Below are 115,343 nucleotides of genomic sequence, written 5' to 3' on the forward strand. Positions count from 1 at the left end.
TTTGTATAACTTATGCATAAAATTCGTCTTGTTATGTGACCCATGTGGGTTATTTCTGTGTAGGAGCATTTATTTAGGGTATTATATCAGCTCAATCGTTTAGCAATACTTTCATATCCTCTGGCATTTCTGCATGCAGTTCGAGCCATTCATTTGTTACGGGATGGTAAAAGCTTACGCGCGCTGCATGCAGTGCTTGGCGTTGGATAGATTCTAGATGACCACCGTATAAGTCATCACCAGCTAGTGGATACCCTAGTTGAGATAAATGAACTCGAATTTGATGGGTACGTCCTGTGTGCAATAAGCACCGTACATGGGTAAACTGATTATAAGATGTAAGCGAGTTGTCAGTTGAACATACATTACTATTATTATTCATCATAATTACATCATCAGAATTAATCTTACCACTGCTGATTTCGTTTGTATTTTTACTAATAATAGTTATATCCGTGCGAGCTGGCTTTCCTTGGACTGTACAACAGCGCTCAATGATACTGCCTGGTTTACGACCTATAGGCCAGTTAATGCTTATAGGCACAGAAGGGAGATGCCCTTCTACAATGGCGTCGTAGATTTTGTAAAAATGGGTGTGTTTTTTATCAAATGCATGTTGAACCACTGATGTTTTAGCAATGATGACAATACCTGAGGTATCCTTATCTAATCGGTGTACGGGATGGAAATCATAATGCTGATTTGTTTCTTGGTAGTAATGAAGTACACCATTTGCCAGTGTATGATCTCGTATGGTAGAAGTAGGGTGCATAAGAATACCAGCCGCTTTATTAATGACTAAAATATATTCGTCCTCATATATGATATCTAGTTCCATAGGGCTTAAACTAAACTCTTGCTCTGGTGTTAACTTCATAATGAGATGATCACCACCATGAACGAGCGTATTCCAGGTAGCAAATTTACCATCAACTGTTATGATACCATCACTTCGTAAACGTCGTCTCATGCGCTGGGAGATATGCTGTTGTTTTATAATGTGATTCATAGATTGTGTATGCACATCAGAGTTTACAATCAAGTCGATTATCGTTGCTGTTTTCATACGTATTATTATAGCAAATAAAATAAAAATGAAGAATTTTTCATAATTCGTTGTATTTGTGAAGGTCGATATAGTATAATTTGAATTGCTGAATTTTATACATTATTTATGTGTGAACTTTTTACTATAATACTGTGTGTTTAGTTCTAACAGTATATTTTATGAACTATATATGTATGTTAATGACTGTATGGTTATAGCTTATTCTATAAAAGGAGAGGTTTATGAATATTAACAAGAAATCTTTATTAGTCGCATGTGTGTTAGCGGCTATGTCTACAACTACTTTTGCGGCGTCCACTACGACATCTACTAGTAGTACAACGGTAACAAACCAAGACACACCAACATCTACTAGTACACGTGTTACTCGTGAACAACATACAACGACTACATCAACTTCTACTGTTCGTACAGAGAGCTCTAGCTCCACTAAAAGCACAAAAGCTCGTGTAGGCGTTATGACCCCTCAAAAAATTGAAGAGCGTAGTGCACTTTCTGGCTATATCGCAGCTGATGTGGCGAGCGCATTAAACCCTTATCGCAATGCTCCTAAATCTTTAAAATCTGGTAAAGGCACTACTTTCAAAAATGACGAAGTGCTTGAACATGGTGTATTGGCAGCTATGAAACAAGGTGGTAAATGGGGTATTATTCGTCCAGATGGTACTGTTGCTATTGAACCTAAGTACAAAGAAATTAAAGATGTTGATTATAAAACAGGCAATGTGTTAGCTCAAGTAGATAAGAAAACAGAAACTTGGGTTACACCTAAGGGTGTGGAAATCTCTGAAGAGGAAGCTTTAAAAGAACGTGTTAAACAAGAAGCAACTCAAGAGTATCCAAGTGATTCCTATGTAGAGTTTAAAGAAAAAGGTAAATATGGCTTTAAAACTACTGATGATAAAGTAGTGATTGCTCCACAATTCCGTCAAATCGTGACTGGATTTAGCGAAGACCGTGCTTTTGTTAAAAATGCTAAAGGTAAAATTGTAGCTATTGATGGTACTGGTAAAGAATTATTTAATGCTCCATCTAAAGAGGTATATAGATACCGTAATGGTCTGGCTGAATACCGCCGCTCCGTGAGTGGCTTTAATTTAGGTGGCCTTGTAGGTGGCTTCATCGTGGGCGGTATCCTTGGAGGTGCGCTTTTAGGTGGTCAACATTATCACGTAGGTGGTTTTGCCTATGATGGTGCAAAACGTGGCTATATCGATCGCTCTGGTAATATTGTAATCGACAGCAAAAAAGATAAAGTATGGCCTATCACAGCCTATGGCACAGTAATTAAAGATGCTGGTAATTTATATTTCGTGAACCGTAAAGGTGAAGTTGTTATTCAACCTGGCGATTATGATGCAGGTGAAATGGATAAATTGAATGGTCTATTAGCATTAAAAGATAATAAGACTGAAAAATGGGGCATTTTTGATGTATCTACAGGTAAACAAGTACTGTCCTTTAAATATGATTCTATTTCCTTTGCAGGTACAGATCGTTTAGTAGTCGTGAAAGATCATGTTAAAAATCTTATTGATATGAGTAATGGTAAATCTATGTATTCTGCTCAAACAGAAGCAACTATTGAACCGTTCAACAACGATACTGTAACGTGGGTTCATACTGGTAAAGAGGGCTATACGATCATCGATAATGACGGTCATGTTTTATTTAGAGATACAAACAAACTTATTGAAGAGGCTAAATCCTTCAACCATGGTTTCAGCTCTGTTAAATCTAAAGGTAAATGGGGTATTATGAACTCCAAAGGCGAATGGCTTGTACAACCTACATATGATGCGGTAAACGTTTTATAATATAATTGGTTGTAGAATTCCTTTGAATTTGTATTGCCTTTAGTTCTGGCTTAATTAGTTTTTTTTAGTTATAGTTCTTAGCTATAAACTAAATACAACATAATATCGTTATACAGAGACTAGCAATGTACATGTATTATGTATGTTGCTAGTTTTTTATATTATTTGTCTTGTGTATTGTATTGCATAACCGTATTAGAGAACTTCCACTATACTTATAAAAGCTTCATTAATACATAGCTAACAATTATAATTAAGAAAATCGATTTACCTAGAAAATAAGCCTGTTTTAAGGTATAATTATAGAGATGTATTCCGTTTTGGTGTAGTTTTACACTTTCACTTGGAATATGAGGATGATGAAAGTAATGCTATGAACCTTATGCCCAATAGGTTCAGGTGTAGGAGGTATAAAATGGCTAAAGATTGTTCCTTTGACGTTGTGTCCGAAGTGGATATGCAGGAAGTAGATAATGCTGTAAACCAAGCAAAAAAAGAAATTGGTACGCGCTATGATTTCCGTGGCTCTAAAGCAGAAATTAGTCTTGAAGGCGACACTATCAGAATCATCGGTGATGATGAATATAAATTGAATGCCATTATCGATGTTTTAAAAGGCAAGATGGTTAAACGTAACGTAGCAATTAAAAATCTTGACTACGGCAAAGTTGAACCAGCAGCAGGTGCAACAGTTCGCCAAATCATTACTATTAAAAAAGGCATTACTAAAGAAAATGCTAAAGAAGTAGTAAAAGCAATTAAAAACATGAAAATTAAGGTACAAGCATCTATCCAAGAGGATCAAGTGCGCGTATCTGGTAAGGATAAAGATGATTTGCAAGCAGTAATCAAAATGTTAAAACAATTGGATATCCCTGTAGAATTGCAATTTGTTAACTTCCGTTCTTAATACTATATGTCCATAGGATAGGTTAATTAGACTCGTTTGAGTCTCTAATACTATCAGTGTAGGAGGCCTTATGAAAGTGGAGGACATGAAGGGTGGATATACCACAGGTTCATGTGCTACGGCAGGTATGAAAGCTGGTTTATTGGCCCTCTTAGATAAGAATATTGTGGACCAAGTGGTCATCGAAAACCCTCAAGGTCAATATATTGAGGTTCCTATTAAAGCGGTAGAGGTTATATCTGATATAGAGGCGAAGGTAACCGTCATGAAAGACGGCGGCGACGATCCTGATGTAACTCATGGTAATGATGTGGAAACGACAGTGACCCTTGATGATACTGGTGAACTGCGATTTCGAGCTGGCTTTGGTGTAGGTACTGTAACGAAACCAGGTCTTGCTATGCCGCCAGGAGAACCGGCTATCAATCCAGGGCCCCGGGCAATGATGAAAATAGTTTTTGAAGAACATTGTGTCCATGGTCAAGGTGTAACGGTAACCGTTAGTGTTCCTAATGGTAAGGTATTAGCCAAGAAAACATTAAATCATACACTTGGTATCGAAGGTGGCATTTCCATTATTGGTACCACCGGTATTGTTAAGCCTATGAGTGAAGAAGGGTTTAAGAACTCGTTAGTGCCACAGTTGAAAGTTATGAAGGCTAACGGATGTGAAACAGCTGTTCTCGTACCGGGGCGTATTGGTCAAGATCTGGCAGAGCAAGTATTAGGTATCCATAAGAACCAAATGGCAGAAACGAGTAACTTTATCGGATTTATGCTTGAAAAGGCTGTACAGATTGGATTTAAGCGAATCTTAATTATCGGTCATATCGGTAAGTTAATCAAACTAGCTAGTGGTAGCTTCCATACTCATAATCGCATGAGTGATGGCCGTATGGAAAGTATCGTGGCCTATGCTGCTTTAGAAGGAGCATCCCAAGAGGTGTGTGAAGAGTTATTTAATTGCCAAACCACAGAGTCTACATTTCCTATCTTGGAGCGAGAAGGATTGACTGGTGTATACCAACGAGTTGTAGATCGTGCATCTCTACGTAGTGAGCGCTATATTGCTAACGAAGCTGAAGTAGGGATCATCATTACGACCTTAAAAGGTGAAATTTTGGCTATGGATAATCATGCAAAAGAGATAGGAGAACTTGAACATTGGCACATACCTTGTATATCGTAGGCATTGGTCCGGGTAATCCTGATTATGTGGTGCCTAGAGGCCTTAATTTAATTAAACATGCTACAGTATTGGTGGGCAGCGAACGTTCTTTAGAGGACTTTCAAGAGCCTGGCCAAATTACATATCCTGTAACGGGGAAGCTCAGCGTATTAGCGGAGCAAATTGAGCGTGAGCTCAACGACCATGACGTTGTAGTTATGGTTAGTGGTGATACAGGCTATTATAGCTTATTGCCATATTTAAAGAAAAAATTTACTGCTAACCCTATTGAGGTGGTGCCTGGCATTAGTTCTATGACCTTTGCCTTTGCCCGTCTTAATGAGGTGTGGCATGATGCGGATTTAATGAGCTTTCACGGTCGCCAACCAGCACCAGAGAAACTCGTATATGAAGTAGGTAAAAAGATGGGATTCTTAACGGATCCTGAATATAATCCAGCGCATATTGCGCGTATTTTAATAGATGCAGGTTGGCCAAAAGAAACGAGAGCAGCAGCCCTTGAGCGCTTGAGCTATGATGATGAAAAAATCGTAGACTCCACGTTAGAGGTATTAACTGAGCTTGAAGGCTTTGGTCATTCTGTAATGGTGGTACTAGGATGAGACATTTTTTCGGAATTCCCGATGAGGAATTTATCCGCGGCGACGTGCCGATGACAAAATGCGAGATTCGCAAGGCTGTTATGAACGAGGCGCGCATCGAGGAGGATAGCATCGTCCTTGACGTAGGTGCTGGTACGGGCTCTATTTCTATTGAAGCAGCCTTGGCAGCTCCTAAAGGGCATGTATATGCGATTGAGCGCTTTGATAAAGGTATCGACCTTATCAATGAGAATATGAAAAAATTTAATGTAACTAATATGACTGTTATCAAGTCCAAAGCTCCGGAAGGCATGGAAGAATTGCCTGAGCTTGATGCGGTTATTATCGGCGGCAGTGCTGGCGGTATGACAGGCATCATGGATGAGGCACAACGTCTATTAAAAATTGGTGGTCGTCTAGTTGTAACCGCTGTAACGATGGAAACTGGTTATACCATCCTTAAAGAGTTGAAAGGGCGTCCTTTCAACTATGAAGGGTACCAAATGTCCATCAGCCGTTACCGCAAGGCTGGTCCCTATCATTTGTTAGACCCATTGAGTCCGATTTTTATCGTATCTGCAACGCGTATCGCAGAAGGAGAGTAATATGGTTGACGTACATATCGTAGGCGCAGGCCCTGGAGATCCTGAGTTAATTACTCGTAAAGGGTATCGTTTAGTGCAAGAGGCAGACGTTGTTATTTACGCGGGCTCCTTGGTAAACCCTGTCATTTTAGAGGCTTGTAAACCAGGTTGTGAAATCCATAACAGTGCTACTATGAACCTTGATGAGGTATTGGCTGTTATGAAAGCTTCTGTTGAGGCTGGTAAAAGCGTAGTTCGCCTTCATACAGGTGACCCTGCTATTTACGGTGCTATTCAAGAGCAAATGGATGCACTTGCTAGCATGGGGATTTCTTATGAAGTCGTACCAGGTGTAAGCTCTTTCCTTGCTACAGCTGCGGCATTGAAACAAGAATATACACTACCTAATGTATCTCAAACAGTCATTATTACGCGTATGGAAGGCCGTACACCGATGCCTCCAAAGGAAAAATTGCGTATGTTAGCATCTCATGAAGCAACTATGTGTATTTTCCTTAGCGTTCAAATGTTAGATAAGGTTGTAGCTGAACTCATAGAGGGCGGTTATAATAAAACGACTCCAGTGGCTATCGTGGTAAAAGCATCTTGGCCTGACCAACGCATTATTCGTGGCACATTGGAAACCATTGCGGACATCGTAGCTAAAGAAGGCGTATTGCGCCAAGCTATGATCGTAGTAAGCCATGTATTAGATAGCGAATACGAATTATCTAAGCTTTACGACAAAGGCTTTGCTCACATGTACCGCAGTGCTAAGGACTAGTATAATGAAAGAACTAGAAACTGGTGCGCCTATGACGGGAACTAAGAAAAATAGAACGGCCATTCTTTCCGTTTCCGAACGAGGTGCGAAGCTAGGTCAACGCATCAAGTCTTTAGTGGCACCCCATGCGGATTGCTTTGAAAAGGAAACCCGTCCCTCTGGTGGAGAGGCCATCTATTTTGATTCCCTTAAAAACCATATTGGACAAATTTTCAAGGATTACGACCAAGTGTTATGCATTATGGCACTTGGTATTGTAGTGCGCATGATTGCACCGTATATTGAACATAAATCTAAGGATCCTGCGGTAGTCGTAATGGACGAAGTAGGGCACCATGTTATCAGCTTATTATCTGGTCACCTTGGGGGCGCCAACGAATGGACGCAGTCCATTTCGCTGGCCATTGATGCGGACCCTGTTATCACAACCGCAACGGATGTAAACGGATTGCCAGCGCCTGATGTGTTGGCGCGCCACGAGCATCTATTGGTAGATGATTTTCAAACATTAATCAATGTGAACTCTGCCATCGTTGGGGGAGAGCTTGTTGATTATTATATCGATGAAAGCTTACCGAATGCAGAGGAACTAGAACAAGCTGCGAAAGCTCATATTGGTGAACATGGCATAGTTCACGTTGTTTCTTTGGAGCAACTAGAGTCTATTTCATGTAAAAATAAAAGCGCTGAAGAGGGTGCTTTTCGCGTAGTCATTACGGATAAAGTAATTACCGAGCATGGTTATCAATTGATTTTACGCCCGCGGACCTATACGATGGGGATTGGTTGTCGTAGAGATACGCCAAAGGAATTGATCCTTGACGCCATTCAACAATCCTTGGCAGAGCATAAGCTTTCACCAAAGAGTATTGTAACGGCGGCATCGGTCATCGTTAAACAAGATGAAGTAGGCCTCTTAGAGGCTATGCAAATTATGGGGTGGCCTATTGTGTTCTATACACAGGACGAGATGACACCACTCATTGAAGAAGAAAAATTAAAAGAATCTAATTTTGTAAAAGGAACTATAGGAGTAGGAAACGTATGCGAGACAACGGCATTACTAGCGGCCAAGAGCCGAACACTAATACAGCACAAAACAATTTATCCCAAAACAACGGTAGCCATTGCACAGGTAACATCAAAGTAATTGGCATCGGCCCTGGCGATGAAGAGTTTATGACACCTCAAGCGCGCGAAGCTATTTTAGCTGCTGACCGTGTTGTAGGTTATTTGACTTATCTTGACTTGATTAAAGACCTTATCGAAGGTAAAGAAACTGTAGGCACTGCCATGATGCAAGAAGTAGATCGTTGCCAACAAGCAGTTGATTTAGCGGTAGAAGGCCATCAAGTTGTAGTTGTATCCTCTGGTGACTCCGGCGTATACGGCATGGCAGGTCTTGTGTTGGAACTTGCTAATAAAGTGACAGCAGAAAAACGTCCTTCCGTAGACATCGTACCAGGTCTTAGTGCTGTAAACGTAGCAGCATCTGTATTGGGTGCACCTTTGATGCATGACTTTGCAGTCATTTCCTTGAGCGATTTGATGACTCCATGGGATCTTATTAAAAAACGTGCTGACCTTTGCGCACAAGGCGACATGGTTATCTCCTTGTATAACCCACGCAGTAAAAAACGCGTTACTCACTTAGATGAAGTTCGTGAAATCGTTCTTAAATACCGCGATCCTAAAACACCTGTTGGTATCGTGCAAAAAGCAGGTCGTCCAGGTCAACAAATGGTAATTTCTGACCTTGAAAACTTCACAAAAGAAGAAGTAGATATGCAAACACTTGTTATTATCGGTAACAGCCAAACCTATGTTGAAAACGGTCGTATGATTACACCTCGAGGCTACAAGTTATGATTTGGGTCATCGCTGGTACCTTGGATGGTCGTACCTTAGCGGTAGATATTCAAGAACGGACAGGTGAAGAGGTTCTCGTTACTGTTGTGAGTCAGTATGGGGCAGAGCTTGCTGCCCATAAGGGCATTACTGTTCATACGGGCCGTCTTAACCAAAAGGCTATGCAAAATTTGATTAAGGAACACAACGTACGTTTATTAATCGATGCAAGCCATCCGTATGCTGCTATTGTTACAGCTACGGCCCAAGATGCAGCAAAAGCTGAAGGTATTTCTTTTGTTCGCTTTGAACGTAAAGAGGTGCCATTGCCAGACTATGATAAATTGCATATTGTAGTTGATGAGGTAGAAGCCGCTAATTTAGCTGGCAAATTGGCAAAGGAAAACAATAAACATGTGTATTTGACCACAGGTAGTAAGACAATGCATATCTTTGCTAAATCTGATGCTTTACAAGATTGTGAAGTATGGACACGTATTTTGCCGACCGCAGAGGTGTTACAAATGATGGAAGACCTCAACGTGAGCCCTAAGCGCATCGTTGCTGTTCAAGGTCCATTTTCTTATGATATGAACCGCATCATGTTCCACGATACACAGGCAAGCGTTGTAGTTATGAAAAACTCTGGCCTTGTAGGTGGTGCTGATACAAAATTACAAGCAGCTATGGATCTCGGTATCCATGTTATTGTTATCGATCGTCCGCGTGTTAAACTTGAAAGTCACGTGGTATCGTCAAATGATGAATTTTTTAAATTATGGGAGGACACTAATGGATTACGTTAAAAATCCTAAAGCTATTGAAGATAAAAGCATGGAAATCATTTACGATTATGTAAAGGATTTAGGCTTAACAGATGATGAAGTACGCGTTGTATCTCGTACAGTACATGCGTCTGGCGATGTCGAATATGCTCAACTCGTAAAAATGAGCCCTGATGCTGTTCAAAAAGGTATTGAAGCATTGGATAATGGTGCAGACATTTATACAGATGTAGAAATGGTTCGCACAGGTATTTCTAAGCCAGCTCTTAAAATTCGCGGCAATGAAGTGCACTGCTTAATTAAAGACGAAAATGTAGCTAAAATGGCTAAAGAATTAGGTGTAACTCGTTCCATTGCGGCTATGCGTACCTTTGGTAAACAACTAGAAGGACAAATCGTTGCTATCGGTAATGCACCAACTGCATTGTATGAAGTGTTGCGCCTTGCTCTTGAAGAAGGCATTAAACCAGCTCTTATTATTGGTATCCCTGTAGGCTTTGTAGGTGCTGCAGAATCCAAAGACTATTTGATGGAAGTATCCCCAGTTCCTTACATCACTGTAAAAGGCAACAAAGGCGGTAGCCCAATCGCTGCCTCCGTATGTAATGCATTACTTTACACAGACGTAAAACGTAATGACATGCTCTTTGTGGAAGGTAAAGAATCTAAATAATATAAAACCCGAATCGTGTTTTAGTAGTTTTGCGATTCGGGTTTTACTGTATATATTTTTCAGAATAATTGCTAAACATAGTCAGATATAATGTATTAGATTTCTTATAATGTAGTTAATTTTGAGAGGGGGTTCATATGGCATCAAGTAATGAACGAAAATTATTTCGTGTATCAGTGATTTGTATCTTAATCATCGCCGTTATTATGAGCATGATTATATCTCTTATTTGGGGATCAACACCCGTATCATTAGCTGAGATTTGGCATACATTATGGTCTAGTGAGCTAACTGATACATCTTCACAAATTATTTGGAATATTCGATTGCCTCGCAATATTGTAGCTGCGTTAGTGGGGGCTTGTCTAGCTGTATCTGGTGCAATTTTGCAAGCAGTTATGAAAAATCCCCTAGCAGATCCACAGATTGTAGGGGTATCCTCTGGTGCCGGATTAGCTGGTGTTATCATATTTATTTTATTTCCTGGGTATGATCATATAGTTCCTTTAGTGGCCTTTTTAGGTGCTATGGCTGCAGCACTCATGGTGTATGCATTAGCATGGAAAAATGGAGTGCGACCTAGTCGTATTATCTTAGCTGGTGTTGCGGTCGCAGCCTTTTTAGGCTCAGGTATTTCAGCACTACTTGTATTCTTTGGTGATCGTGTACAAGGGGCATTGCTTTGGATGGTAGGAGGACTCGCTGCACGCAGTTGGCCTCAGGTAGAAGTGTTGTTTCCATATGCTATAGTTGGCCTTATTTTTGCCTGCTTAGGAGCTAAACGACTTACCATTTTAAGTTTAGGTGATGAAACTGCAAAGGGATTAGGCCTTAAGGTAGAACAAACACGGTTTATTATGACTGCAGTGGCTGCTCTTTTAGCGGCTGGTGCTGTAAGTATAGCTGGGCTTATCGGATTTGTAGGTTTGGTTATTCCCCATATGTTACGTCTTATAATCGGTAACGACTATGCATATTTACTGCCTGGATCCGCATTATTAGGTGCGTTAGTACTTGTTGTCAGTGATACAATAGGACGTGTTATGTGGAGCCCTATAGAGGTACCAGTGGGCATTATTATGGCATTCTTTGGAGCGCCGTTCTTCTTGTATCTATTGAGGAGGGATAACTAATGAATACCGCTATTGATGTAAAACAGTTATCCGTAACTCTTGGCAATCGTCATATTCTACATGACATTAATGTATCGGTTCCTATCGGTAAAATTACGACATTAATAGGACCTAATGGTTGTGGTAAAAGTACGCTTTTACGATCTATGATCGGATATATCCATAGTCCTCATGAATGTATTACCATATTTGATAAACCGTTACAATCATATTCTCAAAATCATCTGGCACGGCAAATGGCATTTTTGCCACAAGTACCGAATATGCCAAAGGATATGACTGTAGAAGAATTGGTATATTGCGGACGGTATCCATACCAAACATGGTGGAAAAACACGGCTAAAGAAGATCGTGAAATCGTTGATTATGCATTAGATATCACAAAAACGAATCATTTGCGAGAACAATTAATCCCATCCCTATCTGGTGGTGAACGGCAACGCGTTTGGATTGCTATGGCGCTAGCACAGCAACCAAAATTATTAGTCTTAGACGAACCAACAACATATTTAGATATTAATCACCAATTAGAAATTATGGAGTTATTGAAACGATTAAATAAGGAACAAGATTTAACCGTTCTCATGGTACTTCATGAACTAACACAGGCGGTTCAATATTCACATTATATGGCTGTTATAAAAGAGGGTCATTTAGTAACGTCAGGAGAGACAAGTAAAATTATATCGGATGAATTGTTTAGAGATGTATTCTCTGTAGATGTACAACTTGATACATTTGATAATAAAAAATATGTACGCGTAAAAGGATTAGTTGAGTAGCTTGATACTAATAAAAAAGAGGGCATTCCCTATTTGGGGGATGCCCTCTTTCGCATGACGTAATATATTAGAATGTAACATTAATACCGTATGCTTCTTTAACTAAACGTGCCATAGCTTCAGGTGTTTGTAGACCTGGGTTTAATAGGAATAGTTTAGATGGTAAGTATATTACGCGGTTATTTTGTACGGCTTTTAAATTAGCCCATGCAGGATTATCTGTCATAGCTTGTTTCATAGCTTTGGTAATTTCTTCTTCTTTACCCATTGTAACAACAAAGATAATATCAGGGTTATCTGCTGTCAATGTTTCAAGAGAGTAAGGGACCGTTTTGTCCTTGGTTGTGCCATCTAGGTGAGAGGAGACAACATTTGTCATACCTAGTTCTTTTACCATTGATGCAGTAACTGCTTCATCAGTTTCGGCAGTTACACCCTTTCCTGTGGCACGTAACACGGCAACACGTGCAGGTTGTTGATTCTTAACTGCATCTTTTATCTTGGTAATATTGTTTTCATAGGTAGTAATAACAGACTTAGCCTTATCTTGATGATTAGTTAATTCGCCAAGAAATGTTAACATTGGTACATTATCTTTAATACCATCGTAATCAAAAAGTACGGTTGGAATATTATTAGCTTGTAATTGGGATTCATATTTTTTATGTTGATTTACTAAACCCAATACTACATCTGGCTTCAAGCCTAATAATTGTTCCATGTTGATATTTGCAGTTTGACCAAGAGCTGGTAGAGCTTCTAACTCTGGTGCTAGTTTATCCGTTGTATTGGCACGGCTAATAGCCTTACCATCGACAGCATAAAGCATAGATAAAACAGAATTAGATAATACAGCAATTTTTTGTGGATCCTTTGGTACAGTATAGGTTTGACCATTAAAGGTCAATTCCTTCGTAGTAGCAGAAGAGCTGGATGTGGTTTTACCACACCCAGCTAGTGCTAGTACAATCATAACCAAAGCGATACTACCAAGTAGTAGTTTTTTCATGATGTACTCCTATGAATGTTATATATGCAATAACGATCTTAGTTATATTGATTATTTTTCTAATGCGTCCCAAGCTTCGTTAGCACGTTCAACGAATAAGTTACGGATGTTTTGGTTTTCACCTAAACCATGGATGTAAGTGTCAACTTTGAAGCCTTCTTTTTCAAGAATGGATTTGTGGGAATCTGGTTCGTTACCAGCCATGTCGTTGTTTGCATGGTCACCAGCAACCATCATGAAAGGCATCAATGTAACATGTTTAATACCATGTAATTTCAATTGAGGGATAACTTGTTCAAGATTTGGTGTACCTTCTACTGTGTAGATGAATACATTTTTCATACCAAGAGTATGGATACGGTCTTGAATTACAGAATAGTATGCATTGGAAGGATCTGGAGTACCATGAGCCATGATAAGAAGACCATCTTCTTTACCTAATTTAGGGAATTGGGATTGAACAGCTTTTAATGTTTCAATAACTTGGTCAGTTTGGTTTTCTTGACCCATCCAGTACATAAGAGAAGTACCGAGTGTCATTTTTTTGAAATCATTTTTGTATAAATTATATACTGCTGCATCGTAGTTATATTCCATACCAGGAATTACATCTAGAGATGCCAATGCAACGCGAGTGTAACCATCTTTTTTAAGTTCAGCTAAAGCTTCTTCAGGTGTAGGGTATGTTATACCTTCTTTTTGTTGGATACGATCACGAATAATATGGCTTGTGAAAGCAGTTATCACTTTAGTATTTGGGTGTGCTGCCTTAATAGCATCTACAGTAGCATCGATTGTTTTCACACGAGTATCTTTATAAGTTGTACCAAAGCTCATAACAACCATAGCATCTTTGTTTGGCAAGTTTTGTAAAGCTTCTGTATTATGTGTACGAACACCAATTGCAGCGGCTTCTTTCAATGCTGGTGTAGGATCTTTTACTTCTTCATTTAATTGATATGCAGCATTAGATACAACTGGTGCACCAAAGGATACTGCAAGACCTAGAATAGCGGATGCTAAAGCTAATTGTTTTTTCATTTCTATACTCCTATCTATAACTATAACTACACTAATATGCAATCATTTACATAGCTCTATTATAATGAAAACTATGGATTCATCGCATATATATAACCTTATTTCAATCGTAGCAAAGGGGAAAAGGGGTGTCAATAAACCCTATACCCCTAGAAGTATAGAGAAATTAAGAAATCCTTAATAAATTAATGTGATGAATAAAGTATGATAGTACATTTTATAATTATATTCTTGTTGGTTATAAGGATATGAATATGTGAATATATAAGTAATTTTATTTAGGATTATTTTGATGGGGCCCCATAATATTACTACAATTAAATTAATCGTTATAAATATTAATTTTGATATTTTTTCTCATTGACTTCTATAGATTAATCTTGTACTATTATTACATAGTAGTTGATAACAATTTTCAATTGTGAAAGTTGTTTCATGTATGAGTAATATGGAGGTCACATATGAAAGGCATAATTATTGCATCCTTTGGATCAATTTACCAAGATGCTGTGGAGAAATCCATTGGCAGTATAGAGAAAAAAGTACGTTCCATGTATAGTGATATGGAGGTACGCCGCGTATTCTTATCTGATGCATTAGTAGAGAAGTGGAATGAGAAGTACGAAGATAAGATTTCTTCTTTCACAGAGGCTATGCAAGATTTCGCTCGTATGGGTATCGATGAGGTGTACATTCAACCTATTACATTGGTGGCAGATCAGTGTTACCAACAAATGCGCAAACAAGCATTAAAATTTTTACATAGCAATGAATATGGTTTTAGTCAGGTTAATATTGGTAAACCATTGCTTACCTCTTTAGGTGTAAAAAATTATGCCGATGATTATGAAGCAACATTAGAAAGCATTGTTCGTCACGTTAATACAAAAGCACTTAATAAATCTGTTGTGCTCATGGCGAATGGTCAAAATCAATTAGAGTTTAGTACATTGCAATTAAAGGCGATGTATGGTGCAGCACCAAATGTAGTAGTATTTACTACAAATGGTTTCCCTACTTTTAAACAAGCTCTTACTTTCTTGGATCGTATGGGGCATAAAGATTTATTAGTTGTACCATTGGCTCTCATAGGTTCTACACATTTAATGGATTACCTTGGCGGTGAACGCTCCGATTCCATTTATGCTTTACTCGCTGAGGAAGGCTACAATGTTGATATCTGGAATGAAGGGCTTGGGGAAAATCCACATGTACAAGATTTATTCTTGAAACATTTAGGTCAAGCTATCCGCATGTCTGATCGTAAACGGCCCATGCCTAGAGAATCCGTAAAACCTGTCATGACAAATTCTCGCTTAGAAGCGCAAGGTTTGATTTCTTGATATTTGTTATTACATAATTAGACATACAACACTCCACTCTTTCACATTAATAAAAATCCTCCTTGTTGGACATCCAATGAGGAGGATTTTTACTTTTACCATGAAAGATAAGAATAATTTCTATTTTATACGTACCACGGTATGCCCCTATAGAATGGTCTATGGTATGATTAAGATACATTATTAGTTAATATAAGGAGACATTCATGAAACAAGCTATCTTAGTTGTTGCCTTTGGATCCACTGTGGACAGTGCTCGTGAACATAATATCGATTCCGTAGTAGAACATATTCGTAAATCGTATCCGGATTATACTGTAGAATTAGCTTTTTCCTCTCGTATCATCGTTAAGCGCTTACGTGAGCGTGGTATTGAGATTCCTACTGAACAAGGGGCGTTAGAAAAACTGATTCGAGAAGGTTATACACATGTATATGTGCAGCCACTTCATTTCACCGGTGGTGAAGAGTTCGATAAATTGAAAAATAATATCCTTGCTCATGAAGGGGAAGGACAACTCGAAGTATTGCGTGTAGGTAGACCTCTCGTATACTATATGGGACAAGAAGAGCACCCAGATGATTACCAAATCTTGATTGACCGTTTCATTAAATCTCTTAATATTTCTAAGGATGATGGTTTGTTATTGGTCGGTCATGGAGGTCTTGGTTCTGGCAATTCTTCATATGGTAATTTACAGTTTAAGCTAATCCGTAATGGACTTACAAATGTGCGTATTGCTGTACTTGAAAATGCACCATATGTGTCAGATGTAGCAATGCCTTGGGAATGGCTTGATGGTAAACGTCCAAAAACAATTTATGTACATCCTTTATTATTGGTACTCGGGGATCATGCACAAAATGATTTATTTGGTGACGAAGAGGATAGTGTTGTTAATGAACTTTCTGGAGCAGGATATGCGGTTAAACCAATTCATAGTGCTCTAGGTGAATATGAAGCGATTCATGATATTTTCCGTCAACATGTGCAAGATTGTATCGATGATTTGTATGGCAAACGTAGCCCACATCGTCCTGCAATTCCAAATATTAAATAGTATCTTTGTATATATTGTATAAATTGGTTATAATAAAAGATATTGCAATTATAAATAGAGTGTGACTATAAGAATAGGAGATACCCATGAAAGGTAAATTATATGGTATTGGCGTAGGCCCTGGCGATTCTGAATTAATGACTGTGAAAGCTGCTCGCATCGTAGGTGAAGCAGATATTATCATCACACCTAAAACAGAAAAGAAAGATGGTTCCGTAGCCCTTGATATCGCATCCCCATATATCCAAGAACATACAGAAATCGTTCCCGTAGTATTCCCAATGGTATTGGATGATTCTACACAGGAGGAAGGCTGGCAAGAGGCTAAACGCGTTATCTTGTCTTACTTAGATGAAGGTAAAAGTGTTGTATTTTTAACATTAGGTGATCCTATGTTCTACAGCACATATATGTATGTATACCGTTTGATTGAAAATACAGGTCATGAAATTGAAACAATTCCTGGCGTTACTGCATTCTGTGCAATCGGATCTCACCTTGGATACCCAATCGTAGAGAAGGAAGAGGTATTGGCCATCGTTCCAGCTACAGCGCCTAAAGAAAAAATCGATGCTGTATTGGCTGTTGCAGATGATGCAGTTATCATGAAGGTATATAAAAACTTTGATGAAGTACAAGAAACCTTGATTAAACATAATATGGCAGATGATGCGGTTATGATTAGCCGTGTAGGTTTGCCTGATGAGCAAGTATTCGTAGGTTTAGATAATATACCAAAAGATACTAAACTCAACTACTTATCTACAATTCTTGCAAAACGTAAGGATCGTTAACAAACACATCGTATTGCGAGGTAATATCTATGAACACAGTACAGATTCCACGTGTTGTCATTGCAGGCACCAATTCTGGTGTTGGTAAAACAACTATCGTCGCGGGCTTATTGGCAGCTTATGCAAATGGTGGACGTACGGTGCAATCTTTTAAAGTGGGCCCGGATTATATTGATCCGGGCTTTCATAAAATTGCATCCGGCCGTGAAAGCTATAATTTAGATACGTGGCTTGTGCCACCTCACAAGTTGACTCCTTTCTTTGCTACAATGGCACATGATGTAGACCTTGCTATTATTGAAGGTGTTATGGGCCTTTACGATGGTGGTCGAGAAGGCGTTAGTTCTACGGCTCAAATTGCTAAACAGTTAAATGCACCAGTGGTGCTTGTTATCGATTGCAAGGCTATGGGTGAAAGTGCGGCAGCTATTGCTAAAGGGTTCCGTGACTATGACCCAGAGGTAAACTTTGGTGGTGTCATCTTAAACCGCTTAGGCTCTGCTAATCATGAGCGTATGGTTCGTGAAGGAATGGATAAAATTGGCGTACCCGTTATTGGTGCTATTTACCGTGATGATCGTATGCATTCACCAGAGCGTCATTTAGGACTTACACCAGTTACTGAAATCGATCCAACAGAGGCGATTAATACGATTCGAGAAGCTGTTGAGAAGATGGTAAATCTCGATGCACTATTGGAAATTGCTACTAATGCACCAACTATCGAACTACCAGATGCTATAGATGTTAAAACCATTGAAAAACGTGTGAAAATCGGTGTAGCTTATGATGAGGCATTCTCTTTTTATTATCCTGCTAGTCTTGCTGCGTTAGAGGAAAAAGGGGCTGAGCTTGTTTACTTTAGTCCGCTTAATGACTCGGTAATTCCCAATGTAGACGGACTTGTATTCGGTGGTGGCTTCCCAGAAATGTTTTTATTCCAGTTATCTAGTAATGAGTCTATGAAGGAATCTATCCGCCAAGCTAATGCACAAGGTATGCCTATTTATGCTGAATGTGGTGGCCTTATGTATCTTTGTGAAAGTATTCATGACTTTGAAGGTTCTGTATATAAAACTGTAGGTATTGTACCTGCCAATTGTGTGATGCAACAAAAGCTTCAAAAGGTGGGATATGTTACAGCAACAGCAAAGAGAGATACTTTGCTAGGTGCTATGAATACAGCTATTCGTGGTCATGAGTTCCATTTCTCTACAATGGAGCCAACTATAGATGACTTCCCATGGGCTTTTCATTTAGAAGGAGGCCGTAAACCTCAATCGTATGACGGCGGCTATGCAACAAAAAATGTATTAGCTTCTTACTTACATTTGAACTTTGCTGGCTCTGATGAAGGGGCACAACATTTTGTTGATACATGTGCTGCTTATAAGGCCCAAAAGTAATAGATGTATAAATGTATTTAATAGATTTATATGACTATGTGTTATCACAATTACATTCTGCGGGACAGTTCGTATTAAAGGAGCTATTATGGAAGAACGTGGATTAATTCTAGTTAATACAGGGAATGGTAAAGGTAAAACAACAGCGGCATTAGGCGTTGTTTTACGTGCTGTCGGACAAGGTTTCAAGGTTCTTATATTACAATTTATTAAGAGTGGCAATGGTTATGGTGAATTGGCAGGTCTTGCTAAACTAGGTGATCAAGTTGAAATTCGCTCTATGGGAAAGGGTTTTATTTACTATAAACGTGATGAAGTAGGAGAAGCTGAACTTGCTCGTCATAAAGAAGCAGCTCAAGCCGCTTGGCGGACATTGGTGGAGGAAGTAAACTCCGATAAATGGGATCTAATTGTTATGGATGAAATAAATAATGCCATTAATTATGAGCTTATCGATGTGCATTCTGTAGTGGAAATGCTTAAAAATAAGCCAGAAAGACTTCATGTTGTTTTGACGGGTCGCTATGCTAAACCTGAAATCATTGATATGGCAGATACTGTAACGGAAATGAATGTAGTAAAGCATGCTTATGAAAAGGGCATTAAGGCTGCTAAAGGAATTGAATTCTAACTAAATTCAAAAAAATCGAAAAATATCGAAAAAGAACTTGCTAAAACTATATCGAAAATGTATAATATAGTCATAAGCACAGAGGTGCTCAATATTCTTGACATTAAGTATGTATATAAGACTAACCAGGAGGTTAACTATGGCTGTACATGATTACATTAAATCTGGCGATTTCGCTACTGAAAAACACGTTCCTGTTATCGAAACAGTTGACACTGTAAAAGCAGGTGAAACATTCCACGTTACTTTATCCGTAGGTAAAGACATTGCACATCCAAACACTGTAGAACATCACATTGATTGGATTAAATTATACTTCGTAGCTGAAGGCACTCAATTGCCATTCGAAGTTGGCGCTATCGAGTTCAACGTTCATGGTGACGGTGCAACTGCAAACGAAGGTCCTGTAGCAGCAGTTTCTGAAGGTACTTTAGCAGTAGCTTTGAAAAAATCCGGTAAATTGATCGCTGTTTCCTACTGCAATATTCATGGCTTGTGGGAATCCGAAAAAGATATCGTAGTTGCTTAATTTACTAAAACAACTAAAAAAGACCAGCCCTAGGGCTGGTCTTTTTGTATATCTATGTATTTCTAATCGTGTACTAAGGACGTAATTTAGACTATCAATAATTTATACTTGATAGTGTTATGATTAATATATGATATGACTATTTAATGTATATTCATTAATTTATAGACATATTATTCTATTTTTTATGTCCGCATAAAAAGGAGTTTTGTATCACTCCAGTGGAATAATTGCTGTACATCCCTTTACAGTGCTATTTGTTTGTGGTAAAGTATATGCATATTGATATTTAGTAAACATAGTTAAATGAGGGATTATTGTGGCCTTAATCGTTAAAAAATTTGGTGGCAGTTCCGTAGCTACACCAGAAAAAATATTTAATATTGTTGATCGCGTCCTTCGTGAGAAGCAAGCAGACGATAGAATCGTTCTCGTTGTATCCGCTATGGGTGATACAACTGATGACTTGGTAGCATTGGCTAAGCAAGTAACATCTAAGCCGTATGGTCGTGAAATGGACCGCTTGTTATCTACAGGTGAGCAAGTAACGATTGCATTGATGGCAATGGCTTTTAACGAACGTGGTCAAAAATCTGTATCTTTAACAGGTGACCAAGCAGGTATCACAACTAGTGATAGCTTTAATAAAGGCCGCATTTTGGGCGTAGATCCAAATCGCGTGTTCGAAGCTCTGGATGAAGGTAACATAGTAGTAGTTGCTGGTTTCCAAGGTATTACTGAATATGGTGACATGGTTACATTAGGTCGTGGTGGCTCTGATACAACAGCTGTTGCATTGGCAGGCGCTATGAAAGCGGATGTCTGTGAAATCTTCACAGACGTAGATGGTGTATATTCTACAGATCCTCGCGTAGCTAAGGAAGCTTTCAAATTAGAAGAAGTAACGTATGGCGAAATGCTTGAAATGGCTCGTCTCGGTGCAGGTGTAATGCAACCGCGTGCCGTAGAAATGGGTTTCCGTTATGGTGTACCTATTCATGTACGTTCTACATTTAGTGATAAACCAGGTACTATTATTCGGGAGGATTATACTGTGGAAGCAAATAAACACGTAATTACTGGCGTAGCTGATGATACTAATACGGCAAAAGTAGCCCTTGTAGGCGTTGAAAATAAACCAGGTGTTGCAGCGACTGTGTTCAAAGCATTGGCTGCTAGAAACGTTGATGTCGATATGATTGTTCAATCTATCCGTTCCGTTGGTGAACCAAAAACTGATCTTATCTTTACAGTAGCTATGGATGATGTTGTATTGGCTCGTGAGGTTTTGGAAGAATTACAAAAAGCAGTAGATATTGAAGCTGTTAATATCGACGAAAAAATGGCGAAAGTTTCCATTATTGGTGCAGGTATGTTAGGTCAACCTGGCGTAGCTGCTCAAATGTTTGATATCTTGAGCCAAGAAGGCATCAATATCGAAATCATTTCTACTTCTGAAATTAGTATTTCTTGCCTTGTTGCTGAAGAACGCGTAAAAGATGCTGTTCGTGTAATTCACAATGGCTTGTTGTTAGACCAACGAGGTTAATTTATTCATGGATAGTCTACGTAGTTTTATGGATGAAATGCTCAATGACCAAGGTCGTAAGGAAGGTTTCATTAGCGATCTACTAGGAAATCTAAAAAATCAGCCTATTCCTACATTGGAGCAAGCTCAAACTGGTTATACTACGGTAAGTAATTTGCATGGTATCTTCTACGATTATGATAAAGCAGAGGTTACTATTTCTTACAAGGTCGTACCAGATATGTATCAACCATATACATTGAGCTTTATACAATTCGAAGCCGTGTTAGAAGGTTTATTAACCTTGCGCCGCAATCAAAAGTGGCAAATGCAACATAATAAATAAAATGAACCCCATGGGCATAACCGCCTATGGGGTTTTGTAATTCGATAATTATTCTTAACATCTATATATAGAGTCATCGATATGATATAATAAATTATTCAGAGAGAAATAATTATATTTATATAGAAAGAAGGGACAGCATGGAAATAAATAAGGTTTATTCTGGCTTTCGCCTTGACCGCATTGAGCGCATTGATGAGATCAATGGTACCGCTTATGAAATGAAACACGAAAAGTCTGGTGCACGTTTAATTTATATTGATTCACCAGATTCTAATAAAGTATTCAATATCGCTTTTAGAACAACACCACATAATAGTACTGGTGTAGCACATATTATGGAACATTCCGTTTTATGTGGTTCTCGTAAGTTTCCTTTGAAAGAGCCATTTGTTGAGCTTGTTAAGGGGTCTTTAAACACGTTCTTAAACGCTATGACATATCCTGATAAAACGATGTATCCTGTAGCCAGCAAAAACGATAAAGACTTCCACAATCTGATGGACGTATATCTTGATGCTGTATTGTATCCACGCGTTCGCGATGATGCAGAAATCGTGATGCAAGAAGGTTGGCATTATGAGCTAGATAATGCGGAAGATGAACTTACCTATAAAGGTGTTGTATTCAATGAGATGAAGGGGGTTTATTCCTCTCCGGATTCCGTTCTAGAACGCCAAATGATGCGTGAACTTTTCCCAGATACCACTTATGGTGTTGATTCTGGTGGAGATCCTGACCATATTACGGACTTAACTTATGAAGAGTTCCAAGAGTTCTATCGAGTTCATTATCATCCGTCCAATAGTTATATTTTCCTTTATGGGGATATGAATATTGAAGAGCAATTGGCATTCTTGAATGATGAGTACTTAAGTTATTTCGATGCTATTGAGGTTAATACAGAGGTTGGCTTACAAGCTCCATTTATGGAAGGTAAAGTGGTAAGTTATCCATATAGCGTAGGTTCTGAAGAGCCAACAGACAACCGAACTTTACATTCCTTTGCCTATGTGTTACCTGATGTAACTCCTGAGCATAGCTTGGCTTTTGAGGTATTAACACATGCATTGTTGACATCTCCTGCGGCTCCTCTTAAACAGGCTTTGGTGAAAGCCGGTATCGGCTCTGATGTGAGTGGTTATTATCTTGATAGCATTCGTCAACCTTTGTGGACCGTGCAAGCAACTGGTTCTAATCTCGATAAACAAGCTGACTTGCAGCGTATTGTGGAATCTACATTGCAAGAACTTTGTGATAACGGTTTAGATAAAGAATTATTAGAAGCTTCCTTGAATAGCATTGAGTTTGCTCTTCGTGAAAGTGACTTTGGAGGTCGGCCAATTGGTTTAGCGTATGTTATCCGTATGATGGATAACTGGCTATATGACAATGATCCACTCGAGTTATTACACTACGAAGAAGCATTAGTGAATATTCGTAAGGGCTTATCCGGTACGTACTTTGAAGATTTAATTCGTCAATCTATCTTAAATAACAATCATAAAGTGCTTGTTTCTATTTATCCTGAACGGGGTCTTCAAGAGCGCAAGGATGCAGAGGTTAAAGAACATTTAGCTTCTGTAAAAGCTAAGATGTCTCCAGAAGAAATCGAAGCAATTGTAGAGCAAACAAAACGACTTAAACTTCGTCAAGAGGCTCCAGATAGCGACGAAGCGTTAGCATCGATACCATTGCTTGAATTATCAGATTTAAATCCTAATATTGAAGAGGTAGAACGTCGTGAAAGTAAAATTGGCAACACTACAGTACATTTTGTGCCTACTTTCACAAAAGGCATCAACTATGTAGGGCTTTACTTTAATTTAAGCTGTCTTACAGAAGATGAATTGTTCTACGCCGATATTTTAAGTGATATTATTGGTCGTATTGACACATCTGAACGTGGCTATGAAGCATTGGCGAAAGATATCAATATGAATCTTGGTGGTTTAAGCTCAGATATTACGGCTATTAGCAAAGATGGTAAGCGTGATGAATTTACGCCTCTCATGATTGTTCGAGCTAAAGCTTTGCATTCTAAATTACCTGACTTATGCCGTTTGATTAACGAAGTAGTACAAAAAGCAGATTATAGTGACGATAGACGCTTGACTGAACTTGTTCAAGAAAGCAAAGCTATTTGGGATAATGAAGCATTCCGTCGTGGTAATTCCATCGTAAGTCAACGTGTTATGGCTCAAGTGTCTGCAGTTGGTAAATTTAGAGATAATGGTAACTTTGGTTACTATCAAAAGATTAGCGAGTTGGCTTCTAATCCTGCGGCATTACCATTATTGCCAGAAAAATTAGCTGATGTAGCTCGTAAGATTTTCCGTGCTAACAATGTGGATATCATGTTCGTTGGTGAAGAAGGCGAATTAGAAGCCTTTGAACATCTTATGAAACCATTGATTGAAACCTGGGATACTACTGAGTTAAGTAATGATAAATTAAAGATTACACGTTTGTCTGGTAATGATGGTATCGTTACAGCTGGTAAGGTTCAATACGTAGCTCAAGGTGGTAACTTTGTAGACCATGGGTATAAACACGTAGGCCCAATGAGTGTATTAGAGACGATTTTACGCTATGAATATCTTTGGATTCGCATTCGTGTACAAGGTGGTGCTTACGGTGCCTTTGCAAACTTCTATGATGATGGGAATATGATTTTCTGTAGCTATCGAGATCCAAACTTGGTAGAAACATTAAATGTATATAAAGAATTACCTCAATATCTTCGTGAGTTTACGTTGACTAATCGTGAGATGCGTAAATATATTATCGGTACTATGAGCTCCTTGGACTTGCCTATGACTCCTGCGTTGCGTGGCCCACGTGCGATGGGGATGTATTTTAGCGGTGCTAAACTAGAGGATAAGGTAGAGTTTCGTAAACAAGTTATCGCTTGTAAGCCAGAGGATATCGTTGCTTTAGCAGATGTGGTTGAACCCGTATTGAAGGATAATCATATTTGTACAATGGGGAACGAACAAAAAATTAAAGACGCTGGTAAGGTATTCGATAACATCATTTCTCTAGGATAATTGTCTTATATCATGTATGGTGGCATATTCTGTGTAATTCTACGGGATATGCCACTTGTTTTGTACTGTAGGAGGGTCCATTATGAAAGGCCGATTTGCTCCAAGCCCCACAGGATATATCCATCTCGGAAATGTATGGATAGCCCTCTTATCTTATATTTCTACGAAGCAACAAAAAGGGCAGTATGTTGTGCGAATGGAGGATATAGACATCCAACGCTCTAAACGTGAGTTAGGGGAAGCTCTATTAGATGATTTAGAGTGGCTAGGATTTGAATGGGATGAAGGACCTCGCGTTGGTGGTCCAGAATCAACATATTGGCAAAGTGAACGGCAAACATATTATGGAGAAATATTAGAACATCTTGCATCAGAAAAACTAATTTATCCTTGCTTTTGTAATCGTACAAGGCTCCAGTCTATTGCTTCGGCACCCCATGTCGGCGATGTAATTCATCGTTACGATGGCCATTGCCGTCATCTAGAGGATAAATTGATAAAAGAATTTATGATGTCTAAGGAGCCATCTTTGCGTTTAGCCGTTAATTCTTGTGATTTAGATTTCGTGGATCGTTGGCAAGGCTTTCAACATATTCATTTAGAAGGTGAATTAGATGATTATGTATTGCGTCGTGGTGATGGTATGTATGCCTATAATTTAGCTGTCGTACTGGATGATATTGTTATGGGGATAACGGAGGTCATTCGTGGAGATGATTTACTAGAGACTACGGGGCAGCAAATATATTTATATAAAACATTACAAACCAGTTTCAATTCTAAAAATATACAAATACCTTCTTATGGGCATGCTCCATTATTAATTGATTCTGAAGGACATAGATTGTCTAAGCGACAAAAGAGTATTACTATTCGAGAATTGCGTGAAAATCAGTGGTCTCCTAATAGAATTTTAGGTGAGCTGGCTATTGTAGGGGGCTTAGTTGAAGCTCATACATTAAGTCGTAGAGAAATCAGTTTATCTGAATTAATTGAGATTGATTTAAATGTACCTTGTCTTAGTCAGAAAACGATTGAGATACAAATTAAAGAATAGAGTAATAAAATAGTATTGATTTATGTTATAGGATGTTTGCTAAAAGAGAATAATTCTTTAACTATATAATTCGATATAATATATTGACAATATTCGATATTTATTTATAATAGTATATAAGAGGTGGTCGAAATGACAATTCAACAAGCTTTAGATCAAAAAGTATGGGCCGTTATTGGAGCTACCCATAAAACCGAAAAGTTCGGTTATAAGATTTATAAATGTCTTAAAGATCACGGATATGAAGTATATCCAGTCAATCCTAATATTGCAGAAATAGATGGAGACACTTGTTACTCTAGTCTTTCTGCACTTCCCGTTGTGCCTGCTGTGGTAGATTTTGTTGTACCAGAAGCAGTAGGGTTAGCTGCACTTGATGAATGCAAAGAACTTGGCATTCCTGTTGTGTGGTTGCAACCGGGGGCGGATAAACCATCTGTTGTTGAAAAAGCACATGCTTTAGATCTGCATGTCATTCAAGATTGTGTATTAGTTCAATTACCGTAGGAGGGTACAATGAGCGAATTAAAAGATTTAAAAACTGCTGAATATCAAGATTTAGTAAACCAAGGTGGTGTTACTGTTGTTGACTTCTGGGCTCCATGGTGCGGTTATTGCGTACGTATGATGCCAATCATTGAAGAAATTGCAGGTGAGCTTGAAGGTAAAGCTAACTTTGTAAAAGTAAACGCTGATGAAGAACCAGAATTAGCACGTAACTTACAAGTTGAAGTATTGCCTACATTCGTTATTCTAAAAGATGGTGAAGTAGTAGACCGTAAAATTGGATTCTTGCCTAAAGGCGATCTTCAAGCGGCTATCGAATCTAAATTTTAATACTATAATTAAAATTATATAAATAGAGGAAAACCTCATCAATGTATGTGTTGTACATTGATGAGGTTTTTTTTGCTTTTTTAATATAGACCTAAATATATTTAACGTTTATGCGTTGCTAAACATAATACATTGAGTTCCTAAACATAATACATCTAAAAGTGGGGTTTATGTCCATTTAAGGAGTGGTATTACGCAATTGTGGTGGAGAGTGGTTTAAATTATTTATTTTTGAATATTTAATCGAACATATGTATTGTAGAAAAGAGGAGAAAAATAGAGATTAAACAAGAAAAATATAAAAAAGTGGGATAAAAATAGATTTTTTGTTGTGAAAGGTGGGGAATTGTGGTAGAATTTACCATATAGTGGTGGATAAGAAATAGTAAAGGGCGGTGATACATATGTTCATGGGCGAATATAATCACACCATTGATACAAAAGGGCGGATGATTATACCTGCTAAAATACGTGAACAACTAGGCGATTTGTGCATCGTTACAAAAGGCCTAGATAACTGCTTGGCTATTTACACCGAAGAGGCATGGAAAAAAATTTCTACAGCTTTACAATCACAATCCTCCACTAAAGCTAGCGTGCGTGCTTTAAAACGTTTTGTTTTTGGTAGTGCCGCTGAACTTGAATATGATAAACAAGGTCGTGTCCTCATTCCTGTACCATTACGTGAATATGCAAGCCTTGATAAACAGGCTGTTATTGTAGGTGCTGGAGACCATGTTGAAATTTGGAGCCGTGAAAAATACGATTTCTATGATGAGCAAGTAGCTGAAAGTATGGAAGAATTAGTTGAAGGGCTTGAAGGGATTATGTTATAGGAGGCTATGATGGAATTTAATCATACTAGCGTACTCTTACGTGAAACGGTGGACTCCGTCGTAACTAATCCAAAAGGCATTTATGTGGACTGTACCCTTGGTGGGGCAGGACATGCTCATGCAGTGGGCGAGATGCTAGATCCAGAAGGCATGATTATAGGTTTAGATCAAGATGAAGATGCTTTGAGTGTAGCTCGACAGCGTTTATCTGATTTGAAATGTCAGGTGTTAACGATACCTACAAACTTTTCTAACTTAAAAGAAGCTCTCCAAAATGCGGGCATTTATGAAGTCGATGGTTTTATATTTGATCTTGGTGTATCCAGCTATCAACTAGATACTCCTGAACGAGGTTTTTCATATATGAATGATGGACCTCTTGATATGCGAATGGATAAAGATGCACCTCTCACGGCAGAGGAAATTGTCAATGAATATGACAGTGAACAATTACTGCAAATTATCCGCGATTATGGGGAAGAACGATGGGCTAAACGAATTGTCGAGTTTATTGTTGAAGCACGTCAAGAAAAAAGAATTACTACTACTGGTGAGTTAGTTAGAATTATTAAGAATGCAATACCTGCAAAGGCGCGACAAGATGGACCTCATCCGGCAAAACGGACGTTTCAGGCCATACGTATTGAAGTAAATAGAGAATTAGCAATTTTGCATGATAGTTTTGTAGATGCTGTATCGATGTTAAAACCAAAGGGAAAGATTGGAGTTATTACATTCCACTCCTTGGAAGATCGAATTACAAAGCAAACTTTTAAAGAGTTAAGTACTGCATGTATATGTCCTCCACAATTGCCTGTGTGTGTTTGTAATCACAAGGCAGTTGTAAAGGCAAAGAATAAGGCTATAGAGCCAAGTATAGGGGAGATTGAAGTTAATCCGAGAGCTAGAAGCGCTAAATTGCGCGTAGCAGTAAAGTTGTAGATTTGGAAGGGGTTAAGTGTTATGTTAGCGAGAAAGGCTGTTGTGGGCCAAGTAAAAGGTGATATGTTGGTCATTGCACAAGGGAGAAGACGTAGTGCAAACGTAGCTTTAGATTTAAGCCCTATGATGTGGCAAGTTGTATATGGTATTGCTGCATTAGTTGCATGCTTACTTATCATGATGGTTATGAATGCATACAGTACAAAGTTGGGCTATGAGGTAGTTAAAACACAGCAAGCTGTAGTACAATTAACAAAAGATAACGATGCATTGGACGTTGAAGTGGCTTCCTTGAAGTCTCCTGTACGTATCCAACAAATCGCAGAAGAACAACTAGGAATGGTTTTGCCTGATTCTTTTGTTTATAGCACAAAAAGCGCTGTTACTGAACGTAATGTACAAGAGAAACAGCAAATTATAGACTAGCAGGCGAAGCAGCTCGTATTGGGCTGCTTTCCTTTGCGTGTAAAGGAGATTGTATATGAAACACTTACAAGATATAGTAAAAATCTTACCTGCACCGCATGTAGAAGGTAATACAGCTGTTGAAATTTTAGATGTAACCGCTGATTCTCGTGCTGTAAAAGCAGGTAGTTTATTTATTGCTTTAGATGGTGCTACTGTCGATGGACATGACTATGTTAATAAAGCTGTTGAGGCTGGGGCAGTAGCCGTATTAGTATCTAAACCTGTTGAGATAAGTAGTGACGTTTGTGTTATCACTGTTGAAGATACACGTGCGGCTATGATGTCCTGTGTGCCATACTTTTTTGATTATCCAGCCAATTCCATGCGCATGATTGGTGTTACTGGTACTAATGGTAAAACGACTACAACTCATATGATTCGTCATATTTTGAAAGCTCAAGGTCATAAGGTCGGTGTGATTGGTACGGTTCATATCATGATTGGTGATACAGCATATCCGATTCATAATACGACTCCTGACGTAGTAGATTTACAGCATATTTTGCATCAAATGGTAGAAGAGGGTGTTACACATTGTGTAATGGAAGTATCTTCTCATGCGTTGGCTTTAGGACGCGTATCTGGTGTTGAGTATGATACGGCTGTATTCACAAATCTTACACAAGATCATTTAGACTTTCACAAAACATTTGAAAATTACTTGGCAGCTAAATGTAAACTATTTGAACAGGTTAGCAAACCAAACCAAGTAAAATCTGGTAAGGGTGCTGTCATTAACATCGATGATGCCTATGGACATCGGGTTGTTGAAAAAACTACAGCCCCTATCATTACCTATAGTATTGATGGTAGCGGCACATTGAATGCTCATGACGTTGATATGACGCCAAAGTCTAGCCGTTACACGGTATCTTATGATGGTCATGACTATACAGTTGCAATGAATACGACTGGCTTGTTTAATGTGTATAATACATTAGCAGCTATTGGTGCCTGCTTATTAGAAGGTATTTCCATGGAAGACATCGATAAAGCGTTGAAAACATTTAGTGCTGTACCTGGTCGTTTTGAATTGATTGAAGAAGGTCAACCATTTGCTGTTGTTGTAGACTATGCACATACACCAGATGGGTTAGAAAATATTTTACAAACAGCAAAGGCTATTCAAGAAAATCGTATTATTGTAGTCTTTGGCTGTGGCGGTGACCGAGATGCAACCAAACGTCCTATTATGGGACGCATTGCGGCACAATACGGTGATGTTGTGTATGTTACATCTGATAATCCGCGTACAGAGGATCCTGTACAAATTGTTAAAGATGTGGAAGTCGGTGTTAAAGATGGCCTTCGAGAAGGAACTCACTATGAAGTTATCGTTGATCGTCGAGAAGCGATTCAACATGCAATACAACATGCAAAATCTGGGGATATTGTACTCATTGCAGGTAAGGGGCATGAGGATTACCAAATCTTAAAGGATAAAACGATCCATTTTGATGATCGTGAAGAGGCGCGAGCAGCCCTCAAGGAGATCTAATATGGCAGAATTTACATTGTCTCAAGTACTGGAGGCCACAAAGGGGACGAGTGCACATACCGATAATATTAAGTTTTTAGATGTGTCTACTGATACAAGAACTATTGAATCAGGCTTTTTATTTGTAGCCTTAAAAGGTGATACCTTTGATGGCCATGATTTTATCAATGCGGCTATCGAAAAAGGTGCTACAGGGGCTATCGTTGAAAAAGGACGTTCTGTAGAAGGTATTGCTTGCATCGAGGTAGACAATACTTTGGTAGCATATCAAAACTTAGCACGATATCATCGTCGCCGCTTTGATATTCCTGTAGTTGCTATTACTGGTTCCTCTGGTAAGACTACGACAAAGGAAATGGTGGCAGCCGTACTTGGCACAGAATTTAATGTATTAAAAACTGAGAAAAATTTTAATAATGAAATTGGCTTACCAAAAACACTATTGCGCTTAACTGCTGAGCATGAAGCCTGTGTTGTTGAAATGGGTATGCGTGGGCTCGGACAAATCGAAGAACTGGCCTTGATTGCAGAACCAACGATGGGGATTATTACTAATGTTGGTACTAGTCACATCGAGCTTTTAGGTTCTCGAGAAGCCATTGCCGAAGCGAAAGGTGAATTGATTCGTTGCTTGCCTGAAAACAGCGTGGCTATCCTTAATGAAGATGATCCATATGTAAAAGCTATGGATCGTTTAGCTAAGGGTAAAACAATTACCTATGGTATTGAACGGAATGCTACTTGTATTGGTAGCCATTTGCGCTATAAAAAAGACGGTATTAAGTTCACTTGTAAGTGTTATGATGAAGTTTTTGATATCTTCTTGCCTATGATTGGTGAACACAATGTATATGATGCATTGGCGGCTATTGTTGCAGGCCGAGTGCTAGGCATTAAATCTAACACAATTCGCAAAGGGTTGAGTGAGTTTAGTGGAACTCCAATGCGTCAAGAAATCGTTCCATTTGAAGATATTGTTATCTTAAATGATGCTTATAATGCAAACCCTTCATCCATGGCAGAAGCTATTAAAGCACTTGGCCAATTAGAAGGTAAGCGTAAAATTGCGATGCTAGGCGATATGCTCGAGCTCGGCGACTTCTCTGAAGAAGCACATCGTGAAATCGGCCATTTGCTTGCTGAAGAGGGTTATAGTGTTGTATTCACCTTTGGTGATGCTGCTGCCTTCATTGCAAAGGAAGCAAAAAAAGCGGGTTTAACTACATTCCGTTGTAACAGCCATTTAGAAATGGCCAACGCATATAGTGATATTCGTGAAAAAGGGGATGTTATCCTTGTGAAAGGTTCCCGTGGTTTACGAATGGAGCGCGTTGTTGAAGAATTAAAGGATCGAGAATAATAGGTAACGGCTAGTTATATCTAGCCGTCCTATTTATTAATAAGTAGAGGATTCATATGATAAATCACATTCTATTAGCCTTCGTAGCGACTTTCATCATTACGGTAGTGCTAGGTAAAATTGCTATTCCTATGTTACGTTCTTTGCACGCACAACAAAGTATTCGTGAAGAAGGCCCTGAAAGTCATCAAGCAAAAGCCGGTACGCCAACAATGGGTGGTGCTTTCATGATGGTGGCCCTTGTTATTGGCGTGGCATTGTTTGCACCATGGAATGTGGGCACAGGAATGTTATTATTCTTAACACTGGGTCATTGTTTATTAGGTTTTTTTGATGATTTTGTAAAAGCTGTAAAAAAACGCAATCTTGGTTTAACAGCGAAGCAAAAATTACTTGGACAATTTATATTGGCTGCCGTATTCTGTTATTGCATTACTGAGATTATGGTTGTTCCTACCACATTATGGATTCCTGTTGTAGATACACAATTACAATTGGGATGGGGTTATTATGTATTGGCATTTTTGATTATTGTAGGAGCTACAAATGCAGTAAATTTAACAGATGGTCTTGATGGTCTTGCTGGTGGTACATCAGCAGTGGCGGCGATAGCATTCTCTGTTATTGGTTTGATGGCTGCATCGATGACAAATTCTATCGGTGCTGAAAGTGTTGCGTACTTCGGCGCTATAATAGCAGCTGTATGTCTTGGCTTTTTGGTATATAATGTGAACCCTGCAAAAGTATTCATGGGGGATACAGGCTCTTTGGCATTAGGTGGTGCCTTTGCAGCAATGGCTATTTTAACTAAAACAGAATTGCTACTTGTGGTGATTGGTGGCATTTTTGTTATGGAAGCATTATCTGTTATTATTCAAGTTATTTCTTTCAAAACACGTGGTGTGCGTGTATTTAAGATGAGTCCTATTCATCACCATTTTGAACTTTCCGGATGGGCAGAACAAACAGTTGTTAATCGTTTCTGGTTTGGTGGCGCTGTTTTAGCCATTATTGGTGTACTTTTAGCGACTATAACTTTATAAGATAATACTTAACGGAAGTTGTAAATAATGGTATGCTTATTAGATAGGATACATTAATTTTATAAATAGTTTAGGTGATATAGATGGAATATGGAGATAAACATATACTTGTTCTTGGAGCTGGAGCCAGCGGTATAGGTGCATCTTGGGTATTAGCCCAAGTGGGTGCGCATGTTGTGTTAAATGATTATAAGCCCATGACACTGCCTACGGCTGAGGAGAAACGACTCGTTGCGACAGGGGTAAATATTATTACAGGACGTCAAGATGAATCCTTGCTAGATGGCGTGGATCGTATCGTTATTTCTCCAGGTATTTCTTTAGATATTCCGATTGTAAAAGCAGCACAGGCTCGTGGTATTGACGTGGTCAGCGAAGTAGAATTAGCTTATGAAGTATCTAAATCACCTATCGTAGCTGTTACTGGTACAAATGGTAAGACTACGACAACAACCTTATTAACTAAGGTTCTAGAAGGCTCTGGAAAACCAGTTCGTGTGGGAGGGAATATTGGTGATTCCCTTAGCGAAGTGGCGTACGCTATGCCTGCAGACGGTTTTTTGGTAGCCGAATTATCTAGTTATCAATTAGAGACAATCAAGCATTTTAGGCCTGTTGGGGCTATTATGCTCAATATTACTCCAGATCACTTAGCTCGTCATAAGACAATGGAAAACTATATTGCTGCGAAGGAACGCATCTTTGAAAATCAATTAAGTACAGATTTTTTAGTACTTAACATTGATGATTCTGTTGTAGCTGATATGGAACACCGTGCGCCTAGTCATATTTTACAAATTAGTCAAAACCGAGTTGTAGAGAATGGCGCTTATTATGCTGATGGGCAATGTTATATTGCTAAAGATGGTATAGCAAAATCTGTTATTGGAAATGAAGATATTCATATTCCAGGCCGTCATAATATTGAAAATATATTGACCGTTATTGCTTTATCCTATGCGTTGGGCGTACCCGTAGAGACAATTCATCGCATTATTAGCGAGTTCCATGGAGTTGAACATCGTTTAGAGCGCGTTAAGACGATTGGTGGTATCACATTCTATAATGATTCCAAAGCCACTAATGTAGATTCTGTGATTAAAGCATTAGAATCCTTTGATCAACAAGTTATTCTATTAGCTGGTGGCCATGATAAAATGACGCCTTTAGAAGATTTCATGGAGTTAGTTAAGGAGAAGACTAAAGCTGTTATTTTCATGGGGGAAGCAGCAGATCGTTTTGAGACGGCTGCAAAAGAGGCTGGTGTGAAGCTGATTTATCGTGCTTTATCCATGAAAGAAGCCGTAGAACAAGGCTATAAATTGGCAGAGACGGGTGATATTGTGCTATTATCTCCGGCTTGCTCAAGTTTTGATTGGTATAGCTGTTTTGAAGAGCGTGGAGATGATTTTAAACGTTGTGTTCATATGTTGCAAGAGGGAGGACACCATTAATGAAACGTGTTATTATTTCAGGTGGTGGTACTGGTGGACATATATATCCAGCAATAACTATATATAAAGAAATCATGAAACAAAACCCTGATGCAAAGGTGTTATACGTTGGCACCAAACAAGGCCTTGAGGCTACATTAGTTCCTAAAGAAGGAATTGATTTTAGTACAATTCCTGTGCAAGGCTTACAGCGTCAATTATCATTAGGTACCATGGTCACGCTAGGTAAAACTGCTTTAAGTATTGTGAAAGCTAATGCCATAATTTGTAAGTTTAAACCTGATGTAGTTATTGGTACTGGAGGTTATGTATGTGGTCCTGTTCTCATGGCTGCAGCATTACACAATATTCCTACTTTAATTCAAGAACAGAATGTCATAGCAGGCATTACTAATAAAATTTTGAGTCGTTTTGTTGATGTGGTAGCCTTAGGCTATAAGGATGCGGAAGCATCATTTTCTAAAGCAAAGCGCGTAGTCTACACTGGTAATCCTGTTCGTCCAGATGTGTTAGTTGATTCAAGAACAGCAGGACGTAACTATTTCAACTTAAGTGATGATACCTTCACAGTACTCATAGCTGGAGGTTCTCGAGGGGCGAGAACTATTAACAATGCTATGATAGATGTACATAAACACTTCCAAGGTGTGGAAGGTATTAAATTAATTCATATTACGGGAAACGGAGAATATGAATCTGTTTTATCTCAATTAGGTATTACCGCTGGGGATGGTTTAGGTTGTTCATCTTTGATTTTGCCGTATTTACATGATATGCCAAAAGCACTAGCAGCAGCCGATTTAGCAGTCTTTAGATCTGGTGCTATAGGCCTTGCGGAATTAGCAGTTCGCGGTATTCCATCCGTATTGATACCGTATCCATATGCAGCGGAAGATCATCAAACCTATAATGCACGTATCTTTGTACAAGAAGGGGCGGCGCATATGATTGTAGATAAAATGTTAAGTGCTCACGATTTAATAGGGGAAATCGAGATGTTTATGGCCAACCGTGATTTGTTGGCACAAATGGGAGATCGAGCATTGCAATTGGGGAAACCGAATGCGGCTCATGATATTGCAAAATTAGCTTTATCTATTGCAAAGTAACAAGGAGAGGTTTTATGTTAGACGGTATTCACAAAATTCACCTTATCGGTATTGGTGGATCTGGTATGCGTGCGATAGCGAATATTTTGATTCAAAAAGGTTATGATGTATCTGGCTCAGATATTGCTGAATCTGCAGTGATTTCTAAGTTTAGAGATATGGGTGCCACAGTGCATATCGGTCATAATAAAGAATATGTAAATGGTGTTGATGCTATAGTTCGTTCTACAGCGATTCGTGAAGACAATCCTGAAATTGTTGCCGCTAAAGAGCAAGGGATTACCATTTTACATCGTTCTGATATTGTAAAGGCTGTATTAGATGTAACAGATGGTATCGCAGTAGCTGGTGCGCATGGTAAAACATCTACAACTTCAATGATTGGACAAATTTTAGTGGAGGCTAATGCGGACCCTACGGTAATTATCGGTGGCGAAGTAGATTATCTCAAAGGTAGCAGTTGCCTTGGGAAAGGCCATTTTTCAGTTGTGGAAGCGGATGAGAGCGATGGTTCATTTTTAAAATTGCATCCACATACTATCGTTATAACTAATATTGAAGATGATCATATGGATCATTATAAGACTATGGATAACTTGTTAAACGCTTTCTGTGAGTTCGTCGAAACGTTACCAGAAGCGGGCAAGGCTATCGTATGTGGTGATAATGAAAATATTCGTTATGTTATGAGCCGCGTAAAACGTACTTTTATTACGTATGGTTTAGAGGATAATAATGATTATGTAGCAAAAAATATTCATTATGTGGACTCTTCCTTGGTATATGATGTATATCATAAAGGTATTAATATAAGCCGTATCAGCTTGCGCGTGCCTGGAGAACATAATGTATTAAACTCATTGGCAGCCTTTATTGTGGCTCATGAATGTTGCGGTGTAGAAAATCGCTTTATTACAAAAGCGTTAGGTAAATTTATCGGTGCAAAACGACGTTTTGAAACAAAAGGTCATGTTGCTGGCGTCTGGGTTGTCGATGATTATGCACATCATCCAACAGAAATTAAAGCGACCTTAAGAGCAGCAAAAGAACTTGAAAAACATCGCGTTATTTGTGTGTTTCAACCGCATCGGTATACACGTACAAGCTTGTTGAAAGATGAATTTGCCACTGCTTTTACAAGTGCTGATGAAATATATATGACAGATATTTACAGTTCTGGTGAAGATCCGATTGCAGGTATCGATGGACGTACTATTCCTGACGCTGTTGAAGCTGCTACACATAAGGTTGTACATTATGTACCATCTGTTGATGACATACCGGCTGTATTGGCAAAAATTGTGCGACCTAACGATCTGGTTATCACAATGGGTGCCGGTTCTATTAATCAATATGGACCTAAATTATTAGCTATATTGGAGGAAGGCTTACAATGAAAGATAGAAAAATAATCGTATTGATGGGTGGCCCTTCCAAAGAGGCTGAAGTATCTCGTCGTACTGGCGCTGCTATTGCGGAAGCACTCGAAAGTAAAGGGTATAATGCCCAAACATTAGAACTTAATCCTCGTACTGTTTTAAGAGACATTGAATCCTTAGGTGGAGAGATTGTATTTAATGCAATTCACGGTCGTTATGGTGAAGATGGTGCATTACAAGGCTTACTTGAAATGGCAGAAATTCCATATACTGGATCGGGCATCATGGCTCATGCGGTAGGAATGAATAAAAAAGTAAGCAAAGATGTTTTCAAAGGGGCTAATATTCCAACAGCTACTTCTGAATCCTTTAATGGTAATTTAGAATCTGCAGAAGCTATTATAGGACATATTCGTAAACAGTTTACGATTCCTGTAGTGGTGAAATCTGCTACTCAAGGCTCTAGTATTGGCGTTACCATTGTTCGTGATGAGGCACAATTGGAGGCTGCTGTTACAGAAGCGCTAAAATATGATCCGATTCTTGTAGTAGAGCAATTTCTTGATGGTCGCGAATTTACAGTATCCGTTCTTGACGGCAAGGCATTGTCAGTAATTGAAATCCGTCCACATTCTGGGGAGTATGACTATACCAGTAAATATACTGTAGGTGCTACAGAATATTTAGTACCTGCGCCTATTAGTGAAGAAATGACTGCTGAGATGCAGCGCATAGGGGAGCTTGTGTATCGTGAAGTACAAGGCAGTGGGGTTATTCGTGTTGATATTATGACAGATCATGCAGATAATATGTATGTTCTAGAATACAATACTGTGCCAGGTATGACGGCAACGTCTTTAGTACCAAAGGCAGCTAAAGAAATGGGAATTGACTTTCCAACATTATGTGAAAAGATTCTATTAACAGCTAGTATAGGGAAATTTTAAGGGCTGAATAGAACATAAGGAGTTATCTATGGATGATAAGCAATACCATCCATCCAACTCTGGGGAGATGCAGTCTTCTACACCTGTTCATGATGAACGGGCTGTATTTAGAAAACGAGTGTTAAAAATCGGTGGTGCAGTTACTCTCGTGTTGGTGGGATTGTTTACACTACCTATTCCTTTTGGATCCTTAAAAATTATAGGATCGGATAAGGTAACTGTACAAGATGTAATGGTAGCAGGGGATATTCATGAACCTGTAAATATATTGCAAATTAGTACAGAGAAATTAAAAACTAGATTGGCGAAAGACTTACGGGTTGAAGAGGCCCAAATTAGTTATCAATTGCCATTTACAATGGTTGTACGTGTCATAGAACGCAAGGCTGTTGCAGTTGTACCAGCTCAGTTTGGTTATTTAACACTTGACAGTAAAGGTCAAGTGATTGCATCAGAGCCTGCAATACAAGATACGTCGGTACCGATGATATCAGGCGTTAAGGCGGGAAATATTTTGTTAGGTGATACCGTTGTGGATAAGCCCATTTTGGCGGCTCTTGAATACTTGAACTCTCTTGATGAGAGCACCTTCAAGAATATTGCAGAAGTCAATATAGGAGATCCTGATGCAATAATGGCTTATACCGTATCGGGGGTGCAAATTAGATTAGGGGATAGTAAAGACTTACCTAAAAAAGCCGAGTTAACTCAGTCCATGTTACAAGATATTAAGACAACACATAGTAATGTACAATATATAGATGTTAATGTTTCATCGCCATATATAAAAACTGATGTAATACCGGAAGTTAAAAAGCATCAGCCTGGAACAAAGAATACAGAAGATTCATCTACTAAGAAGGATGATAAAAAACAAGATAAGCAAGGTCATGTTGAAGATAAAAGGTAGATGATTGTCGTGAGACACGAACGGTGGGCAATAGCCTTAGTCAGTTGTATATTGGGTTTCATGGTTGTCACCCAATATAAGATGACTCAAGATAATATAGAAGAAAATATCCGTTTACAACGAGCTGGTGATTTAGCTGTACAATTGCGAGAGGCCCAAAGTGAACGTGATGCATTGTTAAAACAAATAGAAGAGCTTAAACAGTCTGGTGCTACTGGCAATGTTAAAGCAGACGAACAGTTGATGATGAAAGCTGCTTTAACTAATGTTAAAGGTACGGGTGTTAGTGTATTAATCGAGGATAGCTTAAAGCCAATTCAAAGTGGTGAAAATCCTAATTTATATGTAATTCATGATGAAGATATTTTACGTATTGTTAATGAATTGCGAGCTGGTGGGGCTGAGGCGATAGCTATCAATGATCAACGTCTCATAGGGACTTCTGAAATACGATGCTCTGGTCCAACTATTACCGTGAATGGTAAGGTTTTTGGGGCTCCTTTTACAGTTAAAGCGATTGGTGATCCAAAAACATTAAATTCTGCGCTCACCATGCGAGGCGGTGTGGTAGATTCCTTGAAACACTGGGGCATAAAGGTAACCATAAAGGAAGAAAATGAAATAGCTATTCCAGCTTTTACAGGAACCTTCAGAGAAGAGCATATAAAGCCTAATGAAACAGGAGGTAAAGAATGAATATTTATATCTTTGCCATTGTTGGTCTAATTGTAGGTACTACATTAGGGTGGCTTTCACCATTTCATATACCTATAAGTTATGCAAATTACACATCAGTCGCTGTTCTGGCTGCACTAGATGCTGTATTTGGTGGTAGCCGTGCTGCATTGGAACGAACCTTTGATCTTAGTAATTTTGTGCTTGGGTTCTTTTCAAATGTTGTGTTAGCTGTTATTCTTGTATATGTAGGTGACCTCATAGGAATTAACCTATATTACGTAGCTCTTATTGGCTTTGGATTGCATGTATTTATTAATGTAGGCGCTATACGAAAGATTATTATGACTAAGCGATTCTAATAAATCACATTCTATATAGTGGAAAGTTTTTAAATTTTAGTGTAAAATAAATGTAATTGTTATAAGATTGTCAGTATATAAATCGATACATTGGGACGTATATTGATACGATAGATAACGATAAGAGGAGGAAGTTCAATGTCTGATTTTGCAAATATTAAAGTTATCGGTGTTGGTGGCGGCGGTAATAACGCTGTTAATCGCATGGTAGATAGCGATCTTAAAGGTGTTCAATTTTTATCCGCTAATACTGAAAGCCAAGTGCTTGAATTATCTAAAGCGGATGTAACGATTCAAATTGGCGAGAAGGTTACAAAAGGTCTTGGTGCAGGCGCAAATCCACAAATCGGTGAAGAGGCTGCTCAAGAAAGCCGCGAAGAAATTATAAAAGCTCTTGAAGGTGCTGATATGGTATTCGTAACTGCTGGTATGGGTGGTGGTACTGGTACAGGTGCTGCTCCTATCGTTGCAGAATGTGCTAAAGAAATCGGTGCATTGACAGTCGGCGTCGTTACTAAACCGTTCGCATTTGAAGGTAAACGCCGTCGTGCACAAGCGGAAAAAGGCATTGAATTCTTGACTCAAAAAGTAGATACTATTATCGTTATTCCTAATGATAAATTGTTGCAAGTTGTAGATAAAAAATGTTCCTTAAGCGATGCATTCCGTACAGCTGATGATGTACTTCGCCAAGGTATCAAGGGCATTTCAGACTTGATTCAAGTTCCTGGCTTGATCAATCTTGACTTTGCAGATGTTAAAACTATCATGACTGAACAAGGCGAAGCATTGATGGGGATTGGCGTTGGCGAAGGTGAAAACCGCGCTGCTGACGCAGCTAAAATGGCTATTAATAGCCCATTGTTGGAAACATCTATCGATGGTGCAAAAGGCATCTTACTCAATATTTCCGGTAGTGCTAACTTAAGCTTGTTTGAAATTAATGAAGCTGCCGAAATTATTTCTGAAGCGGCGGATCCTGATGCAAATATTATCTTCGGTTCCGTTATCGATGAAAGCTTAGGCGATACAGTTCAAATTACTGTTGTGGCAACTGGTTTTAATTCAAATACTAAGAATGTACCTGAATTCGGTAAAACAACAACTACATCCCGTCCGGCATCCACTACAAATACTAACAGTGGTATCCCTGATATCCCTGTATTCATGAAACGCTAATTTATAGATTGTATAATTACTATACCTATCGATTAGTAACTTATTAAGACATACCGTTGGTATGTGTATAGGAGGTAAAAATGAAGAAATTAGTATTATTAACTTTAGCAGCTACAGTTGTAGCCGGTAGTGCATTTGCTGCAGCTCCTGTAACGAAAATTAGTGATGGATCCACTAAGGTACAAGCTGATTATGCTTTTAAACAACACGTATCTAATGGTGGTGGCAATAGTAATGATGGTTTCGGTGTTTCTTTACAACACGACCTTTCCAATAAAGCCGCATTACAATACTCTTACGATAAATTAAATGCAAAAAATGGTGATATTAAAGATCATCAATTAGCATTGGTTTATAAAGTACATCCAAATGTAAATTTATATGGTGCAGGTACTGCGATTCGTACAAATGATACTGAACTTGGTTTCCAAGCTGGTGTTATCGGTCATGTACCTTTGACTAATAAAGTAAACGGCTTTGCTAAGGCTGGTTGGGGTAATGATATTAAGCAAACTTATCAAGTAGGTGCTCAATATGAAGTACGCCCTGATGTAGATTTGAATGTATACTATGGCTATGATAAATATAGTGTAGATAGCAATGATAAAACTGCAAAAGGTTTACACGCTGGTGTAGGCTATTCCTTCTAAGGATGATGATGACCACTCTTTTGAGTGGTCTTTTTTTATATATTTACTGTTTTATTGTATATTTGTTAATTATTTTTCCTAAATAAGGTACTTAATATATTCTATATATATTTAATAAGTGGTGAGTTACTAATAGTTAGTTAAATCTTCTATGTATACAATATATTTACTGAATATACGTTGTATATTTAAATTAGTTTAGGTATGATAAATATGTAATATTCATTTCAGATAGGATGGTGCTAGTTATGACAAGTGTTGCTGCAAAGCATGCAAAAGGAAAAAAATTAAAAGACGTAATCTTCGTAACTGCTGGCCAAGCTCAAGCCGATGCTAAAGAAAATGGCCGTGAGAATGTTGTAAATGGTACTTTGGGTGCTATTCATGATGAAGAGGGAAACTTAGTTTTTCTTAAGACCGTTAAAGAAGAATATTTGAGTCTTTCGGATTCTGAACATGTTGGTTATGCACCAATTGCGGGCATTCCAGATTTTTTGTGTGCTGCTGAAAAAGAATGTTTTGGTAATTTCCGCCCAGAAGGACATATTCGTAGCATTGCTACCGCAGGTGGCACTGGTGGCATTCATCATTTGATTCATAACTATACAGAGCCTGGTGATGAAGTATTAACAGCGGATTGGTACTGGGGTGCATACCGTGTTATTTGTAGTGATACTGGACGTACACTAGTTACGTATTCCTTATTTGATGAACATAATAACTTTAATCATGAAGCATTCCAAAATCGTGTAAACGAATTGGCGGCTAAACAAACAAATGTGGTTGTTATCTTTAATACACCTGGTAATAACCCAACCGGCTACTCTATTGAGGATAAAGATTGGGATTCTATCCTTAATTTCCTGAAGGATTTAGTTGCTATTGGTCGAAATAATGTGATTATTGGTATTGATGTAGCATATCTTGATTACTCTGGTGAAAAAGATGAGGTACGTGCGTTCTTCAATAAATTTAGTCATTTACCAAAAGAAATTCTCACCTGTGTGTGTTATAGCTTATCTAAAGGATTTACTATGTATGGTCAGCGTGTTGGTGCGATGATTGGGATTTCTGACGATGAAGAAATAGCTGATGAGTTTTTCGAAGTTAACAAATCTACAAGTCGTGCCACATGGTCCAATATTTGTCGTCCTGCAATGCGTGCAATGGCTAATATTGTGGCTGATTCAGCTAAGTTTAAGGAATATGAAGCTGAACGCAATTGCTATTATCAATTAATTCGCGATCGTGCTGATATCTTTAAACAAGAAGCAGCACAAGTGGGTCTTCCCATGTTACCTTACCGTGGTGGGTTCTTTATTACAATCCCTACAGACTCTGCAAATGCTATCTGTGAAGAGTTGAAGAAAGAGCATATCTATGTAATTGCATTAGCAAATGGTATTCGTATAGCTGCCTGTGGTATTCCTAAAAAGCAAATGACAGGACTCGCAGGAAAAATTTATACTGCTATGAAACGTCTTGGTAAATTATAATCGATAAGTAAAACTTATACTAAAAGCTGCTTGATCCATATATCAAGTGGCTTTTTTCTATACATATATCATTAAAACTAATTATTCTTAATATATAAAATCTTGTATAGTTAAAGGTAGCATATATGAAGTTTTTGTTTGTTGAGGTATTTTATGCAACATTATATACGGACAATGGGTATAACATTAGTTATATGTATTGGTATTTTTCTGGCCTCTCTCGTTATAGGTCGTTTTTTCATTCCTATAGATCAGGTAACTAATATTTTATTATCTAAATTTTTAGTATTACCCATCACTTGGGATGCATCTATGTACAATGTGGTTATGGAGATACGATTGCCCCGTGTATTAGGGGCTATTGCTGTAGGTATTGCATTAGCCGTTTCTGGTGCCGCCTACCAAGGGGTATTCCGTAACGATTTAGTATCTCCAGATTTATTAGGTGTATCACATGGCGCTAGTGTAGGTGCATGTATAGGCATACTATTACACTTTTCGTTATATGGCGTTGCCATACTAGCCTTTATGGGTGGTATTTTGGCGGTTTGTTTAACCTTGTTATTGCCTAAATTGATTCAGAATCAATCGCGTATCGTTCTAGTATTATGTGGTATTATCGTTTCTGGATTTATGGCTGCTATAATTGGTTTGCTTAAATATATTGCAGATCCTGATACAGAGTTACAAGATATTGTTTATTGGCAGTTGGGAAGCCTAGCAAAGGTTACGTGGGATAATTTACTTTATGTATTGCCTATTATTATCATAGGCACAATCGCAGTATTAGCTTTAAGATGGAGACTTAATATTTTGTCTCTTTCTGATCAAGAGGCTCAAAGTTTGGGCGTTAATGTCAATCGAGAGCGACTAGTTATTATTGGAATCTCTACATTACTTACAGCTGCTGCTGTATGTCTTAGCGGCACTATTGGCTGGGTTGGTCTTGTTATACCACATTTATCTAGAATGTTAGTAGGTAATGATCATAAAAAATTAATTCCTGCTACGATTTTAGTGAGTGCTTCTTTTTTGATGATTGCTGATTTATTTGCTCGTTCCTTAACAACTGCAGAGATTCCACTTGGGATTTTATGTGGTTTTATTGGAACACCGTTCTTTGCATGGGTATTATATAAACAACGGAGGTACTTCTAATGGATTCATTTGAACTCGTCGTTGATTCTATATCATTTGCCTATGATAAGAACCAACCTAATATTTTTAGTGATTTATCCTTCTCTGTAAAAGCTGGTGATGCATTGGCGTTACTAGGTAGGAATGGGGTAGGCAAATCTACCTTATTAAGCTGTTTAATGTGCTTTAATCATGTTCAACAAGGACATATTTATTGTAGTGGTGTAGACTTAATGACTGCATCAATCAAGGAACGGGCCAAGCTAATTGCTTTTGTACCACAGATTATTGGGGCTGATATAGCTTATACGGTACGAGATTATATCTCCTTTGGTGCTACCTTGCGAACGGGCATGTTCTCATCTCCAGGTAAAGAGGAATTTGAAAAAACAGATTCTATTATGGACATGCTTGGTATTACGGCGTTAAAGGACAAACCATGCCGTGATTTAAGTGGTGGTCAACGGCAATTAGTTGCTATAGGTCGTGCCTTGTTACAAGATACACGCTTATTACTTATGGATGAGCCTACATCTGCTTTAGATATACGTAATCAGGTTATTGTTTTAGAAACAATTGATCAATTACGCGCCCAAGGATATGCTATTATTTTCACTACACATTTACCGGAACAGGCGTTGTTGTTAAATAGCCGTGTTGGTTTATGTCGTGGTGGAACTATAGATTTTTATAATTCTGTTAGTGATGTGACCTTAGAAGCGCTCGAGGAGATTTATAAGACTAAGCTAAGCTTATTCTATAGCGATACAGTTAATCGTACTGTATGTGTTATCCCTCAATTAGGTCAGAAAGGAATGTAAGTATGAAGCGTATTATTGTATTTTTATTAGCCCTTATGACGGCTCTATTCATGTTAGCTGGATGTGGCACAGAGAATGCATCACAAGGTAATCAATCTGCTACGCGTGTAGTAAAGGATATCGATGGAACAGATGTAACAATTCCTAAAGATATAACAAAGGTTGCCGATTTATGGCATGCCAATAATCAAGTTGTATTGATGCTTGGTGGTGCGGATAAATTAGTGTCTACCACAACTTCTGTTCAAGGCTTGCCTTGGTTCGCTAAAGTGTACCCACGCATTAAAGAAATTCCAGCACCTGTAAAAGGTACTGATGTACAAATGGAAGAAATCCAAAAATTAAAACCTCAAGTTGTATTAGCAAGTAATAAGAATCAAATTGAAATGGCGCGTAATGCAGGGATTCCAGCAGTTCGTGTAAACTTCCAAGACTATGATGGATTATGTAAAGTTATTAATATTACAGCTGAAGTATTAGGTGATAAAGCCCCTGAAATGGCAAAACAATACCTAGCTTACTTAGATGGTAAAATTAAATTTGCTGAAGATAGAACAAAAAGTATTGATGATGCTAACCGTCCATCTGTATTACATATTGTAGGTGGAGACAACTTATTAAAGGTTGATGGCGATAAAACAATTATCAATGAATGGATTCGTTACGCTGGTGGTAAAAATGCCATCACTACTAAAGGTTCTCAAATTACTGTAACAATGGAAGAAATCGTTAAAGCTAACCCTGATATTATCATTATTGGTGGTACACAATCACGCAAAGGTATTGAAGCGATTAAGAATGATCCACAATGGGCAAGCCTTAAAGCAGTACAAAACGGTCGTATTTACAGCAATCCTGTAGGTACTTTCAACTGGGATCGTTACAGTGCTGAGTCTGCATTACAAATCTTATGGGCAGGTCAAATCATACAACCTCAATTATTTAATGATATTGATTTAGTGAAAGAAACAAAATTATTCTATAAGACTTTCTTACGCTATGATTTATCTGATGCTGAGGCACAACGTATTATTGCTGGAGAAGGACCTCAATAGAAATATTGATACTAGTCTAGTAATATATTTTATTTATTTAGAAGCGAAAATAGTAAAAATAAAAATCAAAAGCGTACGCATTAGGAAATATCCTTCATGCGTACGCTTTTGTAGTCTTAGTGAATATCTTTATGTTCTTTAATATCTTGGTCAGCTTCTTTAGCTAAATCTTCTAGAGCTCGTTTAGGAGCGGTCCTTTCACCTGTTTCTGGGTCTACAAATTCAACGCGATCCAAGGTGCTTGTAATTTGACCACGAATGAAGCTTAAGTAGATTTCGTATAATTCTTTTTTTTCTGCTAATTCCTCTGGTGTTAATTCTTGCCCAGATTTTTTCTTTGCAGCTAGTTCATTTATTCGTTTTAATGTATCGTTAATATGACTCATATGCGCCTCCTGTATTCTATATTAGAATAGCATGTTTTATTATAACATAGAACTTAATGAATACGTATGGTAAGATATAAGTTGTACGCGTCTGTACTTTCACAGGTGAGAAAGGAGAACTGTATGCGTGTAACAAAAGCGATAAAGGCAGAGCAGTTGAAACTGTTACAAGAGCATTATTTTGATGCAAAACCTGCCCTTGAGTATACAAATGAATTTGAATTATTAGTTGCTGTAGTTTTGTCTGCACAATGTACGGATGAACGAGTTAATATTGTTACTAAACGATTGTTCCCAGAACTTAATCATCCTGCAAAGATGCTTGCAATCGGAGTTGCTAAGTTAGAGACTCTCATTAAAGATTGCGGCCTTTATAAGTCCAAGGCAAAAAACTTAATTGCTACTTGTCAAATTTTAGTTGAACAATATCATGGAGAGGTGCCTCGTGAGTTTGATCAACTCGTTGAATTGCCTGGTGTGGGGCGTAAAACAGCAAATGTTGTGGTATCCGTTTTATTTGGTACACCAGCCATTGCGGTAGATACACATGTATTTCGCGTGTCTAACCGATTAAAATTAGGTATTGCTAAGACGCCGGAAGAGATGGAACAAAAGTTACAAAAGGCAATTCCAAAAAAGGACTGGGCTGCTGCACACCACTGGTTAATCTATCATGGCCGTAGAGTGTGTAAGGCTCGTAAGCCTTTGTGTAATGAATGTTTTTTAAATCATCTATGTCCTTCAGCCGGAAAGGTTTAATATGAAAGTAAATAACGAAGAATTTATTGCCCTTTGTGCTAATCATGGTATTGAGGGAATTGATATTGTAAATGAGTTAATGCGTTTTAAAGTGCTAGATCAATTGATTTCTAGTAATGCTAGCTCCCGTGAGTGGGGTGTAACGGCAGATGATTTATATGCGTTAGCAGAAAAATCCACAGTAGAATCCTTTGGTCCTGTACCATATGATTTGAATACATTCCAAGCTCTTTATGGACCATCCTTTAGAGTGGAATTGTTTGATTTTATTAGTGACACAGGCATTTTAGAAGGTCTAGATGTAGGCACTATTTGGGAAATTCCTGTTCGTGAAAGTATCGAAGCTCATAGTAAAACGGGAGAATTGGTTCTGTATGCTTATGTAGAAGAATATGCAGGCATGGTTGAAGAGATTCTTCAATCTTATGAAGATAAAAAAGTCGTTCTGTATACGGCATCTCCCGTGTGTTATAGCATTTTGACACGTTTATATCCGATGGCTCAAATCATTAATCAATGGCCTCATCGTAGCTATTTTGACCATATCTTTACAGGCACAGTTGGTATGTTCCAATCCTCTGAAGATATTGTAGAAGAGGTCGCTAACGGATTACATAACTTGGTTCCAGAAGGGACTGCTCAATTATTCTTACCTGCTACAATGGCACAAAATCAATTGGGCTTAAATAATATGGCGTTGCAATTTTTCTTGAACCAAAAACGAGTAGAAGCTATACGAGAATGGACTCCATTAGGGGCTTATGAAATCGTATATGGTAAATACGATGTAAAAAAAATGCGTGTTGGTCTTCGTGAACGTGTAGGGGATGAGTGGAAAACAATTAATTATATTCCATTACCTCATGGCGTATTTGCGCAATTGCCAGTATTTACGGTATTAAATTATGGCTTGTCCTTGCGCTCTATTTTGTTGCCCGGCGGTCAAACGGACGTAGCCTTAGGTCAAGATGGTATTTATTGCATTGATAGCCGTGTATCTGAATTAGGTCGCACTGCTCTTATTGAAAGTGGAGCTTATTTTCTTACTTTTAAACGTCATACTGATTATATTGATGTAGATATTACGACAGAAGCGCCTGTAGATGATATGTACTGGATGTTCCCAGATGCTGAATTAGCATATATGTGGTATGCCTATTTCTGCAGCACTACGGGTCAAACATTGATTCAAGAAATCTCCATGCTCGTTCAAACAGATGAATCCTTTGGCTATATGCTTAGTAGCGTACGTCGTCGCGTATTAGATGTAAAGGATGAAGCCCAACTAATTAAATCTGTACAGGCTGCTGACGAGGCATATATCAAGGCTGTTACGGAGGCTACAAGGAGTTGGAAAGAGACCGTAGATTCATTAGGTGCACAAGTTATGCCACCTACAGCTTCTATTGATATTGAAGATTATAGTGACTATAAAAAAGAATTGTAAATCATATAATTTTGGTTTAAAATATATCGTATCCTAAAAAATATAAACTACTAAATATAGTAGATACGAAACATAGCATATGAATATGTAAGAAAGGAGGACCTATGGCAGTTATTAATTTTGAAATCTTCAAGGTTATTGGTACTTTATCTGAAGATAAAGATGGTTGGAAAAAACAATTAACATGTACTAGTTGGGGAAAATACAATCCTAAGTTTGATCTTCGTGCTTGGGATAGTGAATATACAAGCATGAAAAAAGGTATTACCCTTTCTTTAGAGGAGCTTATTGCATTGCGTGACATCCTCAACGAAAGTGACTTGGAAGCTATTTTAGCTGAGGCTATTGAAGAAAAGCAAGCGTCCAAGGAATAGTATTGGTTACTTGCATTTGTGCAGGTGTCATGCTATAATCTATAAGAATAATATTGATTGCTGGAAAGAGGTGTATAGAATGAAACAAGGTATTCATCCAGACTATAAAGAAGCTACAGTAACTTGCGGTTGTGGCAACACATTCAAAACTGGCTCTGTAAAAGAAGACCTTCGTGTAGACGTTTGCTCCAAATGCCATCCGTTCTTCACTGGTCAACAACGTGCGGCTCAAGCTCGTGGTCGTATTGAACAATTTAACAAACGTTACGGCAAATAATTTGTTTTGTAATGTAACATGTATTGGCAGGGCTGTTGGCTCTGCCTATATTTGTTTATGAGAGGAGATCTTGTGAACAGAGAACGTATAAAAAAGTTTGTCGGAGGACAGGCTGTGATCGAAGGTGTCATGATGAGAGGCCCTGGCTATACGGCAACTGCCGTACGTGAGCCTGCGGGAACTATTGTAGTTCAAAAAGAAGCTACAAAGTCCATTGCTGACACATATCCAATATTGAAAAAACCATTTCTTCGTGGCTGTGTAGCTCTCTATGAATCTCTAGTGATAGGCATGAAGGCTTTATCCTTCTCCGCTAAGGCTGCTGGCGATGAAGAGGAAGAAATGTCTAATAGTGAAATCGCCATTACCATGGTCATTTCTACACTGTTTGCGATAGCTGTGTTTTTGGCATTGCCTACATTTATCGTAAAATTCATTCCTGGTGTACAGGATAATCATATAGTATTAAATCTCATTGAAGGTGTCATTCGTTTAGTACTTTTCTTACTTTATATTTGGGGGATTGGTCTTACGAAGGATATTCAACGAGTTTTCCAATATCATGGGGCAGAGCATAAAACGATTCATACTTATGAATTAGATTTGCCTTTAACTGTAGAAAACGTTCGCCAACAAAGTCGCTTACATGCGCGATGTGGTACAAACTTCTTACTTATTGTTATGGTAGTTAGTATCTTTGTATTTGCTTTCTTGGGTTGGCCCAATTTGTTGGAACGTATCGTGAGCCGCGTACTCCTTATGCCTGTAGTAGCTGGTATTGCGTACGAGGTGATTCGTCTTGCTGGACGTAGCGATCATTCTTTTGTGAAAGCTCTTATTAAACCAGGTCTTGCGTTACAATATATGACAACGCGTGAACCAGAAGATGATCAAATTGAAGTTGCTATACGAGCTTTAGAAGAGGTCCGTCCGCCTGAGAGTGACGCATATGAAGAGGAATAAACATGTTAGTTGATAAATTACAAGTTATTGAAGATAAATTTATGGATCTTGAGCAGCGTATTAGTGACCCAGAGGTCATTGCTCGCCAAGATGAATGGCGTAAATTGACCCGTCAACATGCTCAATTATCTGAAACCGTTGAAACGTTCCGTACTTACAAAAAAGTTTTATCTGGTATTGATGAAGCTATGGAAGTTATTGAAGATAAATCCATGGACGAAGAATTCCGAGAAATGGCTCAAGAGGAATTGAAAGAGTTAAAACCTCAAAAAGAGGAATTGGAAGAAAAGTTGCAAGTTCTATTATTGCCTAAGGATCCTAATGATGATAAAAATATTATCATTGAGATTCGCGGGGGCGCTGGCGGTGATGAAGCTGCATTATTTGCAGGCGACTTGTTCCGCATGTACACAAAATATGCGGAAAGCCAAGGCTGGCGTTGTGAGATTATCGATGCTAATGAACCAGAGCTTGGTGGCTTTAAAGAGGTTATTTTCTCTGTGGATGGTGAAAATGTATACTCTAAAATGAAATTTGAATCTGGTGTACATCGTGTACAACGTGTACCGGCTACAGAAACACAAGGCCGTGTACATACATCTACAGTTACAGTAGCCGTATTGCCAGAGATGGAAGATGTTGATATTGAAGTTAATGAAAAAGATTTAAAAATTGATACATATCGTGCGAGTGGTGCCGGTGGTCAGCATATCAATAAAACTGAGTCTGCTGTTCGTATTACACACTTACCATCTGGTATCGTTGTAGCATGTCAAGATCAACGATCTCAATTACAAAACCGTGAAAAAGCTATGCGTGTATTGCGTGCTAAGTTACAGGATCAAGCTGAACAAGAGGCCATTTCTAGTATGGCTGCAGATCGTAAGAGTCAAGTCGGCACAGGTGATCGTAGTGAACGTATTCGCACCTATAACTACCCACAAGGTCGCGTCACAGATCATCGTATTAATTTAACATTATATAAATTAGATGCTATTTTAAATGGCGATCTTGATGAAATTATTCAAGCCTTAAATGCTGCAGACCAAGCGGCAAAAATGCAGGAGGCTAATACAAATGCATAAGGAGATTTGGACAATCGGTCGTATTCTCCAGTGGACAGAGCAGTACTTTCAAAGCAAGGAGATGGATACACCTCGACTTGATGGGGAAGTACTGCTTTCTCACGTTTTAGGTAAAGATCGGATTTATCTATATACCCATTATGACCAACCGCTTATTCAAGACGAGCTCGATGCCTTTAGGCCTCTCGTTCAACAACGGGCTAAGGGGCATTGTGTAGCGGCTATCATTGGGGAAAAGGACTTTATGGGGTTGACCTTTAAGGTGAATGATAAGGTATTGATTCCACGACCTGATACGGAAACCTTGATTGAGCATGTACTAGGTACTTATCCAAAAGATAGTAATGTGCGTATTCTTGATGTATGTACAGGCCCTGGGACAATATTACTAAGTCTATTACATTATTTGCCAAATGCTAGTGGTGTTGGTTTAGATATCTCTACAGATGCTTTACCGGTGGCACGCGAAAATGGTGAGTCCTTTAATTTAGCTGACCGAGTACAATTTATGGAATCAGATATGTTCTCCACTTTATATGGAAAAGAGAAGAAATTTGATCTTATTGTTTCTAATCCTCCATACATTCGAACTGGTGATTTAAAGATGTTGTCTCCGGATGTATTAAATGAGCCTCATATTGCATTATTTGGTGGAGAGGATGGACTTCAATTTTATCGAATCTTAGCTAAAGAATGTAGAAATTATTTAAACGCTAATGGCCGTGTGGTGTTTGAAATAGGCTTTGACCAAGCAAAAGAGGTAGGTGCTTTATTGCAAGAAACAGGTCAATATTCGAATATTCAATTTATAGCTGACCTCGGTGGTCATAACCGCGTAGTGACAGCTGTATATGAGGGCTAATATGGATACTAAAATCATTACAAATCCATCAGAACAAGATATAGATACTTTGGCCCGTGCTTTGCGCAATGGTGAATTGATATCTATACCAACCGAAACTGTATACGGTTTAGGTGCTAATGGTCTAGATCCAGAGGCGATGGATAAAATCTATGCTGCCAAAGGACGGCCTTCTGATAATCCACTCATTTTGCATGTTCCTAATAGTGAAAGCATAAAACCTTTAGTAACAGAAATTTCTGCTACGGCGCAAGCCTTAATGGATGCATTCTGGCCAGGGCCATTAACGATTACATTGCCTAAATCTGATTTAGTGCCAGATCGTGCTACAGGTGGCTTACCTCGTGTGGCGTTGCGTTGCCCTGATCATAAGGTATGCCGCGCATTATTAGAACGTGCCGGTGTACCTGTAGCGGCTCCTAGTGCCAATATATCTGGACGTCCAAGTCCTACAACAGCACAAGATGTTTACCATGATATGAAGGGTCGTATTTCCTATATTTTAGATGCTGGTTCATGTACGATTGGTGTAGAGTCTACTGTTGTAGAAGTCCATGATGATAAGGTCATTATATTGAGACCTGGTGGAATTACAAAAGCTCAACTTGAAGGTGTTGTGTCTACAGTTGAGTATGATACTGCTCTAGTTAATGCTACCACTAAGCCAAAGGCTCCCGGGATGAAATATACGCATTATGCACCTGATGCACCTATGACGGTTGTTGTAGGTAATCCAGAGGACATAGCATCTATGTTTAAGGCGCTTTCAGAAGGTATAGAAGGTCCCATAGGGTGTTTGGTAAGTCATGAAACGTATAACTTGATTAAAGAGGATGGACAATTTATGTGCCATTGTTTTGGCCATCATGGAGATGCATTAGCATTGGGGCACGACTTTTATAAAAGTCTATTACATTTTAATGAAAATCATGTTACGCTAATCCTAGCAGAAGGTGTTGATGATGATGGTTTTGGTGTTGCCATTATGAATCGAATGGAAAAAGCATCGAGTCATCATATCATTTATAAGTAAATTTACTAGCATAAAGATGTCCACTGATAATAGAAAAATGTCTTTACATATTGGATAGATTTGCTATAATGTATAAAGTAATCACAAAATGTGATTGAGTAAGGATGTTATTATGAATATTTTATTTGTATGTACCGGTAACACTTGCCGCAGCCCAATGGCTGAAGGTATTACACGGGCCCTTGCAGTGGAGAAACATAAGGATGTTACAACTGTATCAGCTGGTTTATTTGCCGCTTATGGAGCAAAACCAACTGAACAAGCCGTAGTAGCTGTCCGTTCCATTGCAGATATTTCCAACCATGAATCGAGACCCTTAACGATGGAACTCGTAAATGCAGCAGATCTTATTCTTGGTATGACGAAAGATCACAAATCTGTACTACTTCGCCAATTCCCCTTTGAGGAAGGTAAAATTAAAACAATTTCCGAGTGGGGTGGTCTAGATGGTGATGTTACGGACCCATATGGATCTGACCAAACCGTATATAATCAATGTGCGGAACAAATTTATCACTTAGTAGAGGCTGGTCTTACATCAGTGCCTCAGAAGGCGTAGGAGATGAAATTATGAAAGTTGCAATCGGTTGTGATCATGGCGGATTAAATCTGAAGGAATCTGTTAAAGAGGTATTGAGTGCATTGGGACATGAAGTAGAGGATTTTGGTTGTTATTCAGCTGAGTCTTGCGACTATCCTGATATTGCAGTACCTGTAGCAAATGCAGTTGTATCTGGTCAAGCAGATCGCGGTATTTTGATTTGTGGTACGGGTATCGGTATCGGTATTGCAGCAAATAAGATAGCGGGCATTCGCGCTGCTCTTTGTCATGATACATTTTCTGCTCACGCATGTCGTGAACATAATGATGCGAACATCCTTACTATGGGTGAACGCGTTATTGGACCAGGCCTTGCTAACGATATTGTAACCATTTTTATGGAAACTGAGTTTGAAGGTGGACGTCATGCACGTCGTGTAGAGAAAATAAAAGCATTAGAGAAATAATACATCATTACTTTATAGATAGTTGTTCTATATGAGGAGGATACTCATGAGTTTCTTAGAAAAACAAGACCCTAATATTCAAGCTGTTATCAACCAAGAGTTAGCACGCCAACGCGATAAATTAGAAATGATTGCTTCTGAAAATTTTGTTTCTCAAGCTGTAATGGAAGCTCAAGGTAGCGTATTGACTAACAAATATGCAGAAGGGTATCCTGGCAAACGCTATTATGGCGGTTGTGAAAATGTTGATGTTATTGAAACATTGGCTATCGAACGTGCAAAACGCCTGTTCGGTGCAGAACATGCTAATGTACAACCTCACTCTGGTTCTCAAGCAAACTTTGGCGTGTATTTCGCATTATTACAACCAGGTGATACTATTGTGGGTATGAACTTGTCCCACGGCGGTCATTTGACTCATGGTTCTCCAGTTAACGTATCTGGTACATATTTCAATGTAGTACCTTATGGTGTAGATGCTGAAACACAACAAATCGACTACGATGAGTTCCGTAAAATTGTATTAGAAGCAAAACCTAAGTTGATTATCGCTGGTGGTAGTGCTTATAGCCGTCAAATCGACTTTAAGAAAATGGCTGAAGTGGCACACGAAGTAGATGCTATTTTCATGGTAGATATGGCTCACTTTGCTGGACTTGTAGCAGCTGGTTTACATCCAAACCCTGTGGAATATGCAGATATCGTTACTACAACAACTCATAAAACATTGCGTGGCCCTCGTGGTGGTATGATTCTTTGCAAAGAAAAGTATGCTAAAGCAATCGATAAAGCTATCTTCCCTGGCATCCAAGGTGGTCCTTTGATGCATGTTATCGCTGCTAAAGCTGTAGCATTTGGTGAAGCTTTACAACCTGAGTTCAAAGTATATGCACAACAAGTCATCGACAATGCAAAAGCGCTGGCTGCAGCATTACAAGAAGAGGGCTTAACAATTGTTTCTGGCGGTACAGATACTCATGTTATGCTTGTAGATGTTCGTAATACTGGTTTAACTGGTAAAGAAGCTGAACACTTACTCGATGAAGTAGGTATTACATGTAATAAAAATACAATTCCATTTGATCCAGCTAGCCCATTTGTAACAAGCGGTATTCGTCTTGGTACGCCAGCTCTTACAACGCGTGGTTTGCAAGTGAAAGATATGGAAGAAATTGCCGATATTATTGCAGTGGTTCTTAAAAATCCTGAGGATAAATCGGTCCATGAAGAAGCTAGTAAACGTGTTGCTGCACTTTGTGAAGCGTATCCATTGTACTAATCGATTGTATTAATATTAAATATATATTTATAGTCCTATAAGTTTATAGGTAGTGTAAAAGGGGTGTGCCATCGGCACATCCCTTTCAATATTTTTATGGCATGATTTTCTAATCTGTGATAGAGTAAATATGATAGTTAATCGCTAGAATGGGATATGTATATTGTTTTATAGGAGGACAGTCATGAAAGTTAATGTTATGACACATCCATTGATTCAACACAAAGTTACATTGATGCGTGACGTACAAACAGGCTCTAAAGATTTCAGAGAACTACTTGATGAAATTACTATGTTGATGGGGTATGAAATTACACGCAACTTACCACTTGAGGATGTGGAGGTAGAAACACCACTAACTAAAATGACTGGCAAACGAATTGCAGGTAAAAAACTGGGTATTATTCCAATTCTTCGCGCTGGTCTAGGTATGGTAAATGGTATGCTTAGTTTAATTCCAACTGCAAAAGTTGGTCATATTGGTTTGTACCGTGATCCTGAAACTTTGAAACCAGTAGAATACTACTGTAAACTACCATCTGACGTAGGGGAACGCGACTTCATCGTAACTGATCCAATGCTTGCTACTGGTGGTAGTGCAGCCGCAGCGATTACATTGCTAAAAGAAAAAGGTGCTAAACATATTAAATTAATGTGCTTAGTAGCTGCTCCCGAAGGTGTAGAGGCTGTAAATAAAGAACATCCTGATGTTCCTATTTATGTAGCGGCCCTCGACGAAAAACTTAATGATCATGGTTACATCTTACCTGGCTTAGGGGATGCTGGTGACCGTATCTTCGGTACAAAATAAAATACAATAAAACGACATATTAGAATATAATAAGGGGACATGACGACATATTATTAGATTTGAAATAATAACAAATTATCTAAGGCGTATGTCGTTTTCTCTTATTTAGGGTTGAATAAAAATTACATAAGGTATACAATACAAGTGTAAAAGTATTTTTTTATTTTAGGTGGGACGGATTTTGTTCACATGGGACGAAAAACGATTCATGTAATCCCAACGGGTAAAGGAGGGACCCGATGAACGAATTTCTAATGATATGTGAACGTATTGTTCCTGAAATTGTTAGCGTATTGAAGGAGCGATACAAAATACTAAACCACCTTGTTTATGAAGAGCCTATAGGCCGTAGAACATTAGCTACAGCAACGGATCTTCCAGAGCGAACCGTACGAAGTCATATTGAGTTAATGCGTGCTAATGGTCTTGTAGACATTTATAAACCAGGGATTTTTCTCACTGATGAGGGTCATGCAATTGTTCCAAAGTTACGAAATTTTTTAAATGAGCTAGATCGTATTAACGAGCTAGAACATCGATTGACTGAAGCACTTCATATCGATAGAGTTGTTATTACACCTACAGAAGGAACCTTGATGGTTAAAAAGTTAGGCTTTACAGCGGCAAAGTTATTGCAAGACCTATTGAAACCTAATGCAGTAGTAGCCATCAGTGGCGGTAGCACCATGGCAGCAATAGCTGAAGAAATGCCTATCTTACCTTTCAATCCTACTGTGGTACCAGCCCGTGGTGGCGTTGGTGAAGTAGTGGAATACCAAGCTAATGTAATTGCTTCGGTGCTTGCTGAACGACTAAGTGGTTCCTATAAGATGCTCCATTTACCTGATGGACTTTCACAAGACTCATTACATATGCTCATGACTTGTGAACCACAAATTAAAGAAATTGGAGACCTCATTAGTAGGACTGACGTACTATTATTTGGTATTGGTACTGCAATGCGCATGGCGGATCAGCGCCATATTGCCGATGATGTGCGTAAGCAGTTGGTAGATAATCATGCGGTAGGTGAAGCACTTGGCCAATATTGTGACATTAAGGGTAAGTTAATTTATTCTACTAATAATATTGGTTTATCACTTCCCGATGTAGTAAAGGTTCCCAATGTTATTGCTGTAGCTGGCGGACAAGAAAAAGCGAGCGCTATTATAGGTGTGATGCGAGCTTGCCAGAAAGGGATACTTATCATTGATGAGCAAGCAGCCGAAGGTATGCGTCAATTGTTACAAATTTCTGCCTTATAGGCGAATTAGTAGTTATAAATTTTAGTTTGAATTTGGTTAGAATTTTTGTTATTAGGAGGATCTAACAATGGCAGTAAAAGTTGGTATTAACGGTTTTGGTCGTATCGGTAAATGTGTAGTTCGCGCAGCGATTAATAATCCTGATGTGGATGTAGTGGCAATTAATGCAACTGGTGATAATGAAGGTACTGCATTATTGTTGAAATATGATTCCGTACACGGTACAATTCCTAATGAAGTAACATTTGATGAAGAAAATATCTACGTTGATGGTAAAAAAATCCGTGTATTCCATGACCGCGATGCTTCTAAATTACCTTGGTCTGAAGAAGGCGTAGAAATTGTTATGGAATGTACTGGTAAATACCGTGATGCAGAGGAAGCAAAGGTTCATTTGAATCAACCTACTGTAAAAAAAGTATTAATCTCTGCACCTGGTAAAAACGAAGACTTAACTATGGTTATGGGCGTTAACCAAGATATGTATGATCCTGCAAAACATCACATTATCTCTAATGCATCTTGTACAACAAATTGCTTGGCTCCATTTGCTAAAGTATTATGTGATGAATTCGGTATCAAACGCGGTATGATGACTACAATTCATTCCTACACAAATGACCAAAAAATTCTTGATGCACGTCATAAAGACCCTCGCCGTGCTCGTGCTGCAGCAATGTCCATCATTCCTACAACAACTGGTGCAGCGAAAGCTGTTGCTAAAGTATTGCCTCAATTAAAAGGTAAATTAGATGGTTTTGCATTGCGCGTTCCTACTCCAGACGTATCTGCTACGGATCTTGTTTGCGAACTTGAAAAACCGGCTACTAAAGAAGAAATCAACGAAGCATTCCGCAAAGCAGCAGCTGGTGAATTAAAAGGTATTCTTGGTGTATCTGATGTGCCATTGGTATCCTGTGATTTCAGCTCTGATCCTCGTAGCTCCATTGTTGATGCTGATTTGACAATGGTTATGGATGGCAACATGGTAAAAGTTGTTTCTTGGTATGACAATGAATGGGGTTACTCTGAACGTCTTATCGACATGGCCGCATTTGTAGCAAGCAAAGGCTTATAATCAGGAGGCTTTGATGAAACAAACAATTGAAGGTTTACAAGTAGCTAATAAAACAGTATTTGTTCGTGTTGATTTTAATGTTCCTATGAAAGACGGTGTCATCACTGATGACACTCGTATTCGTAGTGCATTACCTACTATCAATTACTTAATCGAAAAAGGGGCAAAGGTTATCCTTGCTTCTCACTTTGGTCGTCCTAAAGGAGAACGCAAACCAGAAATGTCTTTGGCACCATGTGCTAAGCACTTATCTGACCTTATCAACAAGCCTGTAGCATTCGTAGATGACTGTATTGGTCCTAAAGTTGAAGAAGCTGTAAAAGCATTACAATCTGGTGATGTATTGATGCTTGAAAATTTGCGTTACCACAATGAAGAAACTAAAAATGACCCTGAGTTTGCTAAGCAATTGGCATCTCTTGCAGATGTTGCTATCAATGATGCGTTTGGTGTATCTCACCGTAATGCGGCATCTGTAGTCGGTATTGCTGATTATATCCCTATGGCAGCAGGTTTCTTGCTCAAAAAAGAAATTGACGCATTAAGTGCAGCTATAGTACATCCCAAAACACCTATGGCAGCAATCATCGGTGGTGCTAAGGTAACAGATAAAATTTCTGTAATTTCTAATTTATTACCTAAAGTTGATGTAATGATTATCGGCGGTGGTATGGCTAACACTTTCATTAAAGCGCAAGGCTGTAACATTGGTAGCTCCTTATTTGAAGAAGGTCAAGAAGCTATCGCTACAGATCTTGTTATGGAAGCACGTGTAGCAGGGGCTAAATTATTGACTCCAATCGATGCTGTAGTAGCTGATGCTTTCAGCAACGATGCTAATACTAAAATCGTTGATGTTGATCAAATTGAAGATGGCTGGATGATATTAGATATTGGGCCTAAAACCCGCGAACTTTATGTAGAAGCATTGGCGCCAATGAAGACTATTATTTGGAATGGTCCTATGGGCGTATTTGAAATGGAAAACTTTGCAGCTGGTACAAATGCAGTAGCGAAAGCTGTAGCTGAATCTGATGCGATGACTATCGTTGGTGGTGGCGACTCTGTAGCAGCCATTGAAAAAAGTGGTTTAGCAGATAAAATTAGCCACATCTCCACAGGTGGCGGTGCATCTTTAGAATTCTTAGAAGGCAAAATCCTACCGGGTATTGCTGCATTGTCCGAGGCATAATATGAGAAAACCCATTATTGCAGGGAATTGGAAAATGAATGGCACCATTGCATCTGGATCAATTCTGATCGAAGCGTTTAACAGCGTGTTACAAGATATGGAATTGTCCTGTGATGTAGTTGTATGTCCGCCTTTTACAGCTATCGAACGTGCTGTAGTATTGACGAAAAATACAGCTATTGAAGTAGGTGCACAAACTATGGATTATCATGATGCTGGTGCGTTTACTGGTGAGATTTCACCACTTATGCTTACAGAAGTAGGCGTTAATTATGTAATCATCGGTCACTCTGAGCGCCGTGAATATTATGGCGAAACAGATGAGACCGTTAATGCAAAAATTAAAAGTGCATTTCATCATAATTTGAATCCTATTGTCTGTGTTGGTGAAAGTTTAGAACATCGTGAAACGGGTCATACACTTGACTGGATTACGTCTCAACTAAAAGGGGCTTTGGCTGATATTCCGAAAGAACAAGTCAGTCAATTGATCATTGCGTACGAACCAATTTGGGCTATCGGTACGGGCAAGACAGCAACGGCTGATCAAGCTGAAGAGGTATGCAAAGAAATCCGCAATTACATTCAATCTTTATATGATAATGAAACTGCCGATGCAGTACGCATCCAGTATGGTGGTAGCGTTAAATCAGAAAATGCACTAGAAATCCTTGGAGAGCCTAATATTGACGGTGCTCTCGTAGGTGGTGCATCACTTGTGGTCGATGAATTTATTGATATTATTAAAGCTGCAAACCAAGTAAGCGCTTAATATGAGGTTACAAATGGCTAAATTAGAGGCTCCCGTAATGCTAGTCATCCTAGATGGCTTTGGCTTGGGGGATAAATCAGACACAACCAATGCTGTAGTACAGGCGAAGCCGCTCTGTTTTAATCGATTATGGGATATGTATCCACATACAACATTAGAAGCATCAGGGCTTGCGGTAGGCCTTCCAGAAGGTCAAATGGGGAACTCTGAAGTAGGCCATTTAAATCTTGGCTCTGGTCGCATCGTGTATCAAGATTTGACACGTATTACAAAAGATGTTGAGTCTGGTGAGTTTTATAGTCGCCCAGTTATGCGTGAGCTATATGAAGTGGCTAAAAAGCAAAGCTTACATCTTATCGGCCTAGTGTCTGATGGAAATGTTCATTGCTCCTTAGATCACATTAAGGCAGTCATTAAAGGAGCTCATGATAATGGAATCGAGCATGTGTATGTCCATGCTTTGCTCGATGGTCGTGATGTAGCTCCACAATGTGCACAAGGCTATTTAAAGGACTTAGAAGCGTATATGGCAGAGGTCAACTGTGGCAAAATTGCTACAGTTAGTGGTCGCTATTATGCGATGGACCGCGATAATCGTTGGGACCGCGTTGAATTGGCATACAATGCCATTGTAAATGGTCAAGGTGAAACAGCTGGGTCTGCTTGTGAAGCGGTGCAACAGTCCTATGATAAAGATGCAGCAGATGAGTTTGTACTTCCTACGGTGATTGATGCTGCAGGGACTATCAAAGATGGAGATGCGGTTATATTCTGTAACTTCCGCCCAGATCGTGGTCGTGAACTTACAAAAGCACTAGTATTACCTGATTTTGATGGCTTTAAACGGAAGCCACTATCTATATATATGGCAACTATGACAAAATACGAGGATGGTTTGCCCGTACATATTGTGTATGAAAAGGATACATTATCTGAAACATTAGGTGAAGTTCTAAGTGCAGGTGGTTATCGCCAATTGCGTATTGCGGAAACAGAAAAGTATGCTCATGTTACATATTTCTTCAATGGCGGTGAAGAGGAACCCTTTGAAGGTGAGGACCGCATTCTCGTAAAATCCCCTCAAGTGGCCACCTATGATTTACAGCCAGAAATGAGCGCTTATGAAGTGACCGATAAGGTTGTACAAGCAATTCAAGATGAAACGTATGATATGATTATTTTGAACTTTGCTAATCCAGATATGGTCGGTCATACGGGTAGCTTTGAAGCCGCCGTTAAAGCGGTTCAAGCTGTGGATATTTGTTTGGGGCGTATTGTAGGGGCTATTCGTAACAAGAAAGGTCATCTGTTAGTTACAGCAGATCATGGTAATGCAGAGCTTATGGTTAATCATGAAACAGGTAAGGTACATACGGCACATACAACGAACTTGGTTCCTTTAATTTTAATGAGCGACAGTTTAAAAACAGCTACATTAGAAGCTGGTAAATTATGTGACATTGCTCCTACATTATTAGATTTAGCTGGGATACAACAACCAACAGCCATGACAGGTCACAGCTTGGTACATAAAGCATAATATGGAGCTTTCACTATATTAGTAGTTAATTAGAGTTATAAGCCTATAAGGTTAAGCTCAATATATATAATGGCTGTCAGATGGCAGTTATTCCATTAGATTTTATGAGGTGAAGAAATGGCAGTAATTGAACAAGTCATTGCAAGAGAGATTTTAGATTCCCGCGGTAATCCAACAGTTGAAGTTGAAGTATGTTTAGAAGATGGTACTATTGCGACAGCAGCTGTTCCATCTGGTGCTTCCACAGGTATGTTTGAAGCCGTAGAATTACGGGATGGAGATAAATCCCGTTACTCCGGTAAAGGTGTTTTAAAAGCTATCGATAATGTAAATGCTAAAATTGGTCCTGCACTTATCGGTTATGACGCTACAGAACAAGTGGCAATCGATAACTTGATGTTGCAACTTGACGGTACAGACAATAAATCTAACCTTGGTGCAAATGCAATTCTTGGTGTATCCATGGCAGTAGCTCGTGCGGCGGCTGAATCTTTGGACTTGCCATTATTTGTATATCTTGGTGGCTTCAATGCTAAAGAGTTGCCAGTTCCTATGATGAATATCTTGAATGGTGGCGCACATGCAGATAACAACGTAGATATTCAAGAATTCATGATCATGCCTGTAGGCGCTAAATCTTTTGCAGAAGCTCTTCGTAGCTGTGCAGAAGTATACCATACTTTGAAATCCGTACTTCACAATAAAGGTCTTAGTACTGCAGTAGGTGATGAAGGTGGTTTCGCACCTAACTTGTCATCTAATGAAGAAGCATTAGAAGTAATTTGTGAAGCTATTAAAGCTGCTGGTTATGAACCAGGAAAAGATTTCAAATTGGCACTTGATTCTGCATCTTCTGAATTCTACGAAGATGGTAAATACAATCTAGCTGGCGAAGGCAAAGTTAAAACAGCTGCTGAAATGGTAGACTTTTACGAATACCTAGTAGGTAAATACCCAATTGTATCCATCGAAGATGGTCTTGCTGAAGAAGATTGGGAAGGCTGGAAATTGTTGACAGACCGCCTTGGTGACCGCGTACAACTTGTTGGTGATGATTTATTTGTGACTAACACAAAACGTTTGGCTCGTGGTATTGAGCTTGGTGTAGGTAATTCTATTCTTGTAAAAGTTAATCAAATCGGTACTCTCACTGAAGCTTTTGATGCTATGGAACTTGCTAAACGTGCTGGTTACACTTGCGTAGTATCTCACCGCTCTGGTGAAACTGCAGATACATTCATTGCTGATATTGCTGTAGCTGTAAATGCTGGTCAAATCAAGACTGGCGCACCGGCTCGTTCTGAACGTGTAGCAAAATATAATCAATTACTTCGCATTGAAGAAATGTTATACGAAACAGCTCAATATAAAGGTAATGACGTTTTTTATAACTTAAAATAAGATACGTTATATCTAATAGTCCAATAAGGGCGCCCTTTGGGGCGCCTTTTTTGTATGTCTAAAAATAGAAAAGTTTTCGCTTCGTGGATTTTTAAAAATAAAAGAGGGATTTAGAGGCTGATGTCGAAACCTATAACGCCATACGCTAGTGTGAGGTAAAAACATACCGCAAGGTATTGGAGGTGACCATGTATGTAGACGTAACATTAGACGATATTATCTTGTATGCCTTAGAACACCATGTGAGCGATATCCACTTTGATCCCGTTAAAAGTGGTGCTCATGTTCGGTTGCGAAAAGATGGACTGCTGCAACATTACATGACTGTATCATTTGAAGAAGCTGAACTCATTATCAACCGTATTAAGGTTTGTAGCTCTCTAGATATTAGCGAGAAGCGTTTACCACAAGATGGGCGTTGGTCTTGGAGTCATAAAAATAAGTCTGTAACGATGCGTGTATCTACATTGCCTAGCCTATACGGAGAAACCTTAGTATGTCGCCTTATGGGAAATGAAGGGAGTCATAAAGACTTAAAAGAATTAGGCATGCAGCCGGATATCTTTGAGCACATTGAACAATTATTAAAACGTCCTTATGGATTATTACTTATCTGTGGACCTACAGGCAGTGGTAAGACAGCTACTTTATATGCCATGCTTCGCATGTTAAATTTAGACGAAACTAAGCTTATCTGTCTTGAAGATCCTGTAGAAGCCGAAATCAAAGGGGCTATACAAATTGGTATTAATGAAAAGATTGGATTTACCTTTGCCAAAGGTCTTCGCTCTGTATTACGGCAAGATCCAGATACGATTATGATTGGTGAAATTAGGGATAAGGAGACCGCAGAGTTAGCCGTTAAGTCTGCTTTAACGGGGCATCGCGTATTATCTACTATACATACCAATACAGCTATAGGCGTTGTAACGCGACTCATGGATATGGGCGTAGAGCCGTACTTAATACGGGCTACTTTAATGGGGGCTATTGCACAACGGCTAGTACGAAAATTCGATGGTACATCATATCAGGGACGGACTGCTCTATTTGAATACTTAGAAATACCAGCTAATTCAGCTCATTGGGACGAATTAGAAACACATTTATTATTGTCATTAGAAGAGTCTGCTCGTAAGGCCGTATCTCAGCATGTTACATCTATAGAGGAGGTGCATCGTTGTGGACTCATGCTGTAAGAGTGAAAGTTTAGAAACTATTGTAGAAAATGCAATACAACTATCATCAACAGATATTCATCTACAATGTGGTCAGCCTATCTATTTGCGACATGGTGATGGATTAAAGGCTACTTCATTTATGTGTACTACAGAATTAATCGAGGATATATTGCGCCGTTGCGGTATAGCATCCTATGAATGGCAGTCTCTTGATGAGGCTTGTTCCTGTTGTGGTGTGCGTATTCGTGTTCATCTATATCGAGCTAATCAGACCATATGTGGTACATTGCGATTACTTTGTCATCAGCAACTTAAGTTAGATGATAATAGTGAAGGTCAGTTATTACAAAAGCTATGTGAAGCACATGATGGTCTATTGCTTGTTTGTGGTCCTACAGGCAGTGGTAAAAGTTTTACCTTAGCTTGTTGTATTGATTATATAAATCAGACTATGGAGCGCCACATTATTACCTTAGAAGACCCTATCGAATTTGAGTTTGTACCTAAAAAGTCTTTAATACATCAACGACAATTAGGTGCTGATATTAATACTATGTCAGATGGTATTCGAGATGCTTTACGAGAGGATCCGGATGTCATTATGGTAGGCGAACTTCGAGATCGTGAAACCCTTGAAGCGGCACTTCATGCGGCAGAGACTGGTCACCTTGTAATGGCGACTATGCATACACAGCGTGCAGTGATGGCGGTTCACCGCATGATTTCTCTATTTCCTGGGGAGCAACAAGAAGAGATACGCAATCAAATATCTCAAGTGTTACGGGCCGTTATATGTCAGCGTTTACTTCGATGGAATAAAAAGTTCATTACTATTCGTGATATTTTGCTAAATACCCATGCAGTAGCAAATTTGATACGGACCCGTAAGGAACCACAAATCATATCTATTCAAGAAACGCAACTACCGATGAAAACATTAGAAATGGCTGTGCGAGATGTAAAGGCACAATATGGAGCCCAACAACAATTGCATACCTTGCTTGATCAACAATTATCGTAGGTGAATATATGGAGGCTTATGAATATGTCGTAAAAAATAATCAAAATGAAACAGAAAAAGGTTTGATGTGGGGGGATTCAGAGCAAGAAATTGCAATACGGTTAAAACGAGATGGCTATAAAATTTATAGGATATCGTTGCAGAATGAAAAAAAGAAACATAAATGGAATCATACTATGGTGGTAGATGTGACTTATCAATTAGGTCTACTCATTGAATCTGGTGTTCCATTACGGCGTGCCTTACAGCTACTCTGCCAGGGAAAACGAGGACTACTCTATACAGCTTTATATGAATCTATAGAGCGTGGTCAGACTTTATCACAAGCCCTACGGCGTGAAGGATGTCCTCCTATTGCTTTGGCTTTACTAGAAAGTGGTGAAGCAGCGGGCACCTTGGGTGAGAGTTTACAATATATATCCCGTCACTACGATTGGGAGAGACAGCTGAAACAAAAGGTTATGAGTGCTATTTCTTACCCTTTATTTCTTCTTCTGATGATGAATATATTTTTTCTAGTCACCATTTTGTTTATTATTCCTTCGTTTGAAAAGGTATTTACCACTATGCATATTACATTACCTTTGATGACGCGAGCTCTTTTTGCATTAGGACAAGGGTTAAAATCGCATCCTCTAATGGTAATAGCTATACATTGTGTTGTAATAGGTTCCTTAGCATTTGCTTATAAACAGCATAGTATAAAGTGTAAAGTACATCGTTGGCTTTGGCTGTTGGCTCACCGATACCAATGGAGTACTTGTGTGTATTATACAAGTATGTTAAAAGTTTGGGCTCTCTTACTAGATTCTGGTATTTCTATCATTCAAACCATGAATATTACTCGCCCTTTGTGGGGGAATATATATGGTGTTGAATGTAGTAAACAGGTGGAAGCAAAGTTATTATCAGGACACTCACTGGAAGAAAGTTTGCGTACTGGTCAGATAGGAAATGCTTTTATATGGCAAATGGTCTCCATTGGAGAAGAGAGTGGTGAATTAGTAAAGATGTTAAACCACTGTGGCTGCTACTATGAATCTATACTTTCAAAATATATTGCCCGTTTAGAACGATTGTTGGAACCGATTTTACTAACCCTAATGGGAATCGGTGTAGCCGTATTAGTTGTATCTGTTATGTATCCCTTATTCACGTCCATTGCCAACTTAGGAGGGCAATAGACAATGTTATTACTTAACTATTAAAAGGAGAATATTATGAAGTCTGTTATGCATATGATTCATGGAGTGAATCATCGATTAGAAATGTGCGGTCAATGGGTCGTAGATCGATTACATATTTCTCGTGTTCGAGAAGGCTTTAAAAAATCGAGAAAAGGCGGATTTACTCTCGTTGAATTAATGGTTGTAGTAGCAGTTATCGCTATATTAGCGGCTATTGCGATGCCACAATTCTTATCTGCTGCGGATAAAGCTAGAAACGCTAAAGAAACAGCAGATATTCAAATTATAAAAAATGCTACTCAATTGTATATGATTGTTAAAAATGTATTCTTAAATAAGTGCTTATTTACTGCATCTTTTAGTTGTTGAATATCCAATTCGTCAAAAATCGTCAAATTTTTTAACCAAAAATATTAGCAACTGCATTTGATGCCGCTGCTTTCATCTCATCGCTATAGTGTAAGTATGTTTTCATCACCATTGCCGGCGTATCGCCAAGTAATGATGATACTGTTTTTACATCAAGACCGTTAGCCAATAGCTTTGTGGCGTAGGTATGCCTTAGACTGTGCGCCGATAGATTATCTCCGAATTGTTTTATGTATGTATTGATTTGACATTTTACCCCATTCTTTTTATATGGGTTTAATACGAGGTCATGTTCAAACTCTAACTCATGTGATTTGTATTCCATGAGTATATTTACCAATATAGGTGGAATTGGCAAAATTCGTACCGAATTGGCGGTTTTAGTTTTCTCAAAGGTAATTACACCCTTGACATATTGAAGCTGCTTATTGACGGAAATTTTGCGATTTTTTAGGTCTATATCATTCCATGTTAGGCCATATACTTCACTTAATCGCATACCGGTATATCTAGCAATTTGTAAAAAATAATAGACTTGAGGGTATTTTTCCCTCATATATTTTACAAATTTATTTAAATCCTCATCAGAAATAGTATGGATCGCATTTTTGCGTTCCACGCGCGGCAGTCTAACACCAGTACATGGGTTATCTGAAATTATTCTATATGGGTTGATAGCTATATAAAATATCCGACTAACCACTTTATAATACGATGTAATGGTAGTAGGTGACGAAACCATATTATTTACCACATTTTGTATGTGTATTGGTTTAACATCGGATAACTTCATATTGTGAATTGATTTATAGGCATCCACGGCATGGCGGTACATATTTAATGTATTGTGCGTAACGTGGCCTTTTTTAATTTCAAGGAACATATTCGCAAATTCCTTGAATGTTAATTCTTTTAATTCTGTATCTTTAGTAAGTAGTGCAGTTTTGTCTAACTCCTTAACGATAACGTGGCCGTATTCCTTAGCTTCACGTTGCGTTCGGAATCCTTGCTTTGATTTTTGTCTCCATTTAAAGCCGTCTTTATAGGACACAATGACTTGATAGCCTTTATCTTTCTTTCTCACGCTGACGTTGTATTGCATAATGTCTCCGCCTTAACAATAGATTTAGGAAAACATAAATAAATAAACCATAAAAATTGAACCTTAGGAATTAATATAAAAATCAAATTCCATTTAGATTTTCCACAATCTATTAACCTCTTATATGCGCAAAAAACAATTAATACATAAAGGGAAAAGCCAATCAATATAGTAACCACATTGATTGTTGTATTGTGGTAGTAATCGACTAATGCCGGAACAACTATATACCCAAGAACATATTGAATAACTAAATAAGTTATAAATAAAATAGAAAACTTTAAGCGGTTCATAGAATTAAAGAAAGCCATTAATAATCATCTCCTTTGACTATTAAATATAACAACCTGTACGCTCAAATATTTTAAGTAACTCTATCGTATCGTTAAAAGTTAATTCCTTTTCATTACGGATGCTATCAATCATTTTTGGTGAGTTTCTTAAACAGGTATGCGCTACTAATAAAAAGGCGAATTTGTTTGCTTGATATTCCTTTTCTTTTTTATCTCTATCGGTCAATAAATCAATATCAAATAGGTTGTATCCGCCTTTATGCAATATGACATGACCTAATTCATGTGCTAACGCCACTTTTTTATGGTTTATATCTATTTTCGAGTTGATAACAATATCTTTTGAAAACGGTGTCTTTATTAATAACCCTTTTAAATGCTTTGGTAGTGATCTATAGTGAACACTAATTCTTAAATTCTTAGCAATAACATCTGGATCATTAGACCGATTTTCTTTAATAATATCTAACACAATAGGATACATTCGTTTCATACTACACCCCTATATATATTTATTTTTTATCCCTTTCATCTTTACGTGATGAAATAACCCCTTTAATCACATTCTCAACCATTTTCTTCTCTTGCTCAGTAAGTTCATAATCCCCATAGAACATCACTTTCACATTTTTTAGGTTGACAGTCGAGACATCTATTTTCCTTTGGATTTTAGGTGTCTCTTTTGTTTTGTCTAACTTCCCTGTTAAATATCCAATTTCAACGCCAAAGTAATCAGCTATTTTTTGCAATAAATCAACACGAGGAATTTTGTTTTGATTTTTCCAACTGCTTAATGTTGATTGCGCAATACCTGTTTCTTTAGATAGCTTATAGGCACTAACATTATTCTCCCTCATTAATTGCTCAATTCTCTCAAACATTTTCTCACCTTTGAATTGTTAATGAAAAATTTATGAATTTTAAAGAATGTTTACTTGATTACTTCGCCATCGTGTAGTATATTCTGATTGAGGATACTTCATGACAACGAAGTATAGATAATTGCATTACTTTATATACATAAAGTATATCACCAAAAAGGAGGTGAAGTAAAGAATTGTATAGTAATTATCAAAAATACAGGGATATGAAACATGTTTCTAATTATCAAGTGTCCAAAGATACAGGCGTATCACAATCCGCATTAAGTAATTGGAAACATCAAAAATCAATCCCTAGCGTAGGTAATTTATTAAAAATAGCAAATTACCTCGGATGTACCGTAGATGATTTGGTTAGAAAAGAGGGATAAATGGAAAGTTTAGTGTACACGGTTGAACAAGTAGCCGAACTGTTACAAATTTCAACAACATCTGTATACAACCTAAGAAATGATGGAAAGCTAACACAACTACCGAACATAAGCGGTGTGAAATTTAGCAAAAAAGAGGTTGAAGCATTGGCGGGTGTTGAAGATGAATATAACGCAATCGGTTATAGGAAACTACAAAGCGAGGTGGAAAATCTAAGAAAAGAAAACAAACATTTAAAAAACGAAATAAGAAAAATCACCAGCCAAATGCTAGTGATTACAGGAGAATTAGAATGACAACGGTTTTTAAAGTTATAGGTGCGATCTTGTTGATAGGCACGCCGGGCAGCTTAGAGCTTGATAATATCACGTTATACGAAGCGGTATTACAAGGGTTATTAGGCGTAGCACTATTATATGGCGGCATCTACATTGACGAAATAAAAAAGGCCCTTTAGTAATTGCAGTTACCAAAGGGCAGATGCGAAAAGTGAGTTATTAAAGCATCTTAACCGCATATTATCATATGTGCGTTATGGTGGCAAGGTGAAAATATGGATTGGGAATTAAATAAAGAACAAATCGCCGAAGTTTTTGCTATGTATATAGAACTATCCGAAAAACTAGCGAAAGAAAATATTTCTCTAAATTTTAGGGTTTCGCTAAAAAAGAAAGATAGGGAAGTTTTATTTACTTATACTGTGTACGCAATCGCCAACGACAAAATGACTTATGTAAAAATGGGCGATTATGAAACGCTAATGAAAACAAATGTAACAAACGAAGAACCAGAAATAATTATTGAGTTATTGAAAGGTGATAAATAAAAATGGCTAGTATCTACGAACTTAACAAAGATTATGCAGAATTATCCGCAATGCTTGAAGCGGCAGAAACGGAAGAAGAAATTCAAGCAATTCAAGATACATTGGAAATGCTTGATTGCAGCATTGAAGAAAAAATAGAAAACACGGCTAAATACATGGTTAATGTTGAAGCTGATATTCAAGGTATTAAGGCCGAAATTGATAGATTGAATAAGGTAAAAAAATCAAAAGAAAGCACCATTGAAACCCTAAAAAATAATATCGAATATTCAATGAAGCAAAAAGGCATTGAAAAATTAGAAGTTGGTACTTTTAAAGCTGGTTACAGAAAATCTGAAAGCGTTGAAATTACAAATCTTGATGTAATCCCAGCGGATTACACAAAGGTTGAAATTAAGGCCGATAAAACGGCTATTAAGAAAGCTATTAAAGCCGGAGAAACGGTAGAAGGTGCAGAAATTAAAGTAAATCAAAATTTCTATATTAAGTAGGTGATCGCATGGCAGTAAAAACATTACAACAAAAATTAATCGAAATACAAGCGGAACTAAAGGCACCTAAAAGCCAGTTTAATAAATTCGGTGGTTATAACTATAGAAATTGTGAAGATATTCTTGAAGCGGTTAAGCCGTTATGTGCGAAACATGATGTTGTACCGTTGTTAAGTGATGAAATCGTAATGATTGGCGAACGTTATTACATCAAAAGTATTGCAAAAATTACAGACGGTAAAGATGAAATCACAACAACTGCATTTGCCCGTGAAAGTTTTGATAAAAAAGGCATGGATGAAAGCCAAATTACTGGTTCTGCTTCTTCTTATGCGCGAAAATATGCGTTAAATGGCCTGTTCTGTATTGATGATACAAAAGATGCTGACTTTATGGATAATTCACAAAACAAAAAACAAGCATCAACGCCAACACAAACAACAAAACCAAAAGAAAAACACGTTGCCGGTTATAATGAATTTCTAAAAATACAAAAAGAAAAAAATGTACCACCGGTAGAAATTACAAAGTATGTAGTAGCCGAATTCAAAAAGCCACGTGTTGGCATGCTAGATGAATTTGAAATGGTGGCGGCGTTAAAGTGGATAAAAAACTACGGACAAGATAAAGAGAAAAAAGGCTTTACATTATACGATAATGCAGACCAAGAACTTGAACATGAAGATGCTGGAGATCGCATTTAATGAAATGGGTAACAAAAGGAATTAATGTTATAAAATCTATTGGCTATAACATTTTAATTCCAGCGCCTAAAGATGAAACATTAAATAAATTAGATCCGGAAGTTGAATATATAGTCGAAATCAAAAAGAAAATAAAACGCCGTTCGCTGAATGCCAACGCCTATGCATGGGTATTGTGCGATAAGATAGCGCGGGAACTTTCAAAACACGCATATATTTCAAAAAATGACGTGTACAAGCGAATTTTGATTGAATGTGGTACATTTACCTATTTACCAATTAAAAACGATGCTATTGAGCGTTTTATTGAAATTTGGCAAGGTCATGGGTTAGGCTGGCATGCAGAAGATGCCGGCCCAGCCAAAACGGAAGGATATTCAATCATTCGTGCATACCACGGAAGCAGCGTTTACACAGTTGACGAAATGCGCCGTTTAATTGATGCACTCGTTGATGAATGCAACCAGTTAAACATACCGATTGAAAATAATGACTATATCAACTCATTAATAAATGAATGGGGCGAATATGAACAAAAGGAAAAGACAGGATAACGCACTATACGCCCGTACTAGAAAATGGGCGTATGAACGTGATGAGGGGTTGTGTGTGCTATGTGGAGCGCAAGCAACCGAAGTGCATCACATAGTGTTTAGGTCGCAAATGGGGTTATCTAATCTTAGCAATCTTGCTTGTTTGTGTAGAGATTGTCATATAAAAGCGCATGGATCAGATGCGAAACAGATTAGAGAAATTTTAAAAGAAAGGAATTCAAAAATACAATGGCAGAACGAAGAATGATGTCAAAATCTATTATCAAGTCCGATACATTCCTAGATATGCCAGCAACAACACAAAATCTATACTTTCATATGCTGCTTGATGCAGACGATGACGGTTTCATTAATGCTCCGAAGTCAATTATGCGAATGATTGGTGCTAAAGAAGATGATATGAAAGTACTTACTGCAAAGCAATTTGTTATACCGTTTGAAAGTGGTGTTGTAGTTATCAAAGATTGGAAGATACATAACTACATTCAGAACGATAGGTATAAACCAAGTGCATTGCCGGAACGTAATTTACTCAACATTCAAAAGGATAAATCATATACGTTAAAAGCAGATGTATCCAACATGGATACAAAATGTATCCAACCTGTATCCATAGGTAAGGATAGGATAGGTAAGGATAGGATAGATATACTATGTCATGTTTCACATGACGATGTGGATAAATCTCACTTTGAAATTATCGAATATCTTAATCTAAAAACAGGTTCAAAGTTCAAGCCTACAACTAAACCATATGTACAAGCAATTAGATCACGCTTGAAAGAAGGTTATACGGTTGAAGATTTTAAAACCGTCATTGATAAAAAATGCCGTGAGTGGAAAGGTACAAAATTAGAAAAGTATTTAACACCGAAAACATTATTTGCACCTAGCCACTTTGATACGTATTTGAATGGTAACGAAATGGCAGCTATGACAGATACGGAACGAAAGGTTGCAGAATTAAACGCATTGATTGATGCAGTAGAAAGAGGAACAGATGAAACCGGAAATATTGAAAGCTACGGGCCAACTATTGATATATCCGAATATTGACAATACAAAGGTTAAAATGTACGCCTATATGCTAGAAGATATTAACCCGGTAACTTTGGCGGAAGCAATTAAACAATGCATTAACACATGTGAATTCGTTCCAGCCGTTGCCACTATCCGCAAGAAAGCGGCTGAAATTTCCGGATATGTAAACGGTAAAGAAGAGCGGTTAATAGCGCAAGATGCATGGGAAGAAGTCAGGAAGGTTGCTAGTAGTTTTGGGTATGAAAAAGGTCTTAATGAACTTGAAGGCATTACAAGGCTTGCTGCTAAAACAATATGGCGTTTCTTTGATCCGAGAAATTGCCAAAGCTATAACGAAAGCGCGGCAATGAGCCAATTCTGTAAGGCTTATGAGCAACTGGTAAAGCGTGAAGAAAAACGTATGGAAATTGCGGAAAGCATCAAAAGTAATGGCTTGTTATCGGAAGCACGGAAAAGGGCAGAACTCAATATGCCACCTCAAACAGAAATTAAGATGCTTGATAATGGGCATTTGGTGGAAGTTGAAAAGTTCGAGCCGGTAGACCTTAAAGGATTGGTAGAAAAGGCGGATATTTCAGATGAAGGAAAAGCGTTAATTCTGGGGGTATTGAAATGAGTGAACAAAAGAAATACGAATTTACTGGAAAAATTAAAACGATATTTGGTATTGAATTTAAACAGATAAGGGCAATTATAAGTTTCGGTTGTGTAGTTGCCGGTGAAATTGGTGGTTGGATTGAATGCGAAGAAAATTTAAGCCAGTCCGGCGATGCTTGGGTGTCCGGCGATGCTTGGGTGTCCGGCGATGCTAGGGTGTACGGCGATGCTAGGGTGTCCGGCGATGCTTGGGTGTCCGGCGATGCTGAGGTGTCCGGCGATGCTAGGGTGTACGGCGATGCTTTGGTGTCCGGCAATGCTAGGGTGTCCGGCGATGCTAGGGTGTCCGGCAATGCTAGGGTGTCCGGCGATGCTAGGGTGTCCGGCAATGCTAGGGTGTCCGGCAATGCTAGGGTGTCCGGCGATGCTGAGGTGTCCGGCGATGCTGAGGTGAAAAAAGATGATGATTACATGGTTGTTGGTGGAGCTGGTCGTTATAATCGGTTCACAACATTCTTTAAATGCCGAGATAAAACAATCAAGGTAATATGTGGGTGTTTCTTCGGAACGATTATTGAATTTCGAGCAAAAGTAAAAGAGACACATAAAGGAAATAAGCACGAAAAAGTATATTTGGCTATGGCAGATATGGTTGAATTGCAGTTAGACGACAAGTAGGCAATTTAAGGTGGATTTAAGGAGATAGAACAATGAACACAGTACAAATTCTAGGTAATTTAGCACGTGATCCGGAAGTGCGATATACGCAATCCGGACGTGCGGTGGCCACTTTTACGGTAGCAGCAACTAATACCTATATTGACTCCACAACAAATGAAACGAAAGAACAGACTGCTTTCGTGAACTGTGTGGCTTGGGGCAAGTTAGGCGAAGCAGTAGGGAACTACCGAAAGGGAAACCGCTTATTTGTAGAAGGGCGAATCCAAACACGCTCTTACGAAGATAGCAACGGACAAAAGAAATATGTTACGAAAGTAATCGCCGGTTTTGTAGGATTATCCGCTTTAAATGATGCGGAAGCTGGCAGTAATTTCGATAATTTTGCAGATGATAAAGGGAACGATAAAAACGTTCCGTTTTAAGAGGTGGTAAGAATAAAAATAGTTGTTAGATTGATTTGTTTGGTGCTTGCACTATTAACAAAAGTGTTGAGATTTGCGTTTATTGTTGCGGCGGTATTGTGGTTACTAGGTTTATTTAATATCGCTGGAAATACAGTATTAGCATTGTTTGCATTATCCATACTTTCAGCGTTGATAACTGCTGCATTAATGGAAATGATTAAGGTTGGTGCATTATAAAAACTCTTGGCGTGTATTTAAAAAATGAGGAGTAAATATGTTAAGAATAACAGTATTTATGAACGGTGCGACTAGAAGGTATCAAACAGAGTCATTTAAAGATAAATACAGAAACCGTTCTGACATGGAAGTATACGATGAAGTAATAAGCAATATTAATTATGGATATACAAAGGTAATTACTTTTAAAGATGTATTTTCAAATGTGAATGTTTCGGTATCGCCTATTACGTGCTTAATTGAATGTGAGGAGGTCGTAGAAGATGGAGTTAGTACAAAGGAAGCGTAAGCAACAATACATAAAAGCCTATTGTCTTATGTATCCGTGGTATGACTGGGAAGAATATTGCGATTTTGTTTATCTAACATGGCAAGCATCACCCGGGCCTCGTCCTAAACCTGTTAAAAGAAAACATGGACGGCATTGCTTGAAGCGGTTGTGCGAAATTGGTGCGATAAGCGTGAGTGATCTAACAAGTATAAATACTATATTAAGTGGTGATATGTTTTGATAAAGGGGAATACATGAAATTCATAGATTTTTTTAGCGGTATTGGTGGTTTCCATTCCGGTTTAGAAAGGGCTGGAATGGAGTGTGTGGGTTGGTGCGAATTTGATAAATTTGCGCAAGCATCGTACCGCGCAATGTATGATACAGATAATTTATGGTTTGGTAACGATGTTACGAAAGTTAAAGGGAAGGACTTGCCAAAGGCTGACCTGTGGACGTTTGGCTTTCCTTGCCAAGACATAAGCATAGCTGGTAAGCAAAAGGGAATTAAAGAAGGTACTAGAAGTGGTCTGTTTTATGAAATCATGAGGTTGTTAGATGAGTGCAAAGAAAATAAACCCCAATGGATTATGTGTGAAAACGTTAAGAATTTGTTATCAATCGACGGGGGGGGCGGGTTCCTCACCGTTGTTAGTGAAATGGCAGAAAGAGGGTACTGTATTGAATGGAAAGTGTACAATTCCAAAGACTACGGAGTCCCTCAAAACCGAGAACGTGTGTATATTGTTGGACGTTATGGAAACGGAAGTTTCGGAAATCTATTACCTATCAAAAGAGAAAACACAACAACTCTTAAGCAGATTATAGGTGGTTCACAAGGAGAACGAGTTTATAACCCTGACGGCGTAAGCTGCACATTATCCGCACAAGGTGGTGGAATGGGTGCTAAAACTGGTTTATATGAAATCGATACCAATAAAGTTCAAAGTATCGGAAATGGTTCACGTTATGAAACGGATAATACCGTATGGTCTACTGGTTTAGCTGGTACGTTGATGGCTACGGACTATAAACATGTTCCGAAAGTAGCAATCAAAAATGCAACTAAAACAGGATACACAATGGCAGAAATTGGCGACGGCATAGATCTTGCATATCCAGATAGTGAAACACGCCGAGGAAGAGTGCAACATCAACGATCCAATACATTAACAACTAGTGATAATCTGGGCGTACTGGTTGATGATGAACCTATTTGTATTAGAAAACTAACGCCTAAAGAGTGCTGGCGCTTACAAGGCTTTACAGATGAGCAGTACGAAAAAGCAGCGGCGGTAAATAGCAACAGCCAACTTTATAAACAAGCTGGTAATGCCGTTACTGTGAATGTAGTTGAAGAAATAGGAAAGCATATTATGAAGTTAAATGCATATGGTGGCGATGATGAAAAGTGTTATATTGGATAGGATTGCCAAAGAATACGAACAAGATTTATTAGAAAGCGCCTTAACGGTTGTTATTGGCGACGAAATTATAAAGCCGGAATTAGTAGAAAGCTGCATAGGCGCCGAAGGCCATTACAACTTAATGTACAGGCGAAAAGATAAAAACAAGCGTTCTTGTAGGGTTAGCGTAACACTAGAAAGTTTGTACGGATATGGTAACAGTTTAGAAAAGAACGTATATCTGATTAAAACAACGGCGAAACAATTGATGTTAGAAGGGGAATTATAAAATGACGAATGAGCAAAAATGGTTATTAGAGCAAATGTATAACGAAGGGTATAGGGATATCAAAATTGAAGGCGTGTATGCATTCTTTGTAAATCCTACGTTTATCGAAAACGGCGGTAATTTCAAAATACGCGATCATACCCCAAGAATTCCATGCAAGGTGCTAGGGTTAAATCCTAATATCCGTAAATATTCTATTGCGGATCTATTGGGTGTTGTGGATTGGGAAAAGGTTCCAATTGATACGCGAATAGTTGTAAAAACCAAGGTAATGAAATTAAAACGGTATTTTGCTGGATATAGACCCGGTAAGGTTCGTTATTATAGTGCCGGATTGACTAGCTGGAGCAGTAATTGTGGCGAATTTGGAATTGAAGAAATTGATTGCGATAAAGTTGATTTAGCGGAAAGATTAACGGCGGTTCCTTATGAGTGTGATTGATATTACATTAAAAGGACGGCCAGCAACTAAAAAGAATAGCGGACGTATCGTATTTAAGAATGGAAAACGCATTATAATTCCGTCGGAAGCATACGAAAATTACGAAGATGCTTGCTTATGGCAATTAGCCGGAAAGAAACTGCATATATCTGGCATCATCGTTGTTGAATGTAAATACTATCTTCCTAACAAAAGAAGTTGGCCGGACTTAATCGGTCTTTTACAAGCGACTAGCGATATATTAACAAAAGCCAAAGTCATTGATGATGATAAATGGATATGTTCATATGGCGATAGTTGCATAGCGGGTATAGATAAAGAAAACCCACGTGTAGAAATCCGAATTATGGATAGGAAAAATAAAGTGTTAGAAGCGTTATTGAAATGAGGGTACAAATGAAACTGCTTAATAAAATTAAACGCATGTTAGGATGTAAACGCTATAGTGCGGATGCGATCAAAGTGAAACGATGCATGCCGGGCGTATTGATGCCTAAAATTGGTAGCGAAGATGCTGCGGGAATGGACTTTTACCAACCGGAAAGTGTAGCTATTAAACCGCATCAAACGCAATATGTAACGCTAGGTTTAGCAATGGAAATCCCAAAGGGGTATATGCTGATGCTTGCACCAAGATCGAGTATGAGCAAAACGCCGTTAGTTATTCCAAACTCATTTGGCGTGATTGATGCAGATTACCGAGGGGAAATCAAAGGTATATTCAAGAATACCGGAGATAGTACATATCTAATTCAAAAAGGTGATAGATTATTGCAAGGTATACTTGTACCAGCTGGTGCATTAAAGTTGTTAGAAGTCGATGAATTAACCGAAACGGCGCGTGGTGCCGGTGGTATCGGTAGTACTGGTAAGTAATAAGAAGAGGTAAAAATGATTAGAATTTGGGAAGAAACATCTATTGAAAATCTGGAGCAAAATTTAGCAAATATGAAGCAAACTGAAATCAAAGAGCCAGAATGGCAAACACGCTTTAGAATTGAATATAGTGAATTAAAAGAACGATATAATAAACTTCATAAAATGTTGGTTAAATACGATGCGGGAACGTTGGAATTTAAGCCTACTTGTCCTATTGAATTATTGCGTAAGCAAAAAGCCACTATGGGGGAATATCTAAATATTCTTGAAATTAGGGCAGAAATTGAAAAAGTAACATTGTAGGCGAAAGGGGAAATGTATAATGCCTATTATTGATCCGATGTATTTGTACTTGATTGAGGTACTACATAATATAAATGCTTTAAATCAAATTGTATTTTTTGTATTGGCAATGCTTGTATGTTTTCTGGTGTTTTTATATTTTGTTGAAGATGAAGCTAGGGAAAAAATACAAGCTAATAAATCAAAGGTAATATTATTATTTGTGGTTTTTATTGGTAGCGGATTAATAGCGGTGTTAGTACCTACCAAAGATGCTATGTATAAAATGCTAATTGCTAGCTATGTAACAACTGACAATATCCAAATCGTGAATGATGCTATCAAAACCAATTTACAGGATTATTTAAACATGTTAGGGGAAACAGTTAAGAACATGCGATAAAGGGGAATTTATGACGGATAAAGAGTACAGAGAATTAGCGAAGGAATATCTTGAACCGATTAAATTAATTACAATGAAAATTAAATCATTGAAAGAAGATCTAAAGCATTTGCAATCCGATATAACAACAATCGGGGCAATTGATTATAGTAAGGAACGTTTAAGCGGTGGCGGAACACCGGGCGGGTTAGACCGTCAAATAGTACGCCTTGAAAGTAAGCGCGATGCAGCACAAAAGGAAATAGGGGCATTGATTGATGAGCGGGAGACCGCAGCAGATATTATTAACACATGCACAAAAGGAAAAGAAAATATACTATTGATGCGTGAATATGTTGACGGCAAAAGTGCTAAGCATGCTAGATACTTTACAAATTTAGAAAAGTCGCAAGCAAGCGAACTAAAGACGGCTGGACTCATTAAGGTAGGGTATTATTTGCACCATACATATTACCCAAGCATGCATACCGCAAAAACGGTAAAAGTCGGAATATATCGGACTATATCGGAAACATGCGGAAAAGCATAATATAGTATAATTATAGTGTCATATGTAGCTTTGAACGACATTGACTAAATTCTCCTATTAAACATACGACACCGTGGGGAACTATAAACGTTCCCCTTGTGTGTTGTAAACAGATACCGGCGTTAAATTCCTTTCACGAACACATGCTATTTGAGATACGGTCCTTGTTAAATATGTACTTCCTAATACCATAACTACTTGTACGATTTCATAGATTGCCGGTATTTGTTTGGAACATACAAACAAAATGAATAAAACTAAAATAAAATGGGGTATATCCACGGCGATATATCCCATTTCTTGTATAAAAGCAACATTTAATTATTGAAAACTGAACATGCTGCATTTATTATGTAAAGGTTTTAGACCAAATTAACCCAAATTGTTTTGATGCTAGATCACATTAAGTTGTGGCGTGTTTGGTTTTGAGTAATTAAAAAAGCCGCTATTATCTAGCGGCTAACATATGGCGTATTTGATTATTCATTTCTTGTTGGTATTCATCTATAGTATCGAATATTGTTTCGCGTAGATTAAAAGCGGCGAATGCATCATATATAGAGTTGGTGTGTTGGCGGAGTAGTTCGCACTTTTCAGCGATATAACGAAGCATCATAATAATGTTGCTTAAATCGTCATAACCTAGTATTTGAATTATACCGTTATTATTGTGTTTGATACCTGTATAGGTAGCTTGAAGTGTTTCAATGTTATTAAGTTCGTTATATTTGATCGCGTTTTTAATTTCTTGGATAGTCATTTGCATTGTTTTATTCTCCTATTTATTTTTTTGAATTGCATTTAACATTTTAACCGCCATATTGATTACATATTTAGGGGCGTTAGAACCGTATTCCCAATCTTGGAAGGTGCGGAGTGGCATTTCTAAATATTCAGCAGCAGCTTTTTGTGTGAGACCCGCTTTTAAACGGGCCTCTTTTATTTTGTTGCTTGAAGTGGTCATTATTAAATCTCCTTATTCATAAATGTGAGTTGCAATAACTTGATTATTTGTGTCTAGTAATTGCCATTCAAAACCGAATGACATAGTTGAAATAAATTCAGATGCTTGTGATTGGTTATCAAAGTTCCAAGTTTGATTTGAGTTCAAGTCTTTTAATGTGTACATTTTATTTTCTCCTTGTGATTAACTATTGGGGTTCGTTCCCCTTACCTTGATTAGAGTATAACACGGTAACCGCGACACGTCAACCGTATTTTTAAAATTACACGAAATGTGTAATGTGATTATTGGAAAGGATAGCAATATGACGCAAATTCATTGCGATAGAAAGCATTGTTTAAACAATGATAAGCACGGCATATGCACGGCTGAAACAATCGAATATAACGGACGATGCCAAACATATTGCACTAGCCAACACGCAGCCAAACAAGTTGCCGGAATATGTCAACGATCACATAGGCGTATGAAAGCAAAAGACAATAACATTCTAAAATAAGGGGGTGAAACAATGGCAAAGACTACATATAAGGATTGGGAAGAAAAAGAAAAGATTTTACTGTTGCAAGGTTGGGCGCGTAACGGTCTAACAAATGAACAAATTGCATCTAATATGGGTATTGCAGTTTCTACCTTATGGGAATGGCGCAAGAAATCTCCGAAAATATCGAGCGCCCTAAAAATAGGAAAAGACGAAGCAGATATACAAGTTGAAAATGCACTTTACAAAGAAGCATTGAAAGGAAACACAACCGCAATTATATTCTGGCTTAAAAATCGCAAGTCTAAAGAATGGCGCGATAAGATACAACAGGAAATCACAACACAAAGCGCCGTTAAGTTGGTTATTGATAACGATGAATTGAGTGATGCAGATGAGTAAAACAAATCTGTTTCGCGATGTGATACGGCCAACGCCTAAACAGAAAGAATTCTTACGGGCAGTGAAGCAAAACATATATACGCTATATGGCGGCGCTGCTGGTGGTGGTAAATCGTATATACTCCGTTGGGGTTTGATATGGCTTTTAATTGATTGGTTCATTAAAACAGGAATTAAAGGCATACGTGTTGGGTTATTCTGTGAGGACTATCCAAGTTTAGATGATCGTCAAATCTCTAAAATCAAAATGGAATTCCCGGAATGGTTAGGAAGTTATAAAGAAAGTAACCATGAATTCACATTAAACGATGAATTAGGCGGCGGTGTTATCTGTTTTAGAAATTTGGATAACCCAAGTAAATACTTATCAAGTGAATTCGCTGCTATTGCTATTGATGAATTAACTTTGAACAGTCGTGATGTGTTCGATTTTTTGCGTATGCGGCTCCGTTGGACTGGTATAAGTGATACGAAGTTAATCGCGGCAACTAATCCGGGCGGTAAAGGCCATATGTGGGTTAAGGATTTATTCATTGATAGAAACTTTACAAAGGAAATGCAACCGTTCGCCGATAAGATTGCATATATCCAAGCAAGGGCGAGCGACAACCCGCATCTATCACAGAATTATATAGATGCACTTAATACATTGCCGGAAAAACTACGTAAAGCATACCTTGAAGGCGATTGGAATATATTTGAAGGTCAAGTATTCACGGAATTTAGAACGGATAAGCACGTAATAGAACCGTTTGAAGTACCGCATCATTGGCAGCGATACCGTTCAATGGACTGGGGGTATACGAAACCATATGCAGTATATTCTTATGCGGTTGATTATGACGATGTATTATATGTTACTGGTGAATATTACGGCTGCAAGCCGGGCATGCCGGATACTGGTACACAGGAAACGGCACGGGAAGTAGCGCAAAAAATAGAACACATGAAAGACTATCAAGGCGTTGCAGATCCGGCTATATGGCAACGAACAGGGCATGACGGGCCAACGATTGCGGAAATATTCGCAACGGAAGGCGTGTACTGGGTGCGTGCTGATAATGATAGATTGGCCGGACTTATGCAAGTGCATCAAAGGCTTAAAGAAGGTAAGTTAAAGATATTTAGTAATTGCGTACATCTAATACGCACGTTACCAGCTTTAACTTATGACAAAATCAAAGTGGAAGATGTAGATACAAAGCAAGAAGATCATGCGTATGATGCGGTGCGTTATATGTGTATGGCACGGCCTGTTAAATCTGTTAAGCCTAACAAGCCATTTAATGACGGTTATAGATATGAAGATGAAACAGAAGGAGAGGTAACTGCATGGGGCGTATGAGTGAAAAGGCGTTACGTGATTACGCCTATAAGGTGTTGAAGTCGGAATACGGAGAACGCGAGGAAAAGGGCGTTATTATTCCGGCGAAATACACTGATGCGGAATTGGCGGAATTTGCGCAAGCTATGCCGCAATGGCAAATAGAACAAATGTACGATATGATATATGGTTCTGAAATGGTGGAATAATGGATATAGAACAAACATTTGATATATACGAAGCGAAAGCAAACGTTAAAAGCGCATTGAGTGCTACATCGAACTGGCGGCAAAATGCTGCCGAAGATTATGCATTTATGCAAGGTAAACAATGGGAAGATGCTGACTTGAAAAAAATGCGTGAAGCTGGTCGCCCTGCGATTACAATCAATAGAATACGGGCAACTGTTAATCTGTTGTGCGGTTATGCATCACAAAACGAAACAGAACCGGACTTCTTACCGCGCTCCGAAGAAGATGATAGAATAAGCCGCGTTGCGAAAGGTATTACAAAGTACTGTTTAGACCGCGCGCACTATCAACGCAATAAGGGGAAATGTTTCCGCGATAAGATTATTTGCGGTTTAGCCAATTACTGGGTAAGCTATGAATTTGATTACAACAAATTAGACGGAGCAATTAAAATCGAACGTGTTTCTCCGTTTGATGTGTTCATTGATCCGGAAAGCACAGAAGAAAATTTAAGCGATGCGCAATTCGTTGGCCGGTATAGTTGGGAAAGCACAAGAAAGCTAAAACAGGTATATCCGGATAAAGCTAATGAAATTGATATGTTGAGTCATAAATATGACGATACAGAACTAGAAGCCGGTGCGATTGAAACCATTAACGGTGAAGCGTTGTGGTATAACGAAAAGTATAAAAAAGTTCGTGTAGTTCAATACTGGTACAAGGAATACGGCAAAAAGAATGTATACATGACAAAAGAGGGCCTAATTGATGAAAACAACCCGCTATTTGTTGTGTTACTGGCTACAGGAAAGAAACCTACTAGCATACCAGATACTAAAATCAGATATGCAACATTCTCCGATAGTGTGCTGTTAGAAGAGGGCGAAAGTCCTTATAAGCACGGTAAATTCCCGCTAGTGCGTGAATATTGTTACTATACGGGTGAATTAATAGATGATGAACTAGAACCAGCCGGCGTTGTGCGTGATCTTAAAGATGCGCAACGTGAAAAGAATAAAAACCGAAGCCAACGAATGCATGTTGTTAATCAACAGTCTTTAGGTGTGAGATTCTGGCAAGGCCAAATAGATGAACACGATAAGAAAATAATCGAAAAGAAAAGCACAACACCGGGAGCAAATATATTCTTGAAGCCGGGTGTTACATTCCAAGACGGTACGCCGTCAATGGATAGCGCTATTAATCTAACTTTGGAACAACAAGCGGACAACGACTTTTATTCAATCAGCGGTATAACCCCGGAAAGCCTTTCCGGTAGTATTGGTTCTATGAGTGGCAAGGCAATCGACTTGCGGCAATCTGTAACAACCGTACAAACGGCGGATATATTCGCACAGACAAAAGAAGCGGAGTTACAAATTGTCAAATTGCTATGGGGCGAGAAAAACGCTCCGGGTTTAATTCCGCAGTTCTATAACCAAGAAAAGGCGATGCGAATTTTGGGCGACGACGGCAAGAAGGAATTTGTACAAATTGCACCGGGTTTAAATCAACCTATGCAAGAACAGATTTTAACCGATGCACTAGGCCAGCCACAGACCGATGCGGAAGGTAATCCGATTAAGCAAGTTTTATATGATTTAAGCTGCTTTGATTTTGATATTGTGATTAGCACCAGCCAAGCAAGCGCAACGGCTCGTAAAGCTAACCTATATCAATTATTAGAAGCTAAGAAAAGTGGTGTTGATATTCCTATGGATATTATCCTTGATTTCATGGACTTCCCAGAAAAAGAAGCCGTCAAGAAGCGTATTCAGCAAGCGGCAGAAAAGCCAGCTATGCCAGAATTGCGTGTTAGCGGCAGCCTAGATGATATGCCAGCAGAAGCATTAAGCATGTACTTACAAACGCTAGGCGTTGAAATTTCGCCGCAACAAATTATGGCGGAACGGTTAGCCTTGAAAGGTAGACAACAAAACATTCAAAATGCACCGCAAATTTTACCGCCTGTGAACGATTTGGGCGGTATGTAATATAAACTATCAACACAATAATAAAACGCTCCTATATGGGGCGTTTTTTATATTTCGCCCTAAGCAATGGCGTTAAACTACTTGCACTTATACATTCGCCCGACAACGGCGTTAAACTGTCATATTCTTATATTCGTCCAGCAATGACGTAAAAAGGCAAAGGAGTATTTGATATGGAAAAAGATTTAGTAAACATCGAAGAAGCTGGTTTCACTCCAGAAGATTTAGAAAACGCAGGCGTAGAACTGGAAGATACAACCGAAGAAACGAATACACAGGAAGGTGCAAACGATGTTCCCTCTACTGAAACACCGGAAAGTGATGCGAATGATGCGGAAGTAGAAACAGAAACGCCGAATACTAACGAAGGTGAAACGGAAGAAGAAACGCATGCGAACGATCAGAACTTAAAAGCGGCACTTGCACAGGAACGCGCAAGACGTAAAGCAGCGGAAGAACGTGCTAGACAATTCGAAGCGCAACAAAAACCAATTGAGTTACCGCAAGAAGAAGTATCAAATATTCGCGACTTCGTACGCCGTGAAGCGTTAAAACGTTTCAATATGACGGCGGAAGATTTAGAAGGTTTGATGTATGAAGATGCTGAAAAGTACAACGAATTTATTCGTTTTGAAGCTAATGCAGAATACGCAATCACCAATCAGCAAATTGCAGTACATCAACAACGGCAAAAAAACGTAAATTTTGTGAATGAAATTAAATCGCTACCAAACTTTAACGAGTTGTATCAACGCGGTTTAGACAAGTTAAACGGAATGATGATGCGTGATGCACAACCGATTAATGATGCATTTTATCGTGTTGATCAGGGCGAAGGTACAGAAGCCGATTTTGAAACCATTAGAAAATTTGTTGATGAATTGCAAAATGAACGGGCGACAAGTACCGAAGTACCAAACAACCCACTAGAAGTAGCGGCGACATTGCCTAAGGCTGGCGCACTCAATGGTGGCGTTCCTACACCTAACAAGGTAACGGAAGAAGATATTTTAAAAGCGTATGACACAGGCAATCTTGATGCATTGCCGGACGATGTACGCAAATATTTTGACGAATTATAAGAGGTAATATATGGCAGAACAAAGAAATCAAGTTACTATCCCAGCGGCGTTAGTCCCTAAGATTTGGACTAAAAAAGTGTGGCACGAAGGACTAAAAGAGTCTTTCTTCGATAAGTTCACCGCAATGGACGGTTCTAACGTTGTACATAAAAACAAAGATTTAGAAGGCGTTAAAGGCGATGCAGTAACATTCGGCTTGATGATGAATTTAAGCGGTGCTGGTGTTGAAGGTAACCGTGCGACATTAACTGGTAACGAAGAAACGTTGAACATCTACGACTTCACCGTACAAACTCAATTAGTACGTAATGCGGTATCTCGCTTTGAAGCGGACGACCAAAAAACACAATATGACATGTTAAAAGAAATCAAAGGTGCATTGAAACAATGGTTAGCTGATTGGCAAGATAACAAGTTGATTGCTAAACTTTCTGCATCTCCTACCGCTGGTGAAACATTGTATGCTTCCGCTGCTGGTACACAAGCATCTATCACGGCAAATGATAAGTTGACTACTACGCTCATTTCCCGTGCGAAACGTAAAGCGAAAATGCATGGGCCTAAAGTTGCCCCAATCAAGGTTGACGGCATGGATAAATACATCATGTTAGTATCTACGTGGGCGGCTCGTGATTTGAAAGATGATGCGAAGTGGCTCGCAGCGCAACAAAACGCTAATATTCGCGGTTCTAAAAACCCTATCTTTACAGGTGCATTAGGCGAATATGACGGCGTTATTTTGTACGAATACGAACGCGTATTGAACGACAAAACAGGTGCATCTAACGCTAACGTATGCCACAACTTATTGCTTGGTAAACAAGCGGCATGCTTTGCGGTATCTCGTCCGGCGAAACACATCAAACAAGTGGACGACTACGGCAACGTAGAAGGTAACGGCATTGCTTTCTATGGTGCAATCGAAAAATCCAAGTTTGACAACAAAGATTACGGCGTAATCAATGTTATGACTGGTGGCGTAGTAGAAGCGTAAATATGATAGGCGGGGTAACACCCGCCTTTATTCTTATATGGGGTGAATATGAACGTAAAACAACTCATCAATAGGGCGTTCATGCAAATAGGCGATACCTCGCAAGAACAATATACTCCGTATTACTTAATGGAGTATTACAACGAGGGCAATCACCTGTTAAATGCCCTAATCGGTCAATATTGCCCGAGCCTTGCAACAGGAACATTTGAAGGTACTGGACGTGGACGGATCACATTGCCTTTCCAATGCATCAGCATATTGAAAGTCAAAGCAGATGATGCGGAAGTAGATAGGTACCAAGCATTGAATTTACAAACGGTAGTATTTGATGCGGACAAAGAGCAAAAAATCACCGTTGATTATATAAAGACTGCTGGTTATAAGATGCTCGAAGATGAAAGCGGACTACCAGCGGAACTTGAAACATTATTAGTTGACTATATCGTATATAGGGTTATGAACCTTGATATTTCTGGAATTTCAGCAAATATGGTTAGTGCGTTGCAATCAATTAATAATGGGTTAGGTAACAATGATAGTGTAATTGCGGAAGGATACTGGAATTATGGTAGTAAGCGAATTGATTACTCTCGTTAATGTAGAGTCAAACGAAATCCTTGATGAACAACTAGAATATATCCAGTACATTAACGCAGCGATTGACTGGCTAACGACTATCCTAGTTAGTATTAAAGACCGTGAAGTAGTTAAGAATATGGATATACAGGATAAAAGGGCGGTTCCTTCCGATTTTATGGGGTTCGTTCCTAAAACTGGCTATCCTATCCGCATCATAAACGGCACATTTGAAACGTATGACGGCGAAACGGTTAATCAAGTGTTTTATAGCGTAAGAAAAAATCACATTGATGATTTAGACGATACTATTCCGTTTTCCGAATTTTTTCATCAATATCTAGTGCAGCTTATATCCTTTATGGTGAAGAAGAAATCACTTATGACTGATTATGCTGCTTATGATAAGACCTTCATCGATTACATCACAGAACAAATCAAAACGGCACGAGGTATCACATAATGGGCGTAAAACAGGTAGCAATAACAAACGGCTTCCGATTGGGCCTTGATTGGTCGAACCCACCGGAAAATATCGATATTCAAGCCTTAACACAGGCTAGGCAATGCGAATTTGATAGGACAGATAATGCCTTGCGTACCGTTCCGGGGGTTCGTGTATTGTATGATTTCGGTTTACCGGTAGAAACGCTATATTATGATGTCTATCGTAACAAATGGTATTTTTCTAGTGGTAGAAATTTATATTCTACTGATTTCAATACCAATACATTACTAGGTACGTTAAACGGTACAGGAGAACCGAAATATCATGCATTTGGTGGTGATATTCTCATTGCTAGTGGTGATAAATTACAAGTTATCTCCGGTGCTGGTAAATTAGCCACTATTGAAAGTCCTGTATGCGATATAGTATCAAGCCATTCTGGCCGTGTACTGATTGCATCGACTCATTCGCATCGGTTGAACTGGTCGGCAGTAGGCGACTACAACGCATGGACTCACAACAATAACGATGCATCTAGTGCGCAATATGTGGATGTTGGGTATAAAGACCAAGGCAACATTATTGCCGTAGATTTCTTATCACGTGCAATTATCGTATATAAGGAATATGGCCGTGTGTATCAAGTTATTGGCACGCCAGATGCACGGAATTTAACAGTATATCCGCTATCCTCAACCGGCTATTGTAGCGGTGCAACGGTGAGTGTTGATGATCGCAGTTATTATTTAGGCAATCAAGGGTTTATGTCTTTTATGCCTACTAATACCTATGCAGAAATTCAACCATTTGAAACCGGATTGAATATTAACTCGTATCTATTGAAATACATTACAAAAGATTGTGATGTATGGCATATATCCAGTCGTAAACAAATGTGGATTAAGCCATATAACGGTGATACAGTATTTATCTATCATTACTTACCACGCTATGAGGACGGGCGCGGCGTTTTTACATCGCGTAAATTCACACACAATATCAATGATGCGGTGAATGTAGATAAAGAAGTATACATAGCCTACGGCAATAAGATTGGTATTCTTGACGAAACCATAGATACTGATGATAACGTACAAATTAAAACGTCTATAGTTAGTGGTAATAGATTGGCAACAAGGCAATTCATACTAATTATGAATTATAATTTTGTAACGCATAACCTAATACCCGGATACGGCACGACTGGCATTTCTAATAAGAAACCTAAACCGATTGAATTTGCTAGTAAGGCAGTTAAAACCTACTATGCGAACTTTAAGACTTACGATTATAAAGCGTTGATGAATGTCAATGAATATACAAAGGCTTATAAAATTGGTGGCGGTGCTAACCGTAATGTACAATTCAAAATCAATGTTCAAAAGGGCGCGATTTCCTTACGCCAGTTAGATTATACATATGAGGAAGTTTAAATATGGCTTATAAAGAAAAATACCCTTTGGATATTACGCCACAGGGTGATACAGTACCGGAAAGTATACAGAAAAACCGAAATGAAATATTGAACGTCGCACAAAATATAGAACTAAAAGCCGGTGGCGGCAGTTCTGGTGGTGGCGGTGGTCTACGTAATCGGTTATTAAGTGGCAAGGTAAGCAACGGTGAATTTTCCTTTTTAACTGGGGATAATTTAAGCGTAATGATTGACGGCAGTCAAACACCAGTTCTTTTGTCATTTGCTGACGGTTTCAACGATTACGGCGCGGTTGATTACATTCAAACAATTAACCGTAAGCAAAGTGCTTGGAGCCTACCGGCAAATAGTACATCGTATTTATATATTGAACGCTCCGCATCTGGCGGCCTAAGTTATGGTAGTACAACACTAGAACCGTTACGGCAACCAAATGCACCGGAAGCGGCAACAGATAAAATGTACTACAATACTACAAGCGAAAAAATGAATGTGTACACAGGCACGTACTGGAAAAACATTCTACGTGTAGTGGTCGCAATCGCCATAACAGATGCAACACGTGTTAAGTCAATTAAGTATTATGATCCATACTTAAATACGGCAACTGATGCAGTAATTGGCAAACGTACAGTAGACGGTAAAGACTACTTAATTACAGATATCCTTAATCAAATGGCGGAAGCTATTAAAAAGATTGCTGGCGATGCTAATTTTACAAATAATCCAAGCCGTACACTTAAAACCATTACAGATACGATAAACGGTTTAAGCAGTGTTTACTACAGAAAGACGGATACAGTAGCGGAAGCAACACATGCAGCACGTGCGGACGTGGCAACGCGGGCAACAACCGCAGATAGTGCTACAAACGCTACAAATGCGGCTAATTGTGTACGTAAAAGCGGTGATACTATGACGGGTACGTTAAAGGTTCCGGGCCTATCTAATAACTCTATTGATTTAGATTATCTTGCCAATAACAAAGCCGGTTATAGCGGCGTAACATTTGGCGAATGTAATAACTACGATATATGGGGTTATAAATTTTGGGGTATTGGCGTTATGTTCCCGTGGTATACAAGCGAAGATCGCGTATTAGGCACTCAATTATATTTTGCCAATAGTAATGCAGCCTTTATTCGTTTTGATACAAACACAAAAGGTATGAAAGAATGGCAACGTTTAGCAACGTTTGAAAAGGATAATTCGCTAACATTCCCTAATGGCGCAAAGTTGAAGGTGGAATAATATGCCTAATTTAGTACTAGAATATAACGGCCAAACTTACCGGTTCGGATTAACTACAAATGCGGCTTTGACTAACGGCCAAAATATTAAGGTTCCTTTTAACGGAAGCGAATTATACGCGCGTATTGGCGATGATAATACACCGTTAAAAGTCATTAAAAATGGGCGTACGTATTCCGTGCAGTATAATCCGGCTGCATTTAATAATATTTACGTAGATAGACCGGCAAGTGATCGCTCCGAATGGCGTAATACGGTATTTTTCCCAAGTGGAAATTATCGCATTACGATAGACGGAAGCACGCGAGATAGTCGAGAAATACGCATTAATGATAATAGAAACCTTGAAGTGATAATGTCTATTACTGGATATGGTTATAATAATCAACACTTAAAATTGACTATTAGCGGGTATTATGATAGGCAAGTACAAGCCGGAAGCAATCGCAATAGATTTAGCATAGAACGAATAGGGGACTAACGATGCAACTTGAAAGCCTTGAAAGCATGATTAAAGACTATGAATGGCGCACGGGTGAACGCGTTAGCCTTGAAGGTTTTTATTTCGATGAAAACAACAATTACAAAGATAAATATAACTACTATTTCAAATGGTTCCCTAATGCTGGGTTCTTATTCTGGACTATCAACGAACATGAGGGCGAACGGTATTTTACTATCTGGCAAACATACGGTGATATGAAAGTGATAGGTAAATACATTGTTGAAGTGATGAAGTTGAATAATCTTGATTTGATTGTTACAGCCACACATCGTAGTGTGCGTGGGTTCATCAAAAAATGGAACATGGAACGTGTTCCACACATGAACTATACCTATAACGGTTTTAATTACAAAGTATTAAAAACAAAGCGTGAGCATTTGGAAGCTACTTTGTAGAAAGGAAAAGCATGTTTACATTTGACTTGCAATTATTTGGGGGCGGCAAAAAATCAAAGGTGCAAAGCATAGGCGCTAATTTACCACCAGCCGGCCCCGAAGAAAAGCAACTCTTACAAGGGCAAATGGATTGGATTAATAGAACCAATCAAAGTGCAAACACCTTGCAAGGCATGGGCGATAGAGCCTTAAATAATGTAGTTAGTCCGCAATATCAACAAATGTACAATGCATATTTGGGGACTAACAAAGACAACCAAAATGCACTAGCAGCATTGCAAAATCAAGTGGCAACGGCTGGCGCCAAGAACTTAACGGATAACACACGTTATGCAAATCAGTTAGGGGCCAGCGTTGATGCTATGAACAATGGAGCAGGGCAACTAGCGAATGAATATAACGGCGCATTGCTCAAAAATCAAAACGCAATGGATAGTATTACCAATGGCCAACTTCCTACGGCTTATGCAGATGCTAGACGGCAAGCGTTAAATAATGATTTACAGGCTACGGTAGGTAATGCGGTATCTAGCTTAGCCAGTCGTGGTATTGTTAATTCCTCTATCACAGATAATGCATTGAATGATATCAGCAAGAACGCATCCAATACACTTGCGGCACAATATGCAAATGATTTGAACCAAGCGGCGGCGCTTAATTCGCAAGCATTTAATAATAGTTTGAGTGGCATCGGTGCAAAAATGGGGTTATGGGGTAACACCTACAATAACCAACAAAACGGCATCGTAAATCAAGCGAACTTGTTAAATCAAGGGTATACAAATCAAATGAATAATGCTGGTACTTCGGCGGGCCTTATCGGTCAACGTGAAGGGTTAGCACAAAACCCTATTAATACCGGCGCAACAACACAAAGTGCATCTACTCAACCGGCTAAAGATTACTATTCTATGAGCCGACTGCATAATGCGGATCAAGAAGATTTATTAAACAGATATATGACATTACGCTACGGCCTAGCACAACCAGCACAAACAATGGTTAAGCAAGGCAATGGCGGGTTCTTAGGAGGTCTTATGAAAGGTTTTTGTTTTGTAGCGGGTACTGAAATTGCAACACCAGAAGGTGGCAAAGCAATCGAAACATTTGTAAATGGTGATAAAGTAATCACGATTGGTGCGGTCAATGATGTAATTGAATTACACGATATGGGCGAAAAAGAAACACATCGCCTTGAAACCGCATCCTTTGGCGTTACAACCACAGATACAGAAAAATTCTTAACTCCGGAAGGATTAAAATTAGCCAGTGAATTAGTTGTTGGTGAAACAGTAGTAATGACTGTTAATGGTTACGAGCCTGTAACGGTATGTGAGCCAACCGGCAATACTGAACAAGTATTTGAATTGCAATGTACTGGTGATAATCTCTTCTATGCTAACGGCATTATGGCGGAAGGCATCAATGAAGAGGAATTAAAAGTGATTGCCGATGCAAAGAAAGCATCTGAAACCACCGGCAAAAAAGAAGACAAGGGAACCGGTGAAGAAACAGACGAAACAAACGATCCGACAGATGAAAATTCGGAAGATACTGACGAAGTAACAGACGAAAAAACAACAAAGAAAACTTCCAAAGGTAAGAAATCGGAGAAAGTAGAGGAATAACACAATGGGCGTTATTTATTTACAAGATTATAACCCGTGGGAAAGCATCGGTGAATTGGCCGGTCAATACGCTGGGTATCGATTAGGTCAAATCCAAAATAATCGTTTAGCGCATGGATACCAAAATATGCTAAACGGTGGTGAACAGGCAACACTGGCACAACAAATGCCTACACAGGGGCAATTTAACGCTGGACAATTTATTAATAATGCTATGCGTAATAACTCCTTTGGTGCGCAAGCGGTGGCGAATAATCAAGGCTTATGGGGTGGGCAAAACCCTCCGGCACAACCGATGCAAGCTAACACAGATGCACCGAGTCCTATGTTACAACAACAAGCACCACAGGCACAAAACACGGGTTTATGGAATTTCCAAAACTTAAACAATATTGGTATTAATACAGGGATACCGCAATCATATCAAGAAATGATGCAACAAAGGGCGAACAACCCTTTTCGTGGGGCGCCCAAATTGGTAGAAAATGGTGATACCAATGAGGACAAAGCGCCGGGCCAATATTCCATACCAGATAAAGCAACCGTAACCAGTGAAGCACGCAAAAGACTAGGGGCGAATACACTCGCCCTAGTCAAAGCTGGCTTTGATTTCAAGACGGCGCAAGGCTTAGCCAACGAACAATATCAAACCGACGTGAATAATATGTATACGCAACAAGTCAACGAATATCAAGAAAAAGTGCTTGAACCAATGCGCCAGCAAATCATGAACAACCTTGTATTCGTTAAAGACAAGGACGGGAACCCGGTTGTAGATACCTATAACACAAAACGGGTTAAAGGGTTAGCGCCAGCCGTGGCAAGATATAACTATCTAGCGGGTAAAGTAGGCGCTGGCACTATTGATATGAATAACTTGAATTCTATTGCGGCACTTGATAAACCGGACTATAAATTTAGTAGTGCGCAAAACGGTCATATTGTACGCTACAACATGGGCGACGGCACTATTCAAGATATGGGCGGTTATGGCAAGGTCGAGACAAAACAATTTGCTAATGGCCAAGTTATCGTGATGACACCGGACGGCCAAATGAAAAACATTGGTAATTTTGGGGCGAAAAACATCAAAGTTATGCCAGACGGCAAAACGTATATTGTTGGTACAGACGGCAGCATGAAATATGTAGGTACTCACATTAAACCACCTACCGCATCACAAACAGGTACAAGCGGATATAATGCACAGGTATTAAGAACACTATCTGCACAACATACGGCATGGGTGAAAGCTAATCCAGATAAGGCAGAAAACGAAAGTCCTTATTATGGGCAGTTACAAAGCGCATTAAGCGGTGCGCCTACTGCTGGTGGTGCTGGTGCTGCTGGAACGCCTACAGTTAAAAGGCAACCGACTTATTCAAGCGAAGAACAAGCAGCAATTTCCAAGCGAATGAACGAACTATCAGCGCAAGGCTGGAGCGACGACCAAATAGCGGCGGAACTTGATGCGGCCGGATACGGTCAGTATAAATCGTGGTTAAAATCTTATTAATAAAAGGGGTAGACTATGGGTGCGTTTGATGATATTACAAGCCAATACGGCAAGGCAGCTGGAAACGGTAACGCCTTTGAAGATATAACAACCGAATACGGTTATGACGTAGGCAACGCGCCCAAGCCTACGTTTTGGGATAGCGTTAAAAACAATGCCGAATATGTTGCTAATGGCGTAAAGAATAATATTGAATGGATTGATAAAACCGGCAAAGAAATTAATGACAATGTAGGTAATACGTTAATAAACTGGAAAAATGATGTAGTAAATAAATCAAATAATCTAGGCAATGAGTATTCTAAAAGTGCTGCTAATGCCATTGAAGCCAATGGGGATAATTTCTCAGCGTTTGACGATAACGGCGACTTTATAAACGAACATGCAACGCCGGGCCTAAACAAAGCAAGAGTAGAAACATATAATACCGCAGTTGGCAAGCCGGCTGGATATCTAGCAATTACTCCGTATGTTCCACCACCGGTGCGAATAGCTGCCGGCGTCCTTGCTGCTCCTACGATTGCAAGCGATACGGCGGAAATGTATAACGCCAATGAAGCCGCAGAAAACGAAGGAACGGCACCAGATGGAATTTTAGGGAATAAATATGTAGCTACGGCAAAAAATGTATTAGTAGACCCAATCGCTGAACCGGTTGGGCGTTTGGTTGATGATCCGGGCGAATTTGCAAAGAATATTGCCATGAACCCTACTAATTTATGGGATAATGTGTTTTTACCTGCTGGAATGGTTAAAGGCGTAACACCTAAGAAGGTAAGTGGTGCAATCGGCGAACGTGTAGGACGTGCGGCGGAACACATCAAAGAAAAGGCATCTAATGCATTTGAAGATATTGGCGAACGTTTTACAAAAGATGCGCCAAAACTTGAAGAAGGCATTACCTATAATGCGTTTGATGATATACCAGTACCGGAAGAAACTGCAAATACTGTAGAACCGCGCGAATACTCTGAAGGCGGTTTGAACGGGCAACCTATGGAAGGTGAAACCGGTAATATCCAAGCGGATATATATAACCGATATCGTCAAAATGGGTTGAGCGACGTTGAAGCAGCTGCCATGACTGGTAATATCGGCGCTGAAAGTAGTTTTAGTACTACCGTTACAAGTGGAGACGGTTACGGTTCCCGTGGTTTGGTTCAATTTACTGGTGATAGATTGAACGGCGAAAAAGGTTTATTGAAATTTGCGGAAAGTCGCGGATTGGATCCGTGGGATTGGAGAACGCAAGTTGATTTCAGCGTATGGGAATTACATAACACGGAAAGCGCTGCACTTGAAGCAATGCGGGCAAGACCAGATGCAACGCCGGAAGAAATGGCCGTTATCATACGGAAAAATTACGAAAGACCAGACCCAGCAGTTGCACGTGATGAGGTGCGGGCACAAATTGCTAAAGAAACATTCGACGGCAATTATGGTAAATATGAAAATAAGCCACGTGATAATACATTGTTTAAAGATAATACGCTAGACCCTAACTATAGAGGAAATGAACAACCGTTTAAAGATGAGTTTATAGAAAACGAAAAACCGGTAAGCGGCGAAGAAACACATACCGATTTAAACAGTTTTGTAGAAAACACCGATAAAAAACAGGTTAAAAACGAAGATTTAGGTATAAACTATCAAGGCGAAGGCGAAACAGCCCGTACAGGCGAAATAAATGAATTTCAGCCAAAAGACCGCATAAATACTGACTTTGTAGAGGGTGAAAAACCTAAATTTGAAGAAAAAACACTTGAAAACGATGCAAGTACTCAATTTAGGTATGAAGAAGATGCACCAAACGAAAGTTTACGAAATGCACTTGACGATTTACCGCAAAAAGCAAAAGAAACTATCATAAACGAATTAAAAAATGATGCATCTGAACCACGATATACCGAATTAGAAAATAAAATACAATCTGATACGGAAATATTGAAAGACTTGAACCAAGCAACAAAGCCAGATATTCCTAAAACGGAACTTGATGCGGTGAAAGTCAAATTATCAGAAGCGTTAGACGTACCAGTTGAAAAGCTAAGCCGTGATTATATAGAAACTGTTCGACGTGATCGTGCTGCCGAACTAATTGCAGATACGCAAGAGTTAAAATTAATGCAAGCAGAACCGGCAGAAGGCGGCGTGAGCAAATACGCGCAGCAACCTAGCCAGCTATTAGACAATGCAACGCATGAGCAAGTACACGAAGCTATGGTGAAAGCATTTGACGGCAACGAAGCAATGGCAAATCGTTATTTAGAAAGTAAAGGTGTTAAACCTAATGAACCACTACAATATAGTGCTAAAGGTAATGAAACACCACATACGGAACAAAGTGAAGGCGTTGAACGTATGGGGCGTGCCGTTAGTCGTCGTGAAATTATTGATAGTATCAATAACCTATTCAATCAGCGTATAAAAACAGGGAGATTGGGAACTAAAAACGCTAAGGGTTGGTATAATCCTAATAGCGATGTAATCCGTACGGGGGCATATGGTGATATACCTACAATGATGCATGAGTTAGGTCATTACATTGATAACCATAATGGATTTAGCAGTATTCCTAAGTTTGATGCTGAATTGTTAGGTCAAGTCAAAAAGCGGTTTGGTACTAGCTATGATAATTTAGATGTAGCTGGTAAGCGCAAAGAGGGGTACGCAGAATTCTTTAAAGATTATGTATCAGACAGAGCAAAAGCCAAACAGGACTTTCCGGCGTTTTATAAACACTTCAAAGAAACTATAGAACGTGATAAGGCGTTAAACGGCATTGTTAATAAATTATCTAAACTAACTCATGAATGGCATAAACAGTCTAGTGCAGACCGTATCAAAGGTTCTATTTCCTTTGAACGAACCTCTAAGGCTGAACGGATTATTATGGATGCTAAAGACGGTAATGTTAAAGATATGCTTAATCGTGTTGCTAACGATGTGTATACAAAAGCCGTTGATGAGCTTAATCCATTACGTGAAATGGTTGAAGAGATAGAACGTGTTACAGGTGAGAAAATTCCGTTCGAAGATGACCCGCTCATGCAAGCGTGGATCGCTCGTGGCTGGGTTGGTAAGGTTCAAGAGTTTTTGGCAAAAGGCAGACCTGAAAAAGGTGTTCGTGCATTTGAGGATATTATTAAGGATATACCTCAAAAAGAACACAAAGACTTTAGCGCCTACCTTGTAGCGCTACATGATTTAGACCTACACCGTAACGGTCAGATGCCTACATTTACACTAAAAGAGGATTTAGCGGCCGTTAAGCAGTACGAAAAAAATCCTACATTCAAAAGTGCTGCTAAAGATATTCACCGTTTTCAAGATTATATACTTGCTGAACTCGTGAATAATGGGATATTGAAACCGGAAACATACCATTTATTGCGATATAAATACCCTAACTACGTTCCGTTTTTCCGTGATTTCTCGGCAGAGAGTATGGATGGGTTCTTTTCTAGTTCAAAAGGGTTTGTTAATGTAGCTAATCCTATTAAGCGGTTCAAAGGTAGTACACGTGATATTATTGATCCGTTAGAAAGTATCGTAAAAAATACATACCAATTCTACAATGCAATCGAACGAAATCACGTGGGCGTTACATTTGCCAAGTTAGCAAAGAAACCGGGCATAGGAACTATTGTCGAAGAGGTCAGAGGTGATAGACCAGCAAAATCTACTGACAATACATTTTCTGTTTGGGTTAAAGGGAAAAAAGTTGTATATGAAACAACTCCAGAATTAGCGCAAGCAATGAAAATGATGAATAAGGATACAAGCAATTTTATAACAAAAATATTGCAGTATCCGGCTAGTTGGTTACGTGCTGGTTCTACTGTTACTGCTGGCTTTGCTATCACAAACGCCTTGCGCGATACCATTTCAGCCGGTGTATTCTCTAAACATGGTTTTTTACCTGTAGTTGATACATTTAAAGGGTTAGCGCATTTCTTAAAGAAAGACCAATTATATTGGGATTATGTCAAAAGTGGTGGCGCTCATGCTGCTATGGTAAGCCTTGATCGAGACTATTTGAGCGGACATTTAAGAGAATTATTTTCTCGTAAGTCCACATTGTCAAAAGTTGTAAGAAATCCTATAGAAGTGTTGCGCGCTATATCGGAAGCAACGGAAGTGGCTACCCGTTTAGGCGAATTTAGCAATGCTAGAAAAGGGTATACAGGGTTATATAGCCGTTTAACAAAAACCAATTTAAACCCTAAATCACTAGGCGAAGCATCTATTGCAAGCCGTGATATTACGATTGATTTCAGCCGTACCGGTACACATACTAAGACTGCAAATAAAGTTGTAGCGTTCTTTAATGCGACTGTCCAAGGTGGCGACAAATTAGTGCGTGCATGGCGTGATGATCCGAAAGGTATGACAATTAAATCTACTTTGTTTATCACGTTACCTACAATCGCATTATGGTATTTGAATAAAGATAACACCGCATATCAAGAGTTACCGCAATGGGAAAAGGATACATTCTTCCATATTCCAGCTGGTGATAAATTTATAAAAATACCTAAGCCGTTTGAATTAGGGTTGTTATACGGCACTACATTTGAACGTATGTTACAGTATTTTGACGATAAATCAACAGGCAGAAATGGAGTCGGTTTTAAAGGTTTAGGCGACAGAACGATCGATACACTATTGCCGGATATATTGCCTACGGCTTTGTCTCCGATTTGGGAATGGTGGAGCAATTATTCTAAATTCAGACAAAGAAACATTGTCCCTCAATCCCAAGAGAAATTACCGGATAAACTACAGTACGGATCTAATACATCTATGGTGGCTCGTAAAATTGGCGACACATTTAACGTATCACCATATAAGGTAGATAATACGATTATGGGGTATGGTGGCAACCTTGCTCGACTAGGGTTAGACATAACGGATGCTATTAGTGGTGCAAACGAAAAACGCCCTACAAAAGGCGTAACAGAGTTACCAGAAATACGCCGTTTCTTCGCTAAACCATATCAAAGTAGCGATAGCGTACAACGTGTCTATGACGACTTTAAGGAACAAGAAAAACTACATAATGAACTAAAACTTACAGGGCAGAGACCGGAAGGCTATGACCCTAAGTTATACAATAAGTTGAAAAATGCACAAAATTCATTTAAGGCTATTAATAAAGCATCGAAGAAAATTATTGATAGCGAAACCATGTCTAGCGATACAAAGAGGGAAAAGTTAGACAAACTAAATATTCAAAAAGCCAATGTAGCAAGAGGGGTATATGGCTTAGGGATTATAAAGGAGTAATAATGCAAATAGTGTTAGATTTCTTGATTGATAGTTGGAATTCTCTTACAAGTAGCTTTATCTTAAAAACAATATTGAGCAGCGTTGCTGCGTTGGCTATATGGGTGATTGGTTTAAAACACGTTCAAATATTGGGCGTGTTTATTTTATTGGTATTCGTAGACTTGCTCACAAAGTGGGCAAGCATCGCTTACAAAATGTTAGTTGATGAATTCGGATATGATCCGGAGAAAATCGCCACGTGGGAAAAATACCGGGCCATACCAATAGCATTTGAAAAACAACTCATAGCATCTAAATATATGCGAAAAGGGTTTATAGGTAAGGTAATGACATATGTAGCGGCTACAATAGCCGCTATTTTATTTGATGAAATGAGCGGTCAAAGACAATTCGCCGTATCGCTGGTATGGCTATATCTAGGCTCGTCCGAATTTTTATCTATTCTTGAAAACCTAAGAGACGGCGGCAACGTATCTATGGGGAAGTTTTTAGATTTAATTAGAACCAAAATTGAAAATAAGGTTAAATTATGAGGTGAAACATGAGGGGTATTGATGTAAGCGAAAATAACGGCGTAGTGGATTGGGGAGCGGTCAAGGCTAATGGCTTTGACTTCGCTATTATCCGCATCGGTTATGGCAGAGGTAATTTAGATAGTGAATTCTATAACAATATCAACGGCGCAATTAATGCCGGTTTGGCGATTGGTGTATATCATTATTCCTACACTATGAATGAAGAACATGCGGCAGATGAAGCGGAATTCGTAATTAATACATTGAACGATGCCGGCTTAACTATTGATAAGTTGCCTATGGGTGTATGGTTCGATATGGAAGATGCGGACGATTACAAGGCGGATCGTGGCATGCCAACTGGCCAACAATTAACCAATATATGTAGCGTGTTCATCAATAAGTTGTGGCAAGCTGGATACGGAAATACAGGCCTATACGCTAGTTATGACTGGCTAGTGAATGTATTAGACGTTAGTCAGTTAGGTGGTTGTGCTATTTGGTGCGCACAACTTAATAGTCAATGCGATTATGACAGAGCCAATCTATGGCAATACACATTTACCGAAAACATTGAGGGCAAGGAATTTGATGCGGATTTAGCATTGAACTGGCCTATTTAGGGGGTATTGTATGGATACTATCAAGCAATTCATAAAGGCGTATTTGCCAGTTATCACCGTGTCATTACTTATGCTACTGGTGGTGGTTGCCGGCTTATTCGCCTATAACGTGATACATACTAAAAAATTACAAGAGCCGGTACTTTTAAATCAAGCAATCGTAAAGAACCCAGTAAAATTAGGGGAAGCATTAAATGTAACGCCAAAGGTAGCGAAGGAAATTATCGCATATAAGGAAACCGCACAACCGGTAGCAACTTACTATACTAAGGCACCAACGCTACATGATGCGGCAGTTATTACGAAAAATGCTATAACAGATAAATCTCCTAACATTCCAAAGGAAGCTATAGAAAAAAGCGATAGAACGGCAGTTGTAGAAAATACAGATGAAAATAAGGTTGATGTGTATAAAATCAACCTTAATAAAGTACATCGTATTATGGGTGGTGTTACTGTAATGGACACAGGGAAGGTATACGAAACAATCGGTTATCAAGCTGGCGACTTTCAAAGTCTAGCACATTTTGAAGGTAAGCACTTCAAAGGGGCCAGCGCTTTATATACATTTGCGAAATGGTAGGTGATCCATATCTCCGAGCCGTGCGGTTCACGGCATACCGTTTTTTTTAATTAAAAAGGAGTAAACTATATGAAAACATTTACATTTGAAGGCAAAGTTCACGAATTCGCAGAAGAAATCAACCCAAAACAAGATGGATTATATACGGCTACATTGACAGATAAAAACAACGTGCGGTGTGAAATGTGGTTTGTAAATGGCGAATTGAAACGCCTTGTTGAATTAGATTAATAGTAAAAGGGGTACCATAGCGGTACCCCTCTTTTTTTATTGCCGTCAAAAAATCGTCAAAAAAACATTTTGAAATATGATATATTCTGTAATTTGTTTTAAATGGCCATAATGAAAAACTTTGATTATTACAAGTTATTTTGAAATATGAAATATTTTAAACTGATATACCCTTTTATGATTGATAAGAATGTCGATACACCTCCAACAGTAGAAAATCTATATAAGGAAGGATATCTTACTGAACATGTTAAGACTGCAAAAGGAAAAGAATACACTATTACTTATGAAGCTGTCAGTGGTGGGACTTCAAAATCTGTTGTTGTTAAAGCACCTAATGAGCCTTAATTAACTTGTATAGATTATGAATTACATACGTTAGTTATATGAAAGGACAAGGTATGAAAGGGACCAATTATGTGATAGGACTTTTTGTATATATAGCATCTATATTGCTACCTGTTATAGATTCATCAAAAGCAATATCTTATACTCACATTGCTTTGTATGCTGTGTTTTCACTCATCATCATAGCAGGTGCTACCATCGATATGCATTACTATATATTGCCTGATGAAGGGGCATTAGTTCTTGTAATAGGTGGCATTATATATACCTATATAAATGATCAATCTATGTTAGTAACCTTATTAAGTGTTATCAGCGTAGGTACTATTACATATGGACTTCGTTTGATTAGCCATAAAGGCTTTGGCATAGGCGATATTAAATGGTTTTCTGCTATTGCAATATGGCTCACTCCATGGGAAATTATATGTTTCTTTTACGTAACTTTTTGTGTTGGTTCTCTCTATCTCTTACTCACCGGTTATCGTAATCGATATATCCCATTTGGTCCCTTTCTATGCTTTGGCGGATGGTGTGCCTTACATGGTAGTTCCTATATGGAGGTGCTTTATCAATGGTTAAGGTGCAACTTATAAATCGTCAAAGTGGATCTTTATTGGCGGAATGGATTATTACTATTGGTTTAATCTTATTGCTCATTTCTATTGCCTTACCTATTGTGACAACACCTAGTCGTTATACTTTAAATGGTGCTACGCAAGAGGTGGCGTATATGCTCAAGAAAGTTCAACTGTGGTCTATGTTAGGGCATAAATCTAATGGTAAAGGGAGAATGCTTTTTATTTTAAATAAGGACAGTTACACCTTAGAGGAAGATGTTAATCATCATACGGTAAACATATCATTACCGCAAAATATTGAGAACGAACGGTCTATGACAATTATTTCTTTTTCAGCCTTAGGCTTACCTTATGATGGGACAGAAATTATTTTGAAAGATCGTGAAAGTGGTGAGAAAAATCGTATATGGATATCTGTACAAACAGGGCGAATCAGGTGGGAAGAAGTGCACTGAAGGATTTATGTATGGTGACGCTTTAATATCAGCCGCTATAATCATGTTCATTTTACCGATTGTATTATCTATATTTTGGATGGCTACTCTTACGGTATATAAGGCGTATTATTGGGATCATATATTGCAAGATACCATAACCTATTTAGAAGTGGCTAAAGCTTCTTATTATAAGAATGGAACAATAGAAACTGGTGTATATAATTCTCAATTTATAATGAGTCCTAGTGAAAAAATTACCTATAAAACACATATAAAGCCTGTAGTGATAGAAGGTGTATCTTTACAACGATTAACAGTAGATGCCATCGACAATCAATCTGTTGTCTATTCTCTATCAGTTGATTTGGAGGGGATACATTGAAGGGCGAGGATATAGAAACGGTAATTGGGAAGAATAAAGAATACAAGCAGAATCCCATAACAGATAGAAATAAAAATAAGAATAAAAATAGAAATGATATGGGTTTTATTTTGTATTCTACGCTTATTAGTATGATGATTTCTATCATAGTTCTTACCTTATTGTTAGGTATCCTATTCTATGCAGTTATGTGGGATGCTAAATTACTTGATAGTGTAGCTATGATGGAGGATGGTCGATATACACGGCGTATGGTTGTGGCTCATATGATATGGAATCCTGTGAAGGTTACTGTAGAAGATCGTAATACAAGTTTATATATTCACGATACAAAGCGCACAACCTTAACTGTACAACGTCATGCATTATACAGAAAATTAACGGATGGTAGCTTGCAACCTGTCAGTGGTAGTCGAATTGTAGGAACTACAGATAAAAGAAATGTGGGCTATACCCAAGAATACCCTTTTAGTGTAGATACTAATGGGACCGTGTATTTACGTTGGTATATTAATAATCGTTTTGTTAATGATAGAAAATACACAAGTGGTTATGGAGGATTATCCATATATGAGGTCTCTGTTGGACAAAGTGCTATTTATGATTGGTATACAAGTAAAGAGGAGACAGATTATGAACGTAGGAGCCCATAACGCGGGCTTTATCACTTATATAGCGATACTTACAATGTCCTTTTTATTATTATTAGCTTTTATGGGGCTGCGGATAGGACAAATATGTGAAAGTAATGTGGTAGACGAATTGCATTTGGAAGAGGCTCATTACGCGGCACAGAAAGGTGTTCATTGGTTTGTGGGCTATTGTAAATTAGGAAATGTATGGGACTTTCAAAATAAATTAGTTGTGATAGATGATGAAAATGTAGAGATTACTATTGAAGCAGACCAATCAACAGATAATCCGCGACATATTATGAGTTATGGAAAATTGAAAAATAGTGAAATCGTGAGTCGTGTACATATGTATGTGACCGTAGATAAAGAAAAACATATGCATGTTATAAAGGTAAAACCTTATTGAGGTGATTCTATGAAACGAAAAAAAAAAATACATTCTGGAGTATGTATAACTGACGAACATATTGTATGTGTTACCGCTCATATAGAAAATAAAACAATGGTCATTACTGATGCGTTAGAAATGAAGCGTACAGGGCCTATTGATGAAGACGTTACAAAATTTATAGAAACGTATGATTTAGATGAAGGGGCCTATAGTATTGTTGCTAATATTGATACACAAATGCATGTAGCACCTTATGATCCTCATGATTTTGATATGAAGGAGTTTATAAAGTGGAATATAGAGGACTACTTTAGTTTTGAGGGGGATAGTTTCCAAATGGATGCTTGTCGCCGGGAATATCCACGACACAATTATCATATGTTTATGGTGGCTGTAGATCGGCATTCACTAGAGCTTTTGAAGCAAGGTATACGAGATACTTATGCACCTGTTGATGTTATTGATTTTTGGCCTATTCCTATTTGTTATTGCTTGATGCGGCGCAGCGGTACTGTAATAGGTGTTGTGGAAGAAGGCGCCATGCATTTATGGCTTTGGTGGAATGATATATGCATTCAAGAGTGTATTGTACCTATTACTGGTAGCGATGTAGCTGAAGCTATGGATAAGTTAGAAGTAAGATTACAAGACTTTGGTATAGATGAGATACAGGGAATTCGGATGTATGGGTTAGAATCTATAACAAATGAAGAACGGACAGATATGGAAGGTATAATTTCCATGTATGGAGAAACTGAATATATTCCATTATTATTTTTAGGTCGTGGCCGTAATCGTTGCAAGCAAGGGCAATTAGATTGGGACATGGCTATTGGTATGGCGGCAAGGGGGCTTAAATGGATTGGATTGGGCTGGTAAGGACAGATGTATTAATTTAATGCCTCGCTCGTTACGATGGCATAGTTTATGGCATACCTATCGATACCTTCTTTATGGGATAAGTCTTATATACATTATAGTAGGGCTTGTTACTATATATAGTTGTTGGTCAAGCTATCGTAGCTATGAAAATCGAAAGATAGACTTTGTGCGATTGCAAGCAAATGCTCAGTATCAAGAAATACATCAACAATATGGTGAATTAATGGAAATAAGAAATAAAATAATAAAGAATAAAATCCTTAAGAATCAAACAGATATATTACCCAATACAATGGTCGTATATATTCTTGATGCCGCTATGGCAGAACATATTAGTTTACAGCATCTTAGCATTAAGGATGGGCGTATCAGTATAGATGGTATAGGTACGAGTGACGAAATGTGTCGTAAATTTATTGCTATTCTCCAACAAAAATTACTAGGGATGGAGTGTCATGGAACAGTTAAAGCAGATAAAGGTGTTTATACATTCCATATGGACGGATCTAAAAGAGAGCACAACGTATCAGGTCGAGAGAATATTAACGGGCCTAGTGTTGTGGGGGATGCTCATTAGCCTTTCTATGTATGGGCATATTTATTTTGAAGACAAAAATAATAGCTTAAAAAATCAACAAGATAATTATAATATACAAATGAATGCTGAGTCAGATTATATAGTGTCTAATGAAGCAAAACTATTAGAATCTTTTACACGGAACAAGACATCTAATACAAGTTCTAATACAAATATTTTTGATTCCTTGCAAGGAGAACCATTAATGATTGTCAGTACTGATGAGCATGAAGGTATACTAGAATTAACAGTATTAGGTAGTACAGAGCGTATGATTAACTGGATAAATACTGTTGAAGAAAAGGATCCTTCACGCCGTATAGAAATAGAAGATATAGAACGTAAAGGTAATGTAGTTTATGTGCATTGTGCAATTAAATCGATTATAAAACCTTAATGAAAATCGGGTGTACTGTATAGAGACAGATTATAGATTTTATGTCTATAGTCTGTCTTTGTTTTTGGACCATTTTATAGTACAATGAAGGATATGTAATGATAAGGGGCACATAATAGATGATAATAAAACGGAATATTATGCTCATCGGTTCTATGGGAAGTGGCAAAAGTCACTTTGGACGGAACCTTGCAGAACGCAAGGGTTGGCAATTTGTAGATACCGATCGCGTATTAGAAAGTCGTTTTGGGTTGCCCATTGCTGAGATTTTTAAAAAGATAGGAGAAAAAGCATTCCGCCGCGCCGAAATGGATGTACTAAAAAAGGTTTGCTTATACCATGAAGCAGTGATTTCTGTGGGTGGGAATTTTCCTATTGAACATCGCACCTTAAAGGTATTAAAAAAATATTCCTATATTATTGGTATCCGAGCTGCACAATTCCGTATTGTCAGTCGGGTGAATCGCCGTGTTGGGAAACGGCCTACCATGGACTATAGTAATGTGAATGCCTTTGTACATGCTATGATACAATCGTGGAAGCCCGTGTATAAGCAGTGCGATTTTGTACTAGATACAACAAATGGCCGGACCTATGATTTTATACAGCGTATTGAGGATGAATTAGATGCCTCAGATGTGCAATTTAAAGCAAGACGTCAACCCAATGATACAAACGATGTAGATGATAAAGAAGCATCTGAAGATATACAATTGAATAATCACCAAAGTAGGAAAAAAGAGATTTTTGAAACAGTATCAAAAAGAGCAATGTCTAATAAAATTCGTTATGATAAAAGGTATAAACAAAAGACTTCTAATCAAACGAATAAAGAACGTAAGGCACATAGTATATCCAAACAACGTACACCACAAGGGGGTAATGGATATGAGAAGAATCGCAATACTAACAAGCGGCGGAGACGCACCTGGAATGAACGCCGCCATAAGAGCGCTAACTAGAAAAGCTATACATGAAGGCTTTGAAGTATTTGGTATTGAACGTGGCTATTTAGGTATCATTGAGGAAAAGATATTTCCATTATCGAATCGAGACGTTGGTGGCATCATAACACAAGGTGGTACGATGCTGAAAACAGCACGTTTTCCAGAATTTCAAAATGAAGAGATTCAACGCAAAGCTTATAATATTTTGAAAGCTTATGACATTGACCATTTGGTTGTTATCGGTGGTGATGGCTCCATGCGTGGTGCTACAAGTTTATCTAAACTTGGCATGTCCACCATGACCATTCCATGTACGATAGATAATGACATGGGTGGTACACAATATACGATAGGCTATGATACGGCTCTTAATACGGTAGTTGATGCGGTTGGACGTATTCGGGATACCTCAAACTCCCATGAACGTGTAGCTATTGTGGAGGTCATGGGGCGCAAAGCTGGACATATTGCATTAAAGGCAGGCCTAGCTTGTGGGGCAGAAATAGTTTTGGTTCCTGAAAATCCAATGCCTTTACATGCGGTATGTCGTCATTTAAAGGAAACACAAATTCGGGGTAAAGAATATAGTGTCATCCTTGTTGCAGAAGGTGCCTATAACAGCGGTGAGGTGAAAGCTTTCATCAAGGAGCATACGGAATTTGATCCTAGCTTAACCGTGTTAGGATACTTACAACGTGGTGGTGGTCCATCGGCATTTGATGCTATTTTAGCGGCTCGTATGAGTGAAGCCTGCCTTAATCTATTAATGAGTGGTTTCGATAACCGATTAGTAGGTTATATAGATGGTCATATCCGCGCCCTATCTTATGAAGAGGCAGAACGTCTTGAATTTCCAATTGATGAAAAGGATTATAGACTATTATCAATATTGAGTAGTTAATGGCCCGTAAGGGCCATTTTTTATATATCATAATTTATTCATTAATGAAATTATATTGCGTAAAAGCAATTGGTGCTGTATAATTTAAAAATACTATATGTGTTGATATAGAATAAATGTCTTTTTAATATATCTTCATCTTAAAAAAAGGAGATCATAATGAAAGAGTTCTTACAAAAGCATCGTAAACGTATAGTAACAGGTGCTGTTGTTCTTTGTGTTCTTGGTGGCGGCATATATTACTACATGGATAGTCTAAATGCAAATCAAGCACAAACGTTATACACTACTGGCAAGGTTGAAAAGGGTGATGTAAAAACTAGTATCAGTGCTACAGGTACTATTAACCCTGTAAATTATGTAGATGTTTCTACAAACGTTGCTGGTAAACTTGAAAAAGTTTTAGTTAAAGAGAATGATCAAGTTACGGCTGGTCAAGTTATTGCTTATATTGATACACGTCAATTACAAGCATCTGTTGATGATGCCCGTGCAGCGTTGGCTAAAGCAGAACTTGATATGAATCGTTATAAATCTTTGGCGGCTCAAGATGCTATTGCACAACAAACATATGATGATTCTGTAACAGCTTATGAACGTGCTAAATCTACCTATGAACGTGCTGCAGCGGATTTAAGTGATGCTACGATTACAGCTCCAATGTCTGGTACTGTTGTAGGTACACCACTAAAAGCAGGTCAAACTATTAGTACTGGTATCTCCACACAAATGATCATTGCTACCATTGCAGATTTAAAAAATTTAGAGATTTATCTTACTGTAGATGAAACAGATATTGGCAATATCAAACAAGGTGCTAAGGTAGAGTTTACTGTAGATTCTAAGCCAGGTGAAACTTTCACAGGTTACGTTTCTGAAATTGCAAAAGGTACAAAAGGTAATATGGGCACTACAAGTAGTAGTGTTGTGTACTATACTGTTAAGGTTCAAATTCCTGAAAATATTGCAGGTAATTTCCTACCAACTATGACGGCTCGTGCCACAATTTTTGGTGAAGATATTAAAAATACATTGGTAGTTCCTCTTACTGCTGTACGTACGGACAAACAAGGTGAGTATGTATATGTTATAAAAGATGGTCAACCAGTACGAACCGCTGTCTCTACAGGTGTAACTGGGGATACTAATGTTCAAATCTTAAAAGGTTTATCTGAAGGTGATGAAATTATCGTAAGCGGTGATGTAAATGCACCCAAAAATAATGTAGCTGGACCATTCTAAGGGTAGGTGCTTATGAACCAAACAGTAATTGACATACAAGGAATTACAAAAACCTATGTGAATGGCAAATTATCAGTACCTGTTCTACATGGCATTGATTTAGTTGTCAATAAGGGTGAATTTGTATCCATTATGGGACCATCTGGCTCAGGTAAATCAACCTTTATGAATATTCTCGGATGTTTGGACCGACCTACAACTGGTTCTTATCGACTCAATGGAGACGAGGTTGCTACCTTATCTGATGATGAACTTGCGTATGTGCGTAACAAACAGATCGGTTTTGTATTTCAAAGCTTTAATTTGTTGACAAAATTAACAGCCCTAGAAAATGTAGTGCTTCCTATGATTTATGCCGGTGTAAATAAAAAGATGCGCATTGAACGAGCTTCTCAATTATTACAGTCTGTCGGATTAGACGAGCGTATGGATCACTTGCCATCCGAGTTGTCTGGGGGGCAACGACAGCGTGTAGCGATTGCTCGTGCATTGGCGAATAATCCTGCTATTATTATGGCTGATGAACCGACAGGGAATCTCGACTCTAAGTCAACCATTGATGTTATGAATATATTTAGAGGTCTTCACGATGAAGGACGTACAATTCTTCTAGTTACACATGAACCTGATATTGCTACGTATGCGAGTCGTAATGTAGTCTTGAAAGATGGGATAATCGTAGAGGATTCGATCAATTCTAATATGACTCCTATAAAGGAGGTGCCTAATGTATAAAGAAAGTTTTCTAATGGCATGGGCTTCCTTGATTGCTAATAAATTGCGCTCCCTTTTGACCATGTTAGGTATCATTATCGGTGTAGCAGCTGTTATTGCCTTGGTATCTATCGGTAATGGGGTGAAGCAAGATATTGAGGATTCTATTTCTAGCTTAGGCTCTAACTTGTTGGTAGTTCTGCCAGGGGCGCCGCGGACGCCAGGTGCTAGATCTTCGCAGGGGTCCATGAAATCGTTGAAAATATCTGACTATGAAGCTATTGCTAAGTTAGAAGGTGTAAAAGCCGCCAGTCCTATGACAAATGGCTTTTATGTGGTGATTTATCAAAATAAAAACTGGACTACATCTGTTGCGGGGGTTAATGCTAACTTTCAGGACGTAAATAATTGGACTATGACATCTGGTCGATTTTTCTCCGATAAAAATGTTCAGAACCGAGAACGTGTAGCGGTTGTGGGACAAACGGTAGTAAAAAATTTGTTTGCTGATGAAGATCCTGTAGGCAAGGAAATCCGTGTTAAAAATATTCCATTCCGTGTCATTGGTGTTCTCAAAAGTAAAGGGAACGGAACCATGGGTAATGACCAAGACGATACGGTGTTAATTCCATATACAACATCAATGGAGCGCGTAGAGGGCATTGACTATCTTCGCAGGGTGTATGTTGTGGCTAAGGATGATGAGGGCATCGATCGTTTGCAGGCAGATATAGAGAACTTGTTGCGTGTTCGTCATAATATAAAAGATACAAATTTGGATGATTTTAATATTCAAAATATGAAATCTATTATGGAAACAGTGGCTCAGACGACGGGAACATTTACGTTATTCCTGGGGGCTGTTGCTGCGATTTCTCTAGTTGTAGGTGGCATTGGTATTATGAACATCATGCTTGTATCTGTAACGGAACGGACTCGAGAAATTGGTGTGCGTAAAGCTTTGGGGGCTACGTATAGCGTAATTGTTACGCAATTCTTAATAGAAGCCGTTGTAATCAGTTTGATAGGGGGCTTTATTGGTATTGCTTTCGGTATAGGAGCCTCAAAAGTAATCGGAATGGTATCTGGAATGAGTACAATTGTATCTGTTCCAACAATCATAATGTCCTTTGCCTTTTCCATGGCTATTGGTTTGATTTTTGGTATATACCCAGCCCGTAAAGCGGCTAAGCTCAATCCAATCGATGCATTGCATTATGAATAGTTTTGAATTTATAAATGTGTTTTCTTAAGAACATACCATATAATTAGATAGAGTTATTCGCATATGGTGCGTTGCATGATACAATATGTATGATGTAACGCACCATTTTTATATGTTTGTATTGAATTTTTACATTTAACTATAAAGATTTTCATACAGGTAATGTAATAGACTTAGTATTCAGATTAGTTAATCTATGAGTATGTATATAGAATGGAGAACCTTATGGCTACAACATTGTTAGAATATTTCAACGAATTACGAGATCAAAACCCATTTTCTTGGGTAAAAGATTCTGCGATTACAGCAGTGGAACCAGGTCATGCGGAAATGACATTGCAAACAAATGAAACAGATTACTGCAATTTTAGAGGGGATTTGCATGGTGCCGTATGTATTGGCTTAGCAGATAGTGTGATGGGGACTGCTTGTTTTACATTGGGAAAATCTGTTAGCACCATTGATCTTAATGGTAACTATGTGAAAGCTGTTAAGGGCGGTGCTGTATTGCGTGGTGTAGCCAATGTAGAGCACAACGGTAAAACTACTATGGTTGCTACCGCTCGTATTTATAATGAATTAGGTGAACTTGTTCACTTGGCACGGGGTACATTTTTTGTACTAGAAGAGAAGCCATTACCTGATTTACCATGGCGTTTTATTGAAGAAGATAACCCTGATTTGGTATAATATAAGTTAGACTTTTACAAATAGGAGGATGCTTGAATGGAACAAGAATTACAACGTATTAAGGCAGAAGCCCTTGATGCCATCAAAGGCGCTGCTAATCAACAAGCGTTGCAAGATATACGTGTTAAATATTTAGGTAAAAAAGGCGAGGTAACGGCTTTATTAAAAGGTCTTGGTAAATTATCTCCAGAAGAACGTCCTAAAGCGGGGGCCCTTGTTAATGCTGTTCGTGAAGCGTTAGAGGCTGAAATTGATACGGTTAAAGCTCGTATGGAAACTGCAGAGTTAAATGCTCGTTTAGAAAAAGAGCGCATCGATATTACATTACCTGGCCGTGCACAAAAAGCTGGTCATATCCATCCATTAACAAAGGTTAATGAAATGATTGAGGACTTCTTCATGAAAATGGGGTATACCGTTGAAGAAGGTCCAGAAGTAGAGCAAGATTACTACAACTTCGAATGCTTAAACTTGCCTAAAGACCATCCTGCACGTGATATGCAAGATTCCTTCTATATTACAGAAAACTTCTTATTGCGTACCCATACATCTCCAGTACAAGCTCGTACAATGCAACGTCATGAACCTAACAGCCCAATCCGTATGATTGCGCCTGGTAAGGTTTATCGTTGGGACTATGATGCAACACATTCCCCAGTATTCCATCAAGTGGAAGGCCTCATCATCGATGAGCATATTACATTTGCTGATTTGAAAGGCACATTAGAGTCCTTCTTGCGTCATATGTATGGGGATGAAACAAAGGTACGTTTCCGTACAAGCTTCTTCCCATTCACAGAACCATCTGCAGAAGTAGATATTTCCTGTGTAATGTGTGGTGGTGAAGGTTGCCGTGTATGTTCTCATACAGGTTGGCTTGAAATCTTAGGATGCGGTATGGTTCATCCGGATGTATTGCGTATTAATGGGTACGATCCTGAAAAGGTTAAAGGCTTTGCCTTTGGTATGGGCGTAGAACGTATTGCTATGCTTTTATATGGCATTAATGATTTACGTCTATTCTTTGAAGATGATGTACGATTCTTGGAACAATTTTAGGAGGAACTCATGAAAGCAAGTTTACAGTGGATGAACGAATACGTGCCTGTGGATATGAATCGTCCTGCTCAAGAATTGGCCGATGAATTAACACAAGCAGGGATTCCTGTAGAAGATGTCATTGCTATGGATAATGGCATTAAGAAAATTTATACTGGTAAAATCGTAGAAATTACGAAACATCCAGATGCAGATAAATTACAAGTATGTCAAGTTGAATGCCTTACTGAAGAAGGTGAGCCTGTTACAAAACAAATCGTAACAGCAGCAACAAATGTAGCGGTAGGTCAAATCGTACCTGTAGCGTACCATAAATCTCGCTTAGCTGATGGAACAGAAATTAAAAAAGGTAAATTGCGCGGCGAAGTATCTGAAGGCATGTTCTGTTCTGTTGCAGAATTTGGTATCTCCAGCGATTTAGTATTGCCAGAAGAAGCACAAGGTATTTATATCTTTCCTGAAGGCACACCAATCGGCCTTGATGTAAAAGACGTATTGGGCTTAAATGATACAGTGTATGAATTTGAATTGACTGCAAACCGTGCAGATTGCTTCTCCATGGTTGGCTTATCCCGCGAATTCGGCATGATGACAAATCAAAAAGCTTTATTCCCTGTTATCATGGTTAACGAAAATGGTGAGTCCATTGAAGGCAAAGCATCTGTATCTATTGAAGCTGATGATCTTTGTACACGATTCATGTCTCGTATCGTTACAGATGTAAAGGTTGAGCCATCTCCATTGTGGATGCAAAATCGTTTGCGTAACAGCGGTATTCGTCCTATTAATAATGTAGTAGACGTAACAAACTATGTTATGTTAGAACTTGGTCAACCTATGCATGCCTATGACTATGACCATGTAAAAGGTCATCAACTAGTGGCAAGACGTGCTAAAAATGGTGAAGTTCTTGTTACACTTGATGGTTCTGAACGTGAATTGAATGACTCTATGCTTATTATTGCTGATGCAGAACGCCCAGTAGGTGTAGCTGGTATCATGGGTGGCTTTGATAGCGAAGTAACAAATGAAACGACTACTGTTATGCTTGAAGCTGCTGTGTTTAATGGACCATCCATTCGCCGCACTGCAAAAGCGCTTGGTATGCGTTCTGAAGCATCTGGACGTTTTGAACGTGGCGTAAACCATAAATACACTGCCTATGCTATCGACAGAGCAGCACAGTTGTTGCAACAAATTTGCCCATCCTGTAAAGTTGACGTAGGCATTATCGATCTGTACAAGAACCCTGTAGAGCAACATACAGTTACTTTCACAGCAAAACAAATCAACGATTACTTGGGTACAAACATTGAAAAAGACGAAATGGTTCGCATTTTGACTGCCCTTGAATTCGTTTTAACTGAAGACGGGGACCAATTATCTGCCCTCGTTCCAACATGGCGCGGTGACGTAACAG

General features: G+C 38.6%; 132 protein-coding genes and 2 pseudogenes (1 of these 134 cut by a window edge). 123 read left to right on the plus strand and 11 right to left on the minus strand.

From position 1 onward, the window contains the following. Positions 1-91: 91 nt before the first annotated feature. The gene (locus ACMKPP_RS06050; RefSeq protein ID WP_418369456.1) at positions 92-1,066 is read right to left on the minus strand and encodes an RluA family pseudouridine synthase; all 975 of its coding nucleotides are present in this window, start codon (positions 1,064-1,066) and stop codon (positions 92-94) included. 224 nt (positions 1,067-1,290) lie between these two features. Between ACMKPP_RS06050 and ACMKPP_RS06055 the strand changes: the two genes are divergently transcribed. The 12 genes from ACMKPP_RS06055 (at position 1,291) to ACMKPP_RS06110 (ending at position 12,155) form a co-directional block, all read left to right on the plus strand. Continuing rightward, on the plus strand, positions 1,291-2,886 hold the full coding sequence (locus ACMKPP_RS06055; protein WP_418369457.1) for a WG repeat-containing protein: 1,596 nt from the start codon (positions 1,291-1,293) through the stop codon (positions 2,884-2,886). Between the two features lie 415 nt (positions 2,887-3,301). After that, the gene (locus ACMKPP_RS06060; RefSeq protein WP_418369458.1) at positions 3,302-3,796 is read left to right on the plus strand and encodes a YajQ family cyclic di-GMP-binding protein; all 495 of its coding nucleotides are present in this window, start codon (positions 3,302-3,304) and stop codon (positions 3,794-3,796) included. Between the two features lie 70 nt (positions 3,797-3,866). Next, positions 3,867-4,985 carry a cobalt-precorrin-5B (C(1))-methyltransferase CbiD gene (gene cbiD, locus ACMKPP_RS06065; protein ID WP_418369459.1) on the plus strand — a complete coding sequence of 373 codons (1,119 nt, stop codon included), beginning with the start codon at positions 3,867-3,869 and terminating at the stop codon, positions 4,983-4,985. Further along, complete coding sequence (cbiE, locus tag ACMKPP_RS06070) at positions 4,961-5,587, plus strand: precorrin-6y C5,15-methyltransferase (decarboxylating) subunit CbiE (RefSeq protein WP_418369460.1); 627 nt, start codon at positions 4,961-4,963, stop codon at positions 5,585-5,587. Before cbiD ends, cbiE begins: the two co-directional genes overlap by 25 nt. Next, on the plus strand, positions 5,584-6,171 hold the full coding sequence (gene cbiT / locus ACMKPP_RS06075) for a precorrin-6Y C5,15-methyltransferase (decarboxylating) subunit CbiT (RefSeq protein ID WP_418369461.1): 588 nt from the start codon (positions 5,584-5,586) through the stop codon (positions 6,169-6,171). The genes cbiE and cbiT overlap by 4 nt, the downstream gene beginning before the upstream one ends. A 1-nt stretch (position 6,172) precedes the next feature. Further along, positions 6,173-6,934, plus strand: a complete 762-nt coding sequence (cobM, locus tag ACMKPP_RS06080) for a precorrin-4 C(11)-methyltransferase (RefSeq protein WP_418369462.1) — start codon at positions 6,173-6,175, stop codon at positions 6,932-6,934. 4 nt (positions 6,935-6,938) lie between these two features. Next, positions 6,939-8,084, plus strand: coding sequence for a cobalt-precorrin 5A hydrolase (locus ACMKPP_RS06085; protein WP_418369463.1), 1,146 nt, complete (start codon positions 6,939-6,941; stop codon positions 8,082-8,084). A gap of 29 nt (positions 8,085-8,113) precedes the next feature. Beyond that, positions 8,114-8,803 carry a precorrin-3B C(17)-methyltransferase gene (gene cobJ, locus ACMKPP_RS06090; protein ID WP_418369622.1) on the plus strand — a complete coding sequence of 230 codons (690 nt, stop codon included), beginning with the start codon at positions 8,114-8,116 and terminating at the stop codon, positions 8,801-8,803. Beyond that, a complete protein-coding gene (gene cobK, locus ACMKPP_RS06095) occupies positions 8,800-9,588 on the plus strand; it encodes a precorrin-6A reductase (protein WP_418369464.1) in 789 nt (262 codons plus the stop codon). The genes cobJ and cobK overlap by 4 nt, the downstream gene beginning before the upstream one ends. Then, positions 9,575-10,240, plus strand: coding sequence for a precorrin-8X methylmutase (locus ACMKPP_RS06100; protein ID WP_004696261.1), 666 nt, complete (start codon positions 9,575-9,577; stop codon positions 10,238-10,240). The genes cobK and ACMKPP_RS06100 overlap by 14 nt, the downstream gene beginning before the upstream one ends. Positions 10,241-10,377: 137 nt before the next feature. Continuing rightward, positions 10,378-11,373, plus strand: coding sequence for a FecCD family ABC transporter permease (locus ACMKPP_RS06105; protein WP_004697143.1), 996 nt, complete (start codon positions 10,378-10,380; stop codon positions 11,371-11,373). Beyond that, positions 11,373-12,155 carry an ABC transporter ATP-binding protein gene (locus tag ACMKPP_RS06110; RefSeq protein WP_278451680.1) on the plus strand — a complete coding sequence of 261 codons (783 nt, stop codon included), beginning with the start codon at positions 11,373-11,375 and terminating at the stop codon, positions 12,153-12,155. The genes ACMKPP_RS06105 and ACMKPP_RS06110 overlap by 1 nt, the downstream gene beginning before the upstream one ends. A gap of 67 nt (positions 12,156-12,222) precedes the next feature. Here ACMKPP_RS06110 and ACMKPP_RS06115 read toward each other — a convergent pair whose 3' ends face one another. Both ACMKPP_RS06115 and ACMKPP_RS06120 read right to left on the minus strand, forming a co-directional pair. Next, positions 12,223-13,164 (minus strand): ABC transporter substrate-binding protein, encoded by a 942-nt coding sequence (locus ACMKPP_RS06115; RefSeq protein ID WP_278451679.1) that lies wholly within the window; start codon positions 13,162-13,164, stop codon positions 12,223-12,225. Between the two features lie 51 nt (positions 13,165-13,215). Further along, complete coding sequence (locus ACMKPP_RS06120; protein WP_004696254.1) at positions 13,216-14,205, minus strand: sirohydrochlorin cobaltochelatase; 990 nt, start codon at positions 14,203-14,205, stop codon at positions 13,216-13,218. Positions 14,206-14,666: 461 nt separating this feature from the next. Between ACMKPP_RS06120 and ACMKPP_RS06125 the strand changes: the two genes are divergently transcribed. The 31 genes from ACMKPP_RS06125 (at position 14,667) to ACMKPP_RS06275 (ending at position 46,108) form a co-directional block, all read left to right on the plus strand. Then, entirely contained in the window at positions 14,667-15,548 is an 882-nt protein-coding gene (locus ACMKPP_RS06125) for a sirohydrochlorin cobaltochelatase (protein WP_004696252.1), read from the plus strand. A gap of 206 nt (positions 15,549-15,754) precedes the next feature. Continuing rightward, positions 15,755-16,609: a sirohydrochlorin cobaltochelatase gene (locus ACMKPP_RS06130; RefSeq protein ID WP_024061918.1), complete on the plus strand. Its 855-nt coding sequence runs from the start codon at positions 15,755-15,757 to the stop codon at positions 16,607-16,609. A gap of 86 nt (positions 16,610-16,695) precedes the next feature. Then, positions 16,696-17,403 carry a precorrin-2 C(20)-methyltransferase gene (gene cobI / locus ACMKPP_RS06135; protein ID WP_004696248.1) on the plus strand — a complete coding sequence of 236 codons (708 nt, stop codon included), beginning with the start codon at positions 16,696-16,698 and terminating at the stop codon, positions 17,401-17,403. Between the two features lie 29 nt (positions 17,404-17,432). Continuing rightward, a complete protein-coding gene (locus tag ACMKPP_RS06140) occupies positions 17,433-18,809 on the plus strand; it encodes a cobyrinate a,c-diamide synthase (protein WP_418369465.1) in 1,377 nt (458 codons plus the stop codon). 88 nt (positions 18,810-18,897) lie between these two features. Further along, positions 18,898-19,440, plus strand: coding sequence for a cob(I)yrinic acid a,c-diamide adenosyltransferase (gene cobO, locus ACMKPP_RS06145; protein ID WP_012864517.1), 543 nt, complete (start codon positions 18,898-18,900; stop codon positions 19,438-19,440). 139 nt (positions 19,441-19,579) lie between these two features. After that, positions 19,580-19,969, plus strand: coding sequence for a class II SORL domain-containing protein (locus tag ACMKPP_RS06150; RefSeq protein ID WP_004696242.1), 390 nt, complete (start codon positions 19,580-19,582; stop codon positions 19,967-19,969). A 319-nt stretch (positions 19,970-20,288) separates the two neighbouring features. Further along, on the plus strand, positions 20,289-21,518 hold the full coding sequence (locus tag ACMKPP_RS06155; protein WP_418369466.1) for an aspartate kinase: 1,230 nt from the start codon (positions 20,289-20,291) through the stop codon (positions 21,516-21,518). A gap of 7 nt (positions 21,519-21,525) precedes the next feature. After that, a complete protein-coding gene (locus tag ACMKPP_RS06160; RefSeq protein ID WP_298711330.1) occupies positions 21,526-21,843 on the plus strand; it encodes a hypothetical protein in 318 nt (105 codons plus the stop codon). Between the two features lie 140 nt (positions 21,844-21,983). Further along, complete coding sequence (locus ACMKPP_RS06165) at positions 21,984-24,893, plus strand: insulinase family protein (RefSeq protein WP_418369467.1); 2,910 nt, start codon at positions 21,984-21,986, stop codon at positions 24,891-24,893. A gap of 82 nt (positions 24,894-24,975) precedes the next feature. Continuing rightward, positions 24,976-25,950 (plus strand): tRNA glutamyl-Q(34) synthetase GluQRS, encoded by a 975-nt coding sequence (gene gluQRS, locus ACMKPP_RS06170; RefSeq protein ID WP_418369468.1) that lies wholly within the window; start codon positions 24,976-24,978, stop codon positions 25,948-25,950. A 132-nt stretch (positions 25,951-26,082) separates the two neighbouring features. Further along, positions 26,083-26,457: a CoA-binding protein gene (locus tag ACMKPP_RS06175; RefSeq protein ID WP_004697233.1), complete on the plus strand. Its 375-nt coding sequence runs from the start codon at positions 26,083-26,085 to the stop codon at positions 26,455-26,457. A 9-nt stretch (positions 26,458-26,466) separates the two neighbouring features. Further along, complete coding sequence (gene trxA / locus ACMKPP_RS06180) at positions 26,467-26,787, plus strand: thioredoxin (RefSeq protein ID WP_004696229.1); 321 nt, start codon at positions 26,467-26,469, stop codon at positions 26,785-26,787. Between the two features lie 404 nt (positions 26,788-27,191). Then, positions 27,192-27,623 carry a division/cell wall cluster transcriptional repressor MraZ gene (gene mraZ / locus ACMKPP_RS06185; protein WP_004696227.1) on the plus strand — a complete coding sequence of 144 codons (432 nt, stop codon included), beginning with the start codon at positions 27,192-27,194 and terminating at the stop codon, positions 27,621-27,623. A gap of 9 nt (positions 27,624-27,632) precedes the next feature. Further along, a complete protein-coding gene (rsmH, locus tag ACMKPP_RS06190) occupies positions 27,633-28,565 on the plus strand; it encodes a 16S rRNA (cytosine(1402)-N(4))-methyltransferase RsmH (protein WP_004696226.1) in 933 nt (310 codons plus the stop codon). 21 nt (positions 28,566-28,586) lie between these two features. Beyond that, positions 28,587-28,991, plus strand: coding sequence for a cell division protein FtsL (gene ftsL / locus ACMKPP_RS06195; protein WP_004697156.1), 405 nt, complete (start codon positions 28,587-28,589; stop codon positions 28,989-28,991). A gap of 55 nt (positions 28,992-29,046) precedes the next feature. Continuing rightward, entirely contained in the window at positions 29,047-30,531 is a 1,485-nt protein-coding gene (locus ACMKPP_RS06200; RefSeq protein ID WP_418369469.1) for a UDP-N-acetylmuramoyl-L-alanyl-D-glutamate--2,6-diaminopimelate ligase, read from the plus strand. Between the two features lies 1 nt (position 30,532). Further along, positions 30,533-31,891: a UDP-N-acetylmuramoyl-tripeptide--D-alanyl-D-alanine ligase gene (locus tag ACMKPP_RS06205; RefSeq protein WP_004696219.1), complete on the plus strand. Its 1,359-nt coding sequence runs from the start codon at positions 30,533-30,535 to the stop codon at positions 31,889-31,891. Positions 31,892-31,947: 56 nt separating this feature from the next. Next, positions 31,948-32,934, plus strand: coding sequence for a phospho-N-acetylmuramoyl-pentapeptide-transferase (mraY, locus tag ACMKPP_RS06210; protein ID WP_004697364.1), 987 nt, complete (start codon positions 31,948-31,950; stop codon positions 32,932-32,934). Positions 32,935-33,017: 83 nt separating this feature from the next. Next, entirely contained in the window at positions 33,018-34,388 is a 1,371-nt protein-coding gene (gene murD / locus ACMKPP_RS06215) for a UDP-N-acetylmuramoyl-L-alanine--D-glutamate ligase (protein ID WP_418369470.1), read from the plus strand. Next, on the plus strand, positions 34,388-35,497 hold the full coding sequence (murG, locus tag ACMKPP_RS06220) for an undecaprenyldiphospho-muramoylpentapeptide beta-N-acetylglucosaminyltransferase (protein ID WP_418369471.1): 1,110 nt from the start codon (positions 34,388-34,390) through the stop codon (positions 35,495-35,497). The genes murD and murG overlap by 1 nt, the downstream gene beginning before the upstream one ends. Positions 35,498-35,511: 14 nt before the next feature. Then, a complete protein-coding gene (gene murC / locus ACMKPP_RS06225; RefSeq protein WP_004696210.1) occupies positions 35,512-36,894 on the plus strand; it encodes a UDP-N-acetylmuramate--L-alanine ligase in 1,383 nt (460 codons plus the stop codon). Continuing rightward, complete coding sequence (locus tag ACMKPP_RS06230) at positions 36,891-37,823, plus strand: D-alanine--D-alanine ligase family protein (RefSeq protein ID WP_120055309.1); 933 nt, start codon at positions 36,891-36,893, stop codon at positions 37,821-37,823. Before murC ends, ACMKPP_RS06230 begins: the two co-directional genes overlap by 4 nt. A gap of 28 nt (positions 37,824-37,851) precedes the next feature. Beyond that, positions 37,852-38,733: a cell division protein FtsQ/DivIB gene (locus ACMKPP_RS06235; protein WP_021148270.1), complete on the plus strand. Its 882-nt coding sequence runs from the start codon at positions 37,852-37,854 to the stop codon at positions 38,731-38,733. Further along, positions 38,734-39,429, plus strand: coding sequence for a DUF881 domain-containing protein (locus ACMKPP_RS06240; protein WP_060919741.1), 696 nt, complete (start codon positions 38,734-38,736; stop codon positions 39,427-39,429). Further along, entirely contained in the window at positions 39,426-39,770 is a 345-nt protein-coding gene (locus tag ACMKPP_RS06245; RefSeq protein ID WP_004696202.1) for a small basic family protein, read from the plus strand. The genes ACMKPP_RS06240 and ACMKPP_RS06245 overlap by 4 nt, the downstream gene beginning before the upstream one ends. Positions 39,771-39,908: 138 nt before the next feature. Next, positions 39,909-40,949: a cell division protein FtsZ gene (ftsZ, locus tag ACMKPP_RS06250; protein WP_004697140.1), complete on the plus strand. Its 1,041-nt coding sequence runs from the start codon at positions 39,909-39,911 to the stop codon at positions 40,947-40,949. Positions 40,950-41,029: 80 nt separating this feature from the next. Further along, a complete protein-coding gene (locus tag ACMKPP_RS06255; protein ID WP_004696198.1) occupies positions 41,030-41,599 on the plus strand; it encodes an outer membrane beta-barrel protein in 570 nt (189 codons plus the stop codon). Between the two features lie 248 nt (positions 41,600-41,847). Further along, positions 41,848-43,095, plus strand: a complete 1,248-nt coding sequence (locus ACMKPP_RS06260) for an aminotransferase class I/II-fold pyridoxal phosphate-dependent enzyme (protein ID WP_195395119.1) — start codon at positions 41,848-41,850, stop codon at positions 43,093-43,095. A gap of 153 nt (positions 43,096-43,248) precedes the next feature. Then, on the plus strand, positions 43,249-44,253 hold the full coding sequence (locus tag ACMKPP_RS06265) for a FecCD family ABC transporter permease (RefSeq protein ID WP_060919739.1): 1,005 nt from the start codon (positions 43,249-43,251) through the stop codon (positions 44,251-44,253). Then, positions 44,253-45,053, plus strand: coding sequence for an ABC transporter ATP-binding protein (locus ACMKPP_RS06270; RefSeq protein WP_060919738.1), 801 nt, complete (start codon positions 44,253-44,255; stop codon positions 45,051-45,053). Before ACMKPP_RS06265 ends, ACMKPP_RS06270 begins: the two co-directional genes overlap by 1 nt. 2 nt (positions 45,054-45,055) lie before the next feature. Continuing rightward, on the plus strand, positions 45,056-46,108 hold the full coding sequence (locus ACMKPP_RS06275) for an ABC transporter substrate-binding protein (RefSeq protein ID WP_418369472.1): 1,053 nt from the start codon (positions 45,056-45,058) through the stop codon (positions 46,106-46,108). 116 nt (positions 46,109-46,224) lie between these two features. Here ACMKPP_RS06275 and ACMKPP_RS06280 read toward each other — a convergent pair whose 3' ends face one another. After that, complete coding sequence (locus tag ACMKPP_RS06280) at positions 46,225-46,494, minus strand: DUF896 domain-containing protein (RefSeq protein WP_060919736.1); 270 nt, start codon at positions 46,492-46,494, stop codon at positions 46,225-46,227. A gap of 123 nt (positions 46,495-46,617) precedes the next feature. Here ACMKPP_RS06280 and nth point away from each other — a divergent pair, with 123 nt between their 5' ends. From nth to ACMKPP_RS06390, 22 genes and pseudogenes are all read left to right on the plus strand, one after another. Then, a complete protein-coding gene (nth, locus tag ACMKPP_RS06285; protein ID WP_060919735.1) occupies positions 46,618-47,253 on the plus strand; it encodes an endonuclease III in 636 nt (211 codons plus the stop codon). 1 nt (position 47,254) lies between these two features. Next, entirely contained in the window at positions 47,255-48,700 is a 1,446-nt protein-coding gene (locus ACMKPP_RS06290) for a hypothetical protein (protein WP_279007572.1), read from the plus strand. A gap of 104 nt (positions 48,701-48,804) precedes the next feature. Further along, positions 48,805-49,074: a YdbC family protein gene (locus ACMKPP_RS06295; protein ID WP_004696187.1), complete on the plus strand. Its 270-nt coding sequence runs from the start codon at positions 48,805-48,807 to the stop codon at positions 49,072-49,074. 79 nt (positions 49,075-49,153) lie between these two features. Then, positions 49,154-49,351 (plus strand): 50S ribosomal protein L31, encoded by a 198-nt coding sequence (gene rpmE / locus ACMKPP_RS06300; protein ID WP_004696185.1) that lies wholly within the window; start codon positions 49,154-49,156, stop codon positions 49,349-49,351. Between the two features lie 57 nt (positions 49,352-49,408). Then, on the plus strand, positions 49,409-50,314 hold the full coding sequence (locus tag ACMKPP_RS06305) for a DUF1385 domain-containing protein (protein ID WP_008601206.1): 906 nt from the start codon (positions 49,409-49,411) through the stop codon (positions 50,312-50,314). 2 nt (positions 50,315-50,316) lie between these two features. Beyond that, positions 50,317-51,399, plus strand: a complete 1,083-nt coding sequence (prfA, locus tag ACMKPP_RS06310; protein ID WP_004697261.1) for a peptide chain release factor 1 — start codon at positions 50,317-50,319, stop codon at positions 51,397-51,399. Next, positions 51,392-52,261: a peptide chain release factor N(5)-glutamine methyltransferase gene (gene prmC / locus ACMKPP_RS06315; protein WP_279007575.1), complete on the plus strand. Its 870-nt coding sequence runs from the start codon at positions 51,392-51,394 to the stop codon at positions 52,259-52,261. The genes prfA and prmC overlap by 8 nt, the downstream gene beginning before the upstream one ends. A gap of 1 nt (position 52,262) precedes the next feature. After that, positions 52,263-53,294 (plus strand): L-threonylcarbamoyladenylate synthase, encoded by a 1,032-nt coding sequence (locus tag ACMKPP_RS06320; RefSeq protein WP_279007577.1) that lies wholly within the window; start codon positions 52,263-52,265, stop codon positions 53,292-53,294. Positions 53,295-53,406: 112 nt separating this feature from the next. Beyond that, positions 53,407-53,853 (plus strand): low molecular weight protein arginine phosphatase, encoded by a 447-nt coding sequence (locus ACMKPP_RS06325; RefSeq protein ID WP_118091298.1) that lies wholly within the window; start codon positions 53,407-53,409, stop codon positions 53,851-53,853. Positions 53,854-53,864: 11 nt separating this feature from the next. After that, positions 53,865-54,302 (plus strand): ribose 5-phosphate isomerase B, encoded by a 438-nt coding sequence (gene rpiB, locus ACMKPP_RS06330; protein ID WP_004696955.1) that lies wholly within the window; start codon positions 53,865-53,867, stop codon positions 54,300-54,302. Between the two features lie 46 nt (positions 54,303-54,348). After that, positions 54,349-55,581: a serine hydroxymethyltransferase gene (locus ACMKPP_RS06335; RefSeq protein WP_279007579.1), complete on the plus strand. Its 1,233-nt coding sequence runs from the start codon at positions 54,349-54,351 to the stop codon at positions 55,579-55,581. A 184-nt stretch (positions 55,582-55,765) separates the two neighbouring features. Further along, entirely contained in the window at positions 55,766-56,392 is a 627-nt protein-coding gene (gene upp / locus ACMKPP_RS06340) for a uracil phosphoribosyltransferase (RefSeq protein ID WP_008601199.1), read from the plus strand. Positions 56,393-56,631: 239 nt separating this feature from the next. Then, positions 56,632-57,657, plus strand: coding sequence for a sugar-binding transcriptional regulator (locus ACMKPP_RS06345; RefSeq protein WP_279007581.1), 1,026 nt, complete (start codon positions 56,632-56,634; stop codon positions 57,655-57,657). Between the two features lie 67 nt (positions 57,658-57,724). Continuing rightward, positions 57,725-58,735 carry a type I glyceraldehyde-3-phosphate dehydrogenase gene (gene gap / locus ACMKPP_RS06350; protein WP_004697289.1) on the plus strand — a complete coding sequence of 337 codons (1,011 nt, stop codon included), beginning with the start codon at positions 57,725-57,727 and terminating at the stop codon, positions 58,733-58,735. Between the two features lie 13 nt (positions 58,736-58,748). Continuing rightward, positions 58,749-59,927, plus strand: a complete 1,179-nt coding sequence (locus ACMKPP_RS06355) for a phosphoglycerate kinase (RefSeq protein ID WP_418369473.1) — start codon at positions 58,749-58,751, stop codon at positions 59,925-59,927. Position 59,928: 1 nt separating this feature from the next. Then, a complete protein-coding gene (gene tpiA / locus ACMKPP_RS06360; RefSeq protein WP_060919726.1) occupies positions 59,929-60,699 on the plus strand; it encodes a triose-phosphate isomerase in 771 nt (256 codons plus the stop codon). Between the two features lie 13 nt (positions 60,700-60,712). Continuing rightward, positions 60,713-62,239 (plus strand): 2,3-bisphosphoglycerate-independent phosphoglycerate mutase, encoded by a 1,527-nt coding sequence (gene gpmI, locus ACMKPP_RS06365; RefSeq protein WP_418369474.1) that lies wholly within the window; start codon positions 60,713-60,715, stop codon positions 62,237-62,239. A gap of 117 nt (positions 62,240-62,356) precedes the next feature. After that, positions 62,357-63,640 (plus strand): phosphopyruvate hydratase, encoded by a 1,284-nt coding sequence (gene eno, locus ACMKPP_RS06370; protein ID WP_120055285.1) that lies wholly within the window; start codon positions 62,357-62,359, stop codon positions 63,638-63,640. A 188-nt stretch (positions 63,641-63,828) separates the two neighbouring features. After that, positions 63,829-64,839, plus strand: coding sequence for a GspE/PulE family protein (locus ACMKPP_RS06375; protein WP_174892267.1), 1,011 nt, complete (start codon positions 63,829-63,831; stop codon positions 64,837-64,839). After that, positions 64,823-65,842, plus strand: coding sequence for a type IV pilus twitching motility protein PilT (locus ACMKPP_RS06380; protein WP_060918900.1), 1,020 nt, complete (start codon positions 64,823-64,825; stop codon positions 65,840-65,842). Before ACMKPP_RS06375 ends, ACMKPP_RS06380 begins: the two co-directional genes overlap by 17 nt. 8 nt (positions 65,843-65,850) lie before the next feature. Continuing rightward, positions 65,851-67,026: a type II secretion system F family protein gene (locus ACMKPP_RS06385; protein WP_105086767.1), complete on the plus strand. Its 1,176-nt coding sequence runs from the start codon at positions 65,851-65,853 to the stop codon at positions 67,024-67,026. A 36-nt stretch (positions 67,027-67,062) separates the two neighbouring features. Beyond that, positions 67,063-67,356 (plus strand): annotated as a pseudogene (locus ACMKPP_RS06390) (prepilin-type N-terminal cleavage/methylation domain-containing protein); the annotation flags it as partial. A gap of 73 nt (positions 67,357-67,429) precedes the next feature. On the opposite strand, the gene ACMKPP_RS06395 reads toward ACMKPP_RS06390, so the two are convergent. Genes ACMKPP_RS06395 through ACMKPP_RS06410 form a run of 4 tightly spaced genes read right to left on the minus strand, consistent with a single transcriptional unit; the run spans position 67,430 to position 69,674 of the window. After that, the gene (locus tag ACMKPP_RS06395) at positions 67,430-68,500 is read right to left on the minus strand and encodes a tyrosine-type recombinase/integrase (RefSeq protein ID WP_418369475.1); all 1,071 of its coding nucleotides are present in this window, start codon (positions 68,498-68,500) and stop codon (positions 67,430-67,432) included. Continuing rightward, positions 68,479-68,811: a DUF805 domain-containing protein gene (locus tag ACMKPP_RS06400; RefSeq protein ID WP_418369476.1), complete on the minus strand. Its 333-nt coding sequence runs from the start codon at positions 68,809-68,811 to the stop codon at positions 68,479-68,481. The genes ACMKPP_RS06395 and ACMKPP_RS06400 overlap by 22 nt, the downstream gene beginning before the upstream one ends. 22 nt (positions 68,812-68,833) lie before the next feature. Beyond that, on the minus strand, positions 68,834-69,286 hold the full coding sequence (locus ACMKPP_RS06405) for an ImmA/IrrE family metallo-endopeptidase (protein WP_278469694.1): 453 nt from the start codon (positions 69,284-69,286) through the stop codon (positions 68,834-68,836). Positions 69,287-69,305: 19 nt separating this feature from the next. Beyond that, positions 69,306-69,674 carry a helix-turn-helix domain-containing protein gene (locus tag ACMKPP_RS06410; RefSeq protein WP_418369477.1) on the minus strand — a complete coding sequence of 123 codons (369 nt, stop codon included), beginning with the start codon at positions 69,672-69,674 and terminating at the stop codon, positions 69,306-69,308. Between the two features lie 206 nt (positions 69,675-69,880). On the opposite strand from ACMKPP_RS06410, the gene ACMKPP_RS06415 reads away from it, so the two are divergent. From ACMKPP_RS06415 to ACMKPP_RS06520, 22 genes are all read left to right on the plus strand, one after another. Next, positions 69,881-70,045, plus strand: coding sequence for a helix-turn-helix domain-containing protein (locus ACMKPP_RS06415; RefSeq protein ID WP_412215092.1), 165 nt, complete (start codon positions 69,881-69,883; stop codon positions 70,043-70,045). Continuing rightward, positions 70,046-70,342, plus strand: coding sequence for a helix-turn-helix domain-containing protein (locus ACMKPP_RS06420; protein WP_418369478.1), 297 nt, complete (start codon positions 70,046-70,048; stop codon positions 70,340-70,342). Beyond that, the gene (locus ACMKPP_RS06425; RefSeq protein ID WP_418369479.1) at positions 70,339-70,503 is read left to right on the plus strand and encodes a hypothetical protein; all 165 of its coding nucleotides are present in this window, start codon (positions 70,339-70,341) and stop codon (positions 70,501-70,503) included. Before ACMKPP_RS06420 ends, ACMKPP_RS06425 begins: the two co-directional genes overlap by 4 nt. Before the next feature lie 96 nt (positions 70,504-70,599). Beyond that, positions 70,600-70,872, plus strand: coding sequence for a hypothetical protein (locus tag ACMKPP_RS06430; protein WP_418369480.1), 273 nt, complete (start codon positions 70,600-70,602; stop codon positions 70,870-70,872). A gap of 2 nt (positions 70,873-70,874) precedes the next feature. Further along, positions 70,875-71,363 (plus strand): siphovirus Gp157 family protein, encoded by a 489-nt coding sequence (locus ACMKPP_RS06435; protein ID WP_418369481.1) that lies wholly within the window; start codon positions 70,875-70,877, stop codon positions 71,361-71,363. Between the two features lie 8 nt (positions 71,364-71,371). Then, the gene (locus tag ACMKPP_RS06440; RefSeq protein WP_418369482.1) at positions 71,372-72,067 is read left to right on the plus strand and encodes an ERF family protein; all 696 of its coding nucleotides are present in this window, start codon (positions 71,372-71,374) and stop codon (positions 72,065-72,067) included. Then, entirely contained in the window at positions 72,067-72,621 is a 555-nt protein-coding gene (locus tag ACMKPP_RS06445; RefSeq protein ID WP_418369483.1) for a hypothetical protein, read from the plus strand. Before ACMKPP_RS06440 ends, ACMKPP_RS06445 begins: the two co-directional genes overlap by 1 nt. Next, positions 72,596-72,868, plus strand: a complete 273-nt coding sequence (locus tag ACMKPP_RS06450; protein WP_353799198.1) for an HNH endonuclease — start codon at positions 72,596-72,598, stop codon at positions 72,866-72,868. Before ACMKPP_RS06445 ends, ACMKPP_RS06450 begins: the two co-directional genes overlap by 26 nt. Continuing rightward, on the plus strand, positions 72,850-73,677 hold the full coding sequence (locus ACMKPP_RS06455; protein ID WP_418369484.1) for a conserved phage C-terminal domain-containing protein: 828 nt from the start codon (positions 72,850-72,852) through the stop codon (positions 73,675-73,677). Before ACMKPP_RS06450 ends, ACMKPP_RS06455 begins: the two co-directional genes overlap by 19 nt. Next, on the plus strand, positions 73,622-74,278 hold the full coding sequence (locus ACMKPP_RS06460) for a hypothetical protein (protein ID WP_418369485.1): 657 nt from the start codon (positions 73,622-73,624) through the stop codon (positions 74,276-74,278). Before ACMKPP_RS06455 ends, ACMKPP_RS06460 begins: the two co-directional genes overlap by 56 nt. Next, entirely contained in the window at positions 74,275-74,937 is a 663-nt protein-coding gene (locus tag ACMKPP_RS06465; RefSeq protein WP_418369486.1) for a bactofilin family protein, read from the plus strand. The genes ACMKPP_RS06460 and ACMKPP_RS06465 overlap by 4 nt, the downstream gene beginning before the upstream one ends. A gap of 32 nt (positions 74,938-74,969) precedes the next feature. Continuing rightward, on the plus strand, positions 74,970-75,362 hold the full coding sequence (locus ACMKPP_RS06470; protein WP_418369487.1) for a single-stranded DNA-binding protein: 393 nt from the start codon (positions 74,970-74,972) through the stop codon (positions 75,360-75,362). A gap of 96 nt (positions 75,363-75,458) precedes the next feature. After that, positions 75,459-75,581 carry a hypothetical protein gene (locus ACMKPP_RS06475; RefSeq protein WP_418369488.1) on the plus strand — a complete coding sequence of 41 codons (123 nt, stop codon included), beginning with the start codon at positions 75,459-75,461 and terminating at the stop codon, positions 75,579-75,581. Between the two features lie 37 nt (positions 75,582-75,618). Further along, complete coding sequence (locus ACMKPP_RS06480; protein ID WP_418369489.1) at positions 75,619-75,870, plus strand: hypothetical protein; 252 nt, start codon at positions 75,619-75,621, stop codon at positions 75,868-75,870. 236 nt (positions 75,871-76,106) lie between these two features. Continuing rightward, positions 76,107-77,279 carry a DNA cytosine methyltransferase gene (locus ACMKPP_RS06485; RefSeq protein WP_418369490.1) on the plus strand — a complete coding sequence of 391 codons (1,173 nt, stop codon included), beginning with the start codon at positions 76,107-76,109 and terminating at the stop codon, positions 77,277-77,279. Continuing rightward, on the plus strand, positions 77,272-77,547 hold the full coding sequence (locus ACMKPP_RS06490) for a hypothetical protein (RefSeq protein ID WP_418369491.1): 276 nt from the start codon (positions 77,272-77,274) through the stop codon (positions 77,545-77,547). Before ACMKPP_RS06485 ends, ACMKPP_RS06490 begins: the two co-directional genes overlap by 8 nt. Before the next feature lies 1 nt (position 77,548). Continuing rightward, a complete protein-coding gene (locus ACMKPP_RS06495) occupies positions 77,549-77,989 on the plus strand; it encodes a hypothetical protein (RefSeq protein WP_418369492.1) in 441 nt (146 codons plus the stop codon). Beyond that, the gene (locus ACMKPP_RS06500; protein WP_418369493.1) at positions 77,976-78,377 is read left to right on the plus strand and encodes a RusA family crossover junction endodeoxyribonuclease; all 402 of its coding nucleotides are present in this window, start codon (positions 77,976-77,978) and stop codon (positions 78,375-78,377) included. Before ACMKPP_RS06495 ends, ACMKPP_RS06500 begins: the two co-directional genes overlap by 14 nt. 8 nt (positions 78,378-78,385) lie before the next feature. Beyond that, positions 78,386-78,865, plus strand: a complete 480-nt coding sequence (gene dut / locus ACMKPP_RS06505) for a dUTP diphosphatase (RefSeq protein ID WP_418369494.1) — start codon at positions 78,386-78,388, stop codon at positions 78,863-78,865. Positions 78,866-78,880: 15 nt separating this feature from the next. Further along, positions 78,881-79,171 (plus strand): crAss001_48 related protein, encoded by a 291-nt coding sequence (locus ACMKPP_RS06510; protein WP_418369495.1) that lies wholly within the window; start codon positions 78,881-78,883, stop codon positions 79,169-79,171. A gap of 19 nt (positions 79,172-79,190) precedes the next feature. Then, positions 79,191-79,553, plus strand: a complete 363-nt coding sequence (locus ACMKPP_RS06515; RefSeq protein WP_418369496.1) for a hypothetical protein — start codon at positions 79,191-79,193, stop codon at positions 79,551-79,553. Positions 79,554-79,563: 10 nt separating this feature from the next. Further along, positions 79,564-80,082, plus strand: a complete 519-nt coding sequence (locus ACMKPP_RS06520; protein WP_418369497.1) for a hypothetical protein — start codon at positions 79,564-79,566, stop codon at positions 80,080-80,082. 448 nt (positions 80,083-80,530) lie between these two features. On the opposite strand, the gene ACMKPP_RS06525 is transcribed toward ACMKPP_RS06520, so the two are convergent. The 3 genes from ACMKPP_RS06525 to ACMKPP_RS06535 are packed head-to-tail and all read right to left on the minus strand — an operon-like array spanning position 80,531 to position 81,211. Continuing rightward, positions 80,531-80,848: a hypothetical protein gene (locus tag ACMKPP_RS06525; protein WP_418369498.1), complete on the minus strand. Its 318-nt coding sequence runs from the start codon at positions 80,846-80,848 to the stop codon at positions 80,531-80,533. 12 nt (positions 80,849-80,860) lie between these two features. After that, positions 80,861-81,046 carry a helix-turn-helix domain-containing protein gene (locus tag ACMKPP_RS06530; protein ID WP_412214727.1) on the minus strand — a complete coding sequence of 62 codons (186 nt, stop codon included), beginning with the start codon at positions 81,044-81,046 and terminating at the stop codon, positions 80,861-80,863. A 12-nt stretch (positions 81,047-81,058) separates the two neighbouring features. Further along, positions 81,059-81,211, minus strand: coding sequence for a hypothetical protein (locus tag ACMKPP_RS06535; RefSeq protein ID WP_418369499.1), 153 nt, complete (start codon positions 81,209-81,211; stop codon positions 81,059-81,061). 346 nt (positions 81,212-81,557) lie between these two features. Here ACMKPP_RS06535 and ACMKPP_RS06540 point away from each other — a divergent pair, with 346 nt between their 5' ends. The 36 genes and pseudogenes from ACMKPP_RS06540 to pheT all read left to right on the plus strand — a co-directional run. After that, positions 81,558-81,929, plus strand: coding sequence for a hypothetical protein (locus ACMKPP_RS06540; RefSeq protein ID WP_418369500.1), 372 nt, complete (start codon positions 81,558-81,560; stop codon positions 81,927-81,929). Then, positions 81,922-83,274 carry a phage terminase large subunit gene (locus ACMKPP_RS06545; RefSeq protein WP_418369501.1) on the plus strand — a complete coding sequence of 451 codons (1,353 nt, stop codon included), beginning with the start codon at positions 81,922-81,924 and terminating at the stop codon, positions 83,272-83,274. The genes ACMKPP_RS06540 and ACMKPP_RS06545 overlap by 8 nt, the downstream gene beginning before the upstream one ends. Then, entirely contained in the window at positions 83,262-83,462 is a 201-nt protein-coding gene (locus ACMKPP_RS06550) for a hypothetical protein (protein WP_227068399.1), read from the plus strand. Before ACMKPP_RS06545 ends, ACMKPP_RS06550 begins: the two co-directional genes overlap by 13 nt. Next, positions 83,462-85,438, plus strand: a complete 1,977-nt coding sequence (locus ACMKPP_RS06555) for a portal protein (RefSeq protein WP_418369502.1) — start codon at positions 83,462-83,464, stop codon at positions 85,436-85,438. The genes ACMKPP_RS06550 and ACMKPP_RS06555 overlap by 1 nt, the downstream gene beginning before the upstream one ends. Positions 85,439-85,611: 173 nt before the next feature. Then, on the plus strand, positions 85,612-86,520 hold the full coding sequence (locus tag ACMKPP_RS06560) for a hypothetical protein (RefSeq protein ID WP_418369503.1): 909 nt from the start codon (positions 85,612-85,614) through the stop codon (positions 86,518-86,520). A 10-nt stretch (positions 86,521-86,530) separates the two neighbouring features. After that, positions 86,531-87,514, plus strand: coding sequence for a N4-gp56 family major capsid protein (locus tag ACMKPP_RS06565; protein ID WP_418369504.1), 984 nt, complete (start codon positions 86,531-86,533; stop codon positions 87,512-87,514). Between the two features lie 48 nt (positions 87,515-87,562). Beyond that, positions 87,563-88,114, plus strand: a complete 552-nt coding sequence (locus ACMKPP_RS06570) for a hypothetical protein (RefSeq protein ID WP_418369505.1) — start codon at positions 87,563-87,565, stop codon at positions 88,112-88,114. After that, positions 88,083-88,556, plus strand: a complete 474-nt coding sequence (locus tag ACMKPP_RS06575) for a hypothetical protein (protein WP_278469615.1) — start codon at positions 88,083-88,085, stop codon at positions 88,554-88,556. Before ACMKPP_RS06570 ends, ACMKPP_RS06575 begins: the two co-directional genes overlap by 32 nt. Continuing rightward, the gene (locus tag ACMKPP_RS06580) at positions 88,556-89,974 is read left to right on the plus strand and encodes a hypothetical protein (RefSeq protein ID WP_418369506.1); all 1,419 of its coding nucleotides are present in this window, start codon (positions 88,556-88,558) and stop codon (positions 89,972-89,974) included. Before ACMKPP_RS06575 ends, ACMKPP_RS06580 begins: the two co-directional genes overlap by 1 nt. Positions 89,975-89,976: 2 nt before the next feature. Beyond that, positions 89,977-91,227 carry a hypothetical protein gene (locus tag ACMKPP_RS06585; protein WP_418369507.1) on the plus strand — a complete coding sequence of 417 codons (1,251 nt, stop codon included), beginning with the start codon at positions 89,977-89,979 and terminating at the stop codon, positions 91,225-91,227. 1 nt (position 91,228) lies between these two features. Continuing rightward, the gene (locus ACMKPP_RS06590; RefSeq protein WP_418369508.1) at positions 91,229-91,708 is read left to right on the plus strand and encodes a hypothetical protein; all 480 of its coding nucleotides are present in this window, start codon (positions 91,229-91,231) and stop codon (positions 91,706-91,708) included. A 2-nt stretch (positions 91,709-91,710) separates the two neighbouring features. Next, positions 91,711-92,127 (plus strand): hypothetical protein, encoded by a 417-nt coding sequence (locus ACMKPP_RS06595; RefSeq protein WP_418369509.1) that lies wholly within the window; start codon positions 91,711-91,713, stop codon positions 92,125-92,127. Between the two features lie 11 nt (positions 92,128-92,138). After that, entirely contained in the window at positions 92,139-93,755 is a 1,617-nt protein-coding gene (locus tag ACMKPP_RS06600) for a Hint domain-containing protein (RefSeq protein ID WP_418369510.1), read from the plus strand. Positions 93,756-93,759: 4 nt separating this feature from the next. Continuing rightward, positions 93,760-95,271, plus strand: coding sequence for a hypothetical protein (locus tag ACMKPP_RS06605; RefSeq protein WP_418369511.1), 1,512 nt, complete (start codon positions 93,760-93,762; stop codon positions 95,269-95,271). Positions 95,272-95,286: 15 nt separating this feature from the next. Next, positions 95,287-100,560: a phage tail tip lysozyme gene (locus ACMKPP_RS06610; RefSeq protein WP_418369512.1), complete on the plus strand. Its 5,274-nt coding sequence runs from the start codon at positions 95,287-95,289 to the stop codon at positions 100,558-100,560. Between the two features lie 2 nt (positions 100,561-100,562). After that, positions 100,563-101,096 (plus strand): phage holin family protein, encoded by a 534-nt coding sequence (locus ACMKPP_RS06615; protein WP_316581504.1) that lies wholly within the window; start codon positions 100,563-100,565, stop codon positions 101,094-101,096. Between the two features lie 8 nt (positions 101,097-101,104). Next, on the plus strand, positions 101,105-101,701 hold the full coding sequence (locus ACMKPP_RS06620; protein ID WP_418369513.1) for a GH25 family lysozyme: 597 nt from the start codon (positions 101,105-101,107) through the stop codon (positions 101,699-101,701). 10 nt (positions 101,702-101,711) lie between these two features. After that, complete coding sequence (locus ACMKPP_RS06625; protein ID WP_418369514.1) at positions 101,712-102,284, plus strand: hypothetical protein; 573 nt, start codon at positions 101,712-101,714, stop codon at positions 102,282-102,284. 69 nt (positions 102,285-102,353) lie between these two features. After that, positions 102,354-102,515, plus strand: a complete 162-nt coding sequence (locus ACMKPP_RS06630; protein ID WP_282004501.1) for a hypothetical protein — start codon at positions 102,354-102,356, stop codon at positions 102,513-102,515. Positions 102,516-102,689: 174 nt separating this feature from the next. Continuing rightward, a pseudogene (locus ACMKPP_RS06635) lies at positions 102,690-102,863 on the plus strand (competence type IV pilus major pilin ComGC); the annotation flags it as partial. Between the two features lie 53 nt (positions 102,864-102,916). Next, complete coding sequence (locus tag ACMKPP_RS06640; protein ID WP_418369515.1) at positions 102,917-103,459, plus strand: prepilin peptidase; 543 nt, start codon at positions 102,917-102,919, stop codon at positions 103,457-103,459. Continuing rightward, a complete protein-coding gene (locus tag ACMKPP_RS06645; RefSeq protein ID WP_024061885.1) occupies positions 103,438-103,899 on the plus strand; it encodes a hypothetical protein in 462 nt (153 codons plus the stop codon). Before ACMKPP_RS06640 ends, ACMKPP_RS06645 begins: the two co-directional genes overlap by 22 nt. Positions 103,900-103,906: 7 nt before the next feature. Further along, positions 103,907-104,263 carry a hypothetical protein gene (locus tag ACMKPP_RS06650; RefSeq protein ID WP_418369516.1) on the plus strand — a complete coding sequence of 119 codons (357 nt, stop codon included), beginning with the start codon at positions 103,907-103,909 and terminating at the stop codon, positions 104,261-104,263. After that, positions 104,260-104,916, plus strand: a complete 657-nt coding sequence (locus ACMKPP_RS06655) for a hypothetical protein (protein ID WP_418369517.1) — start codon at positions 104,260-104,262, stop codon at positions 104,914-104,916. The genes ACMKPP_RS06650 and ACMKPP_RS06655 overlap by 4 nt, the downstream gene beginning before the upstream one ends. After that, positions 104,897-105,304, plus strand: coding sequence for a hypothetical protein (locus ACMKPP_RS06660; protein WP_021148255.1), 408 nt, complete (start codon positions 104,897-104,899; stop codon positions 105,302-105,304). Before ACMKPP_RS06655 ends, ACMKPP_RS06660 begins: the two co-directional genes overlap by 20 nt. Positions 105,305-105,313: 9 nt before the next feature. Continuing rightward, positions 105,314-106,168, plus strand: coding sequence for a hypothetical protein (locus ACMKPP_RS06665; RefSeq protein ID WP_418369518.1), 855 nt, complete (start codon positions 105,314-105,316; stop codon positions 106,166-106,168). A gap of 169 nt (positions 106,169-106,337) precedes the next feature. Then, entirely contained in the window at positions 106,338-106,748 is a 411-nt protein-coding gene (locus tag ACMKPP_RS06670) for a fimbrial assembly protein (RefSeq protein ID WP_418369519.1), read from the plus strand. Further along, complete coding sequence (locus ACMKPP_RS06675; protein ID WP_042986426.1) at positions 106,738-107,145, plus strand: hypothetical protein; 408 nt, start codon at positions 106,738-106,740, stop codon at positions 107,143-107,145. Before ACMKPP_RS06670 ends, ACMKPP_RS06675 begins: the two co-directional genes overlap by 11 nt. Before the next feature lie 119 nt (positions 107,146-107,264). Beyond that, on the plus strand, positions 107,265-108,107 hold the full coding sequence (locus tag ACMKPP_RS06680; protein WP_077708500.1) for a shikimate kinase: 843 nt from the start codon (positions 107,265-107,267) through the stop codon (positions 108,105-108,107). Beyond that, positions 108,079-108,993: an ATP-dependent 6-phosphofructokinase gene (locus ACMKPP_RS06685; RefSeq protein ID WP_418369623.1), complete on the plus strand. Its 915-nt coding sequence runs from the start codon at positions 108,079-108,081 to the stop codon at positions 108,991-108,993. Before ACMKPP_RS06680 ends, ACMKPP_RS06685 begins: the two co-directional genes overlap by 29 nt. 159 nt (positions 108,994-109,152) lie before the next feature. Continuing rightward, positions 109,153-110,235 (plus strand): efflux RND transporter periplasmic adaptor subunit, encoded by a 1,083-nt coding sequence (locus ACMKPP_RS06690; RefSeq protein ID WP_418369520.1) that lies wholly within the window; start codon positions 109,153-109,155, stop codon positions 110,233-110,235. A gap of 12 nt (positions 110,236-110,247) precedes the next feature. Beyond that, a complete protein-coding gene (locus ACMKPP_RS06695) occupies positions 110,248-110,970 on the plus strand; it encodes an ABC transporter ATP-binding protein (RefSeq protein WP_418369521.1) in 723 nt (240 codons plus the stop codon). Then, complete coding sequence (locus ACMKPP_RS06700) at positions 110,963-112,174, plus strand: ABC transporter permease (RefSeq protein WP_278618137.1); 1,212 nt, start codon at positions 110,963-110,965, stop codon at positions 112,172-112,174. The genes ACMKPP_RS06695 and ACMKPP_RS06700 overlap by 8 nt, the downstream gene beginning before the upstream one ends. 225 nt (positions 112,175-112,399) lie before the next feature. After that, entirely contained in the window at positions 112,400-112,864 is a 465-nt protein-coding gene (locus ACMKPP_RS06705; RefSeq protein WP_077708498.1) for a PaaI family thioesterase, read from the plus strand. Positions 112,865-112,900: 36 nt separating this feature from the next. Then, entirely contained in the window at positions 112,901-113,923 is a 1,023-nt protein-coding gene (gene pheS, locus ACMKPP_RS06710; protein WP_279007591.1) for a phenylalanine--tRNA ligase subunit alpha, read from the plus strand. 9 nt (positions 113,924-113,932) lie between these two features. Then, on the plus strand, positions 113,933-115,343 hold the 5' portion of the coding sequence (pheT, locus tag ACMKPP_RS06715; protein WP_316603624.1) for a phenylalanine--tRNA ligase subunit beta. It continues 1,034 nt past the right edge of the window; only the first 1,411 of its 2,445 coding nucleotides appear in the window; the start codon lies at positions 113,933-113,935; the stop codon falls past the right edge of the window.

Origin of the sequence: Veillonella parvula (assembly GCF_048309325.1) — a bacterium.
GTDB classification, from domain to species: domain Bacteria; phylum Bacillota; class Negativicutes; order Veillonellales; family Veillonellaceae; genus Veillonella; species Veillonella parvula_T.

Coding starts and splice junctions, on each gene's coding strand:
- cobI (WP_004696248.1), top strand. CDS start 16,696: ATGAAAGGTAAATTATATGGTATTGGCGTAGGCCCTGGCGATTCTGAA.
- ACMKPP_RS06615 (WP_316581504.1), top strand. CDS start 100,563: ATGCAAATAGTGTTAGATTTCTTGATTGATAGTTGGAATTCTCTTACA.
- rpiB (WP_004696955.1), top strand. CDS start 53,865: ATGAAAGTTGCAATCGGTTGTGATCATGGCGGATTAAATCTGAAGGAA.
- ACMKPP_RS06335 (WP_279007579.1), top strand. CDS start 54,349: ATGAGTTTCTTAGAAAAACAAGACCCTAATATTCAAGCTGTTATCAAC.
- trxA (WP_004696229.1), top strand. CDS start 26,467: ATGAGCGAATTAAAAGATTTAAAAACTGCTGAATATCAAGATTTAGTA.
- cobO (WP_012864517.1), top strand. CDS start 18,898: ATGGAAGAACGTGGATTAATTCTAGTTAATACAGGGAATGGTAAAGGT.
- gpmI (WP_418369474.1), top strand. CDS start 60,713: ATGGCTAAATTAGAGGCTCCCGTAATGCTAGTCATCCTAGATGGCTTT.
- ACMKPP_RS06375 (WP_174892267.1), top strand. CDS start 63,829: ATGTATGTAGACGTAACATTAGACGATATTATCTTGTATGCCTTAGAA.
- ACMKPP_RS06420 (WP_418369478.1), top strand. CDS start 70,046: ATGGAAAGTTTAGTGTACACGGTTGAACAAGTAGCCGAACTGTTACAA.
- ACMKPP_RS06395 (WP_418369475.1), bottom strand. CDS start 68,500: ATGCAATACAACGTCAGCGTGAGAAAGAAAGATAAAGGCTATCAAGTC.
- ACMKPP_RS06355 (WP_418369473.1), top strand. CDS start 58,749: ATGAAACAAACAATTGAAGGTTTACAAGTAGCTAATAAAACAGTATTT.
- ACMKPP_RS06405 (WP_278469694.1), bottom strand. CDS start 69,286: ATGAAACGAATGTATCCTATTGTGTTAGATATTATTAAAGAAAATCGG.
- dut (WP_418369494.1), top strand. CDS start 78,386: ATGAAACTGCTTAATAAAATTAAACGCATGTTAGGATGTAAACGCTAT.
- ACMKPP_RS06160 (WP_298711330.1), top strand. CDS start 21,526: ATGGATAGTCTACGTAGTTTTATGGATGAAATGCTCAATGACCAAGGT.
- ACMKPP_RS06585 (WP_418369507.1), top strand. CDS start 89,977: ATGGCTTATAAAGAAAAATACCCTTTGGATATTACGCCACAGGGTGAT.
- ACMKPP_RS06620 (WP_418369513.1), top strand. CDS start 101,105: ATGAGGGGTATTGATGTAAGCGAAAATAACGGCGTAGTGGATTGGGGA.
- ACMKPP_RS06495 (WP_418369492.1), top strand. CDS start 77,549: ATGACGAATGAGCAAAAATGGTTATTAGAGCAAATGTATAACGAAGGG.
- ACMKPP_RS06470 (WP_418369487.1), top strand. CDS start 74,970: ATGAACACAGTACAAATTCTAGGTAATTTAGCACGTGATCCGGAAGTG.
- ACMKPP_RS06540 (WP_418369500.1), top strand. CDS start 81,558: ATGGCAAAGACTACATATAAGGATTGGGAAGAAAAAGAAAAGATTTTA.
- cobJ (WP_418369622.1), top strand. CDS start 8,114: ATGACACCTCAAGCGCGCGAAGCTATTTTAGCTGCTGACCGTGTTGTA.
- pheS (WP_279007591.1), top strand. CDS start 112,901: ATGGAACAAGAATTACAACGTATTAAGGCAGAAGCCCTTGATGCCATC.
- ACMKPP_RS06345 (WP_279007581.1), top strand. CDS start 56,632: ATGAACGAATTTCTAATGATATGTGAACGTATTGTTCCTGAAATTGTT.
- ACMKPP_RS06515 (WP_418369496.1), top strand. CDS start 79,191: ATGCCTATTATTGATCCGATGTATTTGTACTTGATTGAGGTACTACAT.
- ACMKPP_RS06275 (WP_418369472.1), top strand. CDS start 45,056: ATGAAGCGTATTATTGTATTTTTATTAGCCCTTATGACGGCTCTATTC.
- ACMKPP_RS06675 (WP_042986426.1), top strand. CDS start 106,738: ATGCTCATTAGCCTTTCTATGTATGGGCATATTTATTTTGAAGACAAA.
- ACMKPP_RS06425 (WP_418369479.1), top strand. CDS start 70,339: ATGACAACGGTTTTTAAAGTTATAGGTGCGATCTTGTTGATAGGCACG.
- ACMKPP_RS06610 (WP_418369512.1), top strand. CDS start 95,287: ATGGGTGCGTTTGATGATATTACAAGCCAATACGGCAAGGCAGCTGGA.
- ACMKPP_RS06450 (WP_353799198.1), top strand. CDS start 72,596: ATGAACAAAAGGAAAAGACAGGATAACGCACTATACGCCCGTACTAGA.
- ACMKPP_RS06630 (WP_282004501.1), top strand. CDS start 102,354: ATGAAAACATTTACATTTGAAGGCAAAGTTCACGAATTCGCAGAAGAA.
- ACMKPP_RS06600 (WP_418369510.1), top strand. CDS start 92,139: ATGTTTACATTTGACTTGCAATTATTTGGGGGCGGCAAAAAATCAAAG.
- ACMKPP_RS06130 (WP_024061918.1), top strand. CDS start 15,755: ATGAAACAAGCTATCTTAGTTGTTGCCTTTGGATCCACTGTGGACAGT.
- cobM (WP_418369462.1), top strand. CDS start 6,173: ATGGTTGACGTACATATCGTAGGCGCAGGCCCTGGAGATCCTGAGTTA.
- ACMKPP_RS06660 (WP_021148255.1), top strand. CDS start 104,897: ATGAACGTAGGAGCCCATAACGCGGGCTTTATCACTTATATAGCGATA.
- ACMKPP_RS06595 (WP_418369509.1), top strand. CDS start 91,711: ATGCAACTTGAAAGCCTTGAAAGCATGATTAAAGACTATGAATGGCGC.
- ACMKPP_RS06545 (WP_418369501.1), top strand. CDS start 81,922: ATGAGTAAAACAAATCTGTTTCGCGATGTGATACGGCCAACGCCTAAA.
- rsmH (WP_004696226.1), top strand. CDS start 27,633: ATGGAATTTAATCATACTAGCGTACTCTTACGTGAAACGGTGGACTCC.
- ACMKPP_RS06430 (WP_418369480.1), top strand. CDS start 70,600: ATGGATTGGGAATTAAATAAAGAACAAATCGCCGAAGTTTTTGCTATG.
- ftsZ (WP_004697140.1), top strand. CDS start 39,909: ATGTCTGATTTTGCAAATATTAAAGTTATCGGTGTTGGTGGCGGCGGT.
- ACMKPP_RS06570 (WP_418369505.1), top strand. CDS start 87,563: ATGAACGTAAAACAACTCATCAATAGGGCGTTCATGCAAATAGGCGAT.
- ACMKPP_RS06115 (WP_278451679.1), bottom strand. CDS start 13,164: ATGAAAAAACTACTACTTGGTAGTATCGCTTTGGTTATGATTGTACTA.
- ACMKPP_RS06500 (WP_418369493.1), top strand. CDS start 77,976: ATGAGTGTGATTGATATTACATTAAAAGGACGGCCAGCAACTAAAAAG.
- ACMKPP_RS06140 (WP_418369465.1), top strand. CDS start 17,433: ATGAACACAGTACAGATTCCACGTGTTGTCATTGCAGGCACCAATTCT.
- ACMKPP_RS06280 (WP_060919736.1), bottom strand. CDS start 46,494: ATGAGTCATATTAACGATACATTAAAACGAATAAATGAACTAGCTGCA.
- ACMKPP_RS06205 (WP_004696219.1), top strand. CDS start 30,533: ATGGCAGAATTTACATTGTCTCAAGTACTGGAGGCCACAAAGGGGACG.
- ACMKPP_RS06640 (WP_418369515.1), top strand. CDS start 102,917: ATGAAAGGGACCAATTATGTGATAGGACTTTTTGTATATATAGCATCT.
- ACMKPP_RS06305 (WP_008601206.1), top strand. CDS start 49,409: ATGAGAGGAGATCTTGTGAACAGAGAACGTATAAAAAAGTTTGTCGGA.
- ACMKPP_RS06105 (WP_004697143.1), top strand. CDS start 10,378: ATGGCATCAAGTAATGAACGAAAATTATTTCGTGTATCAGTGATTTGT.
- ACMKPP_RS06125 (WP_004696252.1), top strand. CDS start 14,667: ATGAAAGGCATAATTATTGCATCCTTTGGATCAATTTACCAAGATGCT.
- mraY (WP_004697364.1), top strand. CDS start 31,948: ATGATAAATCACATTCTATTAGCCTTCGTAGCGACTTTCATCATTACG.
- ACMKPP_RS06260 (WP_195395119.1), top strand. CDS start 41,848: ATGACAAGTGTTGCTGCAAAGCATGCAAAAGGAAAAAAATTAAAAGAC.
- eno (WP_120055285.1), top strand. CDS start 62,357: ATGGCAGTAATTGAACAAGTCATTGCAAGAGAGATTTTAGATTCCCGC.
- ACMKPP_RS06625 (WP_418369514.1), top strand. CDS start 101,712: ATGGATACTATCAAGCAATTCATAAAGGCGTATTTGCCAGTTATCACC.
- ACMKPP_RS06695 (WP_418369521.1), top strand. CDS start 110,248: ATGAACCAAACAGTAATTGACATACAAGGAATTACAAAAACCTATGTG.
- ACMKPP_RS06560 (WP_418369503.1), top strand. CDS start 85,612: ATGGAAAAAGATTTAGTAAACATCGAAGAAGCTGGTTTCACTCCAGAA.
- ACMKPP_RS06550 (WP_227068399.1), top strand. CDS start 83,262: ATGGGGCGTATGAGTGAAAAGGCGTTACGTGATTACGCCTATAAGGTG.
- ACMKPP_RS06265 (WP_060919739.1), top strand. CDS start 43,249: ATGCAACATTATATACGGACAATGGGTATAACATTAGTTATATGTATT.
- ACMKPP_RS06325 (WP_118091298.1), top strand. CDS start 53,407: ATGAATATTTTATTTGTATGTACCGGTAACACTTGCCGCAGCCCAATG.
- ACMKPP_RS06565 (WP_418369504.1), top strand. CDS start 86,531: ATGGCAGAACAAAGAAATCAAGTTACTATCCCAGCGGCGTTAGTCCCT.
- ACMKPP_RS06235 (WP_021148270.1), top strand. CDS start 37,852: ATGGATGATAAGCAATACCATCCATCCAACTCTGGGGAGATGCAGTCT.
- mraZ (WP_004696227.1), top strand. CDS start 27,192: ATGTTCATGGGCGAATATAATCACACCATTGATACAAAAGGGCGGATG.
- ACMKPP_RS06580 (WP_418369506.1), top strand. CDS start 88,556: ATGGGCGTAAAACAGGTAGCAATAACAAACGGCTTCCGATTGGGCCTT.
- ACMKPP_RS06100 (WP_004696261.1), top strand. CDS start 9,575: ATGGATTACGTTAAAAATCCTAAAGCTATTGAAGATAAAAGCATGGAA.
- ACMKPP_RS06535 (WP_418369499.1), bottom strand. CDS start 81,211: ATGTACACATTAAAAGACTTGAACTCAAATCAAACTTGGAACTTTGAT.
- ACMKPP_RS06605 (WP_418369511.1), top strand. CDS start 93,760: ATGGGCGTTATTTATTTACAAGATTATAACCCGTGGGAAAGCATCGGT.
- gap (WP_004697289.1), top strand. CDS start 57,725: ATGGCAGTAAAAGTTGGTATTAACGGTTTTGGTCGTATCGGTAAATGT.
- ACMKPP_RS06175 (WP_004697233.1), top strand. CDS start 26,083: ATGACAATTCAACAAGCTTTAGATCAAAAAGTATGGGCCGTTATTGGA.
- ACMKPP_RS06685 (WP_418369623.1), top strand. CDS start 108,079: ATGAACGCCGCCATAAGAGCGCTAACTAGAAAAGCTATACATGAAGGC.
- ACMKPP_RS06085 (WP_418369463.1), top strand. CDS start 6,939: ATGAAAGAACTAGAAACTGGTGCGCCTATGACGGGAACTAAGAAAAAT.
- ACMKPP_RS06440 (WP_418369482.1), top strand. CDS start 71,372: ATGGCAGTAAAAACATTACAACAAAAATTAATCGAAATACAAGCGGAA.
- ACMKPP_RS06435 (WP_418369481.1), top strand. CDS start 70,875: ATGGCTAGTATCTACGAACTTAACAAAGATTATGCAGAATTATCCGCA.
- ACMKPP_RS06150 (WP_004696242.1), top strand. CDS start 19,580: ATGGCTGTACATGATTACATTAAATCTGGCGATTTCGCTACTGAAAAA.
- ACMKPP_RS06510 (WP_418369495.1), top strand. CDS start 78,881: ATGATTAGAATTTGGGAAGAAACATCTATTGAAAATCTGGAGCAAAAT.
- ACMKPP_RS06445 (WP_418369483.1), top strand. CDS start 72,067: ATGAAATGGGTAACAAAAGGAATTAATGTTATAAAATCTATTGGCTAT.
- ACMKPP_RS06255 (WP_004696198.1), top strand. CDS start 41,030: ATGAAGAAATTAGTATTATTAACTTTAGCAGCTACAGTTGTAGCCGGT.
- ACMKPP_RS06485 (WP_418369490.1), top strand. CDS start 76,107: ATGAAATTCATAGATTTTTTTAGCGGTATTGGTGGTTTCCATTCCGGT.
- ACMKPP_RS06590 (WP_418369508.1), top strand. CDS start 91,229: ATGCCTAATTTAGTACTAGAATATAACGGCCAAACTTACCGGTTCGGA.
- ACMKPP_RS06240 (WP_060919741.1), top strand. CDS start 38,734: ATGATTGTCGTGAGACACGAACGGTGGGCAATAGCCTTAGTCAGTTGT.
- prfA (WP_004697261.1), top strand. CDS start 50,317: ATGTTAGTTGATAAATTACAAGTTATTGAAGATAAATTTATGGATCTT.
- ACMKPP_RS06530 (WP_412214727.1), bottom strand. CDS start 81,046: ATGACCACTTCAAGCAACAAAATAAAAGAGGCCCGTTTAAAAGCGGGT.
- ACMKPP_RS06410 (WP_418369477.1), bottom strand. CDS start 69,674: ATGTTTGAGAGAATTGAGCAATTAATGAGGGAGAATAATGTTAGTGCC.
- ftsL (WP_004697156.1), top strand. CDS start 28,587: ATGTTAGCGAGAAAGGCTGTTGTGGGCCAAGTAAAAGGTGATATGTTG.
- ACMKPP_RS06480 (WP_418369489.1), top strand. CDS start 75,619: ATGTTAAGAATAACAGTATTTATGAACGGTGCGACTAGAAGGTATCAA.
- ACMKPP_RS06400 (WP_418369476.1), bottom strand. CDS start 68,811: ATGGCTTTCTTTAATTCTATGAACCGCTTAAAGTTTTCTATTTTATTT.
- ACMKPP_RS06165 (WP_418369467.1), top strand. CDS start 21,984: ATGGAAATAAATAAGGTTTATTCTGGCTTTCGCCTTGACCGCATTGAG.
- ACMKPP_RS06680 (WP_077708500.1), top strand. CDS start 107,265: ATGATAATAAAACGGAATATTATGCTCATCGGTTCTATGGGAAGTGGC.
- ACMKPP_RS06705 (WP_077708498.1), top strand. CDS start 112,400: ATGGCTACAACATTGTTAGAATATTTCAACGAATTACGAGATCAAAAC.
- murC (WP_004696210.1), top strand. CDS start 35,512: ATGTTAGACGGTATTCACAAAATTCACCTTATCGGTATTGGTGGATCT.
- ACMKPP_RS06460 (WP_418369485.1), top strand. CDS start 73,622: ATGAAACCGGAAATATTGAAAGCTACGGGCCAACTATTGATATATCCG.
- ACMKPP_RS06415 (WP_412215092.1), top strand. CDS start 69,881: ATGAAACATGTTTCTAATTATCAAGTGTCCAAAGATACAGGCGTATCA.
- ACMKPP_RS06050 (WP_418369456.1), bottom strand. CDS start 1,066: ATGAAAACAGCAACGATAATCGACTTGATTGTAAACTCTGATGTGCAT.
- ACMKPP_RS06525 (WP_418369498.1), bottom strand. CDS start 80,848: ATGCAAATGACTATCCAAGAAATTAAAAACGCGATCAAATATAACGAA.
- ACMKPP_RS06520 (WP_418369497.1), top strand. CDS start 79,564: ATGACGGATAAAGAGTACAGAGAATTAGCGAAGGAATATCTTGAACCG.
- ACMKPP_RS06060 (WP_418369458.1), top strand. CDS start 3,302: ATGGCTAAAGATTGTTCCTTTGACGTTGTGTCCGAAGTGGATATGCAG.
- ACMKPP_RS06650 (WP_418369516.1), top strand. CDS start 103,907: ATGTATGGTGACGCTTTAATATCAGCCGCTATAATCATGTTCATTTTA.
- ACMKPP_RS06575 (WP_278469615.1), top strand. CDS start 88,083: ATGGTAGTAAGCGAATTGATTACTCTCGTTAATGTAGAGTCAAACGAA.
- murD (WP_418369470.1), top strand. CDS start 33,018: ATGGAATATGGAGATAAACATATACTTGTTCTTGGAGCTGGAGCCAGC.
- cbiD (WP_418369459.1), top strand. CDS start 3,867: ATGAAAGTGGAGGACATGAAGGGTGGATATACCACAGGTTCATGTGCT.
- upp (WP_008601199.1), top strand. CDS start 55,766: ATGAAAGTTAATGTTATGACACATCCATTGATTCAACACAAAGTTACA.
- ACMKPP_RS06385 (WP_105086767.1), top strand. CDS start 65,851: ATGGAGGCTTATGAATATGTCGTAAAAAATAATCAAAATGAAACAGAA.
- gluQRS (WP_418369468.1), top strand. CDS start 24,976: ATGAAAGGCCGATTTGCTCCAAGCCCCACAGGATATATCCATCTCGGA.
- rpmE (WP_004696185.1), top strand. CDS start 49,154: ATGAAACAAGGTATTCATCCAGACTATAAAGAAGCTACAGTAACTTGC.
- ACMKPP_RS06645 (WP_024061885.1), top strand. CDS start 103,438: ATGGTTAAGGTGCAACTTATAAATCGTCAAAGTGGATCTTTATTGGCG.
- ACMKPP_RS06700 (WP_278618137.1), top strand. CDS start 110,963: ATGTATAAAGAAAGTTTTCTAATGGCATGGGCTTCCTTGATTGCTAAT.
- prmC (WP_279007575.1), top strand. CDS start 51,392: ATGCATAAGGAGATTTGGACAATCGGTCGTATTCTCCAGTGGACAGAG.
- ACMKPP_RS06555 (WP_418369502.1), top strand. CDS start 83,462: ATGGATATAGAACAAACATTTGATATATACGAAGCGAAAGCAAACGTT.
- ACMKPP_RS06465 (WP_418369486.1), top strand. CDS start 74,275: ATGAGTGAACAAAAGAAATACGAATTTACTGGAAAAATTAAAACGATA.
- ACMKPP_RS06295 (WP_004696187.1), top strand. CDS start 48,805: ATGGCAGTTATTAATTTTGAAATCTTCAAGGTTATTGGTACTTTATCT.
- tpiA (WP_060919726.1), top strand. CDS start 59,929: ATGAGAAAACCCATTATTGCAGGGAATTGGAAAATGAATGGCACCATT.
- ACMKPP_RS06290 (WP_279007572.1), top strand. CDS start 47,255: ATGAAAGTAAATAACGAAGAATTTATTGCCCTTTGTGCTAATCATGGT.
- cobK (WP_418369464.1), top strand. CDS start 8,800: ATGATTTGGGTCATCGCTGGTACCTTGGATGGTCGTACCTTAGCGGTA.
- ACMKPP_RS06245 (WP_004696202.1), top strand. CDS start 39,426: ATGAATATTTATATCTTTGCCATTGTTGGTCTAATTGTAGGTACTACA.
- ACMKPP_RS06665 (WP_418369518.1), top strand. CDS start 105,314: ATGAAACGAAAAAAAAAAATACATTCTGGAGTATGTATAACTGACGAA.
- murG (WP_418369471.1), top strand. CDS start 34,388: ATGAAACGTGTTATTATTTCAGGTGGTGGTACTGGTGGACATATATAT.
- ACMKPP_RS06690 (WP_418369520.1), top strand. CDS start 109,153: ATGAAAGAGTTCTTACAAAAGCATCGTAAACGTATAGTAACAGGTGCT.
- ACMKPP_RS06230 (WP_120055309.1), top strand. CDS start 36,891: ATGAAAGATAGAAAAATAATCGTATTGATGGGTGGCCCTTCCAAAGAG.
- ACMKPP_RS06455 (WP_418369484.1), top strand. CDS start 72,850: ATGGCAGAACGAAGAATGATGTCAAAATCTATTATCAAGTCCGATACA.
- ACMKPP_RS06120 (WP_004696254.1), bottom strand. CDS start 14,205: ATGAAAAAACAATTAGCTTTAGCATCCGCTATTCTAGGTCTTGCAGTA.
- ACMKPP_RS06320 (WP_279007577.1), top strand. CDS start 52,263: ATGGATACTAAAATCATTACAAATCCATCAGAACAAGATATAGATACT.
- ACMKPP_RS06200 (WP_418369469.1), top strand. CDS start 29,047: ATGAAACACTTACAAGATATAGTAAAAATCTTACCTGCACCGCATGTA.
- nth (WP_060919735.1), top strand. CDS start 46,618: ATGCGTGTAACAAAAGCGATAAAGGCAGAGCAGTTGAAACTGTTACAA.
- ACMKPP_RS06270 (WP_060919738.1), top strand. CDS start 44,253: ATGGATTCATTTGAACTCGTCGTTGATTCTATATCATTTGCCTATGAT.
- ACMKPP_RS06055 (WP_418369457.1), top strand. CDS start 1,291: ATGAATATTAACAAGAAATCTTTATTAGTCGCATGTGTGTTAGCGGCT.
- ACMKPP_RS06110 (WP_278451680.1), top strand. CDS start 11,373: ATGAATACCGCTATTGATGTAAAACAGTTATCCGTAACTCTTGGCAAT.
- cbiT (WP_418369461.1), top strand. CDS start 5,584: ATGAGACATTTTTTCGGAATTCCCGATGAGGAATTTATCCGCGGCGAC.